Annotated in this window: 96 protein-coding genes, 5 tRNA genes and 1 riboswitch (2 of these 102 cut by a window edge); of the genes, 57 read left to right on the forward strand and 44 right to left on the reverse strand. The window is 67.0% G+C overall.

Annotation, left to right across the window (positions count from 1 at the left end):
* The 4 genes in view from K6V06_RS01500 to K6V06_RS01515 are tightly spaced (at most 27 nt apart) and all read left to right on the forward strand, a layout consistent with a single transcriptional unit that may run on beyond the window.
* Positions 1-192, forward strand: the 3' end of a protein-coding gene (locus tag K6V06_RS01500; RefSeq protein WP_222239796.1) for an ABC transporter permease. Its footprint begins 522 nt before the window's first position; 192 of the gene's 714 nt are visible here — the last part of the coding sequence; the start codon falls outside the window, past its left edge; it ends in the stop codon at positions 190-192.
* Between the two features lie 27 nt (positions 193-219).
* On the forward strand, positions 220-1,161 hold the full coding sequence (locus K6V06_RS01505) for a glycine betaine ABC transporter substrate-binding protein (RefSeq protein WP_222239797.1): 942 nt from the start codon (positions 220-222) through the stop codon (positions 1,159-1,161).
* 16 nt (positions 1,162-1,177) lie between these two features.
* Positions 1,178-1,828 (forward strand): ABC transporter permease, encoded by a 651-nt coding sequence (locus K6V06_RS01510; protein WP_222239798.1) that lies wholly within the window; start codon positions 1,178-1,180, stop codon positions 1,826-1,828.
* Positions 1,825-3,042, forward strand: a complete 1,218-nt coding sequence (locus K6V06_RS01515; protein ID WP_222239799.1) for an ABC transporter ATP-binding protein — start codon at positions 1,825-1,827, stop codon at positions 3,040-3,042. The genes K6V06_RS01510 and K6V06_RS01515 overlap by 4 nt, the downstream gene beginning before the upstream one ends.
* 98 nt (positions 3,043-3,140) lie before the next feature.
* On the opposite strand, the gene K6V06_RS01520 is transcribed toward K6V06_RS01515, so the two are convergent.
* The 4 genes from K6V06_RS01520 to K6V06_RS01535 all read right to left on the reverse strand — a co-directional run bounded on the left by K6V06_RS01520 (position 3,141) and on the right by K6V06_RS01535 (position 7,107).
* Complete coding sequence (locus K6V06_RS01520) at positions 3,141-4,718, reverse strand: aldehyde dehydrogenase (NADP(+)) (protein WP_222239800.1); 1,578 nt, start codon at positions 4,716-4,718, stop codon at positions 3,141-3,143.
* Positions 4,719-4,952: 234 nt separating this feature from the next.
* Positions 4,953-5,873 (reverse strand): 5-dehydro-4-deoxyglucarate dehydratase, encoded by a 921-nt coding sequence (gene kdgD, locus K6V06_RS01525; protein WP_222239801.1) that lies wholly within the window; start codon positions 5,871-5,873, stop codon positions 4,953-4,955.
* A 254-nt stretch (positions 5,874-6,127) separates the two neighbouring features.
* A complete protein-coding gene (locus K6V06_RS01530) occupies positions 6,128-6,871 on the reverse strand; it encodes a FadR/GntR family transcriptional regulator (RefSeq protein ID WP_222239802.1) in 744 nt (247 codons plus the stop codon).
* Positions 6,872-7,017: 146 nt separating this feature from the next.
* A tRNA-Ser gene (locus K6V06_RS01535) sits at positions 7,018-7,107 on the reverse strand.
* Positions 7,108-7,348: 241 nt separating this feature from the next.
* Here K6V06_RS01535 and K6V06_RS01540 point away from each other — a divergent pair.
* Complete coding sequence (locus K6V06_RS01540) at positions 7,349-7,846, forward strand: glycine zipper 2TM domain-containing protein (RefSeq protein ID WP_222239803.1); 498 nt, start codon at positions 7,349-7,351, stop codon at positions 7,844-7,846.
* A gap of 490 nt (positions 7,847-8,336) precedes the next feature.
* On the opposite strand, the gene hemW is transcribed toward K6V06_RS01540, so the two are convergent.
* Genes hemW through rph form a run of 3 tightly spaced genes read right to left on the reverse strand, consistent with a single transcriptional unit; the run spans position 8,337 to position 10,983 of the window.
* A complete protein-coding gene (gene hemW, locus K6V06_RS01545) occupies positions 8,337-9,587 on the reverse strand; it encodes a radical SAM family heme chaperone HemW (protein WP_222239804.1) in 1,251 nt (416 codons plus the stop codon).
* Positions 9,587-10,252, reverse strand: a complete 666-nt coding sequence (rdgB, locus tag K6V06_RS01550; RefSeq protein ID WP_222239805.1) for an RdgB/HAM1 family non-canonical purine NTP pyrophosphatase — start codon at positions 10,250-10,252, stop codon at positions 9,587-9,589. Before rdgB ends, hemW begins: the two co-directional genes overlap by 1 nt.
* An 11-nt stretch (positions 10,253-10,263) precedes the next feature.
* Complete coding sequence (gene rph / locus K6V06_RS01555; RefSeq protein ID WP_222239806.1) at positions 10,264-10,983, reverse strand: ribonuclease PH; 720 nt, start codon at positions 10,981-10,983, stop codon at positions 10,264-10,266.
* A 214-nt stretch (positions 10,984-11,197) separates the two neighbouring features.
* On the opposite strand from rph, the gene K6V06_RS01560 reads away from it, so the two are divergent.
* The 4 genes from K6V06_RS01560 (at position 11,198) to K6V06_RS01575 (ending at position 15,616) form a co-directional block, all read left to right on the forward strand.
* Positions 11,198-12,133 carry a YicC/YloC family endoribonuclease gene (locus K6V06_RS01560; RefSeq protein ID WP_222239807.1) on the forward strand — a complete coding sequence of 312 codons (936 nt, stop codon included), beginning with the start codon at positions 11,198-11,200 and terminating at the stop codon, positions 12,131-12,133.
* A gap of 5 nt (positions 12,134-12,138) precedes the next feature.
* Positions 12,139-12,789, forward strand: coding sequence for a guanylate kinase (gmk, locus tag K6V06_RS01565; RefSeq protein WP_222239808.1), 651 nt, complete (start codon positions 12,139-12,141; stop codon positions 12,787-12,789).
* 80 nt (positions 12,790-12,869) lie between these two features.
* The gene (gene rpoZ / locus K6V06_RS01570; protein ID WP_006578656.1) at positions 12,870-13,073 is read left to right on the forward strand and encodes a DNA-directed RNA polymerase subunit omega; all 204 of its coding nucleotides are present in this window, start codon (positions 12,870-12,872) and stop codon (positions 13,071-13,073) included.
* A 107-nt stretch (positions 13,074-13,180) separates the two neighbouring features.
* Positions 13,181-15,616, forward strand: a complete 2,436-nt coding sequence (locus tag K6V06_RS01575; protein ID WP_222239809.1) for a bifunctional (p)ppGpp synthetase/guanosine-3',5'-bis(diphosphate) 3'-pyrophosphohydrolase — start codon at positions 13,181-13,183, stop codon at positions 15,614-15,616.
* Between the two features lie 76 nt (positions 15,617-15,692).
* On the opposite strand, the gene greB is transcribed toward K6V06_RS01575, so the two are convergent.
* Positions 15,693-16,262, reverse strand: coding sequence for a transcription elongation factor GreB (greB, locus tag K6V06_RS01580; protein ID WP_222239810.1), 570 nt, complete (start codon positions 16,260-16,262; stop codon positions 15,693-15,695).
* A 163-nt stretch (positions 16,263-16,425) separates the two neighbouring features.
* Between greB and K6V06_RS01585 the strand changes: the two genes are divergently transcribed.
* From K6V06_RS01585 to K6V06_RS01595, 3 genes are all read left to right on the forward strand, one after another.
* Positions 16,426-16,502: transfer RNA gene (locus tag K6V06_RS01585), tRNA-Arg, on the forward strand.
* Between the two features lie 186 nt (positions 16,503-16,688).
* A complete protein-coding gene (locus tag K6V06_RS01590) occupies positions 16,689-16,952 on the forward strand; it encodes a hypothetical protein (protein WP_222239811.1) in 264 nt (87 codons plus the stop codon).
* A gap of 103 nt (positions 16,953-17,055) precedes the next feature.
* Positions 17,056-17,132: transfer RNA gene (locus tag K6V06_RS01595), tRNA-Met, on the forward strand.
* A 211-nt stretch (positions 17,133-17,343) separates the two neighbouring features.
* On the opposite strand, the gene K6V06_RS01600 is transcribed toward K6V06_RS01595, so the two are convergent.
* Positions 17,344-17,634, reverse strand: coding sequence for a hypothetical protein (locus tag K6V06_RS01600; RefSeq protein WP_222239975.1), 291 nt, complete (start codon positions 17,632-17,634; stop codon positions 17,344-17,346).
* 107 nt (positions 17,635-17,741) lie between these two features.
* The gene (locus K6V06_RS01605; RefSeq protein WP_222239812.1) at positions 17,742-18,035 is read right to left on the reverse strand and encodes a hypothetical protein; all 294 of its coding nucleotides are present in this window, start codon (positions 18,033-18,035) and stop codon (positions 17,742-17,744) included.
* A 399-nt stretch (positions 18,036-18,434) separates the two neighbouring features.
* On the opposite strand from K6V06_RS01605, the gene K6V06_RS01610 reads away from it, so the two are divergent.
* Together K6V06_RS01610 and lpxO are read left to right on the forward strand one after the other, a co-directional pair.
* Positions 18,435-18,746: a hypothetical protein gene (locus tag K6V06_RS01610; protein WP_222239813.1), complete on the forward strand. Its 312-nt coding sequence runs from the start codon at positions 18,435-18,437 to the stop codon at positions 18,744-18,746.
* Between the two features lie 106 nt (positions 18,747-18,852).
* On the forward strand, positions 18,853-19,755 hold the full coding sequence (gene lpxO, locus K6V06_RS01615; protein ID WP_222239814.1) for a lipid A hydroxylase LpxO: 903 nt from the start codon (positions 18,853-18,855) through the stop codon (positions 19,753-19,755).
* A 70-nt stretch (positions 19,756-19,825) separates the two neighbouring features.
* Here the strand turns inward: lpxO and K6V06_RS01620 are convergent, their stop codons facing one another.
* Entirely contained in the window at positions 19,826-21,298 is a 1,473-nt protein-coding gene (locus K6V06_RS01620) for a GGDEF domain-containing protein (RefSeq protein ID WP_222239815.1), read from the reverse strand.
* 328 nt (positions 21,299-21,626) lie between these two features.
* Here K6V06_RS01620 and K6V06_RS01625 point away from each other — a divergent pair, with 328 nt between their 5' ends.
* The 4 genes from K6V06_RS01625 to K6V06_RS01640 all read left to right on the forward strand — a co-directional run bounded on the left by K6V06_RS01625 (position 21,627) and on the right by K6V06_RS01640 (position 25,547).
* Positions 21,627-22,121, forward strand: coding sequence for a hypothetical protein (locus tag K6V06_RS01625; RefSeq protein ID WP_222239816.1), 495 nt, complete (start codon positions 21,627-21,629; stop codon positions 22,119-22,121).
* A gap of 110 nt (positions 22,122-22,231) precedes the next feature.
* Positions 22,232-23,227, forward strand: a complete 996-nt coding sequence (locus K6V06_RS01630; protein ID WP_222239817.1) for a threo-3-hydroxy-L-aspartate ammonia-lyase — start codon at positions 22,232-22,234, stop codon at positions 23,225-23,227.
* Positions 23,228-23,329: 102 nt separating this feature from the next.
* Positions 23,330-24,961: an NAD(P)/FAD-dependent oxidoreductase gene (locus K6V06_RS01635; RefSeq protein WP_222239818.1), complete on the forward strand. Its 1,632-nt coding sequence runs from the start codon at positions 23,330-23,332 to the stop codon at positions 24,959-24,961.
* A 4-nt stretch (positions 24,962-24,965) separates the two neighbouring features.
* Positions 24,966-25,547 carry a DUF1415 domain-containing protein gene (locus tag K6V06_RS01640; RefSeq protein ID WP_222239819.1) on the forward strand — a complete coding sequence of 194 codons (582 nt, stop codon included), beginning with the start codon at positions 24,966-24,968 and terminating at the stop codon, positions 25,545-25,547.
* 33 nt (positions 25,548-25,580) lie between these two features.
* Here K6V06_RS01640 and K6V06_RS01645 read toward each other — a convergent pair whose 3' ends face one another.
* Positions 25,581-26,411 (reverse strand): SAM-dependent methyltransferase, encoded by an 831-nt coding sequence (locus tag K6V06_RS01645; RefSeq protein WP_222239820.1) that lies wholly within the window; start codon positions 26,409-26,411, stop codon positions 25,581-25,583.
* Between the two features lie 380 nt (positions 26,412-26,791).
* Here K6V06_RS01645 and K6V06_RS01650 point away from each other — a divergent pair, with 380 nt between their 5' ends.
* Entirely contained in the window at positions 26,792-28,408 is a 1,617-nt protein-coding gene (locus tag K6V06_RS01650; protein ID WP_222239821.1) for a DUF342 domain-containing protein, read from the forward strand.
* A 15-nt stretch (positions 28,409-28,423) separates the two neighbouring features.
* Here the strand turns inward: K6V06_RS01650 and K6V06_RS01655 are convergent, their stop codons facing one another.
* A complete protein-coding gene (locus tag K6V06_RS01655; protein WP_222239822.1) occupies positions 28,424-28,762 on the reverse strand; it encodes a hypothetical protein in 339 nt (112 codons plus the stop codon).
* Between the two features lie 528 nt (positions 28,763-29,290).
* Between K6V06_RS01655 and K6V06_RS01660 the strand changes: the two genes are divergently transcribed.
* Entirely contained in the window at positions 29,291-32,977 is a 3,687-nt protein-coding gene (locus K6V06_RS01660) for an autotransporter domain-containing protein (protein WP_222239823.1), read from the forward strand.
* Between the two features lie 148 nt (positions 32,978-33,125).
* On the opposite strand, the gene K6V06_RS01665 is transcribed toward K6V06_RS01660, so the two are convergent.
* The 3 genes from K6V06_RS01665 to pepN all read right to left on the reverse strand — a co-directional run bounded on the left by K6V06_RS01665 (position 33,126) and on the right by pepN (position 37,167).
* Positions 33,126-33,201 (reverse strand) — tRNA-Thr (locus tag K6V06_RS01665).
* Between the two features lie 98 nt (positions 33,202-33,299).
* Positions 33,300-34,313 carry a class 1 fructose-bisphosphatase gene (locus tag K6V06_RS01670; RefSeq protein WP_222239824.1) on the reverse strand — a complete coding sequence of 338 codons (1,014 nt, stop codon included), beginning with the start codon at positions 34,311-34,313 and terminating at the stop codon, positions 33,300-33,302.
* Positions 34,314-34,449: 136 nt separating this feature from the next.
* Complete coding sequence (pepN, locus tag K6V06_RS01675) at positions 34,450-37,167, reverse strand: aminopeptidase N (RefSeq protein WP_222239825.1); 2,718 nt, start codon at positions 37,165-37,167, stop codon at positions 34,450-34,452.
* A gap of 319 nt (positions 37,168-37,486) precedes the next feature.
* Here pepN and K6V06_RS01680 point away from each other — a divergent pair, with 319 nt between their 5' ends.
* Both K6V06_RS01680 and K6V06_RS01685 read left to right on the forward strand, forming a co-directional pair.
* The gene (locus K6V06_RS01680) at positions 37,487-38,104 is read left to right on the forward strand and encodes a DUF4136 domain-containing protein (protein WP_222239976.1); all 618 of its coding nucleotides are present in this window, start codon (positions 37,487-37,489) and stop codon (positions 38,102-38,104) included.
* A gap of 181 nt (positions 38,105-38,285) precedes the next feature.
* Entirely contained in the window at positions 38,286-40,634 is a 2,349-nt protein-coding gene (locus K6V06_RS01685; protein ID WP_255581509.1) for an NADP-dependent malic enzyme, read from the forward strand.
* A gap of 106 nt (positions 40,635-40,740) precedes the next feature.
* On the opposite strand, the gene K6V06_RS01690 is transcribed toward K6V06_RS01685, so the two are convergent.
* From K6V06_RS01690 to K6V06_RS01715, 6 genes are all read right to left on the reverse strand, one after another.
* Entirely contained in the window at positions 40,741-40,986 is a 246-nt protein-coding gene (locus K6V06_RS01690; RefSeq protein WP_222239826.1) for a hypothetical protein, read from the reverse strand.
* A gap of 200 nt (positions 40,987-41,186) precedes the next feature.
* Positions 41,187-42,245, reverse strand: coding sequence for a porin (locus tag K6V06_RS01695; protein ID WP_222239827.1), 1,059 nt, complete (start codon positions 42,243-42,245; stop codon positions 41,187-41,189).
* Between the two features lie 309 nt (positions 42,246-42,554).
* Positions 42,555-43,067, reverse strand: a complete 513-nt coding sequence (gene uraD / locus K6V06_RS01700; protein WP_222239828.1) for a 2-oxo-4-hydroxy-4-carboxy-5-ureidoimidazoline decarboxylase — start codon at positions 43,065-43,067, stop codon at positions 42,555-42,557.
* Between the two features lie 44 nt (positions 43,068-43,111).
* The gene (gene puuE, locus K6V06_RS01705; RefSeq protein ID WP_222239829.1) at positions 43,112-44,068 is read right to left on the reverse strand and encodes an allantoinase PuuE; all 957 of its coding nucleotides are present in this window, start codon (positions 44,066-44,068) and stop codon (positions 43,112-43,114) included.
* Positions 44,069-44,128: 60 nt separating this feature from the next.
* Positions 44,129-45,535: a nucleobase:cation symporter-2 family protein gene (locus K6V06_RS01710; RefSeq protein ID WP_222239830.1), complete on the reverse strand. Its 1,407-nt coding sequence runs from the start codon at positions 45,533-45,535 to the stop codon at positions 44,129-44,131.
* Positions 45,536-45,621: 86 nt separating this feature from the next.
* Positions 45,622-46,362 carry a GntR family transcriptional regulator gene (locus K6V06_RS01715; protein WP_222239831.1) on the reverse strand — a complete coding sequence of 247 codons (741 nt, stop codon included), beginning with the start codon at positions 46,360-46,362 and terminating at the stop codon, positions 45,622-45,624.
* Positions 46,363-46,619: 257 nt separating this feature from the next.
* Here K6V06_RS01715 and uraH point away from each other — a divergent pair, with 257 nt between their 5' ends.
* Positions 46,620-46,973, forward strand: coding sequence for a hydroxyisourate hydrolase (gene uraH, locus K6V06_RS01720; protein WP_222239832.1), 354 nt, complete (start codon positions 46,620-46,622; stop codon positions 46,971-46,973).
* 39 nt (positions 46,974-47,012) lie between these two features.
* Positions 47,013-48,227, forward strand: coding sequence for a urate hydroxylase PuuD (locus K6V06_RS01725; protein ID WP_222239833.1), 1,215 nt, complete (start codon positions 47,013-47,015; stop codon positions 48,225-48,227).
* A gap of 67 nt (positions 48,228-48,294) precedes the next feature.
* Here the strand turns inward: K6V06_RS01725 and K6V06_RS01730 are convergent, their stop codons facing one another.
* From K6V06_RS01730 to xdhA, 9 genes are all read right to left on the reverse strand, one after another.
* A complete protein-coding gene (locus tag K6V06_RS01730) occupies positions 48,295-48,867 on the reverse strand; it encodes a TMEM165/GDT1 family protein (RefSeq protein WP_222239834.1) in 573 nt (190 codons plus the stop codon).
* 72 nt (positions 48,868-48,939) lie between these two features.
* Positions 48,940-49,112, reverse strand: a riboswitch (yybP-ykoY riboswitch).
* Positions 49,113-49,157: 45 nt separating this feature from the next.
* Complete coding sequence (locus tag K6V06_RS01735; protein WP_255581510.1) at positions 49,158-51,374, reverse strand: amylo-alpha-1,6-glucosidase; 2,217 nt, start codon at positions 51,372-51,374, stop codon at positions 49,158-49,160.
* A gap of 35 nt (positions 51,375-51,409) precedes the next feature.
* Positions 51,410-52,507, reverse strand: coding sequence for a glycosyltransferase family 4 protein (locus K6V06_RS01740; protein WP_222239835.1), 1,098 nt, complete (start codon positions 52,505-52,507; stop codon positions 51,410-51,412).
* A gap of 419 nt (positions 52,508-52,926) precedes the next feature.
* Entirely contained in the window at positions 52,927-54,081 is a 1,155-nt protein-coding gene (locus K6V06_RS01745; RefSeq protein ID WP_222239836.1) for a fatty acid desaturase, read from the reverse strand.
* A gap of 95 nt (positions 54,082-54,176) precedes the next feature.
* Entirely contained in the window at positions 54,177-55,511 is a 1,335-nt protein-coding gene (guaD, locus tag K6V06_RS01750; protein WP_222239837.1) for a guanine deaminase, read from the reverse strand.
* Positions 55,512-55,589: 78 nt separating this feature from the next.
* Positions 55,590-56,630, reverse strand: a complete 1,041-nt coding sequence (locus K6V06_RS01755) for an adenosine deaminase (RefSeq protein WP_222239838.1) — start codon at positions 56,628-56,630, stop codon at positions 55,590-55,592.
* 11 nt (positions 56,631-56,641) lie between these two features.
* Positions 56,642-57,697, reverse strand: a complete 1,056-nt coding sequence (gene xdhC, locus K6V06_RS01760) for a xanthine dehydrogenase accessory protein XdhC (RefSeq protein ID WP_222239839.1) — start codon at positions 57,695-57,697, stop codon at positions 56,642-56,644.
* A 6-nt stretch (positions 57,698-57,703) separates the two neighbouring features.
* Positions 57,704-60,151 carry a xanthine dehydrogenase molybdopterin binding subunit gene (xdhB, locus tag K6V06_RS01765; protein ID WP_222239840.1) on the reverse strand — a complete coding sequence of 816 codons (2,448 nt, stop codon included), beginning with the start codon at positions 60,149-60,151 and terminating at the stop codon, positions 57,704-57,706.
* 10 nt (positions 60,152-60,161) lie between these two features.
* Positions 60,162-61,670 carry a xanthine dehydrogenase small subunit gene (gene xdhA / locus K6V06_RS01770; protein WP_222239841.1) on the reverse strand — a complete coding sequence of 503 codons (1,509 nt, stop codon included), beginning with the start codon at positions 61,668-61,670 and terminating at the stop codon, positions 60,162-60,164.
* Between the two features lie 264 nt (positions 61,671-61,934).
* Between xdhA and K6V06_RS01775 the strand changes: the two genes are divergently transcribed.
* On the forward strand, positions 61,935-62,882 hold the full coding sequence (locus K6V06_RS01775; RefSeq protein WP_222239979.1) for a LysR substrate-binding domain-containing protein: 948 nt from the start codon (positions 61,935-61,937) through the stop codon (positions 62,880-62,882).
* Positions 62,883-62,906: 24 nt separating this feature from the next.
* Here K6V06_RS01775 and K6V06_RS01780 read toward each other — a convergent pair whose 3' ends face one another.
* The gene (locus tag K6V06_RS01780) at positions 62,907-63,716 is read right to left on the reverse strand and encodes a substrate-binding domain-containing protein (protein WP_255581532.1); all 810 of its coding nucleotides are present in this window, start codon (positions 63,714-63,716) and stop codon (positions 62,907-62,909) included.
* A 269-nt stretch (positions 63,717-63,985) separates the two neighbouring features.
* Here K6V06_RS01780 and K6V06_RS01785 point away from each other — a divergent pair, with 269 nt between their 5' ends.
* The 5 genes from K6V06_RS01785 to K6V06_RS01805 all read left to right on the forward strand — a co-directional run bounded on the left by K6V06_RS01785 (position 63,986) and on the right by K6V06_RS01805 (position 69,593).
* The gene (locus K6V06_RS01785) at positions 63,986-65,080 is read left to right on the forward strand and encodes a substrate-binding domain-containing protein (RefSeq protein ID WP_222239843.1); all 1,095 of its coding nucleotides are present in this window, start codon (positions 63,986-63,988) and stop codon (positions 65,078-65,080) included.
* A 92-nt stretch (positions 65,081-65,172) separates the two neighbouring features.
* Positions 65,173-65,772, forward strand: a complete 600-nt coding sequence (locus K6V06_RS01790; protein WP_222239844.1) for a DUF4126 domain-containing protein — start codon at positions 65,173-65,175, stop codon at positions 65,770-65,772.
* Positions 65,773-65,840: 68 nt separating this feature from the next.
* Positions 65,841-68,492 carry an ABC transporter permease gene (locus K6V06_RS01795; RefSeq protein WP_370637352.1) on the forward strand — a complete coding sequence of 884 codons (2,652 nt, stop codon included), beginning with the start codon at positions 65,841-65,843 and terminating at the stop codon, positions 68,490-68,492.
* A 35-nt stretch (positions 68,493-68,527) separates the two neighbouring features.
* Complete coding sequence (locus K6V06_RS01800) at positions 68,528-68,956, forward strand: group II truncated hemoglobin (RefSeq protein ID WP_222239845.1); 429 nt, start codon at positions 68,528-68,530, stop codon at positions 68,954-68,956.
* 25 nt (positions 68,957-68,981) lie between these two features.
* Positions 68,982-69,593 (forward strand): DUF924 family protein, encoded by a 612-nt coding sequence (locus K6V06_RS01805; RefSeq protein ID WP_222239846.1) that lies wholly within the window; start codon positions 68,982-68,984, stop codon positions 69,591-69,593.
* 33 nt (positions 69,594-69,626) lie between these two features.
* On the opposite strand, the gene K6V06_RS01810 is transcribed toward K6V06_RS01805, so the two are convergent.
* From K6V06_RS01810 to K6V06_RS01855, 10 genes are all read right to left on the reverse strand, one after another.
* Positions 69,627-70,211, reverse strand: a complete 585-nt coding sequence (locus K6V06_RS01810; RefSeq protein ID WP_222239847.1) for a TIGR00730 family Rossman fold protein — start codon at positions 70,209-70,211, stop codon at positions 69,627-69,629.
* Positions 70,208-70,930 (reverse strand): TetR/AcrR family transcriptional regulator, encoded by a 723-nt coding sequence (locus tag K6V06_RS01815; RefSeq protein WP_222239848.1) that lies wholly within the window; start codon positions 70,928-70,930, stop codon positions 70,208-70,210. The genes K6V06_RS01810 and K6V06_RS01815 overlap by 4 nt, the downstream gene beginning before the upstream one ends.
* Before the next feature lie 124 nt (positions 70,931-71,054).
* On the reverse strand, positions 71,055-71,534 hold the full coding sequence (locus tag K6V06_RS01820; RefSeq protein ID WP_222239849.1) for a diacylglycerol kinase: 480 nt from the start codon (positions 71,532-71,534) through the stop codon (positions 71,055-71,057).
* Positions 71,455-72,573 carry a glycosyltransferase family 1 protein gene (locus tag K6V06_RS01825; RefSeq protein WP_222239850.1) on the reverse strand — a complete coding sequence of 373 codons (1,119 nt, stop codon included), beginning with the start codon at positions 72,571-72,573 and terminating at the stop codon, positions 71,455-71,457. Before K6V06_RS01825 ends, K6V06_RS01820 begins: the two co-directional genes overlap by 80 nt.
* 24 nt (positions 72,574-72,597) lie before the next feature.
* Entirely contained in the window at positions 72,598-73,608 is a 1,011-nt protein-coding gene (locus K6V06_RS01830) for a UDP-2,3-diacylglucosamine diphosphatase (RefSeq protein ID WP_222239851.1), read from the reverse strand.
* A 97-nt stretch (positions 73,609-73,705) separates the two neighbouring features.
* Positions 73,706-74,698: a triacylglycerol lipase gene (locus K6V06_RS01835; protein ID WP_222239852.1), complete on the reverse strand. Its 993-nt coding sequence runs from the start codon at positions 74,696-74,698 to the stop codon at positions 73,706-73,708.
* A gap of 7 nt (positions 74,699-74,705) precedes the next feature.
* Positions 74,706-75,290 (reverse strand): RDD family protein, encoded by a 585-nt coding sequence (locus K6V06_RS01840; protein ID WP_222239853.1) that lies wholly within the window; start codon positions 75,288-75,290, stop codon positions 74,706-74,708.
* A gap of 110 nt (positions 75,291-75,400) precedes the next feature.
* Positions 75,401-76,207, reverse strand: coding sequence for a DUF3106 domain-containing protein (locus tag K6V06_RS01845; protein WP_222239854.1), 807 nt, complete (start codon positions 76,205-76,207; stop codon positions 75,401-75,403).
* On the reverse strand, positions 76,197-76,622 hold the full coding sequence (locus tag K6V06_RS01850) for a DUF3619 family protein (RefSeq protein ID WP_222239855.1): 426 nt from the start codon (positions 76,620-76,622) through the stop codon (positions 76,197-76,199). The genes K6V06_RS01845 and K6V06_RS01850 overlap by 11 nt, the downstream gene beginning before the upstream one ends.
* Positions 76,619-77,185 (reverse strand): RNA polymerase sigma factor, encoded by a 567-nt coding sequence (locus K6V06_RS01855; protein WP_222239856.1) that lies wholly within the window; start codon positions 77,183-77,185, stop codon positions 76,619-76,621. The genes K6V06_RS01850 and K6V06_RS01855 overlap by 4 nt, the downstream gene beginning before the upstream one ends.
* 341 nt (positions 77,186-77,526) lie before the next feature.
* Here K6V06_RS01855 and K6V06_RS01860 point away from each other — a divergent pair, with 341 nt between their 5' ends.
* The 7 genes from K6V06_RS01860 (at position 77,527) to K6V06_RS01890 (ending at position 85,917) form a co-directional block, all read left to right on the forward strand.
* Positions 77,527-79,290, forward strand: a complete 1,764-nt coding sequence (locus K6V06_RS01860; protein ID WP_222239857.1) for an acetolactate synthase 3 catalytic subunit — start codon at positions 77,527-77,529, stop codon at positions 79,288-79,290.
* Positions 79,290-79,781 carry an acetolactate synthase small subunit gene (ilvN, locus tag K6V06_RS01865; RefSeq protein WP_222239858.1) on the forward strand — a complete coding sequence of 164 codons (492 nt, stop codon included), beginning with the start codon at positions 79,290-79,292 and terminating at the stop codon, positions 79,779-79,781. The genes K6V06_RS01860 and ilvN overlap by 1 nt, the downstream gene beginning before the upstream one ends.
* A gap of 109 nt (positions 79,782-79,890) precedes the next feature.
* A complete protein-coding gene (ilvC, locus tag K6V06_RS01870; RefSeq protein WP_222239859.1) occupies positions 79,891-80,907 on the forward strand; it encodes a ketol-acid reductoisomerase in 1,017 nt (338 codons plus the stop codon).
* A 234-nt stretch (positions 80,908-81,141) separates the two neighbouring features.
* Positions 81,142-81,783, forward strand: coding sequence for a phosphatidylserine decarboxylase (locus K6V06_RS01875; RefSeq protein ID WP_222239860.1), 642 nt, complete (start codon positions 81,142-81,144; stop codon positions 81,781-81,783).
* 26 nt (positions 81,784-81,809) lie between these two features.
* Positions 81,810-82,715: a CDP-diacylglycerol--serine O-phosphatidyltransferase gene (gene pssA, locus K6V06_RS01880; RefSeq protein ID WP_222239861.1), complete on the forward strand. Its 906-nt coding sequence runs from the start codon at positions 81,810-81,812 to the stop codon at positions 82,713-82,715.
* A 419-nt stretch (positions 82,716-83,134) separates the two neighbouring features.
* Positions 83,135-84,673, forward strand: coding sequence for a 2-isopropylmalate synthase (locus K6V06_RS01885; protein WP_222239862.1), 1,539 nt, complete (start codon positions 83,135-83,137; stop codon positions 84,671-84,673).
* Positions 84,674-84,894: 221 nt separating this feature from the next.
* Entirely contained in the window at positions 84,895-85,917 is a 1,023-nt protein-coding gene (locus K6V06_RS01890) for a hypothetical protein (RefSeq protein ID WP_222239863.1), read from the forward strand.
* Positions 85,918-85,938: 21 nt separating this feature from the next.
* Here the strand turns inward: K6V06_RS01890 and K6V06_RS01895 are convergent, their stop codons facing one another.
* Positions 85,939-86,469: a hypothetical protein gene (locus K6V06_RS01895; RefSeq protein WP_222239864.1), complete on the reverse strand. Its 531-nt coding sequence runs from the start codon at positions 86,467-86,469 to the stop codon at positions 85,939-85,941.
* 146 nt (positions 86,470-86,615) lie between these two features.
* Between K6V06_RS01895 and K6V06_RS01900 the strand changes: the two genes are divergently transcribed.
* Entirely contained in the window at positions 86,616-87,860 is a 1,245-nt protein-coding gene (locus tag K6V06_RS01900) for a branched-chain amino acid ABC transporter substrate-binding protein (RefSeq protein ID WP_222239865.1), read from the forward strand.
* A 5-nt stretch (positions 87,861-87,865) separates the two neighbouring features.
* On the opposite strand, the gene K6V06_RS01905 is transcribed toward K6V06_RS01900, so the two are convergent.
* The gene (locus K6V06_RS01905) at positions 87,866-94,252 is read right to left on the reverse strand and encodes a DUF294 nucleotidyltransferase-like domain-containing protein (RefSeq protein WP_222239866.1); all 6,387 of its coding nucleotides are present in this window, start codon (positions 94,250-94,252) and stop codon (positions 87,866-87,868) included.
* A gap of 316 nt (positions 94,253-94,568) precedes the next feature.
* Between K6V06_RS01905 and rpsO the strand changes: the two genes are divergently transcribed.
* From rpsO to K6V06_RS02000, 19 genes are all read left to right on the forward strand, one after another.
* Entirely contained in the window at positions 94,569-94,838 is a 270-nt protein-coding gene (gene rpsO / locus K6V06_RS01910) for a 30S ribosomal protein S15 (protein WP_222239867.1), read from the forward strand.
* 431 nt (positions 94,839-95,269) lie between these two features.
* Complete coding sequence (gene pnp / locus K6V06_RS01915; protein WP_222239868.1) at positions 95,270-97,438, forward strand: polyribonucleotide nucleotidyltransferase; 2,169 nt, start codon at positions 95,270-95,272, stop codon at positions 97,436-97,438.
* Positions 97,439-97,618: 180 nt separating this feature from the next.
* Positions 97,619-98,623, forward strand: coding sequence for an NAD(P)H-quinone oxidoreductase (locus tag K6V06_RS01920; protein ID WP_222239869.1), 1,005 nt, complete (start codon positions 97,619-97,621; stop codon positions 98,621-98,623).
* A gap of 241 nt (positions 98,624-98,864) precedes the next feature.
* On the forward strand, positions 98,865-99,599 hold the full coding sequence (gene tpiA, locus K6V06_RS01925; RefSeq protein ID WP_222239870.1) for a triose-phosphate isomerase: 735 nt from the start codon (positions 98,865-98,867) through the stop codon (positions 99,597-99,599).
* A gap of 45 nt (positions 99,600-99,644) precedes the next feature.
* Complete coding sequence (gene secG, locus K6V06_RS01930; protein ID WP_222239871.1) at positions 99,645-100,016, forward strand: preprotein translocase subunit SecG; 372 nt, start codon at positions 99,645-99,647, stop codon at positions 100,014-100,016.
* Positions 100,017-100,216: 200 nt separating this feature from the next.
* Positions 100,217-100,301, forward strand: a tRNA-Leu gene (locus K6V06_RS01935).
* 169 nt (positions 100,302-100,470) lie between these two features.
* On the forward strand, positions 100,471-100,830 hold the full coding sequence (locus K6V06_RS01940) for an NADH-quinone oxidoreductase subunit A (RefSeq protein WP_222239872.1): 360 nt from the start codon (positions 100,471-100,473) through the stop codon (positions 100,828-100,830).
* 6 nt (positions 100,831-100,836) lie between these two features.
* Entirely contained in the window at positions 100,837-101,319 is a 483-nt protein-coding gene (locus K6V06_RS01945) for an NADH-quinone oxidoreductase subunit B family protein (RefSeq protein WP_222239873.1), read from the forward strand.
* 1 nt (position 101,320) lies between these two features.
* Positions 101,321-101,920, forward strand: a complete 600-nt coding sequence (locus K6V06_RS01950; protein ID WP_222239874.1) for an NADH-quinone oxidoreductase subunit C — start codon at positions 101,321-101,323, stop codon at positions 101,918-101,920.
* Positions 101,921-101,956: 36 nt separating this feature from the next.
* Positions 101,957-103,210, forward strand: a complete 1,254-nt coding sequence (locus K6V06_RS01955; RefSeq protein WP_222239875.1) for an NADH-quinone oxidoreductase subunit D — start codon at positions 101,957-101,959, stop codon at positions 103,208-103,210.
* A 217-nt stretch (positions 103,211-103,427) separates the two neighbouring features.
* Positions 103,428-103,931, forward strand: a complete 504-nt coding sequence (gene nuoE, locus K6V06_RS01960; protein ID WP_222239876.1) for an NADH-quinone oxidoreductase subunit NuoE — start codon at positions 103,428-103,430, stop codon at positions 103,929-103,931.
* A 1-nt stretch (position 103,932) separates the two neighbouring features.
* Complete coding sequence (nuoF, locus tag K6V06_RS01965; RefSeq protein ID WP_222239877.1) at positions 103,933-105,228, forward strand: NADH-quinone oxidoreductase subunit NuoF; 1,296 nt, start codon at positions 103,933-103,935, stop codon at positions 105,226-105,228.
* 12 nt (positions 105,229-105,240) lie between these two features.
* The gene (nuoG, locus tag K6V06_RS01970) at positions 105,241-107,616 is read left to right on the forward strand and encodes an NADH-quinone oxidoreductase subunit NuoG (RefSeq protein ID WP_222239878.1); all 2,376 of its coding nucleotides are present in this window, start codon (positions 105,241-105,243) and stop codon (positions 107,614-107,616) included.
* An 18-nt stretch (positions 107,617-107,634) separates the two neighbouring features.
* Positions 107,635-108,699 carry an NADH-quinone oxidoreductase subunit NuoH gene (gene nuoH, locus K6V06_RS01975; RefSeq protein ID WP_222239879.1) on the forward strand — a complete coding sequence of 355 codons (1,065 nt, stop codon included), beginning with the start codon at positions 107,635-107,637 and terminating at the stop codon, positions 108,697-108,699.
* 93 nt (positions 108,700-108,792) lie between these two features.
* The gene (gene nuoI, locus K6V06_RS01980; protein ID WP_222239880.1) at positions 108,793-109,284 is read left to right on the forward strand and encodes an NADH-quinone oxidoreductase subunit NuoI; all 492 of its coding nucleotides are present in this window, start codon (positions 108,793-108,795) and stop codon (positions 109,282-109,284) included.
* A gap of 122 nt (positions 109,285-109,406) precedes the next feature.
* A complete protein-coding gene (locus tag K6V06_RS01985; RefSeq protein WP_222239881.1) occupies positions 109,407-110,069 on the forward strand; it encodes an NADH-quinone oxidoreductase subunit J in 663 nt (220 codons plus the stop codon).
* A 16-nt stretch (positions 110,070-110,085) separates the two neighbouring features.
* The gene (gene nuoK / locus K6V06_RS01990; RefSeq protein ID WP_222239882.1) at positions 110,086-110,391 is read left to right on the forward strand and encodes an NADH-quinone oxidoreductase subunit NuoK; all 306 of its coding nucleotides are present in this window, start codon (positions 110,086-110,088) and stop codon (positions 110,389-110,391) included.
* A gap of 66 nt (positions 110,392-110,457) precedes the next feature.
* Positions 110,458-112,596: an NADH-quinone oxidoreductase subunit L gene (gene nuoL, locus K6V06_RS01995; protein WP_222239883.1), complete on the forward strand. Its 2,139-nt coding sequence runs from the start codon at positions 110,458-110,460 to the stop codon at positions 112,594-112,596.
* A gap of 14 nt (positions 112,597-112,610) precedes the next feature.
* A protein-coding gene (locus K6V06_RS02000; RefSeq protein ID WP_222239884.1) for an NADH-quinone oxidoreductase subunit M crosses the window boundary here: on the forward strand, positions 112,611-113,974 show its 5' portion. The gene runs 103 nt beyond the window's last position; only the first 1,364 of its 1,467 coding nucleotides appear in the window; the start codon lies at positions 112,611-112,613; its stop codon lies beyond the right edge, outside the window.

The following is a 113,974-nucleotide window of genomic DNA, read 5'->3' on the forward strand; positions in this document are numbered from 1 at the left end:
GTGGGCACCGTGCCGCTGGCCTTCCTGATCGGCGCCAACAGCCTGGGCGAGATGATCCTGCCTGGCATCTACCTGAACGACCAGCCGCTGCTGCTGCTGGGCGCCGCGGCCACCGCCGTGCTGGCGCTGGTGCTGGATGCCGCCTTTGCGGCCGCGGGGAACCTGTACCTGCGTCGCCGCGGGCTGGCGTAACGCGGCACGGGAGGAGAAGAGAACCCAATGAACAAGCAAGATTTTTCCGCGCGGCATCCTGCCCGCAACCTGCTGGCAGTGCTGTTCGCCCTGCTGTTCGTCTGCCTGTGGGCAGGCAAGGCCGTCGCCGGACCGATCCGCATCGGCGGCAAGAACTTCACCGAGCAGCTGATCCTGTCCTCGATCACCTCGCAGTACCTGCGCGCCAAGGGCTACGGCACCGAACTGACCGGCGGGCTGGGCAGCACGCTGATGCGCACCGCCCACGAAACCGGCGAGCTGGACGTGGTGTGGGAGTACACCGGCACCTCGCTGATCGTCTACAACCGCATCCTCGAAAAGCTCGACGGCGAGCAGACCTATCAGCGCGTGCGCGAGCTGGACGCCGCCAAGGGTTTGATCTGGCTGGACCGCAGCCGAATCAACAACACCTATGCGCTGGCAATGCCGCGCCATCGCGCCGAGGCCGAAGGGCTGCATACGCTGTCGCAACTGGCGCAACGGATGCAGGCCGACGTCAGCCGGGGGGAGGACGACGATGGCAAGCATACCTTCGCCATCGACATGGAATTCGCCGCGCGGCCCGACGGGCTGGAGCCGCTGAAGAAGATGTACGGCTTCTCGTGGAAGCGCCGCCAGGTGATCCAGCTCGATCCGGGCCTGGTCTACACCGCGCTGCGCAACGACCAGGTGGAGACCGGGCTGGTCTATGCCACCGACGGCCGCATCAAGGGCTTCGACCTGGTGCTGCTGGAGGACGACAAGGGCTTCTTCCCGGCATATCACGCTGCTCCGGTGGCGCGCAAGGCGGTGCTCGATGCCAACCCCGCGCTCGCCGGTCAGCTCAATGCGCTGGCTGCCGTGCTCGACAACGAGAGCATGACCGAGATGAACTACCAGGTCGACATCAAGCAGCAACCGGTCGATCGCGTGGCAGCGGCGTTCCTGCGCGAACACGGCTTGCTTTGACCCCGGAGGACAAGACATGGACCTGATCGCATACCTGCAGGACAGCTGGCCCATGCTGCTCAAGCTGACCGGCCAGCATCTGGCGCTGGTCGGCGCGGCGGTCGGCATGGCCGTGCTGCTCGGCGTGCCGCTGGGCATCGCCGCGACGCGCTGGCGCTGGCTGGCCACGCCGCTGCTGGGCCTGGCCACGGTGGTGCTGACGATTCCGTCGCTCGCACTGTTCGGCCTGATGATTCCCGCCTTCGCCCGCTTCGGCCACGCGCTCGGCTATGTGCCAGCGGTGACCGCGGTGTTCCTGTACTCGCTGCTGCCGATCCTGCGCAACACCTATGTCGCGCTCAGCGGCATCGAGCCCGGCATCCAGGAAGCGGCGCGAGGCATCGGCATGACGCGCTGGCAACGGATGCGTCTTGTGGAGCTGCCGATGGCAGTGCCGGTGATTCTGGGCGGGGTACGAACCGCGGTGGTGATGAACATCGGTGTGGCGACCATTGCCGCACTGATCGGCGCCGGCGGACTTGGAGTGCTGATCCTGCAGTCGATCAGCCAGAGCAACATGAGCAAGCTGGCAGTCGGCGCAGTGCTGGTCAGCGTGCTCGCTATCGTGGCGGACCTGTTCCTGCAGAAACTGCAGCGGGCACTGACGCCGAAAGGACTACGCGCATGATCGAACTCGACCGACTGACCAAGACCTTCACGCAGAAGGACGGCAACCAGGTGCACGCCGTCAATGCGGTATCGCTGACGGTGCCGCGCGGACGGATCTGCGTCTTCCTCGGCCCCTCGGGCTGCGGCAAGACCACCACGCTGAAGATGATCAACCGCCTGATTCCGCCCAGCTCCGGCACGGTGCGCATCGACGGCGAGGACACCTCGTCGATCGACGAGGTGACGCTGCGGCGCAAGATCGGCTACGTGATCCAGCAGATCGGGCTGTTCCCCAACATGACGATCGAGCAGAACATCATGGTGGTGCCGCGGCTGCTGGGCTGGGACATCAAGCGTTGCCGCGAACGCGCGCGCGAACTGATGGCGATGGTGCGGCTCGATCCGGACCGCATGCTGTCGCGCTACCCCCGCGAATTGTCGGGCGGGCAGCAGCAGCGCATCGGCGTGATCCGCGCGCTGGCGGCCGACGCACCGGTGCTGCTGATGGACGAGCCGTTCGGCGCCGTCGATCCGATCAACCGGGAAAGCATCCAGAACGAGTTCCTGCAGATGCAGCGCGAGCTGGGCAAGACCGTCATCATGGTGTCGCACGACATCGACGAGGCGATCAAGCTGGCCGACCAGATCGCGGTTTTCCGCGGCGGACGGCTGGTGCAGTGCGATCATCCGGATGCGCTGCTGGCCAATCCCGCGGACGAGTTCGTGCAGGCCTTCGTCGGCCACGACAACACCCTCAAGCGCCTGCTGCTGGTGCGCGCCGGCGACGCCGCCACGCTGCCCCCGCGCGCGACGCCGCAGATGCCGCTGTCGCAAGCGCTGGCGCTGATGGACGACGCCGACATGCGCTACCTGCCGGTCATCGAGGCGGGCGGCAAGGCAACCGGCTACGTGACGCGCCGCGCCGCGCGCGAAGGCGCCGCCACTGGCGCCAACTGCGGCAGCGCGATCCGTCCCTTCACCGCCACCGCGGCGGCGGACGAACACCTGCGCATCGTGCTCTCCCGCATGTACCAGCACAACACCAGCTGGCTGCCGGTGCTCGATGCGGACGGTGGCTATCTCGGCGATGTCACGCAGGACTCCATCGCCGCCTATCTGAGCGGCGCCAAGTCCTCCGGCATCCCGGCGCCGACCGACGTCAGCACGGTGCCCGCGGCGCCCGCTGGCGAGGTGGTGCAGGCCGGCGTGCCGCCGCTGCGCGTGGCCGCCTGATCGCTCCGGCACGGCTGCAACGAAAAAGGGCCGCGCCCGGGATTACCCTGGCGCGGCCCTTTGCATTGCAGCGGGCGCGGCGTCGCGTCAGTTGCGCGTCAGTCGCGCACCAGCTCGCCGTCCTTCAGCCGCCACAGTTTCAGCGGGTTGCCGTCGCGCAGCGCTTCCGGCAGCAGGGCTTCCGGCACGTTCTGATAGCACACCGGGCGCAGGAAGCGCGAGATCGCGCTGGCACCGACCGAAGTGGTGCGCGCATCCGAGGTCGACGGGAACGGCCCGCCGTGCACCATGGCAAAGCAGACTTCGACGCCGGTCGGATAGCCGTTGAACAGCACGCGCCCGGCCTTGCGCTCCAGCACCGGCAGCAGCGGACGCACCGCTTCGTAGTCGCCGGCATCCGCCTGCACCGTCGCCGTCAGCTGGCCTTCCAGCACGCGCGCCAGCTCGGTCATCTCCTGCAGGTCGCGGCAACGCACCAGCACGGTCGACGGGCCGAACACCTCGGCCTGCATCCGGTGGTCGGCGATGAATTGCGCCGCGGTGGTCTCGAACATCGCCGGGCAGGCCTGGTTCGGACCGCTGCCCTTCACGCCGCAGGCGACCTGCTGCAGCCCGTTGATCTGGCCGAAGCTGGAAATGCCCTGCTCGTAGGCGGCATGGATGCCCGCCGTCAGCATCGTGGCCGCCGGCTTGGCGCCCAGCGCGGCGGCCGCCGCGGTGCGGAACGCCTCCAGGTCCGGACCGTCGACGGCAAGCACCAGACCCGGGTTCGTGCAGAACTGACCGACGCCCATCACCAGCGAATCGACCAGGTCGCGGGCGATCTGCTCGCCGCGCGCGGCCAGCGCCGCCGGCATCAGGAACACCGGGTTGATGCTGCTCATCTCCGCGTACACGGGGATCGGCACCGGACGCTGCTGCGCCACGCGCGTCAGTGCCAGGCCGCCGGCGCGCGAGCCGGTGAAACCCACCGCCTGGATCGCGGGGTGCGCGACCAGCGCGGTGCCGATCTCGTTGCCGGCGCCGAGCACCAGCGAGAACACGCCTTCGGGCAGGCCGGCGTCGGCCACCGCCTTCTGGATCGCGCGGCCCACCAGTTCCGAGGTGCCCAGATGCGCCGGGTGCGCCTTGGCCACGACCGGACAGCCGGCGGCGAGCGCCGATGCGGTATCGCCGCCGCCGACCGAGAAGGCGAGCGGGAAGTTGCTGGCGCCGAACACGGCAACCGGGCCCAGCGCGATGTTTTGCATGCGCAGGTCCGGACGCGGCGGCGTGCGCTCGGGCAGCGCGCTGTCCAGCGTGGCACCTTGCCAGCGGCCATCGCGCAGCAGCCGGGCGAACAGCCGCAGCTGGCCGCAGGTGCGGCCGCGCTCGCCTTGCAGGCGCGGCAGCGGCAGGCCGCTTTCCTGGTTGGCGCGCTCGATCAGCGCGTCGCCCAGCGCCTCGATCTCGTCGGCGATGCGCTCGAGGAACGCCGCGCGCTGCTCCGGGCTGGTGGCGCGGTAAGCGTCGAAGGCCTGCTCGGCCAGCTGGCAAGCCTGGTCGACTTCGGCAGCGCCGCCGCCGTGGAAATCGGGGCCGAGCACTTCGCCCGTGGCCGGGTTGGTCGCCTGCAGTACCGCATCGTTGCCGCGCACTGCGCGGCTGCCGATCAGCATTTCACCTGTGATCTTCATCGCTGTGTCCTGAAATGTCGATGCGCACCGAAGCCCGGGGGCCGCGGTGCGCTGTTGATTCTTGCGGGGGAGGGCGTGCGCCCGATGCCCTCTCCCCCGGCTCCTCTCCCGCCGGGCGGGAGAGGGGAGAAAACCGGTAGCGTTCGAATCGCCCTGGTTTTGCTCCCCTCTCCCACTTGTGGGAGAGAGGCTGGGGGAGAGGGCCAGCGAGCGCATGCCCCCCGGAGAACCCCCTTACTGCCCGCCACCCACCTTCTTGATCAACGCGGCCAGCATCTCGCACTCTTCCTCGGTCAGGTCCGTCAGCGGCGGACGGACCGGACCCGCGTCGTGGCCGACCAGACGCGCGCCGGCCTTGATGATGCTCACCGCGTAGCCCTGCTTGCGGTTGCGGATTTCCAGATACGGCAGGAAGAACGTATCGATCAACTTGCCGACCGTGTCGTGATCCTGCGCGGCGATGGCGCGGTAGAAGTCCATCGCCGTCTTCGGGATGAAGTTGAACACCGCCGACGAGTACACCGGCACGCCCAGCGCGCGGTAGGCGGCCGCATAGACTTCCGCGGTCGGCAGGCCACCCAGGTACGAGAAGCGGTCGCCCAGGCGGCGGCGGATCGACACCATCAGCTCGATGTCACCCAGCCCGTCCTTGTAGCCGATCAGGTTCGGGCAACGGTCGGCCAGGCGCTCCAGATGCGCCGCGCTCAGGCGCGAATTGCCGCGGTTGTAGACGATCACGCCGAAGGACACCGACTTGCAGACCGCTTCCACGTGGGCGGCAATGCCGTCCTGGCTGGCTTCGGTCAGGTAGTGAGGCAGCAGCAGGATGCCATGCGCGCCTTGACGCTCGGCTTCCTGCGCATAGGCGATCGCCACGCGGGTCGGGCCGCCGGCGCCGGCAATGATCGGTACCTTGCCGCGGCAGGTTTCCACGGCGGTGCGGATGATGTCGCTGTATTCGTTCGGCTCGATCGAGAAGAACTCGCCGGTACCGCCTGCGGCAAACAGTGCATTGGCGCCATAGGGGGCCAGCCACTCCAGACGCGCGGCATAGGACTTGGCGTTGAAGTTGCCTTGCGCGTCGAAATCGGTGACCGGGAACGACAACAGGCCGGAGCTGACGATCTGCTTGAGGTCTTGCGGGTTCATGGACATGATGGTTTCCAGAAGAAGGGCGCCGGCCAGGTCGGGGCGCGAGTCACAGGCTGTTGGAACAGGCTTGACGCAATGGTACGGGAAGATATGACATCATACAACTAGCCATGTCCCCGTTTTTGGGCAGGGTAAACGCTGGGTTGCCGGGTTTTTCGAGGGGAGATTGCGCGGGCAGCGGCACGTCAGCTCCGATGGGTACCGCACCACTATAGGAAAGACCGATTGCGCCCAGGGGGCGGCAAGCAGCAGGCGTTTCAGGCAGCGGCCGAAGACGCCTTGCGCAAGCGCTCGCGGCTGTTGGTCAAGTGCATGCGCATGGCCGCCTTGGCGGCGTCGGGATCGCTGCGCTCGATCGCATCGAAAATGCTGTCGTGCTCGAAATTGACCCGTTCCAGATACTGCTGCCGTTCCGCCGGGGTGACGTGCAGCCGGGCACGCGGAATTACCGCGGCACCCAGATGGCCAAGGATCTCGCTGAAATAATGGTTGCCGGTAGCGCGGGCGATCGCGAGGTGAAAGGCCAGGTCGGAGCCGACCGAGTCTTCGCCCGTCGCCGCGCCGCGCTTGAGCTCCTGCAGCGCCTGCCGAATCGCCTCGAGCTGCGGGGCAGTGCGCCGTGCCGCGGCCAGTCCGGCGGCCTCCGCCTCGATGCTGACGCGAAACTCGAGCATCGCCAGCACGTCCATCGCGGTACCCAGCGCCGCCGGATCAATGCGGAACGGCGAGGGCGTCTCCGCCGCGGGCGGGGTCAGCACGAAGGTGCCAATGCCGTGCCGCGTCTCCACCAGTCCGCTTGCCTGCAGGCGCGACAACGCTTCGCGTACCACGGTCCGGCTGACGCCGAGCGCCGCCATGATCTCGGACTCGGTGGGCAGCTTGTCGCCCGGCCGCAGCTTGCCTTGGCGGATGCTCTCCGTCAGATTGGCGACCGCTTCTTCGGCGAGCGTGCGGCCGCGGCGGCGCAAAGGCGTGGCCGTGCCGGTGGTGGAGGCGTTCATTGAGCGTGGGATAGGAACCGCGACCGGAATGCCGGATTATACCCCTTAACAGGTTGTATGACGACGGATAACACGAGGTGGCCGACCCCCGGACGGGCGGGGCGGAACTACCGGGGAAGGGAGGCGCCGACATGGGCCTTGCGCATTGGCGGAGACGGTGAGATTCGAACTCACGGATGGGTCACCCCATCGGCAGTTTTCAAGACTGCTGCCTTAAACCACTCGGCCACGTCTCCCGCATGCTGGTCGCGGAGCCGGCTTGAACGCCGGCCGCGCATTATAGCAAGGCGCGGTAACCCGGAGGCTCCGACGCTGCGGGAAGTGGAGCACTCTACGCTCCCTTTCATTTGGTTACCGCAATGTGTCCGAGTCCGTCCGACCTCGCGGAACCTTCGCGCCTTCGCTGCCTCCTAGCGCTCAGAGAGGACGCGGCCGGCTCGCGTCCTCATCTTTCTCATTCAGTCAGGAGAACCTTCAATGAATGGCAAGTTGATGTTGGGCGCGGTCACGGTGGCCGCCGCAATCGGCACCGCAGGGTGTGCCCAGCCGGGTGGCGGTTATGGCTATGGCGCTGGTGCCAATACCGGATACCAGACGCAGGCCTCGGGCACCTATCAGGCCCCGGCGGGTTCCGTCTTCTATGGCCGGGTCGAAGCGATCGAACCGGTGCAGCAGCAACGCGGCGCCAGCTCGGGCATGCTGGGCACGGTGATCGGCGGCCTGGCAGGCGGTCTGCTCGGCCATCAGATCGGCGGTGGTCGCGGCCAGACCATCGCGACCATCGGCGGTGCGGTCGCTGGCGGTGTGGCCGGCAACCAGATCGAGCAGCGCGCGACCGGCGGCATGGAAACCGTCTATCGCGTTCACGTCCGCCTGGATGACGGCCGCATGGCAACCGTCACGCAACGCCAGGTGAACAACCTGGGTGTCGGCATGCGAGTGCAGGTCGCCAACGACATGGCCACGCCGATCTGACGGATCGACGTCGATCGCAGCAACGGAAACAGGCCGCGTCTCTCGCGGCCTGTTCTTCTTTCCCTTTGCCGACAGCGCTTGAACCCCCCGCGCTGTCGTTCCCGCGAAAGCGGGAATCCAGCGTCTTCGATGAGCCACTGGGTCCCCGCGTTCGCGGGGACGACAGGGTGCAGCAGTGCAGGGCCGCGTCTGTGGCGGCCTGGTCCTTGTTGACCTTCGCTGCCAGCGCTTGAACCACCCACGCGTCATTCCCGCGCAGGCGGGAATCCAGCGTCTTCGATGAGCCACTGGGTCCCCGCTTTCGCGGGGACGACGGGGGGCAGCAGTGCAGGGCCGTGTCTGTGGCGGCCTGTTCCTTGTTGACCTTTGCTGGCAGCGCCTGAGCCACCCGCGCGTCGTTCCCGCGAAAGCGGGAATCCAGCGTCTTCTTTGAGCCACTGGGTCCCCGGCTTTCGCGGTGACGACGGCGTTTTGCCAGCAGTCGAAGGCCTCATCCCCGCAGGAAGATCTCCTGCAGATCGTTCAGGAAGCGCCGACCCAGCTCGGTCGGCCGGATCACGGTCGGGTCGGCATCCAGCAGCCCCTTTTCGGTCGCCAGCGCCAGCTCCTTGCGGATGGTATGCAGCGGCAACCCGGTGTGCTCATGGAACAGCCCGGCCGGCACGCCATCGGTCAGCCGCAGCGCATTGAGCATGAACTCGAACGGCAGATCCTCGGCGGCGACATCGCGGGACTCCTGCACCGCATCGCCCGCCATCGCCTTTTCCATATAGGTCGCCGGATGCTTGTAGCGCATCTGGCGCAGCACCCGATGCGGGAACGACAGCTTGCCGTGGGCGCCGGCACCGATACCCAGGTAATCGCCAAAGCGCCAGTAGTTCAGGTTGTGCCGCGCCTCTCGGTGCGGCCGCGCATAGGCCGAGGTTTCATAGTGCCGGAAGCCGGCCTGGCCGGTGCGTGCCTCGATCCAGTCCTGCATCTCGTACGCGGTGTCGTCGTCGGGCAGTGCCGGCGGAAAGCGAGCGAACAGCGTGTTCGGTTCCAGCGTCAGGTGATACAGCGACAGATGCGTGGTCCCGTACGACAGCGCGGTCTCCACGTCCTGCTGGCATTGCGCCAGCGACTGTCCGGGCAGCGCATACATCAGGTCGAGGTTGACGTTGTCGAAGTGGCGCAGCGCGATCTCGATCGCGCGATGCGCCTCGTCCCCACCGTGAATGCGTCCCAGCGCCGCCAGATGCGTGTCATTGAAGCTCTGGATGCCGATCGACAGCCGGTTGATGCCGCTGGCCCGATAGCTGGCGAAGCGCTCCGCCTCGAAGGTGCCGGGGTTGGCCTCCATGGTGATTTCCGCGTCCGCATCCAGCGGCAGCAGTGCCCGGATATCCGACAGCAGCCGGTCCATCCCGGCCGCGCTCAGCAGGCTGGGCGTGCCGCCGCCGATGAAGACGGTATGCACGGGCCGGCCCCAGACCAGCGGCAGCGATTGCTCCAGGTCCGCACGCAGCGCATCGAGATAGGCGGTCTCGGGAATCGCGCCGCCGTCCTGCGCGGCGTGCGAGTTGAAATCGCAGTACGGGCATTTGCGCACGCACCATGGCACATGGACATACAGCGACAGCGGCGGCGAAGCCGGCAGGTCGATCTTGCCCGGCTTGAGCCACAGTCCGACGTTGTCCTTGCCGGACGGGTTCGCCGCTGCGCTGGGCCCCGCAGCCGGGGCCGGCACGATAGGGATCATCACGATTCGGGTTGCGCGGCGTGAATGCCGGCCACGCCGCCGGCGCCGCCGCCAAGTCCGCCGCTCTCGCGCAGCCGATCGCACAGCACGCGCAGCGCCTGTGCCCGATGGCTGATGCGGTTCTTTTCTTCGGCGCTCAGCTGCGCCGCGGTCATGCCCAGCGACGGCAGCAGGAAGTGGGCGTCATAGCCGAAGCCGCCTTCGCCGCGCGCCTGCTCCGCAACCTCGCCGTGCCAGCGGCCTTCCGCGATGATGGGGCAGGGGTCGTCGGCGTGACGGACCAGCACCAGCACGCAGTAGTAGAAAGCCGAGCGATTGGTCTGCCCCGCCAGCTGGGACACCAGGTAGGCGTTGTTCGCTGCGTCGCTCTTTTCCAGCCCCGCCATCTGTGCATAGCGCGCGGAATAGACGCCGGGTGCGCCACCGAGGAAATCGACACAGATGCCGGAATCATCGGCCAGCGCCGGCAGGCCGGCCAGGCGGCTGGCGTGCCGCGCCTTCGCCAGCGCGTTCTCGACGAAGGTGACGTGCGGCTCCTCGGCATCTGGAATGCCCAGCGCGCCTTGCGGCACCACATCGAAGCCCAGCGGGGCCAGCATCGCGCCGAATTCGCGCAGCTTGCCGGCATTGCCGGAAGCGAGCACCAGCCGTTGCGGCTCGTTCATCGCAAGTCTCCTCAGGCCAGGCCCAGCGCCTGCCGTTGCAGTTGCACCAGACGCGCGATGCCCTGTTCCGCCAGCGCCGTCATGGCGTCCAGCTGGGCGCGCGAGAACGGCGTGCCTTCGGCGGTGCCCTGCACCTCGACGAAGCCGCCGCTGCCGGTCATCACCACGTTCATGTCCGTGTCGCAACCGCTGTCTTCGGCATAGTCCAGATCCAGTACCGGCTGGCCGTCCACCATGCCCACCGATACCGCGGCGACGAAGTCCCGGATGGGGCTGGCCGGGATCAGTCCATCGCGCAGCATCAGCGACACCGCATCGTGCGCGGCGACGAACGCGCCGGTAATCGCGGCGGTACGCGTACCGCCGTCGGCCTGCAGCACGTCGCAGTCCAGCTGCAGGGTATGTTCGCCCAGCGCGGCGAGATCGAATACGGAGCGCAGTGCACGTCCGATCAGGCGCTGGATTTCCTGCGTGCGCCCGGTCTGCTTGCCCCGGGCGGCCTCGCGGTCCGAACGGGTATGCGTCGCGCGCGGCAGCATGCCGTACTCCGCCGTGACCCAGCCTTCCCCCGAACCCTTCTTGTGCGGGGGCACCTTGGTCAGAACGCTGGCCGTGCACAGCACCTTGGTGTCGCCGAAGGCGCACAGTACAGAGCCTTCCGCATGGCGCGTGTAGTGACGGGTCAGGGAAATCGGGCGTAGCGCGTCGGGCGCGCGTCCACTGGGTCGCATTGAGATCTCTTGGATAGTATTGGAAGGAATAGCCGGGATTCTACCGTCGGCAGGTATCGGCTGCCGGCCGGCCCTGCATTGCCGCGACCCTGGGCCGCCAAGTTCTTTACAATACGAGGCTTGGTCAGCTCACCCGCACGGCAGCCGCCCGCCGTCTCGTCGCCCGTGCCCCTTCCGTGCCGCTACGCCATTCTCCAAATCAAGAGACGAATCGATGATCCATAGCATGACTGGTTACGGCCTGGCGACGCGCCAGGCCCCGCTGACCGACGCGCAGGGCGCGCCGACCGGCCGCACGGCCGCCGTGACGGTCGAGTTCCGCACGGTGAATTCGCGCTTCCTCGACCTGCTGTTCCGCGCCCCGGAGGAGTGCCGCGCGTTCGAGCCGGCGCTGCGCGAAATGCTGATGGCCAAGCTCTCGCGCGGCAAGCTGGAGTGCCGCATCAACCTGCAGCGGGTCGATAACGCCGGCGCGTCGCTCGCGCTGAACGACGGCTTGCTGGAACAGATTCGCGCGCTGGAAGTGACGGTGGCGCGCACCTTCGAGCAGGCCGGTTCGCTGCGCATGGGCGAGATCCTGCGCTGGCCGGGCGTGCTGGTCGAACCCGAGCTGTCGCAGGACGCGCTGCGCGAGGCGGTGATGGGCGCGGCAAGGGACGCGCTGGCCCAGCTGCTGGAAGCGCGCGGCCGCGAAGGCCAGGCGCTGAAGGCCACGCTGGTCGAGCGCATCGACGCGATGCTGGCGATCGTGCAGCGGCTCGCGCCCGCGGTGCCCGAACTGATCGCCTCGCACCAGCAGAAGCTGACGGAGCGGCTGCAGGAAGCGTTCAACCTGGTCGCGCCGAATGGCATGACCTCGATGACGCGCGACGAAATCGGCGAGCGCATCCGCCAGGAAGCCACCGTCTACGGCATCCGCATCGACATCGCCGAAGAGTTGTCCCGGCTTGAAGCGCATCTGAACGAGACGCGCCGCATCCTCGACAAGGGCGGCCAGGTCGGCAAGCGCCTGGACTTCATGATGCAGGAGCTGAATCGCGAGGCCAACACGCTGGGCTCCAAGGCCGCCGCCAAGGAACTGGCCGACGCCTCGATGGAATTGAAGCTGCTGATCGAGCAGATGCGCGAACAGATCCAGAATCTCGAATAACCGCAATGACTGACTCCACCCATACCGCCATCGATACCGCCTATCCGGGCAATCTGTTCATGGTGGTCGCCCCCTCCGGCGCCGGCAAATCGACGCTGGTCAACGCGCTGCTGGCGCAGGACCCGTCCATCCGCCTGTCCATCTCGCACACCACGCGCGCCCCGCGTCCGGGCGAGCAGGACGGCCGCGAATATCACTTCACCACGGTCGATGCCTTCCGCGAAGCGCGCGACCGGGGCGACTTCCTCGAATGGGCCGAGGTCCACGGCAACTACTACGCCACCTCGCGCGTGTGGATCGAGCAGCAGATGATGCACGGTCACGACGTGCTGCTGGAGATCGACTGGCAGGGCGCGCAGCAGGTGCACGAGCGTTTCTCCAACGCTGTCGAGATCTTCATCCTGCCGCCGTCGCTGACCGCGCTGGAGGAGCGCCTGCGCAAGCGCGGACAGGACGAGCCCAACGTGATCGTGCGCCGGCTGCTCGCCGCCGGCAGCGAAATGGCGCATGCGTCCGAGTCCGACTACGTGATCATCAACGAGGTCTTCGCCGAGGCGCTGCAGCAGCTGCAGAATGTCATCAGCGCGACGCGGCTGCGGTTTTCCTCGCAGAAAGCACGGCATGCGGAGCTCTTCATCGAGCTCGGCATCCACTGATCCGGCCGTCCGCCGCAGGGCGATCCGCACCTGCGGTAAAATGGCAACCCGCATAGGTTCTGTTCCAAGGTTGAATTGATATGGCGCGCATTACCGTCGAAGACTGTCTGAAACACATCCCGAATCGCTTCGAGCTCGCGCTGGCGGCGACCTACCGCGCTCGCCAACTGGTGCAGGGCCACACGCCCAAGGTCGAGGCCAAGGACAAGCCCACCGTGGTGGCGCTGCGCGAGATCGCTTCGGGCCAGGTCGGCATCGAGATGCTGAAGAAGGTCCCGACCTGAAGCGCTGGCGGCCCGGTCTCTGTCGCACGGCTGTAGCGCCAGGGTTGTTGGTCCCGGGCTGCTGCCTTGCCGTCGGACGCTAATCGTCGCAGCCCACAGCCGCCATCATGTCGTCGTCGAACCGTTCCACCTCCACGCTGCCGCGTACCGGCAATGCACCCGGTGCCGCCCGCACCGGGGCGCCGAACCTGCCCGATCCGATGGGCGACGATGTCGTGGGCGAACGCGCGATGGCGCCAGCCATGGCGCCGGCACGCCCGGCCGCGGCCCGGGAGCCGGCCGCTGATGGGCTGTTCATCGATGCGGTGCTGGAGCAGACCTACCGGCACTTCTTCGGGCCGACCTCGCAGCCGGCCGTCCCGCCCCGACAACAGGTCATCTCCATCGCCGGGCTGATGGAGAAGCTGGGCTATCTGAAGCCCGCCGACCAGGCCATCGTCCGCGAGGCGTTCCAGTTCTCCGACGAAGCCCACCTGGGGCAGTATCGCCAGAGCGGCGAACCCTACATCACCCATCCCGTTGCCGTCGCCGAACTGTGTGCCGAGTGGAAGCTCGACGCGCAATCGATCATGGCCGCGCTGCTGCATGACGTGATCGAGGACCAGGGCATCACCAAGAGCGAACTGGCCGAGAAGTTCGGTCCCAAGGTCGCCGAACTGGTCGATGGCCTGACCAAGCTGGACAAGCTCGAATTCCAGAGCCGCGAGCAGGCGCAGGCGGAGAGCTTCCGCAAGATGCTGCTGGCGATGGCGCGCGACGTGCGCGTGATCCTGGTCAAGCTGGCCGATCGCACGCACAACATGCGCACGCTGGACTTCGTTCCTGCGGAGAAGCGCCGGCGCATCGCGCTGGAGACGATGGAGATCTACGCGCCCATCGCCCACCGGCTTGGCCTGAACACCACCTACCGGGAACTGCAGGAGCTGTCCTTCAAGGTCGGCTCGCCGTTCCGCTATGCCACGCTGGAGAAGGCCGTGCGCGCCGCGCGCGGCAACCGGCGTGAAGTGGTGACGCGGATCCTGGAAGCGGCGCAGACCGCGCTGGGGGAGGCGGGGATCGTCGCGGAGCTGTCCGGCCGCGAAAAGACGCTGTACAGCATCTATCGCAAGATGCACGACAAGCAGCTGTCGTTCTCGCAGGTGCTGGACGTCTACGGCTTCCGCGTCGTGGTCGAGACGCAGATGCACTGCTATATGGCGCTCGGCGCGCTGCATGCGCTGTACAAGCCGATGCCGGGCAAGTTCAAGGACTACATCGCGATCCCCAAGATCAACGGTTACCAGTCCCTGCACACCACGCTGGTGGGCCCGTTCGGCACGCCGGTGGAGTTCCAGATCCGCACCCGGGAGATGCACCAGATCGCCGAAGCCGGCGTCGCGGCGCACTGGATGTACAAGCATCACGCCGACCAGATCAACGATATCCAGCAGCAGGCCCACCAGTGGCTGCAGTCGCTGCTCGACATCCAGAGCCAGTCCGGCGATTCACAGGAATTCCTCGAACACGTCAAGATCGACCTGTTCCCCGACGCGGTCTACGTCTTCACCCCCAAGGGCCATATCCGCGCCTTGCCGCGCGGCGCCACCGCGCTGGACTTCGCCTACGCGGTGCACAGCGACCTGGGCAACCAGTGCGTGGCCGTCAAGATCAACAACGAGCTGCTGCCGCTGCGCACCGAACTGAAGAGCGGCGATATCGTCGAGGTGGTCACCGCGCCGTATTCGAAGCCGAATCCGGCGTGGCTGTCGTTCGTGCGCACCGGCAAGGCGCGCGCGGCGATTCGCCACTACCTGAAGACCACCCGCCTCGACGAGGCGATCCAGCTGGGCGAGCGGCTGCTGGATCAGGCCGCACGCCAGCTCGGCATCGATCTGAAGGCGGTGCCGCAGGCCATCTGGGATCGGATGATCCAGTGGACCGGCAACAAGCAGCGCGACGATATCTTCGCCGACCTGGCGCTGGGCCGCCGTGTTCCGGCCGTGCTCGCCAAGCGCATGGAGATCCTGCTGCAGGAACTGTCCGGCGATCTGGACAGCGCGCTGATGGCGGCGGTGCAGACCTTCTCGGGTGAAGACGCGCCCGCGGTGGCGGTCACCGGCGACGAGGGGATGGCGATGATCTTCTCGCCCTGCTGCCGGCCGATTCCCGGCGATTCCATCGTCGGCTATCTCGGCAAGGGCGAGGGCCTGCAGATCCACGTGCAGGACTGCAAGGTCGCCAAGCGGCTGCACAGCAAGGATCCGGAGCACTGGATCGAGGTGATGTGGGCCAACAAGACCACGCGCGCCTTCGATGCGTCGATCAAGGTGCTGGTGCGCAACGTCAAGGGCATCGTCGCCCGCGTGGCGGCCGACCTGACCGCCGCCGACGCCAACGTGGCGCACGTCGCCATGGAGCATCAGGACAACAACGGCCGCCAGGAGGCGACCTACATGCAGTTCATCCTGCAGGTGCACGACCGTCTGCACCTGGCCAACGTCATGCGGGCGCTGCGCCGCAATCCCGACGTGATCCGCATCTTCCGCGACCGCAACGACAGCTAGTCCGCCGCCAGGGCCTTTGGCAGCCGCCTTTGCGTACGCCCTTGCGGCCGCCTTCGCAGCGGCCTTCGTCGTGCCATTATCCCTGCGCCGCGGGTTTGGGGTAGCGGACCTCGAGGATGTCGATCTGCTCGACGCCGTTCGGCGTGCGCAGCGGTACCGTGTCTCCTTCGCGGGCCTTGATCAGCGCCTTGGCGATCGGCGAGATCCAGCTCACCTTGTTGGCGTCCAGGTCGACCTCGTCCATGCCGACGATGGTGATGGTGTTCTCCGTGCCGTCCTGACTGGCATAGGTGACCGTCGCGCCGAAGAAGATCTGGTCGTTGTCACCCTGCAGCGAGGCGTCGACGACCTCCGCCTTGTCCAGCCGGCGGGTCAGGAAGCGGATGCGGCGATCGATCTCCCGCAGCCGCTTCTTGCCGTACAGATAATCGCCGTTCTCCGAGCGATCGCCATTGGACGCCGCCCACGACACGATCTGCACCACCTCGGGCCGCTCGACATCGATCAGGTGCATCAGTTCGCCGCGCAGCCGCTGGTAGCCCTCGGCGGTAATGTAGTTCTTGGTGCCGGCGGGAAGCGGGGTAGCGCCTTCCGGCAGATCGTCATCCTCGTCGTCCGAGGATTCCTTGACAAAGGCCTTGCTCATGATAGGGATGGTGACATCGAGGCTGACATTATAGAAAGACCGCGCCGCAAGCGAGCCGTTGCATCGCGCACCGCGGTTTGGAGGGTTGCGATGCGCCCGACGAGAAAAATCGTAAAGGGGGCTTCCCAAAATCCGAAATCCGGTTATAATCTCTTTCTCGCGTGCGGCTGTAGCTCAGTTGGATAGAGTACTTGGCTACGAACCAAGGGGTCGTGGGTTCGAATCCTGCCAGCCGCGCCACCTATAAAGCAGTAAAAGAAGACAGTACGAAGTACGTGCAACGCCCCGGCAAGCCAACGCTGCCGGGGCGTTTTCTTTTCTGCCAGCGCGATTGCCGCCGTTCCCCATGTCAGCGCGAGGCGGATGGCGTCAACGTGCGCCTGGTCGCTATGCTGCTATTGCAATCCCATCAGGCAAGGAGGCGCAATGCAAGGCGACGATTGGCGTGTCGAGGTGTATCGCGACCTGGACGTCCATGTGCGGGTGAGCACGGCCGACGACGGGGCGGGGCAGCGTTGGGTCTGGGAGGTGCGCATCGCGCAGGAAGGCATGGACGCAGCGGACGCCGGCGATATCGAGATGCTGACCAGTGGCGAGCAGTCCTTTCCGACGCGTCACGCTGCCGAGGTCGCGGCGTTTGCCGCCGGTTATGCCCAGGTCGATCGCATGCTCGGCACGGAAGCGCCGTGAGGCATCGGACCCGCGCACGTTCGCCGGATCGCTTGCATCACGACGTGATGTAAATTGAGCTTGCTTTTCCCGTGCGACCGCGGCATAATCTCATTCTTCCAGACGCGGGGTGGAGCAGTCTGGCAGCTCGTCGGGCTCATAACCCGAAGGTCGCAGGTTCAAATCCTGCCCCCGCAACCAAATACTCCCTGTCCGGCAGGGAGCGCTCGATTCCCATCTCCGGGTGATGATCGCAGCGCGCATGCCCGGACATGCGGCAAGACGCACGGCGAACTTCTTCGCCGCACGCAGGGCAGCCAGCCACGCGTGCCATCCCGTTCCAGTATTTCCGAAAATTGTCGATGCCGCGGAGTCTTCCGCGGCCGATCTACGTTGCGCGCGTCGGTTGCATTCAGCCGGCCGAGCCGCCGGCAAGCGCCAGTGCCTGTTCGAATGTGTCGCGCACCGCGGTCTGGCCTTCCTGGTCCGCTGCGTTGGCCAGGTCGCGCAGACGAGACACCAGCACCTGCAGGTTGTTGCCCGCCGGCACGGTCTTCGAGGCATCGCACTCGCTGACCGCCTCTGTCATTACCTGGCTGAGCTCGTCGGTAACGTCGGCGCCGTCGAAGGCGCTGACCGACAGGGCGCTGATCCGGTCGAGATACAGGTTGACCAGCGCTTCGTCATGTACCGGCTCTGGCAGATCCATTCCGAACTCCTTCGGGGTGTCGAGGTGGAGTCCATTCTAGTGTGCCGCCCGCGGCCGCTGCTGTCGGCACCTGGCCTACAGCAAGCGGGCTTCGCCCATGCTCAGGAGGGCCTTCGCCGGTCTGGAGCCGGCAATGCGGCCCGCCGTCGTGCCGGTTTCAACGCCCGCGTGGGCCAGAGCACGTAGTTGGTATGCGGATCCATCGGCTTGCCAAAATAGGACACCCACACCTGCACGCCGTGTTCGGTTTCCGCGATGATCGCCGCCACCGCGCGCGCGGCGACCGACGGGGACTTGAGCAGGGTGGCCAGGGCCTCGACCCCTTGCACGAGATGGTGCTTCACCCCCTTGAACCACGCATACTGCCGCATGGCTGACAACAAACGCTGTGTCATACGATTCGCTCTCCACGTTGTCGAGTTGATGGCTATGACCGGTGGGGCGGGGCTTCGTTCGCGGCGCAACGACTTTTGACCATCGCTTCCCTTCGCCGTGCCTTTTGCCACATCGCGGGGGATCGCGCGCGGGAAAGACAACCCTTCCTGGGTGACAGCATACGTCGTTTTGCGCGACGCGGTTGTGAAATCCCTTGCCAACCCGGCATCGTCCCGGGGTCTTGCCCGCGTGCGGGCGCCAAGCACGATCGCGGGCCTTTGTCAGTCTCCTCCGACAATCAGCCGCGGCGGTCTGCAATTGACACTGCTCGCGGCCATCCATTAGCGTGAAGTCAGCAGCGGGCCGCGCCTGCTGTGCGCGAATAGCGTCTAGCGAATTACCGCCTGCGAGGAGGAGCGATGACCGAAGACATGCTGATGCAGCTGATGGAGGCCGTCGAAAAGGAAGATCCGATCGACTATGCGAACCTGCCGTTCGACGATCGCAAGCTGCGCGCGATCGTGTGCCGGCTGCTGGCCGAGCGCTCCCGCGAAATGGAGGCGGCCGGCATGAGTGCCGACGCGGTGCTGGCAACCATGTGGGCATCGACCGCCAAGCTGGTGCTCGAGAACATGGTGCTCAACGCCAGGCTGCTGGCCGTGCAGGGGGCGCCCGACGAGGCCCGCAAGCTGATCGATAGAATCTCGCGTCAGTCGCGCCGCGGACGCTGATCGGCGAGCACGTCGGAGCCCATTTCGCTAAACTACTGCCTTTCCCATTTCTTCGGCGCGGCCTGCCAGTCTGTCGCCCGCGCGTGGCAGTTGAAGGAGAGGCAAGGTGGTGAAGTGGATAATCGTCGCGGCCTATCTGGGCGCGATACTGTATGTGCACTTTCGCGGCAAGGTTCGCCTTCGTATCTGGCGGCAATTGCTGGATCATTCGGCGCTGGTCGCCCCGGTCAACTGCTTCATGTACGCCTTCTCCGGCGTGCCGCGGACTCCCTATATCCCGGTTGACCGCTTTCCGGAACTGGAGCGGCTGCGCGCGGCATGGCCCGAGATCCGCGACGAGGGCCTGGCGCTGGCCGCCATGCGCAAGATCAAGGCCGCGGAGAAGAACGACGACGCCGGCTTCAATTCCTTCTTCAAGTACGGCTGGAAGCGCTTCTATCTGAAGTGGTATGAGGCGCACCATCCGTCCGCCGAGCAGTTGTGCCCGCGCACCGTCGCGCTGCTGCGCGAGATGCCCTTCGTCAAGGCGGCCATGTTTGCCGAGCTGCCGCCAGGCGGCAAGCTCAATCCGCACCGCGATCCCTTCGCCGGCTCGTTGCGCTACCACCTGGGTCTGGCCACGCCCAACGACGACCGCTGTTTCATCGAGGTCGACGGTGAACGGCATAGCTGGCGCGATGGTCAGGGCGTCGTGTTCGATGAAACCTATCTGCACTGGGCAGAGAACCGCAGCGACCAGAACCGGCTGATCCTGTTCTGCGATATCGAGCGGCCCATGCGCTACGGCTGGGCGGGCAAGGTCAATCGCTGGCTGGGCCGCAAGGTCATGACGGCGGCCAGCTCGCCCAACGACGAAAGCGACCAGACCGGCATGATCAACCGGCTCTTCCGCATTGTCTGGCTGGGCGGACAGTACCGCCGCCGGCTCAAGGCGTGGAACCGGCCGCTGTACTACGTCGTCAAGTTCGGCCTGATCGCCGCGGGCGTCGCGCTGATCGTGCTGCTCTGACGCCACCGGCGCCCTGGATGCCGGGGCGCCGGCAAGATGTGCTTGCCGGCCGCGCCCCGGCAGCCCCTTCTCAGGCCTGGCGCCTGTCCCGTTCCCCCCGCAGCTTCTCGTAATACGCCCGCTTGGCCTCGTACATGCGGGCATCGGCGATCTTCACCGTGTCGGTGAGCCGCTCGCCCGGCGCGCAGGTTGCCGCGCCGAGGGCGAAGTTCAGCGGCGCACCCGGATAGAACTGATTGTTCAGCTCGACCACCTGTTCGATCTGCGCGATCACCGTCGCCGTCGCGCGCTCGTCCCGGTCGGGCAGCAGCACCATGAATTCGTCGCCTCCCACCCGGGCGATACAGAAGCCGTCCCCGACCGCCTTTTTCAGCGCTTCGCCAGCGCGGCGCAACAGCGAGTCGCCGTCGCCGTGCCCCAACTGGTCGTTGATCTGCTTCAGGCCGTTCAGGTCGACCGCGATGACGCTGACCGGCCACGGCCCCTTGCGTGACAGCCGCGCCAGCTCGTCCTCGTAGTAGGCGCGGTTGTGCAGCTTGGTCAGCACATCGTGCTTGCCCAGGAATTCGACATAGGCTTCGGCCTTCTTGCGCGCCGTGATATCCGTCAACGACACCAGCACCTGGTCCCAATCGGCCTCATGGCCCGGGAAGACCGACCATTGCATGAAGACATCGACAGGGCGGCCATCCAGCGCGTAATTGACCACCTCGCGCTGCTGCCACAATTTCTCGTTCCACAGATCGACCAGCTGTTCGGCGAAGTGCGACCGCATGTCGTCGCGAAAGACCTCCGCCAGCCGCGTCAGCAGCACCTGCTTGGAGGGCGCGCTGAACATCAGCAGGGTCTGCTGATTGACGTCGATGACGCGGATTTCCTGCATGCAGCGGGAGATAAAGTCGGGGTGCACGTTCAGGAAGGTGCGGAAGTCGGTAATACCGGCTTCCCGGACTTCGTCGAGGAGGACCTTGACCGAGCTGAAGTCCTCGACCCACAGCGACACCGGCGAATGCTCGAAGAGGCCGACCGCATACTGGCGGCTCTGGCGCAACTCGCGCTCGGCGCGCTGGCGCTGGGTGATGTCTTCGATCGATACCAGCACCCGATCCCAGCTGTCCTCATGTCCGGGCAGCACGCGGGCGGCCACCAGGATATCGAGCCGGGCCCCGTCCAGCGAGTAGTTGACGCCCTGGCCGGAGAAGCCGCCCTGGCCCTCCCACAGCTGGACCAGTTCCTCGACGTGCTGCTCGAACATGTCGTCCCGGAACACCGTATCGAGATTGGCGACCAGATCGTCCAGATCCGCCGCGGCGAACAGCTGCAGGGTGCGGCGATTGACCTTGATCAGCCGGATCAGGGACGAGCAGTGCTCGACCTCGCCGGGGTTGGCCAGCAGATAGGCGCGCAGGTCCTGGACGCCGGACGCGCGCAGCGCCTCCAGATGGCGCCGCACGCCGCTGTAATCCTCCAGCCAGAGCGAAACCGGGGCGAGATCGAACAGGTTCTGATCGTCGTCGACTGTCGAGGAAATGCTGTCGGCCATCAAGGCGTTCTCCATGAGTGAGCAGCGCGCGGTGGCCGGCACGGACAGGTGACCGGGAGGCGGCGGCCCAATGGGCCGTTCGCGCGAAGGCCGTAGGATAGGGCAAGCGGGGCAGGATGGGGAGGGAGCTGCACCCCCGGCATGGGGGGTACGGCGTAGCGGCCCATCCTCCTGGCAGACCGGGCCCGACAACACGTTCGCAATGAAGACTGAAAAGTATCCGCCGTAACGCAACAGTGCCGATTTCCGCTTTCTGTTTTGCTGGTTTGACCGGCCGGGTTCGCTTTCCGGACCGGCGTCCCGCAACCCGCTGAACGAGGAAATCCCGATGCCAATCCACCAAGCGCCACCACTGATTGCCCGACTGCGGTCCCACCACCGCGTGCGCGCCCGCGCTCACCTCCGTGTGTCGCCCCGGCCGCGCGGCGCGATCTCGGTCCGCCGCCCGGCGCGCTTGCCGGCAGACCGGCCATCCCGCGAGGCTCGCGTGAGCGGTGCCGGAACGGATAGCCAGCGTTACCGGCTGCGGGCCGGGGCGTCCCAGCAGATTCACGCCACCGCCGGCAGCCTGCTTCACGTCACGCAGGGATGCCTGGAACTGGTCGGTCCGCCTTGCTGGATGGCCGAAACCGTGTACTGGCCGACACAGCGGGTAGGCGCGGACGGCCTGCTGGTATTGCCCGCCGACGGACGCTATATCCTGCGCGCCCATGTGCATCTCGATGTCACGCTGCATCGAAGGCGGCCACATTTCCCTCTGGTCGCGTTTGCGCGCATACTGGTGCGCTGTTGGGGGTGGCTGATACGGCATCGCAGGCGGTAAGCGCCGCCGTGCCCGTCTTCGTGCTCGTGTTCGCCCCCGTCTTCGCCACGCCTTGGACCCGGCAGCACTTGTGCGACAGCAAGGTCCATCATCGAACAGGAGTGCTCGTCATGACCCTGGCTGCCTCGCCGACGCCCGCCGCATCGCTGGCGATCTCGTTTGCGGATGTCGAGCAGGCGCATGCACGCCTGCGAGGGGTCGCCCATACCACGCCGGTGCTGACCTCCGCCACGGCCGATGGCGAGACCGGCGCGCGCATCTTCTTCAAGTGCGAGAACCAGCAGCGCATGGGCGCCTTCAAGTTCCGCGGTGGCTACAATGCCATCGCGCGGCTGAGCGAGCGCCAGCGCGCCGCCGGCGTGGTGGCATTCTCCTCGGGCAATCATGCCCAGGCGATTGCGCTGGCGGCCCGGCTGTTCGGCACACGCGCCGTCATCGTCATGCCCTCGGACGCGCCGCAGACCAAAATTGCCGCCACCCGTGGCTACGGCGCCGAGGTCGTGCTCTACGACCGCTATCGCGAGGATCGGCAGGCGATCTCCGAAGGGCTGGCGCGCGACCAGGGCCTGACGCTGATTCCGCCATTCGATCATCCCGACGTGATGGCCGGGCAGGGCACCGCCGCCAAGGAGCTGTTCGAGCAGGTGGGCCCGCTCGACGTGCTGTTCGTCCCGCTGGGCGGCGGCGGACTGTTGTCGGGCACCGCCGTGACCGCGCGGGCCATGCACCCCGGCTGCCGGATCGTCGGCGTCGAACCGGAAGCGGGCAATGACGGCCAGCAGAGCGTTCGCGCAGGTCACATCGTGCAGATCCCCACGCCGCAGACCATCGCCGACGGCGCGCAGACCCAGCATCTGGGGCGATTGACCTTTCCGGTGCTGCAGCATCTGGTGCACGACATCGTCACGGTCACCGACGCTCAGTTGGTGGACGCGATGCGTTTTTTCGCCAGCCGCATGAAGATGGTGGTCGAGCCGACCGGGTGCCTGGGCGCCGCGGCCGCCTTCGCCGCCGGCGAGTCACTGCGTGGCAAGCGCGTCGGCGTGATCCTGTCAGGCGGCAATGTCGATCTGGACCGCTTCGCCAGGCTGCTTGCCGGCGACTGAGCTGCCCCCCCTGCAGCGCCGCCGGCTGGCTGGCGGGAAAGGCTTTAGAATTGCGGTCCGGCCGGCGGATGACCCGCCCGGCCGCTGTAACTCTGACTGCTCATGCTGCGCCTTAGTGAACTGAAGCTTCCCCTCGACCATACCGACAGCGACCTGGAGGCCGCCGTGCGCGGCCGCCTTGCCGAGGCCGGCGTCAAGGCCGCCGAACTGGTGGGCTTCAAGGTGTTCCGGCGCGCGCATGACGCCCGCCGGCGCTCCGACATCAAGCTGACCTATATCGTCGATATCGAGGTGCGCGACGAGGAGGGGGCGCGCAAGCGCGTGGCCGGCAAGCCGAACTGGAGCATCACGCCGGACATGGCCTACCGCTTCGTCGCACGGGCTCCGGCTGGCGGGAACGCTCCACGGCCGGTGGTGATCGGCATGGGACCGTGTGGCCTGCTGGCCGGGCTGATCCTGGCGCAGATGGGCTTTCGTCCCATCATTGTCGAGCGGGGCAAGGCGGTGCGCGAACGGACCGTCGACACCTTCGGGCTGTGGCGCAAGAGCGTGCTGAATCCCGAGTCGAACGTGCAGTTCGGCGAGGGCGGGGCGGGCACCTTTTCGGACGGCAAGCTGTACAGCCAGATCAAGGATCCGAAGCACTACGGCCGCAAGGTACTGGAAGAGTTCGTCAAGGCCGGCGCCCCCGAGGACATCCTGTTCAAGGCGCGTCCGCATATCGGCACCTTCCGGCTGGTCAGCATGGTCGAGAAGATCCGCGCCGAGATTTTCGCGCTGGGCGGAGAGGTCCGGTTCGACACGCGGGTGGACGACATCGACATCGACCAGGGCCGCGTGCGCGGGTTGAAGCTGTCCACCGGCGACTACCTGCCGTGCGAGCAGGTGATCCTGGCGGTCGGCCATAGCGCGCGCGACACCTTCGAGATGCTGCACCGCCGCGGCGTCTTCATGGAGGCCAAGCCGTTCTCGCTGGGCTTTCGCATCGAACATCCGCAGGGTCTGATCAACCGCAGCCGCTTCGGCAAGTTCGCCGGCAACAAGCTGCTGGGCGCCGCCGATTACAAGATCGTGCATCACTGCAGCAACGGCCGTTCGGTCTACAGCTTCTGCATGTGTCCGGGCGGTACGGTGGTGGCGGCCGCCTCTGAACCGGGGCGCGTGGTCACCAATGGCATGAGCCAGTACAAGCGGGCCGAGCGCAACGCCAATGCCGGCATCGTCGTGGGCATCACGCCGGCCGACTATCCGGGCGGCCCGCTGGCCGGCATCGCCTTCCAGCGGCACTGGGAGGAGCGCGCCTTCGAACTGGGCGGGCGCGATTACCGGGCGCCTGCGCAACTGGTGGGCGACTTCCTGGCGCGCCGACCCTCGACCGGGCTGGGTTCGGTCGAGCCGTCCTACAAGCCGGGGGTCACGCCGACCGATCTGAGCACGGCGCTGCCGGACTATGTCATCGAGGCGATCCGCGAAGCGCTGCCGATGTTCGAGCGGCAGATTTCCGGCTTTGCCATGGATGATGCCGTGCTGACGGGGGTGGAAACGCGCACCTCGTCGCCGTTGCGCATCGAGCGTGGCGCCGACTATCAGAGCGTCAACGTCGCGGGCCTGTATCCGGCGGGAGAGGGCGCGGGCTATGCCGGCGGCATCTATTCGGCCGCGATCGACGGGATCGAAGTGGCCGAAGCGGTGGCGCTGGACATCGTCAACCGGCTCGGCAAGGCCGCCGCCTGAGGTCATGCCGTTGCAGGACACCACCGTGCCGGCTGCGGACCGCGATGCGATCGTCGCGGCGACGCGCCATTGGCTGGCCCGCGCGGTAATCGGATTGAACCTCTGCCCGTTCGCCAAGGCCGTGCACGTCAAGGAGCAGGTGCGCTATGCCGTCAGCGACGCGCACGACGTCGAGGCCCTTCTGCGCGACGTCGAGGACGAACTGACGGCGCTGGCGGCCGCCGATCCGGCCGCGATCGATACCACCCTGCTGATCGTGCCCCGCATGCTGGGCGATTTCGACGAGTACAACGACTTCCTGTATCTGGCCGAGCAGGTATTGCGCGGCTTGCGGCTGGAAGGCGTGCTGCAGATCGCCAGCTTCCATCCGCACTATCGCTTCGAGGGCAGCGGGGCGGACGATATCGAGAATTACTCCAACCGCTCCCCTTATCCGATCCTGCATCTGCTGCGGGAAGACAGCATCGCGCGCGCCGTCGAGGCCTTCCCCGACGCCGAGGACATCTACGGGCGCAACGAGCGGACCCTGCGCGAGCTTGGCCACCAGGGCTGGCGCCGCTGGATGGAGGGCGACGGCGAGGCGTGAAGCCGCCGTCAGCACTATTTCAACGGGCGGCGCTCATGCGGGCGTGAAGAAGCGCTCGCGCATCTCCTCCAGCCCCAGGGAATCGAGCACCTCGGCCAGCCGTTCGGCGGGCCGCCGCCGCGGCAGATCCTTGTACTGCGCGATGATCAGCTCGTTCTTCATCGAGTGTTCCCAGCCCACCAGTTCGGTCACCGTGACCTGATACCCGTGTGCCTCCAGCTGCAGGCAGCGCAGCACATTGGTGACCTGGCTGCCGAACTCGCGGGTATGCAGCGGATGGCGCCAGATCTCGGTCAGCGGATTGGCAAGCGCGCGCGATTTGTTCTTGCGCAAGACGGCGGCGACCTCTGCCTGGCAACATGGCACCACGACGATGAAGCGCGCCCGCCGGCTCAGCGCAAAGCGGATCGCATCGTCCGTCGCGGTATTGCATGCATGCAGCGCGGTCACCATGTCGACGGTCTTCGGCAGCCGGTCCGACTCGATCGACTCCGCCACCGACAGGTTCAGGAAGGACATGCCGCGGGCAAAGCCAAGCCGCTCGGCCAGCGCCTCGGAGCTACGCACCAGCTCCTCGCGCGTTTCGATGCCGTAGATGTGGGACTGGTCCTGCAACGCCTTGAAGAACAGGTCGTAGAGGATGAAGCCGAGATACGACTTGCCGGCGCCATGGTCGACCACGGTCACGTCGGCATGGTCCTGCTTCAGCTCCTTCAGCAAGGGCTCGATGAACTGATACAGGTGGTAGACCTGCTTGAGCTTGCGCCGGCTGTCCTGGTTCATCTTGCCGTCGCGCGTCAGGATATGCAGTTCCTTCAGCAGCTCGATGGACTGGCCCGGGCGGATTTCGTGGGTGGCGGACATGTGAGGCGATGGTGTGTGGCGGGACCGGCGCGACTTGCGAAGTGCAAAGGGCCGGCACGCGGCGAAGGGCGACATTTTATCGGAACGAGCGTCCCGCCGCCGGTTCCGCGGTTCCCTCCGATGAGGCGTGCGATCTCTCATGCCGGATCCGGGACAACCCCCGTTTGTGTGGCGCCCAACAGACAAATCGGGTCGTTGTCTGCCACTCTATGTGCCTATAACACCACAAAATCGGGCGCCTTGTGCTAATTTCGCCCGTTGGCCGGCCGTGCCGTAAAAAAGTCCTTAAGTTCGGCCGGAATCTGCCGTAGGTGACGGAAAGGCGGCATGCCGGCCGGCGGCGCCATACAGGAAGCGAACAATCACGGCCAGGGGGAGCGATGGAAAACCAGGCAGCTGCGCGGTTGAGGATCACGCTGGAACAGCCGGACAACGTCTTGCGGGCACACTATGCGCCCGACGACGACGTGCCGCCGCCCGATCGATCGGCGCTGACGTCCCTGCTGGAGGAAATGGGCTGGGACAAGGCGCGGCTGGACGAGAAGGGGATCGGCGCCTTTCTGCTGGCCTGTCACCGGGCCGAAGGGCCGGTCGATACCGTCATCGGCGAGGCGGTGGACGGCTTCTTCGAGCTGGAGGTCGACCGCGATGACCTTGCCGTTCGGCTGACGCTGCATCCGCCCCAGGCAGGGCGGCCGGTCACGCCGCTCGATGTCCGCACCGCGCTCGCCTCGCGCGGCATCAAGCTGCCGGTCGATGAATCGGCGCTGGAGCGCGCCTTCCGCATCGGGCGCTGCCACGATCTGCCCATCGTGATCGGCACGCCGCCACTTGCCGGCATCCCGGCGAAATTCATCAACCTGCTCGACAAGCGGCGCGACGAAGCCGACGAGCACGCGCGGATTGATCTGCGCGACCTGGGCAACCTGCTGCTGGTGCAGCCCGGCACGCCGCTGATGCGCCGGATCCCGGCGGTATCGGGCACTGCCGGGCAGGATGTGTACGGGCGGGTGCTGCCCGCGCCCGAGGCGGCCGACACGCCGTTCGCCGACAAGCTGACCGGCGTTGCCACCGACCCGCAGGACCCGAATCTGCTGATCGCCGCCGTTGCCGGGCTGCCGTCGGTACGGATGCGCGGGGTCAGCGTCAACCAGGTGGTGAACGTCGACGCCGTCGACATGCACTCGGGCAATATCGTCTTCGATGGCACGCTGCGCGTCAGCGGGGACATCCGCACCGGCATGACGGTCAAGGTGGCGGGCGACGTGATCGTCAGCGGCACCATCGAGGCCGCGCATGTCGAGTGCGGCGGCAACGTGATGGTCAGCGGCGGCATCATCGGCAAGGCCGACGGGCCGCACGATCCCAATGTCGTCGCGCGGGTGCAGTGCAAGGGCTCGGTGCAGGCGCGATTCATCGAAAGCGCGGCCGTCGAAGCCGGCGGCTCCGTGGTCGTGGAAAGCGGCATTCGCCTGAGCGACGTTGCGGCTGGCGAGGTGATCCAGGCCGGCGACCCGGCCACGGGCGCCGGCAGCATCGTCGGCGGCCGGCTGCGCGCATGGGAAGCGGTGCGCACGGGCGCGCTGGGCGCGCCCGCCGGCACCCCCACCGTCGTGCATGTCGGGCTGAACCCCTATTCGGACGCCGAGAAGGCGGAACTCGAAGCCGAGCGCCAGCGCAAGCAGGACGAGCAGGCCAAGGTGCAGCAGGTGATCGCCTTCATCACCAAGAATCCGGAGCGCGCCAATGCCGAGCTGCGCGAGAAGGTCCGCGCGACGGTGTTCAAGAACTCGCAGGATCTGCTGGACATCGACAAGCGGCTCGCCAAGCTGGTCGAGGAACTGCAGCCGCGTCCGGATGCGGCGGTCGTGGCCGGCAAGCGGCTCTACGGCGGAGTCAGCATCACCATCGGGCAGAAGACCATGAAGGTGATGGAGGACATGCCGGGCGCGGAACTGCGCCTCGTGGGCGACGGCATCGGCGTGGTGCAAGGCTAGCCCCCGCGTGCGGGTTCAGCGCCGTTCCATCCGGGATGGCGCTGGGCAACGCTGCACGCCCGCCAGCGCGGCGATCAGCAGCCGCGCCTCTTCCTGCGTCACCGGATAGTCCGGTTCGACGTCGTCGATCGACCCCAGGTCGAAATAGTCGTGCAGGCGCTGCCCCTCGATGGTCAGGCCCCAGCCATCCATCAGGCGCAGGTGCGCCACCTGCAAGGTGACCCAGCCATCAGGCCCGCCTTCGGCCTGCCGCAGGGCCTGCTCGACGATGGCCCGCAGGCGCCGCGCCTCCTCGCATGGTTCGGGCTGGCTGACACGACCGCCGGTCAAGACGTGGACGGGGCACAGTTGCATCTCGGTCTCCTTGATCCGTTACGCGTCCACCAAGGGTACGCAGGGCTACGACCTGCCGATATGCGCAAAATCCGAAACGCGGCAGCATCGCCGCGCCAATTTGCGGCGCACGAAGCACCCGAATTGACCGGGATCAAATTTCGATTGCGGCAGGCCTACAGCCTCCCCGGTTGCGGCCGTTAGCCGAGCCACACCGTCGAACGATCACCCGGGCGGCACGCTACCCGTGCCGCCAGCAAACCGGCAACGCGCTACCCGCTCAATGTCCAGCTTGCAGTCTGTACGACGTGCAATCTGCGACCACGGAGCGAGCCACTACCGACCTCATTTCCCATTCGACCCTCTGGCGCGCCGCGCCGCGCTGTTGTGGCACCCCGGCGCCTGTGCGCCCGTGCCCCGCACGGTCCCCGTCGAACGCAAGCTGTCCGATTGATTTGCCGCCTCGAGCGAGGCAAGCGGCCGCAGTCCGGTCGCGCCCGCTCGGGAAGACGCGCGCCCCGCGAGCGTCCTATTTCGAAACGATCCAACATGAACAAGACCTATCGACTCGTCTGGAGCGCCCGTCACCGCTCGTATGTCCCCGCCTCCGAACTCGCTGCCACGCGCGGCAAGACTGCCGGCGGCATTGTCACCGCCGCTTTGACGTCGGCTCGCCGAGGTGTTTCCGGCCGCTTCTTCGCGTTCGGAAAGCTGGCTGGCGCAGCGTTGCTGGCGATGGGCTTCGCCATGGGCGCGGGCGCGGCGCCGGTGCTCGTGTCCGAGCAGCCGTGGGGCTCGACCAACGACCAATCGGCGATGGATGCCGCCTATGGCGCTGGCAACTGGACCTTCTACAACAACTACGGCAGCGCCGGCTCCAGCGTCGATGCGATCTTCGCCGGCAGCACCAACTTCGTCTACCTGCAGGGCAGCGCGGCCAGCGACCTGTCGCTCAAGGCCTTCCTCGGTACCAACGAGTCGACCATCCTCGACTGGGTCAGCAGCGGTGGCAACCTGCTGCTGGAATCGGCGGGCTGGAATACCTCCATCAAGCTCGGCGGTGCGACGCTGACCTACGGCGGCGGTTCCGAATCGGCCACCGGCAAGCTGACCGAAGCCGGCGAACGGCTGTTCAAGTCCACGCCCATCGCCAATACCAGCCGCTCCGGCAGCTCTCTGGCACATGACGCCGTCATCGCTGACGATGGCGTCGAGCTCATCACCTTTATCGAGGGCTCGACGCAGAACTACGGCATCCAGCCGATCGTTGCCGGCTATCAGTATGGCAAGGGCTACCTGCTGTACAGCGGGCTGACGCTGTATCAGTTCCACTCGACCACTGACGGCGGGAGTCTGGGCGACGACGCGCCCAGCTGGCTGCTGAACATGATCGAAGGGTTCAAGTCGCCGGGACAGATCGGTGAAGCCGCCAACGGCGGCAAGCCGGTCGATATCCTGCCCGGGGCCGTGCAGTCCGGCGCCGACCTGGCCGCCAACAAGCTCAATCCGGTCTTCGACGGCGGCACGCTGAAGATGGACGTCGCGCAAGGGGCGTACGCGCAGAACTTCACCATCAACACGAATGGCGGCGCCATCGACCAGGCCGGCAACACCTCGGTCTTCACCGGCGTCTTCGCCGACGGCGCTTCGGGCAGCGGCGCGCTGACGATCTCGAACAGCGGGTCCGCCGGCGCGATCGTGCTGACCGGAAGCAACACCTATACCGGTGCCACCGTCATCGACAGCGGCGCCACGCTGGCGCTGGCGGGCGCGGGCAGCATCGCGCTCTCCAGCGGCGTGTCCAGCAACGGCGTGCTCGATCTCTCCGCCACGGACAATGGCGCATCGGTACGCTCGCTGGCCGGGACCGGCGCCGTCGTGCTGGGCGACAAGGGCCTGACCCTGACGAACGCTGGCGACACCTTCTCCGGCACCATCGCCGGCACGGGCAGCGTGACGGTCAGCGGCGGCACGCAGACCCTGTCGGGGACCAATGCCCATGCCGGCGGCACCTATGTGCGCGACGGCGGCGCCTTGCGGGTATCGGCCGATGCCAACCTTGGCACCGGCCAGCTCGCCCTCGATGGCGGCATCCTGGAAACGACCGCCAGCTTCGCCACCTCGCGCGACGTTGCCCTGCAGGGCAACGGTGGCGCGTTCCACACCGACAACGGCACCACGCTGGCACTGCAGGGCAACATCGCCGGCAGCGGACTGCTGGTGAAGTCGGGGGCCGGTACGCTGGAACTGGCCGGCGACAACGTCGGCGGCTCCGCCGGTGCGCCCGGTGCCGGCTGGACCGGCGGCATGCTGGTCAACGCCGGCACGGTCGAAGTTACCCATGCACGGGGCCTGGGCACGGGCAACGTCGTGCTCGATGGCGGCAGCATCCGTACCCGGGTCGATGTGGTCAGCAACCAGTCGATCGCGCTGGGCGGCGGCACCGCATTCGACACGGCCACAGGCACGACCGCGACCCTGGCAGGCAACCTCGTGACCGGTGGCGGCGACGGCAGCTGCTTCGTCAAGACCGGCCAGGGCACGCTCAATGTCGCCGGCAACGCGACGCTGGCCAAGGGGACGTGCGTGGAGCAGGGAACGCTGCGCGCCAACGGCCTGCTGGACAGCAACGTGACCGTGGCCTCCGGCGCGATGCTCGGCGGCGCCGGCATCGTGCTCGGCAGCGTCGACGTGCGCGGCACCCTGTCGCCCGGCAACTCACCCGGATACCTGACGGTGGCCGGCACGGTCAACATGCTGGAAGGCAGCACGTACCGGGAGGATATCTCCGGCACCATGCAGGCCGGCCCGGCGACGCCGATGGGCGCCGCCGGCTACTACTCGTACCTGCGCGTGACCGACGGTGGGCAGTTCAACATCGGTGCGAACACCACCCTGGCACCGCAGCTGGAAAACCTGTTCTCGCCGTCGCAATCCGGCTATGGTTCTGCGACGTACACGCCGCGGCTCGGCGACGGCTTCCGCATCGTCACCGCCGAAGGCGGCATCAACGGCCGCTTTGCCAGCGTCGCGCAGCCAACCGGCCTTGCCGCCAACACGCGTTTCGCCGTGTTCTATGACGCGCTGGGCAGCAACAGCATCGACCTGCGCGTCGTGCCGACGTCGTACGGCCAATGGCTGGCCGGCGGCAACCGCAACGCCGCCAGCGCCGCCGAGGTGCTCGACGGCATCGCCGCCGCCAACGAGGACGGCAGCGTCACCACCGGTCAGCAGCAGTTGCTGTACGTCGCCGCCACGCAGAGCGAAGCCGGGCTGACCCGCTTCGTCACCGGCCTCGCCGGCGAAGTGCACGGCGCCATGGCCGCTGCGGCGCCGCAGGCAGGCCAGCGACTGGCCGGCAGCGTGCTGCGGCAGCTCGACGCGGGCGCCGCCGGCGCGGCCACCGCCGCCGCGCCGGGCCAGGCCCTGTGGGTCGATGTCGGCGCCGACCATGGCCGCTGGAGCGGCCGCGGCGCATCGGCATTCAGCACCAACCGCTCCCAGTTCGTGTTCGGCGCCGACGTGCTCGGCGGCGACACGACCCGCGCGGGGCTCGGCTTCTCGTACAGCAACACCAATGTCGGCGCCAATGGCGGCTCGGGCAACATCGATGAGTACATGGGGTTCGCCTACGGCCAGGCCGCGCTTGGTCCGGTGGTGGTCGATGGCATGGCCGGCTTCGGCACCAACGACTGGCATACCCAGCGCACCGATGTGACCGGCTTGTCCGCCGGCTCCCTGAAGACGGACGCGAGCGGCCACAGCACCCAGCTGGGCATGGGCGTGCGCGCGCCGGTGGCGATGGGTCGCGCGGTCCTCGAACCGTTCGCCCGCGTACTGTGGCAGAAGAGCACGCGCGGCGCGGCTGGCGAAAGCGCCGATACGCCGGCGTCGCTGGCGCTGGGCGAATACTCGGCGACCGGCAACCGCGTGACGCTTGGCGTGACCGCCCGCTCGTCGGCGCGCGAGGCGACCCCGGGCGAGCTGCGCTACCAGGTCAGCGCCGGCATCGGCCGCGACCAGGGCGACCTGTTGCAGCCGACCGTGCAGGGCAGCCTCGCCGGCATCGGCATGGGCATCACTTCGCCCGACGTGGGCCGGGTGTTCGGACAGTTGGGCTTCAGCGGCAAGATGCAGCTGAGCAAGCAGGCGTCCGCCTACCTTGGCCTGAACGGCGAGGTGCGTCGCGGCAAGCATGACGTGGGCGTCAGCGGTGGGGTGCGGGTGAGCTTCTAAGCGAGGAGGGACTGCGGCTTTGCTGTCGAGAGCCGCGGTCCGGGCGGCTGCGACGCGGCGTGGCGAATGCGTTCGCCCCGCCGAAGCATAAGGCCTGGCCAGAAACGACAAAGCCCAGCCGGAAGGCTGGGCTTTGTGTTGAATGCTATGGTGCCGAAGAGAGGAATCGAACCCCCGACCTTCTCATTACGAATGAGCTGCTCTACCGACTGAGCTACTTCGGCAACACATCCGGTTGGGCACCGGATGAAGACCGCGATAATAGCAGCGTTTCCCGCGGTTGGGAAGCCCCCGCGTCACAGATGCGGACGCGGGTACAACGTCACGACGCCGCCGCTTCCTTGTGATAGCCGGTCACGCGCTCGACCTCGTTCTTCGAGCCGAGGATCACCGCCACGCGCTGGTGCAGCTTCTCCGGCTGGATGTCGAGGATGCGCTGATGGCCGTTGGTGGCGGCGCCGCCGGCCTGCTCGACGAGCATGGCCATCGGGTTGGCTTCGTACATCAGGCGCAGCTTGCCGGCCTTCTCGGGCTCGCGTTTGTCCCACGGGTACATGAAGATGCCGCCGCGGGTCAGGATGCGGTGCACGTCGGCGACCATCGAGGCGATCCAGCGCATGTTGAAGTTCTTGCCGCGCGGACCTTCCTCGCCGGCCAGGCACTCGTCGATGTAACGGCGCACGGGCGGGGCCCAATGCCGCATGTTCGACATGTTGATGGCGAACTCCTTGGTGTCGGCGGGGATCTGCACGTCGGACTGCGTGAGCACGAAGCTGCCGGCCTCGCGGTCCAGCGTGAACATGTGCACGCCGTTGCCGACGGTCAGCACCAGCGTGGTCTGCGGTCCGTAGACGGCGTAGCCGGCGGCGACCTGCTTGGCGCCGGGCTGCAGGAAGTCGTTCTCGGTGACGGTCTGCCCGGGCTTGGGCATGTGCAGCACCGAGAAGATGGTGCCGATCGACACGTTGACGTCGATGTTGGACGAGCCGTCGAGCGGATCGAACAGCAGCAGGTATTCGCCCTTCGGATAGCGGTTGGGGATCTCGTAAAACGAGTCCATTTCCTCGGATGCCATCGCGGCGAGGTGGCCGCCCCATTCGTTGGCGTCGAGCAGCACTTCGTTGGCGATGACGTCGAGCTTCTGCTGCGTCTCGCCCTGAACGTTGCCGGTGCCGGCCGAGCCGAGCACGCCAGCCAGCGCGCCCTTGCTGACGGAGTTCGAGATGGCCTTGCAGGCGCGGGCCACCACTTCGATCAGCAGCCGCAGTTCGGGCTGGATCGTGTTGTGCTTGCGCTGTTCCTCGACCAGGTAGCGGGTCAGGCTGATGCGGGTCATGGTTTCCTCCTTGAATGGCCGCCATTCTACAGGCGGCCTCTCGCCCCCGGCCATGACCGGGGGCGCGGCTGCGTGCGCCACAGCGCGCAGCCGTGGTGTCCCGGCCGTGGACGGGCGTGCGCGCTGTGGTGCGCGCTCAGGCGGCCAGTGCCTTGCCGACGATTTCCCGCACGTCGCGCGAGAGCTTGGGCGCTGCGGCGACCCGCTCCAGCGCCGCGCGCATCTTCTGCTGCAGGGCCGGGGTGTACTTCTGCCAGCGATCCAGCGCCCGTGCCAGACGCGCGGCGACCTGCGGGTTGATGGCGTCCAGCGCCAGCACCTGTTCGGCCCAGAACTCGTAGCCCGAGCCGTCGCCCGCATGGAACTGCGCCGGATTGCCCGAGCAGAAGCTGAAGATCAGCGAGCGCGCGCGGTTGGGGTTGCGCAGGTTGAAGGCCGGATGCTGCATCAGCGCGCGCACGGTGTCGATGGTGCGCTTGCCGGGGTGGCCGCCAACGTCGCCGCGCTGCATGCCCTGCAGGGAGAACCATTTGTCGATCACCAGGGCGTCCCGCTCGAAGCGCTGGTAGAAGTCGGCCAGGGCCGCTTCGCGGCCCGGTGCGAAGCTGTTCACCATGGCGGCCAGCGCGGCGAAGCGGTCGGTCATGTTGTCGGCGTCGCGGTACTGCTCGCCGGCCAGCGCGTACATCGCTTCCGCGCCGGTCTCGACCAGGTAGCCCAGCGCAAGATTGCGCAGGGCGCGCTTGCCGGACGAGACCGGGTCGGGCTGATACGGCCCCGGGGTCGCGTTGCCCTCGTAGGCGGCGAGCAATTCTGTCTGCAGCGCGCGGGCCAACTCCACGCGCATGAACTGGCGGGCGCGGTGGATCGCCGCCGGATCGGCGACTTCCATCCGTTCGGCCAGGTAGGCTTCGGCCGGCAGCATCAGCACCTGCTCGCGGAAGGCGGGGTTGAGGGTGTCATCGCTCAACACAGAGCGGAAGGCGGCGATCAGCGCGCGGTCCAGTTCGAGATCGCGTCCGGCCTGCACGTCGCCGATCAGCTTGAGCAGCGCGCGCGTGGCCAGGCGCTGGCCGGCTTCCCAGCGGTTGAACGCATCGCTGTCGTGGGCCAGCAGGAAGGTCAGTTCCTCGTCGCTGTACTCGGCCTCGACGATGACGGGCGCGGAGAAATTGCGCAGCAGCGAGGGCAGCGGCATCCGCTCGCCCTGGGGCAGGCCGGTGAAGCGGAAAGTCTGCGTTGCTTCGGTGAAATCGAGCACGCGCGTGGTCGGCAGCGCCGCCGTCGCGGTGTCGGCCTGCCCGTCGAGTTGCAGCGGCAGGTCGTTGCCCTGCGCATCGAGCAGGCCGATGGCGAAGGGGATATGGAAGGGCAGCTTGTCCGGCGTGCCGGGGCGATTCTCGATGCCGACCTTGGGGCAGCGTTGGGACAGCGTCAGCGTGAAGGTCGCGCTGGCGCCATCCCAGCCGGTCTGCACGCTGACCACCGGCGTGCCGGCCTGGCTGTACCAGCGGCCGAACTGGCGCAGGTCGCGCCCATTGGCATCGGCCATCGCGGCGAGGAAGTCGTCGCAGGTGACGGCCTGCCCGTCATGGCGCTGGAAATACAGGTCCATGCCACGGCGGAAGCCCTCGCGGCCCAGCAGCGTCTGGTACATGCGCACGACTTCCGCACCCTTCTCGTAGACGGTGACGGTGTAGAAGTTGTTGATCTCTTCGTAGCTGTCGGGCCGCACCGGATGCGCCATCGGACCGGCGTCCTCGGGGAACTGGACCTGGCGCAGCACGCGCACATCCTCGATGCGCTTGACCGCGCGCGCGGAGCCGTCGTCGGCGCCGCCCTGGATCATCATGTCGGCGGAGAACTCCTGATCGCGGAAGACGGTCAGTCCTTCCTTCAGGGACAGCTGGAACCAGTCGCGGCAGGTGACGCGGTTACCGGTCCAGTTGTGGAAATACTCGTGGCCCACCACCGATTCGATGTTGGCGAAGTCCGCATCGGTCGCGGTCGCGGCATTGGCCAGCACGTACTTCGTATTGAAGATGTTCAGGCCCTTGTTCTCCATCGCGCCCATGTTGAAGTCGCCCACGGCGACGATCATGAAGCGGTCCAGATCGAGTTCCAGGCCGAAGCGCTGTTCGTCCCAGCGGATCGAGCGGATCAGCGAGTCCATCGCGTGCCGCGTCTTGTCCAGGTCCTGCGGTTCGACCCAGACCTGCAGCAGCTTCTCCTTGCCGGACATCGTGGTGATGCGTTCCTCGATGCGTTCGAGCTTGCCGGCGACAAGGGCGAACAGGTACGAGGGCTTGGGGAACGGATCTTCCCACACGGCCTCGTGCCGGCCGCCGTCCAGTTCGCGCTCGGACAGCAGGTTGCCGTTGGACAGCAGCACCGGCCAGGCGGCACGATCCGCGCGCAGCGTCACGCGGTACGTCGCCATCACGTCGGGCCGGTCCAGGAAGAAGGTGATGCGGCGAAAGCCTTCGGCCTCGCACTGGGTGAAGAAATTGCCGTTGGAGACGTACAGGCCGGACAGCGTGGTGTTGGCCTCGGGCTGGCAGGCGCTGACGATCTCGAGCGTGCCTTGCGCAGGCAGGCCGCGCACGGTGAGGGTGCCTTCCGCAAGATCATGGTCATCGAGCGGCTGGCCGTCCAGGCGCACGCCAAGCAATTCGATGTCCTCGCCGGCGAGCACCAGCGGCGCGTCGGGCTGCTGGCGGGTGAAGCGCAACTGGCTGGTCACGACGGTGCGGGCGGGATCGAGCTCCAGCAGCAGTTCGACGTGTTCGATGGCGAAGGCGGGGGGAGTATAGTCCTTGCGATAGACGGTGACGGGGGTGTCGGTACGAGCCATGTGTCCTGTCCTGAAAGGGCGCAGCGAGCGCGCGGAAGCAATGGGGTACGGCAGCATTGCCGCCATGCGGCAGTGCGATGTCGAGCAACCATTGTAGCCAAGCGGGGCGAAGGCGCAGGCAAGGGAATTTCGCGGCACGCCGGCGGTCTGAGCCGCAGGGAAGCAGAACAGAAGGAAGACCATCATGTGGCAATGGGGAAAGGCAGGGGCGCGCATCGTGGGATGGCTGGGCAGGCGCTGGCAGGCCCAGGATTCCGACCGGGCGCAAGCGGCGCTCGGCAAGCCGCCGCGACGCGACCGTCCCGCGACGGGCAGCCTGATGGCGGCACTGCTGGGCGTGCTGCTGCTGTCCGGCTGCGCCAGCACCATCACCACCGACGTGACCGCCTTCCGCGATCCGGGCTGGCGGAACGACCCGCCCCGCACCTACGCCTTCGATCCTTCCGCACAGCAGCAGGGCCAGCTGGACCGGCAGACCTATGAGAACTGGGTAGCCGATGCCCTTGCACAGCACGGCTTCTCCCAGGTGCCCCGGCAGCAGGCCCGCTATCTGGTGACGCTGGACTACGACAGCGATGCGCGGCTGATGCGCGTGCAGGAGACCTACTATCCCGATCCGTGGTTTCCGGGGCCGTACTGGGGGCCCTATTGGGGACCCTACTGGGGCCGCTACGGCTATGGTCCGTGGGGCCCGGCCTACTGGCCACCGCAGACCGTGGTGCGCGACGTACCGGCGACCCTGTCGAGCCTGAAGATCTATCTGCGGGAGGCGAAGGGCGACAAGCGGGTGTATCAGGTCACGGCGCAGAACCTGAGCGAGGGCGCTTCGCTGCCGGGTGTGATGCCGTATCTGGTGCGCGGTGCCTTCACCGAATTTCCGATGGAGAGCGGGCGTCCACGCCGGATCACGCTGGACGTCGAGAAACCGGCGAAATAGCGGCCGGTTCCGGCCCTTGCGGTGCCCGCGCGCAATTTGTGTGCGTGCGGACGCCGTGCAGGCCGGTGCGCGCGCAATGACTGGGCTAGAATAGCTGCTCGAATTTTCTTACCGAGCCCTGTGCGGATGGCGCCCGATGTCGACGCCGATGACACGCGGGCCTTCTTTCCGGACGAGCCAGATGAGCAGCAATAACAGCGGTGATGCACCGCAACAAGTGGGTCTTGGCGATACCCCCCTGCATACGCCCAACAGTCCCGAAGCGCAGCTAAGGCTCGCCGCGCTCGAGTACCACCGCAGCCCGACCAAGGGCAAGATCCAGGTCACCGCGACCAAGGCGCTGTCGAACCAGCGCGACCTGTCGCTGGCCTATTCGCCCGGCGTCGCGTACGCCTGCGAGGAGATCGCGAAGGATCCGGCCACGGCTGCGGAATACACCTCGCGCGGCAACCTCGTTGCCGTGATCACCAACGGCACGGCGGTGCTGGGCCTGGGCGATATCGGCCCGCTGGCCGGCAAGCCGGTGATGGAAGGCAAGGGCTGCCTCTTCAAGAAATTCGCCGGCATCGACGTGTTCGACATCGAGCTGGACGCGCGCGACCCGGACAAGATCGTCGAGATCGTGGCGGCGCTCGAACCCACGCTGGGCGGCGTCAACCTCGAGGACATCAAGGCGCCCGAGTGCTTCTACATCGAGAAGAAGCTGCGCGAGCGCATGAACATCCCGGTCTTCCACGACGACCAGCACGGCACCGCGATCATCTCGGCGGCGGCGCTGCTCAACGGTCTGAAGGTGGTGGGCAAGGACATCGCCAACGTCAAGCTGGCAGTGTCGGGCGCGGGCGCGGCGGCGATCGCCTGCCTGGACACCATGGTGAGCCTGGGCGTGCGGCGCGAGAACATCTATGTGGTCGATTCGAAGGGTGTGATCTTCAGCGGCCGCGATGCCAACATGGAGGCCAACAAGGCCCGCTATGCACAGGACACCTCGGCGCGCACGCTGGCGGACATCGTCAACGGGGCCGACGTCTTCCTGGGCTGCTCGACCTCCGGCGTGCTGACCGCCGACATGGTCAAGACCATGGCCGACAAGCCGATCATCCTCGCGCTGGCCAACCCCGAGCCGGAAATCCGCCCGGAAGTGGCCAAGGCCGCGCGTCCGGACTGCATCATCGCCACGGGCCGTTCGGACTATCCGAACCAGGTCAATAACGTGCTGTGCTTCCCCTACATCTTCCGCGGCGCGCTCGATTGCGGCGCGACCAAGATCACGGAAGAAATGAAGCTGGCCTGCGTGAAGGCGATCGCCGAGCTGGCCGAAGCCGAGACCAATGACGCGGTGGCGGCCGCCTATGCCGGCAAGGAGCTGAAGTTCGGCCCCGACTACATCATCCCGACGCCGTTCGACCAGCGCCTGATCGAGAAGATCGCGCCGGCGGTGGCCAAGGCGGCCGAGGAATCGGGCGTCGCCACGCGGCCGATCAAGGACCTGGAAGCGTACCGCCAGCAGCTGACGCAGTACGTCTATCACACTGGCCTCATCATGAAGCCGGTGTTCTCGGCGGCAAAGGCCGCGCCCAAGCGCGTTGCCTACGCGGAAGGCGAGGAGGAGCGCGTGCTGCGCGCGGTGCAGACGGTGGTCGACGAAGGCATGGCGCGCCCGATCCTGATCGGCCGTCCGCACGTCATCCAGATGCGCATCGAGAAGGCCGGCCTGCGCCTGCGCCCGGGCGTCGATTTCGAGCTGGTCAATCCGGAAGACGATCCGCGCTATCGTGCCTATCACGAGGCCTACCACACGCTGCGCGGCCGCGACGGCGTGACGCCTGACATGGCCAAGGTGGCGCTGCGCCGCTCCAATACGCTGATCGGCACCATGCTGATGCATATGGGCGACGCCGATGCGTTGCTGTGCGGCACGGTGGGCCGCTTCGAGGCGCATCTGGAGCACGTGCGCGACGTGATCGGCCTGAAGTCCGGCGCCAAGGTGCTGGCGGCAATGAACGCGTTGATGCTGGAAAAGTACACGCTGTTCATCACCGATACCTTCGTCAACGAGGACCCGTCGGCGGAAGAGCTGGCCGCCATCACGCAGCTGGCCACGGAGGAAATCCGCCGGTTCGGGCTGACGCCGAAGGTGGCACTGCTGTCGCATTCGATGTTCGGTTCGTCGAACCGCGCTTCCGCGCGCAAGATGCGTGCGGCGCAGCAGATCCTGGCCGAGGTCGCGCCGGAGCTGGAAGTCGAAGGCGAGATGCAGGGCGATGCCGCGCTGGTCGAAGACGTGCGCCGGCACTTCCTGCCGTCCACCAAGCTGGCCGGCTCCGCCAACCTGCTGGTGATGCCGACGCTGGACGCGGCCAATATCGCCTTCAATCTGCTGAAGATCACCGGCGGACAGGGCGTGACGGTCGGTCCGATCCTGCTCGGCGCGGCCAAGCCGGTTCATATCCTGAACCCGCAGGCCACCACGCGCCGGATCATCAATATGACCGCCGTGGCGGTTGCCGAGGCGGGCGCGCTGCGCTAACGCGCGGTTCCCTGAAAAAGCAGAAAGCCGGGCAATGCCCGGCTTTTTGTTTGCGGCCTGGCGTGCTTCCTGCACGCGCCGGACTGGCCGGCTTCAACGTCGCGCGCTACTGCAGCACATTGAAGTGCTGGCGCATGTCGACGATGATCGAACGTGCGGCGCGCAGCTGGGACGACACGGCTTCGCTGGCCGAACAGGGGAAGTCGACCTCCGCACTCCAGTTGCAACCGGTGTGGTCAGGCCGATGCACGCGCATGGCGTGCAATTCGCATTCGCCGCATTCGGGGTCGTTGTTGAGACACTGGTTCAGAATCGCCATCAACTCCGACTGGGTCTTCGCGTATCGCCGCATGGATCACCTCGCCCTCGTCATGTCGTTGTCCGAGCGTTCAATGTATGCATTCATTTGCCGATGCGCCAATTGAAACGGACTAACGGAACGAAGGGGACGATGCCGGTGCGGCGCTTTGTCTCACCTGCCGGGGCATTGCGCCGCAGCAAGGCCAGAGGCGCCGGGAAGGAGCGAGGTCCGCCCCGGCGCGGGTTGCAGCGTCAGAACTTGTGGCGCACGCCGACACCGAACGAATCGCCGTGCTCGAGGCCCGTGATCTTGTCGTAGAAGTAGGCGGCGTAGACGTCGGTCCGCTTGGACAGGTTGTAGTCGTAGGCCACCGCAACGGTGTTGCGCTTGAAGTCGCCGATGTCGTTCTCGGTCTTCACGTAGCCGTAGGAGGCGAGGAAGCTGCCGGCACCGAACGGTACGGAGGCGCCGATCTGGCCGCTGGTGTGCTTGATGTCGCCGGTGGTCGAGGCAGCGAGTGCATCGGTCTTGATGTACTGGCCCTGCGCGAACAGCTTGACCACCTTGAAGTCGTACGACAGGCCGCCCAGCACGGCGTTCTGCTTGTCCAGGCCGAGCGTGGTCAGGTCGCCCGGCGTGTTGCTGAACTTGACCTGCTGGAAGGCGACGGTGGCGCCGAACGGACCGTTGAAGTAGGTCAGGTTGCCGCCCCACTTGTTGCGGCCGGTCTCGCCAGCCTGCTCGCCGAACGAGTAGATCAGGTTGCCGGTCAGGCCGCCGAAGTTCGGCGTCGAGTAGACCAGCGAGTTGCTCCAGCCCGAATCGCCGATGATGCCCGGATCGAACACCGCGCCGCTGGTGGCGGTGAAGTAGGTGTGGAAGATCGCCGGCGAGAACACGTACGAGTCGACCAGCGGGTTGAACAGGATGGTCGAGACGAAGTACGGGGTGGTGTTGCGGCCCAGCTTGATGGTGCCCAGGCGCTCGCTCTGCAGGCCGACGTAGGCATTGCGGCTGAACATGGCGTCGCCATCGAAGCGGCCCGAGCGGCCGTTGTCGGTCCGATAGAAGCCGTTCAGGTCGAAGATGCCCTTCAGTCCGCGGCCCAGGTCTTCGGTGCCCTTGATGCCCCAGTACGATGTCTGCATGCCGCCGGAGTTGGCGACCCAGGCGCGCTCGCCGGAGCCGGCATCCTTGACGGCGCCGACGAACATGTCGACCTGGCCGTACAGGGTGACGCTCGACTGCGCCATTGCGGCGCCGCTGATCAGCGCGGTGGCGCAGGCCGCCAGCTTCAACTGCTTGTGCATGAAAAAACCTCCGTGGTATTGCGTTGTGGATTCGTTATGCCGGCCCCTTGGTGGCTCCGGGGCTCTCGGTTCTTGCCTTGCTGGTTCTGCCTGCACGGGATCGTCCGGTCGCCTGCGCGTGCGGCAGCAGCCGCGAGTGACCCGTCGCGGGGCCGCGGGAACGCTCGGGCGCAGAACAGGGCGGGGACATTGCCTTGCAAGGGCAGGGCGCGGCAGGGCGCCTTGCCGGGCGGTTTCGCCAGCAGGCCGCAGGGCAAGGCGGCTGCGGGAAGTGCTGCCTCGTTGCTCCAGCGGCGGTCGAATTTTTGCTCAGCCGGATACTAAGTCGTGCAGCCGGAATTGCGCAATCCGATGCACCTGGCTGATGCTTGTTTGCAACTCCTCGGCGGGGGAATTGTCGATGCGCCTTGCAAACTCGGCGAGGATGCCGGCCCGGTCGTAGCCGCGAACCGCCAGGATGAAGGGGAAGCCGAACTTGTCCAGATAGCGGCGGTTGAGCTGCTGCAGCCGGTCGAACTCCTCCTGCGAGCACTGGTCCAGGCCCGCGCCCTGCTGCTCGCGGGTCGATTCGGCCGTCAACTCGCCGCGCACCGCCGCCTTGCCGGCCAGCTCGGGGTGGGCACGCAGCAATGCCAGGCGGGCCGCCTCGTCGGCCTCGTCCACCGCCACGCGCATCGCCGCGCTCAGTGCGCCAAGATCGGCGAAGGGACGCTGCGCGGCCGCCTGCTCGGCGACCCACGGCGAGTGTTCGTAGATGCCGCCCAGCACCCGGACAAATTCGGCGGCGGGCATGGCGTTCAGTTCGGTCAGTCGGTAGGGCATCGGCTCAGTCGGTGGAGGGAAGAACAGGTGCGGTGGCTTGGGCGTCAGGCGGCGGTGCCCGACGGGCCGGCATACGGATGGGTTTGCACCCAGTGGCGCGCGATGTCGACGCGGCGGCAGATCCAGACCTTGTCGTGCGACTGCACATGATCGAGGAACCGCTGCAGCGCGCGGAAGCGCCCGGGCCGGCCCAGCAGCCGGCAGTGCATGCCCACCGACAGCATCTTGGGCCGGTCCAGCCCCTGCGGATCGCCCTCGGCATACAGCACGTCGAAGGCGTCCTTGAGGTAGGAGAAGAACTGGTCGCCGCTGTTGAAACCCTGCGGGGTGGCGAAGCGCATGTCGTTCGAGTCCAGCGTGTAGGGCACCACCAGGTGCGGCTTCATTTCTCCATTGCCGGTGCGGACCTCGGTCCAGAACGGCAGGTCGTCGCCGTAGTAGTCGGAGTCGTACAGGAAGCCGCCGTGCTCGACCACCAGCCGCCGCGTGTTCGGGCTGTCGCGGCCGGTGTACCAGCCCAGCGGCTGCTCGCCGGTCAGCTCGCGGATGATCTGCAGCGCGGTGCGCATATGCTCGCGCTCGGTGGCCTCGTCCAGGTTCTGGTAGTGGATCCAGCGCCAGCCATGGCAGGCGATCTCGTGGCCCAGTTCGACGAAGGCGCGCGTCAGTTCCGGATGCCGTTGCAGCGCCATCGACACGCCGAAGATCGTCAGCGGCAACTGGCGCCGCTCGAACTCCCGCAGGATGCGCCAGACGCCGGCACGCGAGCCGTACTCGTAGATGCTCTCCATGCTCATGTGCCGGTCCGGGTAGGCCGCGGCGCCGACGATCTCGGACAGGAACTGCTCGGAAGCCGCATCGCCGTGCAGCACGCAGTTCTCGCCTCCCTCTTCGTAGTTGAGCACGAACTGCAGCGCGATGCGGGCGCCATTGGGCCAGCGGGCGTGCGGCGGCTCCTTGCCGTAACCGATCAGATCGCGTGGATAGTCGTTGTGAGTCATCGGGCTCGCTCGTGTCAGGGTGGGAGGGAAGGTCCGCGCGGTGGGCTGCGGTACCTGGCGTTATTCGGTGCCGTGCGAATTGGCGGCGGCGTTGCGGAACGCATGCTCGCTGGACTGCATGCCGTTGTAGAACAGGTTCAGCAGCACCGCGACCACGGTGCCCAGCACGATGCCGCTGTGCGTCAGCGCGTGGGTCCACGACGGCAGGTGCTGGAAGAAGGTCGGGGCCAGCGTCGGGATCATGCCGAAGCCGATCGAGATCGCGACGATAAAGAGGTTGTGGCGGCTGTTGCTGAAGTCGCAGGTGCCAAGGATGCGGATGCCGGTCGCCGCGACCATGCCGAACATCACGATGCCGGCGCCGCCGAGCACGAACTGCGGCACCGAGGCCACCACGTGCGCCATCTTCGGGAACAGGCCGAAGGCGACCAGGATCAGGCCGCCCGCCGCGGCGACATAGCGCGAGCGCACGCCGGTGACCGTCACCAGGCCCACGTTCTGCGAGAACGAGGTGTAGGGGAAGGTGTTGAAGATGCCCCCGATCATGGTGCCCAGGCCGTCGGCGCGCAGGCCGCGCGTCAGGTCCGCGTTGCCGATGCGCTTGCCGGTGATGTCGGCCAGCGCCAGGAACATGCCGGTGGATTCGACCAGCGTGATCACCATCACGATGCACATCGACACGATGGCCGACAGGTGGAAGGTCGGCATGCCGAAATGCAGTGGCGTGATGACGGCCACCATGCTGGCTTCCTCGACGCCGTCGAAGGACACCTTGCCGAAGGCCATCGCGACCAGCGTGCCGGCGATGATGCCCAGCAGCACCGCGCAGTTCGACAGCAGCCCGCGGCCGTACTTCGTCAGCAGCAGGATGATGACCAGCACCAGCGCCGCGATGCCGAGGTTGGCGGGATCGCCATAGGCGAGGTTGGGCACTTCGCGGGCCACGCCATCGACCACCGTGCGCGTGGTCGGTTGCCCGCCCGCGGCCCAGTTGATGCCGACCCGCATCAGCGACACGCCGATCAGCGTGATCACGGTGCCGGTGACAACCGGCGGGAACAGTCCGAGCAGGCGCCCCATCATCGGCGCGATCAGGATGCCGAAGAGACCGGAGGCGATCACCGCGCCATAGATGCCGAGCAGGCCGATGCTCGGGTCGGTGCCGATGGCGATCATCGGCGCCACCGATGCGAAGGTGACGCCCATCATCACCGGCAGGCGGATGCCGAACTTCCACACGCCGATGGCCTGGATCAGCGTGGCGATGCCGGCGGCGAACAGATCGGCGTTGATCAGGAAGGCGAGCTGATCCTTGGGCAGCTTCAGCGCGCCGCCAACGATCAGCGGCACCGCGACCGTGCCGGCATACATCACCAGCACGTGTTGCAGGCCGAGGGCCAGCAGGCGGCCCGAGGGCAGCCGTTCATTGGTCGAATCGGCCGCGGCAGTGGTGCTGGCGCTCGTCATGGGTGTCGTCTCCTGTGGTCGTTATCGTTGCTCGATGGCAGCGCATCCATCGTGTCGTACTACCCCGGGGCATCGCGCCGGTCGCATCAAGACTGCTTTCCCAGCACGCTGCGCAGGTCGAAGTTGCCCGGCTCGTCCGGCTGCACACGATCGGCGCAGGCGCCGAGGTGGTGCGCCATGCGCGATTGCGCAAGCGCGGCGTCGCCGCGCTCCAGCGCGTCGAGAATGGCTTCGTGCTCGTCGAAGGAGCAGGCGTTGTTGCCCGGCGCTTCGACGCTGGCAATCATCAGGGTGGTGCGCGACACCAGCCGGCGCATCATGGTGACGAGCAGCGCGTTGCCCGACAGTTCGGCCAGCGCGGTATGGAATTCGGCGGAGAGGCGAATCCAGCGCGGGCGTTCGTTGTCCAGGAACGCCTGCCGTTCGCGCCCGACCATCGCGCGCACAGGCGCGATCACGGCGCCGACGTCGCGCCGTGCGGCGAGCTTTTCCAGGACCGCGCGCTCCAGCATCTGGCGCAGCTCGAACATGTCGTGCGCTTCGTCGGTGGAAGGGCTGGCGATGAAGGCGCCTCGGTTAGGCTGCAGATCGACAAGGCCATCGGCGGCCAGCCTTGCCAGTACCTTGCGTACGGTATGCCGGGCGGTGGCATAGATATCGCAAAGCGAATGCTCGGTCAGCTTGGTACGCGGCGGCAGCCGGTGCTCCATGATGGCGTCGTAGATCTCGTGGTACATCCGATCTTCGACGCTGCCGCGGCGCACGGGCGCCTCGGCGCTGGCGGCCTCGGCTTCGTTGGTGGCGATCAGCTTCAGTGACTTGGGCATCGGCGCGGTCCCGGGGACCAAAATTGTTGACAATTATTCGGGTCGCGATTCAATATTGTCAACAAAACCAGCGACTGGTTTTTGGCACCTGCGGGTATTCCCGCAGTGGCCCACTGAACTGGTGCACACCCCCCACGTCATGCACCAGTTCTGCGCCGGGATGCGTCAATTTGGCGTACCGAGCGGGCACCGCGCAGATGCCGCGGTGCTGGTGAAGGCAGCGGCGCCTCTTCCATTCATCTTCCAGGACGAAAGCCATGGGACGCCTGACTACCCACGTTCTCGATACCGCCGCCGGCATTCCCGGACAAGGCATGTCGATCACCCTTTCCCGTATTGTCGACAACCGGCGCGACACGCTGGCCACCGTCAGGACCAATGACGACGGCCGCTGCGACCGCCCGCTGCTCGAAGGCGATGCCTTGCAGCCCGGGGTCTACGAACTCGACTTCGCCGCGGGCGACTACTTCCGCTCGCGCGGCATCGAGTTGCCGCAGCCGGCGTTTCTCGACGTGGTGACACTGCGCTTCGGCATCGCCGATGCCAGCGCGCACTATCACGTGCCGCTGCTGGTCTCGCCGTGGTCGTACTCGACCTACCGCGGCAGCTGAGCCCGCCATCCACGCACCTGAATTCCGGAGACACTCGCGATGGAAGGCTACATCCTCGATTGGGCCAATCTGCTGCTGCGCTGGGCGCACGTCATCACGGCGATCGCCTGGATCGGCTCGTCGTTCTACTTCGTCTGGCTGGACAACAGCCTGGAAAAGCCGGTCGATCCGCAACTGCTGGAGAAGGGCGTCGGCGGCGAGCTATGGGCCGTGCACGGCGGCGGCTTCTACAACCCGCAGAAATACCTCGGTGCGCCGAGGACATTGCCCTCGAACCTGCACTGGTTCTATTGGGAGTCGTATTCCACCTGGATGACCGGCTTCGGCCTGCTGGTGGTGCTGTACCTGTTCAACGCCAGCACCTTCCTGATCGACCGCAACGTCTACGACATGTCGCCGGGCGCGGCGGTGGGTCTGGCGATCGCCTATCTGCTGGTGGGGTGGGTGGTCTATGACGGCATCTGCCGGCTGTTCGGCAAGAACGACAAGCTGGTCGGCGTGCTGGTCGCGCTGTACGTGGTGCTGGCCGCGTATGTCGCGTGCAACGTGTTCTCCGGCCGCGCGGCGTTCCTGCTGACCGGCGCGATGCTGGCCACCATCATGAGCGCCAACGTGCTGGTGTGGATCATCCCGGGGCAGCGCAAGATGGTCGCGGCGATGCGCGAGGGCAAGCCGGTTGATCCGATCCATGGCAAGAACGGCAAGCAGCGCAGCGTGCATAACACCTATTTCACGCTGCCCGTGCTGTTCGCCATGCTGTCCAACCACTACAGCATGACCTACGCCCACAAGCACAACTGGCTGGTGCTGGTGCTGATCATGCTGGCGGGCGTGCTGATCCGGCAGTTCTTCATCCTCAAGCACAAGGGCCGCATCAATATTGCGTGGCCGGCGGCAGGGGTGGCGGCGCTTGGCGCGGTCGCCGTGATGGTCGCGCCGCAGCCGCGCACGCCGGTCGCCGCGCAACCGGGCGGTGCCGCCGCCGCGGCGTCGACGGTCAGCTTCGCCAAGGTGCAGCAGATCATGAACGAGCGCTGCGTGCAGTGCCACGCCGAGGCGCCGAAGATGATGCCGACCGCCGCCAAGGGCATCCGGCTCGATACGCCGGAAGAGATCAAGGCCCATGCGCAGCTGATCTATCAGCAGGCGGTGCAGCAGAAGGTCATGCCACTGGGCAACGTCACGCAGATCACCGACGAGGAGCGGGCGCTGCTGGGCCAGTGGTTCGAGGCGGGAGCGGCGACGGCGAACTGAACGCCGCCGTCCGAGGCAAGGAAGGGCATGTCCCCGGCGAACACCGGGCATGCCCTTTTTCCATGGCTTAGCCGATCCCGGCCAGCGCCAGCACGCCGAGCACGACGAAGACGGCGGCGGCAATCCGGTGCACCAGCTTGATCGGCAGCCGATGCGCGAAGCGCTCGCCCAGCAGCACCGCGGGGACATTGGCCAGCATCATGCCCAGCGTGGTGCCGATCACCACCCACAGCACGTCGGTGCTGAAGCGCGCGGCCAGCGCCACGGTGGCGATCTGCGTCTTGTCGCCCATCTCGGCGAAGAAGAAGGCGGCGATGGTGGTCAGCAGCACGCCCCAGGCGCCCTTGGCGGCTTTGGGCTGCTCGGCGTCGTCGAGCTTGTCGGGGATCAGCATCCAGGCGCCCATGGCGATGAAGCCCAGGCCAAGGATCCAGCGCAGCAGGCCCTGGCCCACCACTTCCGTGATCCAGCCGCCGACCGCGCCGGCAAAGCCATGGTTGACCAGGGTGGCGATCAGGATGCCGGCGATGATGGGTAGCGGCTTGCGATAGCGTGCGGCGAGCAGCAGCGAGAGCAGCTGGGTCTTGTCGCCCATTTCGGCGAGCGCGACGATTCCGGTGGAGACGAGCAGGGATTCCATTGTTGTGATGTACGGGCCGGACGCATCGCGAGATGCCAATGACGCGCGTCTCCCCCGGCCCTGCCGGAAGACGGCGTCATCGGTCTCGCCAGGCCAGGGAACGGCATTGCGCTCGTTCCGGAAGCTGCGCGCGCCATAACCGCGAACGGTCAAGTCTGTTGACGCGCGCCCCTGTCGCGACTCCGGCCAGCTGAAGCTGGTGGGCGGGCAGGGCGGCTACTCCCCAATGGGAGCCGCGATTATAGCGGCGCGGTACCGGCACGTCCAGCCCGCGCCGCTGCGGCCGGCGGCTAGCTGGTCGTCACCACCCGGACCGGCCCGCGGCGCTCCAGTACGTCGACCACGACATGGCGGCCGGAGCGGCGCAGTGCCACGTCGGCGCTGCCGCCGTCGATGGCGAGGTTGCGCAGCACCACCTCGTCGAGGAAGGCGGGCAGGGCGGGGCCGGCAAAGGTGATCTGCGTCTGTCCGGGATCGAAGCCGAGCCCGAGACAGGACTGCAGCATGAACAGGGGCGCTGCGGCGGCCCATGCCTGCGGTGCGCACGCAACCGGGTAGAAGGTCGGGCCCTGGGTGTGCTGACGGGCAAAACCGCAGAACAGCTCGGGCAGCCGCCGCAGGTCGATGTAGGTGGAGGCGGCGAACAGACCCTCGAAGATCCTTGCCGCTTCGCGGTGGTAGCCGTAGCGGGCGAGTCCCGCTGCGATCAACGCGTTGTCATGCGGCCAGACCGAGCCGTTGTGGTAGCTCATCGGGTTGTAGCGCGCTTCGGTCGATGCGATGGTGCGCACGCCCCAACCGCAGAACGACGGCGCCGACATCAGCGTGCGCACCACGGCTTCGGCCCGCTCGGGATAGGCGATGCCGGTCAACAGCGCGTGGCCGGCATTGGAGCTGCGCACCCGGCAGGGGCGCTTGTCGCCGTCCAGCGCCAGCACGTAGGTGCCCAGCTGCGGATCGAAGAAGCGCGCGTCGAATTCGCGCCGCAGGGCCTCGGCGCGCTCGGCCCATTGTTGCGCGCGTTGCAGCTCGCCTTGCCGGCGGGCCATTTCCGCGGCGGCCTCCCAGGCGCCATAGACGTAGGCCTGCACTTCGGCCAGCGCGATCGGGCCGCGCGCGAGCGCGCCGTCGGCATGGAACACCGAGTCGTGGCTGTCCTTCCAGCCCTGGTTGGCCAACCCCTCGGCGGTGCGCCTGCCGTACTCGACGAAGCCGTCGCCGTCGCGGTCGCCATGCTCTTCGATCCAGCGCAGCGCCGCCTCGATATGCGGCCACAGCTCGCGGATGGTCGCGAGGTCGCCGGTGCGGCGCAGGTAGGCACCGGCCAGCATGACAAACAGCGGGGTGGAGTCGATGCTGCCGTAGTAGCGGCGAAAGGGCACTTCGCCGAGCTCGGCCATCTCCCCATGGCGCACCTCATGCAGGATCTTGCCCGGCTCGGCATCGGCCCGTGGATCGGACTCGCTGGCCTGATTGGCAGCCAGGTGGCGCAAGACCCCGCGCGCAATGGCCGGGTCCAGCCAGAGCGTTTCGAGCGCGGTGATCAGCGCGTCCCGGCCGAACACGGTGCTGAACCACGGCACGCCCGCGTAGGGATAGGGCCCCTGCGCGGTATCGGTGATCAGCATGTACAGGTCGGACACACAGCGGCGGATCGACTCGTTGAAGATGTCGTTGGACGTGCTGACCGCTGCCGCGCGCGAGGAGGAAGCGCGCAACGCGCGCCGGGCCTCCCGCATCGCGTTGAAGAAGGCGCGCCGCGAGGCCGGTTCCGCGCTTGCCTCGGCACAACGGATCTCGATGAACAGCATGCGCGCTTCCCCCGGCTGCAGGGTCAGATCGAAACGCGCGCTGTCGCCGCGCAGCACCGTGGGCGCGGGGTCGAAGGCGATCCGCGTGTGGCGCCGCCGCCGATCGAGCCCGGTATAGGCCAGCAGCACGGAATCGGCCCCGACCTCGGGCGCATGGGCCTCCCCTCGCCGTTGCCGGCGGCTGCCGCGCACTTCGAACAGATCGGCGAAATCGGCCTGGAAGGCGAGCTCGATGGTGACGGATCGCGGGCCGTCGTCGTAGTTGCGCACCGCCAGCCGCTCGTGGCAGGTGCCGTTCCACAGGAAACGCGAGCGGCGCAGGTGGAGCAGGTCATGCCCGAGCTTGAGCTGCCCGCTGTCATCGAACAGGTCGGGATTGGTCAGGTCGCAGGTCAGTGTCGCGTTGTCGTCGCGCAGTGTCGAGGACAGCAGCAGCGGGCGCGCGCCGTCGACGGTCAGGTACAGGTGCGACAGGTGGCGGGTATCCCGGTGAAAGATGCCTTCCGGACTGCCGGGGCCGCTCAGCGCGTCGCCGTTGTGGTCGAACACGGCGAAGGTATCGCCGTGCTTGAGCGTGCGCGGACGGCGCTCCTGCAGGGAGGCCGCCGCCGGGATGAAGAACTGGGCAAGCTGCGCGGCCCCGGCATCGGCCGGCACCCGCGCCTGCGCCATGGCGTCGGTGTGGACAGTGGACATGCGGGTCTTTGTCGTTGGTACTCGGTACGCGGAACTCAGGCCGCCACCTCCATGCGCAACGCGTTGGCGGGCAATGCGGACGGCGGCATCGCGCCCTCGCGCCGCTCGCCCGCCAGCCGGCGATAGATGTCGACGTATTCGCGGGCCATGCGTTCGACCGTGAAGCGGGCTTCGAAGGTGGCACGAATCTTCGACCGGTCGAGCCCCGCGATTTGTTCCACCGCGGCGACTGCCTCGTCGACACTGCCAACGATGCGCCCCGTCACGCCCTCGTCGATGACCTCGGGCACCGAGCCACAGCGGAAGGCGAGCACCGGCGTGCCGCATGCCATCGACTCGATCATCACCAGCCCGAAGGGTTCGGGCCAGTCGATCGGGAACAGCAGGGCCACCGCGTTGCCGAGAAATTCGGCCTTTTCGCGCTCGTTGATCTCGCCGACGAACTCGACGTTGCGGTGCCGGGCGACCAGCGGCGCAATGACTTCGTCCCAGTAGGCCTGGTCGGCCCGGTCGATCTTGGCCGCCATGCGCAGCGGCAGCCCCGCGCGGGCGGCGATCTCGATGGCCCGGTCGGGCCGCTTCTCCGGCGAGATCCGGCCGAGGAACGCCAGGTAGCCGCCGCGCGCCTGGGCGCTGAACGGCAGCAGGTCGCGCGGCAGGCCGTGATGCACCGTGCCGGCCCAGTTGACCGGCGGCATCGGCCGGCGCTGGTCGTCGGAGATCGATACGAGGGGGATTTCCGGGAACGTGCGGTAGAACGGCTGCAGGTCGGGCAGGTCCAGCCGCCCGTGCAGCGTGGTCACCGCCGGGGTTCCCAACTGGCGCACCAGCGGATAGTGCAGCACGTCGATATGAAAGTGCAGCACGTCGAAGCCCGCGGCCCGTCGCCGGACTTCGTCGAGCATGGCGACATGCCAGGGGATCGGGTCGCGTATCGCCGGGTTCAGGCGCAGGGCCACCTCGCTGCAGGGCACCAGCCGCGCGGCGGTGCGCGAATCGCCGCTGGCGAACAACGTGACCTCATGTCCCTGACGGACAAGCTCCTCGGTCAGATAGGAAACGATGCGCTCCGTGCCTCCATACAGTCTCGGCGGGCAGCACTCCGCGAGCGGGGCGATCTGGGCGATTCTCATCGGCAAATTCTCCTCGTTCGGATGAAGTGGAACGGCGAACGCCAGCGCCCGCCTCGCGAGGCGGGTCACGTTCGTCGATGGGGATGTCAGCGGGCCGACGCGCCTGAGCCGGGTGGGCGCGCACGTCGGCGCGAGGCGGGACGGCGCGAAACCAGGGGAGCGGTGGCCGCTGGCCCGGGACGGCCGCGGCGGTCAAGGCCAGGCGCGCTGGCGCCGGCGTTGCGCAGTTGCCGAACCGTATGGTTGGCAGGGGATTGGGGAGGCACGACGACGCGGTCGTGCAGCGGGCGGAATTGCATGCAAGTCCTCCTGTTGCAGAACAACGATGTCGCTGGCCGGCTCGCGGATCCGCGAGGCCGGCAAACTGCGCAAAAGATAAGGGATGCGGGCGGCGTCTTCAAGACCCCCCGGCAACGCGATCAGGCCGGCACCGGCGACGGCTCGGTGGTGGGCCGGCCGCGAAAGTCGGTCCAGCACAGCGCCTCGAAGTCGTACAGCTTGCAGCGTCGGGCGGTATCGAAGTACCAGCGCCAGCTGAAGTTCTGCACCACGATGCGTCCCGGCAGCGCGTGTTCGAGCATGGCCTGGGCGCGCTTGAGGCGGTACAGCGGCACGCTCATGTCCACGTGGTGGGCGGTGTGCTCCATGATGTGGTGAAGCAGGGTGCCGACGCCGTGGCGAAAGCGCAGGTGCACGGTGGTGGAAACGATCGGCTGCGCCCTCGCCCACATCGCCTTGCTGGCATACCAGGCGACCTCGGCGTGAGTATGGTGCACGTACAGCACGAAGCCGACCGCCGCGTTCCACACCAGGAAGGGCAGCGCGAACCCCGCCAGCAGCATCAGCCAGACCGATTGACCGCTGGCGATCGCCGCCCAGGCCAGGCCGCCGATCCAGGCCAGCGCAAAGACGGCGCACAGCAGGCAGTCGGCGAGAAAGATCGGGCGGCGGGTCGCCATTTGCCGCCGGCTGGGAAAGAACAGCTTGAGCCACCAGATTTCGATCAGGTAGTACAGGCCGGCTCCCAGGCCGTTGCGATAGAGCCGCTCCAGCGCGCGGCGCCAGCGCGGTAGCGCCTCGAACTCGGCCTTCGAGTAGGGCGCCCAGACGAAGTCGAAGCCCTTCAGGTTGGTGTAGCCGTGGTGCACCACGTTGTGCCCGACTTCCCACAGGCTGTACGGTGTCAGCGATGGCAGGAAGGCAATGCGGCCCAGCCACTTGTTCAGCCGGCGGCGCGGCGTCAGGCTCTGGTGGCAGGCGTCGTGCCCGATGATGAAAAGCCGGGCGATCAGCAGGCCGGTCAGCACGCCCAGTGCCAGCTTGGCGAGGGCGGACTCGACCCAAACCAGCGCGGCGAGCGTGCCGGCGAAGGCGGCCACGTCAAGGGCAAACAGCGCCAGCGCGAGCGGGGTGCTGCGGTGGGAGAGCGGGGCCAGCCAGCCGCGGATGACCTTGCGGTGCGGCAGCGGGGCATCGGCGGCAATGGGGTCGGGGAGCGCCGGTTCCGCTGGCGCCGCGGCACGATCATGCGCGGCGGCGTGGCGGGAAACGGCGGGTTGGCCAAGGGCGGTCATGCGTCAGCCTGGGTTGTCGAACAAGAAGAGACAGCCTAGGCGGAATCCCGGCCCGCTGCGTTGACCCGGGTCAAGAAGCGTGCAGGCGGCGAGCGTCAGGCGCCGACAGGCTCGCCCATGAGGTAGACGTGCGCGATGGCGCGGTCGTCGCCCAGCATGGCGAAGGCAAAGAGCTGCTCCTCCAGCGTCTGCGCCCGCTCGCTGCGCCGTGCCAGCAGCGGCGTGGCGGCGGGGTCCAGCACGATGAAGTCAGCCTCGTTGCCGGCCTGGAAGCTGCCGACGCGATCGGCCCAGCCCAGCGCCTTCGCCCCCGCACGCGTCGCCAGATAGAACATGCGCAGCGCATCGAGGTGAAAGCCACCCATGCGGGCCACCTTGTGCGCGGCGGACATCGTGCGCAGCATCGAAAACGAGGTGCCACCGCCCACATCGGTCGCCAGCGTCAGCGGCACCCGCTGCGCATCGGATCGCGCGAAGTCATAGAGGCCGCTGCCGAGGAACAGGTTCGAGGTCGGGCAGTGCGCCACGGCGGCGCCGCTGTCGGCAAGGCGCCGGCGGTCGTCGTCGTCCAGATGGATGGCATGGCCGTAGACCGCGCCCGGGCGCAGCAGGCCGTAGCGGTCGTACACGTCCAGATAGCTGCGCGCGTCGGGAAACAGCTCGGCGACCCAGCGGATCTCGTCCAGGTTTTCCGCCACGTGGGTCTGGATCAACGCATCGGGGCAGGCGCGGGCCAGCTCGCCGCAGCTGGCCAGCTGCACTTCGGTCGAGGTGGGGGCGAAGCGCGGCGTGATTGCATAGCTGAGGCGCCCCTTGCCGTGCCATCGGCTCATCAGATCGGCGCTGTCGCGCGCACCGGACTCGGCGGTGTCGCGCAGGTACGGCGGACAGTTGCGGTCCATCAGCACCTTGCCGGTGGCAAGCCGCATCTGGCGGCGCTCGCTTTCGGCGAACAGCGCCTCGGCCGACGCCGCATGCACCGTGCTCCAGACCAGCGCGCTGGTGGTGCCGTTGCGCAGCAGTTCGTCGGTGAAGAAGCCGGCCACCGTGGCGGCGTACTCCGGATCGGCGAAACGCTGCTCCTCCGGGAAGGTATAGGTGTCGAGCCAGTGCAGCAGGCCCGGCGACGGCGACGCAATGATGTCGGTCTGGGGGTAGTGCACGTGCGTGTCGATGAAGCCCGGCACGATCAGCTTGCCGCGATGGTCGATCACCGTCGTGTCGGCGGCGATTGCCCCGCACAGGGCCGCCCACGCACCGGCATCGGCGATATGGCCGTCCTCGACCAGCAGGACACCGTCTTCCCAGTATTGCCAGGCGTCCTGGCCGGCAAAGGCGGGGTCGTCGAGGAAATGCAGCACGCGGCCGCGTATCGCAAGGCGGACGGGGGGAGCGGAAGGGGCAGGCGAATCAGCGGCGAAGGCAGGCACAGGCGACGACACGGAAAGGGGAAGTTGCGAGATCAACGGGAATGGGTGACCCGGCGCCCGGCGCCGGGTCAGGACGGTTCAGGCTGCCGGGGCCGGCTGGTCCTGTTGCCAGAACAGGTCGACCGCTTCCAGGTAGGCAGCCTTGCGCGCCGCCGGCAGGAAGCTCGCTTCGAAGCTGTTGCGGGCCAGCCGGTGCGCATCGTCGGCCGTCAGCGGCAGCGCCTCGAAGGCCGCCTCCCAGTTGGCGTTCATGTAACCGCCGAAGTAGGCGGGGTCGTCCGAGTGCAGGGTGACGGCAACGCCCGCATCGAGCAGCGTCTTCAGCGAATGGTCGCGCAGGTCCGGGTAGACCTTCAGCTTCTGGTTCGACAACGGGCAGACGGTCAGCGCGATGCGCTCGCGCGCCAGCCGCTGCACCAGCGCCGGATCGTCGATCGCGCGCACGCCGTGGTCGATGCGCTCGACCTTGAGGATGTCCAGCGCGTCGGCGACGTATTGCGCCGGCCCTTCCTCGCCGGCATGCGGGACGCAATGCAGGCCCAGCTCGCGCGCGCGAGCGAATACCCGCGCGAACTTCTCGGGCGGATTGCCGCGCTCGGACGAGTCCAGCCCCACGCCGACGAAGCGGTCCCGATACGGCAGGGCCGCCTCCAGCGTGGCAAACGCATCCTCTTCCGACAGATGCCGCAGGAAGCAGAGAATCAGCCGGCTGGAGAAGTCGAACTGGGTGTGGGCCTGGGCCAGCGCGTCGGCGATCCCGTCGATCACCACTTCGATGTCGACGCCGCGGGCCGTGTGCGTCTGCGGGTCGAAGAAAATCTCGGCATGCCGGACGTTGTCGGCGCTGGCGCGCTGCACGTAGGCCATCGTCATGTCGAAGAAGTCTTCCTCGGTCAGCAGCACGCTGGCGCCGGCATAGTAGATGTCCAGGAAGGACTGCAGGTCGTGGAAGGCATAGGCGGCGCGCAGCGCCTCGACACTGGGGTAGGGCAACTGGACCTGGTTGCGCTGCGCCAGGCGGAAAATCAGCTCGGGTTCGAGCGTGCCCTCGATATGGACATGCAGTTCGGCCTTCGGGGTACGACGGATGCGGTCTGCGAGGGCGGCGTCGAGCGTCATGGGGAATCCTTTTATCGGTCTGCCGGTGGGGGCGGCGGGTTGTCGCACCGGGCGGCGGCAGACGGCGGCCCGGCAGGCACATCGCCGTCCCGGTCGCGGGCGAGACGGCGGTCCCGCACCTGCAGCAGTTGAGCGACGATGGCAACCGCAATCATAGCCGGAGCCTTGTCGGTGATGCCGGTCACACCGATCGGACAGGTCATCTCGGCCAGCCGTGCGGGATCGATGCCGCGCTCGGTCAGGCGATGCTCGAAGCGGGCGCGTTTGGTCTTCGAGCCGATCAGGCCGAAGAAGGCGAAGTCCCGGCGCCGCAGGATGCGCTCGCACAGCCGCTCGTCCAGCGCATGGCTGTGGGTCATCACCAGGAAATAGCTGCCCGGCGGCGCCTGATCGACCACGGCCTCCGGCGTGTCGGTCGCTTCGGTGGCGATATTGGCCTCGCAGCCCGGCGGAAACAGCGTGTCGCGCTCATCGACCCACTGCACCGAGCAGGGCAGGGTGCCCAGCACCCGCACCAGCGCCTGGCCGACGTGGCCCGCCCCGAACAGCACCACGTGCATCTCGTCCGGGGCAATGCGCTCGCGCCAGCTCGAATCCGGATGCAGATGGACCGGCGGCCAGGCGGGCGTGGCATCGTCACGCAGCGCGTGCGTGACGGAACCGCTGACGGGCACGTTGCGCTCGATTGCCCGATGCGCGGCGAAGGCGGCGTTCACCGCGTCCAGCCACTCCAGGTCCGCGGCGGACAGCGTTTCGAACGCCAGGTGCACCACGCCGCCGCAGCATTGCCCGAGCGCCGGTCCAAGCGGGATGCGCACCACTTGCCGCGGCGCTTGGCTGCCGGACTCGGCGAGCATGGCGCGGGCGATTTCCATGCCGCGCCACTCCAGATGACCGCCGCCGATGGTGCCGATCAGCATATCGGCGCCCACCAGCATGCGCACCCCTGGCTCGCGCGGCGCCGAGCCCTTGACCTGCACGATGGTGACCAGTACCGCCGGCACGCCGGCACGGACCAGCGCGGCGGCTTCGCCGAAGCGGAAGGGCCGCAAGGGAGCGTCCTGCATCTCGCCTCAGCCTGCGGCCGCCTCGCGCACCGCTTCCACCGCGTCGAGGATCGCCTCGCTGGTGGCCGGGGCATCGAGCGGCGGGTTGATGCGGTAGTCCGCGACGCTGGCCACGGCATCGCGAATGGCGAAGAACACCGAGAATGGCAGCAGCAGCGGCGGCTCGCCTACCGCCTTGGAGCGATGAATGGTGTCCTCCGCGTTCGGATTGTCGAACAGGCGCACGTGGAACGCCTCGGGGCAATCGTTGACGGTCGGGATCTTGTAGGTCGACGGCGCATGCGTCATCAGCCTGCCGCTGTCGTTCCACCACAGCTCCTCGGTGGTCAGCCAGCCCATGCCCTGGATGAAGCCGCCTTCGATCTGCCCGATGTCGATGGCCGGATTCAGCGAGCGGCCCGCGTCGTGCAGCACGTCGGCCCGCAGCAGGCGCCATTCGCCGGTCAGCGTGTCCACCAGCACCTCGGAGCAGGCGGCGCCGTAGGCGTAGTAGTAGAAGGGCCGGCCCTGCAGGCGGCTCTGGTCCCAATGCAGCTTGGGCGTGGCGTAGAACCCGTCGGACCACAGCTGCACCCGTCCGACGTAGGCGCGCCGCACCAGTTCCTCGAACGGCAGCCGCCAGCCGCCTGCGCTGACGGTATCGGCGGCAAAGCGCACGTCCTCGGCGCGCGCCGCGCTGCCGCCTTCCGCGCCGGCCAGTCCGGCGGCGAAGGCGGCGAGCCGTTCGCGGATCTGGCGGGCCGCATCCTGCGCGGCCTTGCCATTCAGGTCGGTGCCGGTGGAGGCGGCGGTGGCCGACGTGTTGGGCACCTTGCTGGTGTCGGTGGCCGTCACCCGCACGCGCTCCGGCGCAACGCCAAGCTCGTGCGCCACCACCATCGCCACCTTGGTGTTCAGGCCCTGGCCCATCTCGGTGCCGCCGTGGTTGACCAGCACCGATCCGTCGCTGTAGACATGCACCAGCGCGCCGGCCTGGTTGAAGTGCGCGACGTTGAAGGAGATGCCGAACTTGACCGGCGTCAGGGCAATGCCTTTCTTCAGCACCGGGCTGGCGGCATTGAATGCGCGCGTGGCAGCGCGGCGGGCGCGGTAGGCGCTGCTCGCCTCGAGCTGGTCCAGCAGTTCGGGCAGCACGTTGTCCTCGACGGTCTGTCCGTAGGGCGTAACGTTGCGCTCCCCCTTGCCGTAGAGATTGTCGCGGCGCACGTCCAGCGGGTCGCGCCCGACGGTGCGGGCGATATTGTCGAGGATGGTCTCGATGGCGAACGCGCCCTGCGGTCCACCGAAGCCGCGGAATGCGGTGTTGCTCTGCGTATTGGTGCGCGCGCAGAAGCCGTCGATGCTGACGTGCGGCAGCCAGTAGGCATTGTCGAAATGACAGATCGCCCGCGTCATCACCGGCCCGGACAGGTCGGCCGAGAATCCCGCGCGCGCCACCATCTCGACCGCGACGCCCTCGATGCGGCCGGCCGCATCGTGGCCGACCTGGTAGTCGAAGAAGAAGTCATGCCGCTTGCCGGTGATCATCATGTCGTCGTCGCGGTCCGGGCGCAGCTTGACCGGGCAGCCGAGCTTCCACGCGGCCAGCGCCGCGCAGCAGGCGAATAGGGCCGACTGCGACTCCTTGCCGCCGAAGCCGCCGCCCATGCGCCGGCATTCGACCAGCACCTGGTGCGCCTGCCAGCCCAGCATATGGGCGACCACGTGCTGCATCTCGGTCGGATGCTGCGTCGAACACCAGACGTGCATGCCGTCGTTCTCGCGCGGCGCGGCGTAGGCCACCTGTCCTTCCAGATAGAACTGCTCCTGGCCGCCGACGCGGAACCGCCCCTGCGTGCGATGGGTGGCGTGTTCGAGCGCCGAGGCCGGGTCGCCGCGCTGCAGATGCATCGGCGGCAGGACATAGCTGTGCTCGCGATGGGCCTGCTCCGGTGTCAGCACCGCGGGCAGATCCTCGTAGTCGACCTGCGCCAGCCGCGCGGCGCGGCGCGCTGCGTCATGCGAGGCCGCGATGACGACGAACAGCGGCTGGCCGACGAACTGCACCACGTCGGTGGCGAGGATCGGATCGTCGTGCAGGATCGGTCCGCAGTCGTTGCTGGCGGGAATGTCCGCGGCGGTCAGCACGCAGACAACGCCCGGCGCCGCGCGAACGCGTTCGAGCGACAGCGAGCGGATGCGCGCGTGCGCGCGGGCGCTCATGCCGAGGGCGGCGTGCAGCGTGCCGGCCAGTTCCGGAATGTCGTCGGTGTAGGTTGCCGTGCCGGCCACATGCAGGTGCGCCGACTCGTGCGGGCGCGAGGTGCCGATGACGGTAGCGGTCGTCTGCTTCCGTACCGTCCCCGGCGTATCGTCGTGCAGCGCGCCGTCGCCGCCCGTGGCGACGCGTCCCGAGATCGTGTCCGGTCCGCCGGCGCGGTCGTCGAGCAGGAAGGCTTCGGTCTGCTTGTTCATGTCCGCCCCCTCATGCAATGGTGGTGGTATCGAAGGCAACGCTGCCGGCCCGCACGTTGACCTGTCCGGCCGGCAGCGGGTCGGCGCGCGTCTCCAGCCAGCAGCGCAGCAGCAGGTTGGCCGCTGCCCGCATCCGATAGCTTGCGCTGGCGCGCATGTCGGTCAGCGGCTGGTAGTCCTGCTGCAGCGCCGCCATCGCGGCGCGCACGGCGGCTTCGTCCCAGCGGGCGCCGATCAGTGCCGCTTCGGCGTGGCTGGCCCGTTTCGGCGTGGCCGCCATGCCGCCGTAGGCGATGCGCGCCTCGATGACGGTGCCATCGTCGCCGGTGGTGATGCCGAACGCCGCGCACACCGCCGAAATGTCCTGGTCGAACCGTTTGGACAGCTTGTAGGTGCGCAAATGCCGGGGGCCGGCCAGCGGCACGCGCAGCGCGGCGACGAATTCGCCGTCCTGCATTGCGGTCTTCTGATACGCCAGATAGAGCGCCTCCAGCGGCAGCACGCGGCGTTCGGCGCCACGCTGCAGCACCACCTCGGCGCCCAGCGCGATCAACGCTGGCATCGAGTCGCCGATGGGCGAACCGTTGGCGACGTTGCCGCCGAGCGTGCCGGCATTGCGGATGGGCAGCGAGGCGAAGCGCTTCCACAGCTCCTCAAGCTCGGGATGCGCGTCGACCAGCGCCGCATAGGCCCGTTCCAGCGACACCGCCGCGCCGATCTCCAGCATGCCGTCGCGCTGCGCCAGTTCGCGCAGGCCGTCCACCTGGCCGACATACAGCAGGTCGCCCAGCTCCCGGAACTGCTTGGTGACCCACAGCCCGATGTCGGTGCTGCCAGCGAGAATGCGGATGCCGGGCTGCGCCGCCTTCAACGCCGCGAAGTCCTCCACCGAGCGCGGGGCATGGAACCAGGCGCCGGAGCGGTCGCGGTAGTGGAACGTTTCGCTGCGCCGCAGGCCGCGCAGAATCTCGGCGATGGCCTTCGGGTCCAGGCGACTGGCGTGCGGCGCGGGCAGCGCCATCATCCGCTGCCCCGCCTCGACGATGGGCCGGTAGCCGGTGCAGCGGCACAGGTTGCCGGTCAGCGCGTCGCAGATGCGCTGACGGTCCGGCGTCTCCGCCTTGCCTGCGCATTGCTCGTACAGCGCCCACAGCGACATCACGAAGCCGGGCGTGCAGAAGCCGCATTGGGAACCATGGCAGTCGACCATGGCCTGCTGCACCGGATGCAGCGTGCCGTCGGCCTGGCGCAGGTCTTCCACCGTGATCAGGGCCTTGCCGTCCAGCGTGGGCAGCAGCTGGATGCAGGCGTTGACCGCCTGCAGCGCGAGCTCGCCATCGGGCCTCAGCTCGCCGATCACGACGGTGCAGGCGCCGCAATCGCCCTCGGCGCAGCCTTCCTTGGTGCCGGTGCAGCGCACGTCCTCGCGCAGGTACTGCAATACCGTGCGGGTCACCGGGGCGTCGGTTACCTCGCGGACCTGGCCGCGATGGTAGAAGCGGATCGCTTGCGTCTGCATGATCTTCTCGCTGTGGGGAACAGGGCGAACATAGCACCGGCGCCAATCAAGCAATATTCATCCCTGCTGATATGCCCCATCATGGCACCGGCCGCCGCGAAAAAGGCGGGCGACGGGCGTCCTCGAGGCTGCAGGGCGAGTGCGGTGGCGAATTGACGCCGCCGGCGATGCCTGTCATACACTATGCGCCCATTGCACCCCCGCTGCCAATGCCGCATCGCGTGATGTGGCGGGATGCGGCGATATCAGCCCTGAATGATCCCCATGCACGGACGCGACCACCTCGATACCTACCTGCTGCGCGTGCTGCACACCCTGCTGACCGAGCAGAGCGTGACGCGCACCGCGGTACGGCTGGGGCAGTCGCAGCCGGCCATCAGCAATACGCTCAAGCGGCTGCGCGAGATCACCGGGGACGCCATCCTGGTGCGCGGCAAGAACGGCATGGTGCCAACCGAGCGAGGGCGGGAACTGCTTGCGCTGGCCGAGCAGGGCCTGGCGGCGATGGAGCGGATCGCCCGTCCGCCACAGCAGTTCGAGCCCGGTACCACCACGCGCACCTTCCATATCGGCGCGCCGGACTATCTGGACGCGTTCTTCCTGCCCAACGTGGTGGAGCGGGTCCGCCGGCTGGCGCCGCAGGCGCGGTTGTCGGTGCATCCGATGACCATGGGCAGCGACTTCGTCGAGGGGCTGGAGCAGGGGCGGCTCGATATCGTGATCGGCAACTGGCTGTCGCCGCCCGAGCATCTGCATATCTCGCCGCTGTTCGAGGACGAGGTGGTCTGCATGCTGGGCGAGCAGCACCCGCTGGCGCGCAAGGGCCTGTCGCTGAAGCACTATCTGGACATGCCGCATCTCGCGCCGGCGCCGTATGCGTCCAGCCAGCGCAGCATGATCGACCAGGCGCTGGCCGAGCTGGGCCACAAGCGCCGCATCCAGGTCACGCTGCCGTACTTCGGGCTGGTGCCCTATGTGCTGATGAAGACCGACATGGTCTTCACCACTGGCCGGCAGTTCGCCGCGCACTATGCCCAGTACCTGCCGGTACGGATGGTGGCCGCGCCGGTCAAGTTCCCGCCCATGCGCTTCTACCAGCTCTGGCATCAGCGCAGCCACGCGGCGCCGGACGTGCAATGGCTGCGGCGCATGGTGGCCGAGGCCGCCGCGGAACTGCCCGCGTTGCCGCGGCTGGAAATCGCCGGCGAGTAGGGCCCAAGGGCGGATTGCGACGGCTTACTTCGCCGGCTTGTAGCTCGGGAAGAACAGCTGCTCGCCGTCGACCTTGTAGGCGGCAATGGCGTACTGGCCTTCCTTCGAGGTGATCCACTCAATCAACTTCATCGCATCGGCGTGGTTGATGCCGGGATGCCGCTGCGGATTGACCGCGATGATGCCGTACGGATTGAACATCTTCGCATCGCCCTCGATGGCGATCTTCAGCCCGGTCCGGGCGCGGTACGCGCCATAGGTGGCGCGGTCCGACAGGGTATAGCCGGGCATCTGCGCCGCCATGGTCAGCACTTCCCCCATGCCCAGGCCCGCGTTGACGTACCACGGCTGGCCCCTGGTCTCGATGCCGGCCTCCTTCCAGTAGGCCTTCTCCATCACGTCCGTGCCGGAGTTGTCGCCACGGGAAATGAACTTGGTGCCGCTGGCGGCAATCTTGCGCAAGCCCGCAATCACGTCCTTGCCGCCCGCCACCCCTGCCGGATCGGCAGCCGGGCCGACCACGATGAAATCGTTGTACATCACGTCGCGCCGGTTGACGCCGTGGCCAGCCGCGACGAACGCATCTTCCATCTGGCGCGCATGCACCAGCAGCACGTCCACGTCGCCCATCTCGCCCATCTTCATGGCCTTGCCCGAACCGACCGCGATGACCTTGACGGTGACGCCAGTGCTTCTCTCGAACTTCGGCAGCAGCGTTTTCAGCAGGCCCGAATTCTCGGTGCTGGTGGTGGTCGCCAGCTTGATCTCGGCGGCGTGGGCCGCCGGCAGGGTCGCCGCCAGCGTCGCGGATACCGCCAGCGCGGCGCCGAACATGCCGGCCGCGCGCAGGGGGCGCGCCAGGCGGGAAATCAGACCCGAACGAGGAAAGGTCATCTTGCATCCTCTACTGATGTTGATACTTATGTTTAAGGGAACATATTTGCCTGTGTGCGACGCATCGGCGACAATGCGGCGCGCGCGGGTGGCGCCTTGGTCAGCTTCCCCGGCACGGGTGAACCGTGAAGCGGCACGCCGGCGGTGTCGGCAGGCGAACGGATTGTCGCGGCCCGGCACCGCTTATGTAAATATGAAAGACTGAACATATGAGTTTTCGCTTCGAGCTGTTCCCGGTCATTACCAGCGACGACAACCCGCGCGCCAACGGCAAGGTGTTCCTGCTGCTGCAGGCGGTGCGGGAAACCGGCTCGCTGCATGCCGCGGCGGCCAAGGTGGGGCTGTCCTACCGACATGCGTGGGGCATCATGCGCGACTGGGAAGCGATGCTGGGCCGCAGCGTGCTCGATATGGAGCGGGGCCGCGGCGCCTCGCTGACCCGCTTCGGCGAGCGCCTGCTGCGGGCCGAAGCGCGGCTGCGCGAGGCGCTGGGCCCGGCGGTGCAGCGGGCGATGACCGAGTTCACCGCGGAGCTCGACGACGCCTCCCGCCCGCAGACCCGGCTGCGCTTCTCGGGCAGCCACGATCCGGCGATGGAGACGCTGGCGGCGGGCATCGGCACTGGCGCCGGCGAACTGCAGCTGGACGCCGTGTTCTGCGGCAGCACCGAGGGCCTGATCTGCCTGCACGAGCGGCAGTCCGAACTTGCCGGCTTCTACGTGGCGCCGATCCAGACGGTCGGCTCGGTGGCGCACGTCACGCTGCGCAAATGGCTCAAGCCTTCCTCGGTGCGGCTGATCCCGGTCGCCTCGCGCGAGCAGGGGCTGATCGTCGCGCCGGGCCGGGCCGGGCAGATCCAGAGCCTGCGCGATCTGGCCCAGACCGGCGCGCGCTTCGTCAATCGCCAGCGCAGCTCCGGCACCCGGCTGCTGTTCGACCAGCTGCTGGCCAGCGAGGGGCTGTATCCGGACCAGATCGCCGGTTACGAGGAGCCCGAATTCAGCAACGAGAAGGTCGCCGAAGCGGTCCATGCCGGCCGCGCCGAAGTCGGCTTCGGCCTGCGCGTCAATGCCGAGGCCCATGGCCTCGCCTTCGTGCCGCTGACCCGCGAGACCTACTACCTGGCCTTGCGCAAATCGGACCAGTCTGCTGCGTGGGTGCGATCGCTGCTGGCCCTGCTGGCACATCCGGATACGGTCGCGCGCATCACCGCGCTGCCCGGTTATGCGATGGCAAGGCCGCCCGCCTTGCTGACGCCGGAGGAGGCGCTGCCCTGGTACGAGCCCCGCCCGGCGGGGCGGTAACCCCCGCCCGGAAGCGAGGCTGCGCCGCCAGCCGTATTACACTGCGCCCATTGCCGGCCGAGCCGGCCGAACTCCGACGCGAGGCGCCCGTCATGCTGGAAACCGCCGCGCTGGCCGCGGGCATGTCCTGGGCCAGCGGATTTCGCCTGTATCTCGCCGTGCTTGCCGCCGGACTGCTGGCCCGTTTCGGCTGGCTGGAGTTGCCGCAAAGCCTGCACTTCCTGACCTCGGACTGGGTGGTGGGCGTCGCGGCCGCCATGGCGGTGGCCGAGTTCGTCGCCGACAAGGTGCCGGGCTTCGACACCGTCTGGGACGGCATCCACACCTTCATCCGCATTCCTGCCGGCGCGGTGCTGGCCGCCGCCGCGTTTGGCGACCTCGACCCGCAGTGGATGGCCGTCGCTGGGCTGGTCGGCGGCACGCTGGCCGGCACCGCCCACGCCGCGAAGGCCGGGGCGCGGGCGCTGATCAATGTGTCGCCGGAACCCTTTTCCAATTGGACGGCCTCATTCACCGAGGATGTTGCCGCCACGGGCAGTCTGGCGTTGGCCTTCTTCCTGCCGGTGCTGTTCTTCGTCCTGCTCGCCGTTGCGCTGGTGCTGGCCATCTGGCTGCTGCCGAAACTGTGGCGCGGCGTGCGCCGGCTGCACGGCGCGCTGACCGGAAGGAGCCGCCCGCCCGGTGCCCGCTAGCATAGCGGCGCCGTCATCCCGCCACGGCAGCGCCAGCCGCCGTCCCCGATTTCCGAATTCGATCCGCCATGCCGCCCACCGATTCCGCCACCGCTTCGCTATCGCCTCCGCTTGCCGGCCCCGACGCGCGCGCCCGCTTCTCGCCGTTCGCACAGGCCTGGCGGATGGCCAGGCGTGACTGGCGGGCAGGGGAGCTGACGCTGCTGCTGTTCGCGCTGGTGCTGGCGGTGGCGGCGCTGTCCAGCGTCGGCTTCCTCGCCGACCGCATGCGGCTCGGTCTGGAGCGCGACGCGCGCCAGCTGATCGGCGCCGATGTGCTGCTGGTGGCCGATCAGCCGTTCGGGCAGGAATTCATCGACCAGGCGCGGGCGCAGGGCCTGACCACCGCACAGACGGTGACCTTCCCCAGCATGGCGACGGTGCAGGCGCCCGGCGCGGCGACCGATGCCGCGCCCGCAGCACCGGCCAACGGCGCGGTCGACGCGGCAGCGGAACCGGCACCGGCCGCCAGCCAGCTGGCGGCGCTGAAGGCCGTCAGTCCGGGCTACCCGCTACGCGGCGAACTGAAGACGGCCACCGCGCCGGGCGAAGCCGGCCAGGCCGCCAACGGCATTCCGGCTCCCGGCACGGTCTGGGTCGACGAGGCGCTGCTTGGCACGCTGGGCGTCAAGGTCGGCGACAGCCTGCGGCTGGGCAGCCGCGTCTTTCGCATCGAGCGCATCATCACCCAGGAACTGGATCGCGGCGGCGGCTTCATGAACTTCGCACCCCGGGTGATGATGCCGCTGGCAGAGCTGGACGCCACCGGCCTGATCGGCTGGGGCAGCCGCGTCACCTACCGCTTGCAGGTGGCCGGGCCCGAGCCGGCGGGCGCGCGCTATCGGCAGTGGGCCGAGCAGCAGATCGAGCAGCGCGGCCTGCGCAACACGCGGGTCGAGTCGCTCGAATCCGGCCAGCCGCAGATGCGCGCGACGCTGGACCGCGCCGAGCGTTTCCTGTCGCTGGTGGCGGTACTGTCGGCGATGATCGCGGCGGTGGCGATCGCCATGGCGGCGCGCCGCTACATGCAGCGCCATACCGATGCGTGCGCCATCTACAAGTGCCTGGGCCTGTCGCGCCGGCAGATCCTCGTCTCGTTCGGGCTGGAGTTCCTGCTGATCGGGCTGCTGGGCGCCGCGGCCGGCGTGGCGCTGGGCTACCTGGGACACCACGGCCTGCTGCTGTCGCTGTCCGGGCTGCTGACGGTGTCGCTGCCGATGCCCTCCGCACTGCCGGCGATCGTCGGCCTGCTGGCGGGCCTCGTGCTGCTGGCCGGCTTCGCGCTGCCGCCGCTGCTGGCGCTCACGCGCGTGGCGCCGCTGCGGGTGCTGCGCCGCGATGTCGGCATGCCGCCGGTCTCGGTCTGGATCGCCTATGCGCTGGGCCTGGGCGCCTTCGTGCTGCTGTTGCTGGTGGCGGCGCGCAACCTGAAGCTGGGCCTGCTGACGGCCGGCGGCTTCGTCGTCGCCGGTGCGGTGTTCGCGCTGCTGGCGCTGGTGTTGCTGACGGTGCTGGCGCGGCTGATACGGCGGCATGTCGCGGGCGGGCGCGCGGTCGGCTGGCGCTTCGCCCTGGCCGTGCTGGAGCGGCGCCGCGCGATCACCGTGCTGCAGACGGTCGCGCTGGCGGTCGGGCTGATGGCGCTGCTGCTGCTGGGCATGACCCGCAACGACCTGATCGATTCCTGGCGCAACGCCACCCCGGCCGATGCGCCCAATCGCTTCATCATCAATATCCAGCCCGATCAGCGTGCCGAGGTGGCGCGAATGCTGTCCGGTGCCGGTATTCGCGAGGAGTTGTACCCGATGGTGCGGGGCCGGCTCACGCATATCTCGGGACAGCCGGTGCAGGCCGAGCGCTACGAGGAGGACCGCGCCCGGCGGCTGGTCGAGCGCGAATTCAACCTGTCCTATACCGATACCTTGCCCGAAGGCAACCGCGTGGTGGCGGGGGACTGGTTCGGCGGCGGCCGCCCGGAAGCCTCGATGGAGGAGGGCATCGCGCAGACGCTGGGGGTGAAGCTGGGCGATACGTTGCGCTTCGACGTGGCAGGACAGTCGATCGAGGCGCCGGTGACCTCGCTGCGCAAGCTGGACTGGGCCTCGATGCGGGTCAACTTTTTCGTGATCCTGCCGCCGGCGGCAATGCAGGGGCTGCCCGAGACGTGGATTACCGCGTTCCATCTGCCGCCGGACCATGCGCGCCTGGACAACGAGCTGGTGGCGCGCTTTCCCAACCTCACCATCGTCAACACCGAGCTGATCCTGAGCCAGGTGCAGGGGGTGCTGGACCAGGTGATCGCGGCGGTGCAGTTCCTGTTCGTCTTCACGCTGGCCGCGGGGGTGACGGTGTTGTACGCGGCGCTGGCCGGCGCACGCGACGAGCGGCGGCGCGATGCCGGGCTGCTGAAGGCGCTGGGCGCCTCGGCGGCGATCGTGCGGCAGACGCAGTACGCGGAGTTTCTCGCCGTGGGCGGGCTGGCGGGGCTGCTGGCCGGCATCGGCGCGGTGGCGGTGGGATGGGGGCTGGCGCGCTTCGTCTTCGAATTCCCCTACGTGTTCAATGCCTGGATCGTGCCGGTGGGCGTGCTTTCTGGCATGCTGTGCGCTTTTGCCGGCGGCTGGCTGGGCTTGCGCGAGGTGCTGCGTCAGCCGGCGCTGGCGACGCTGCGCGAATCCTGAACTGGCGCGGCGGCAAGCGATGAGAGTGGATCGAGATGTCTGAACAAAACGGGCGCGAAGGCGAGCAGAACAACGGGGCCGAACCGCCCAGCGCCTTCGAACTGGTCGGCGGCGAAGCGCGCGTGCGCGAACTGGTCGACTGCTTCTACGACCTGATGGACCTGGAGGCCGAGTTCGCGCCGCTGCGCGCGCTGCATCCGCCGTCGCTGGACGGTTCGCGCGACAAGCTGTTCTGGTTCCTGTGCGGCTGGCTCGGCGGTCCGAACCATTTCATCGAACGCTTCGGCCATCCACGCCTGCGCGCGCGCCATCTGCCGTTCGAGATCGGCATCAGCGAACGCGACCAGTGGATGCGCTGCATGGCGATGGCGATGCAGGACATCGGCTTGTCCGAGGACCTGCAACTGCGGCTGATGCAGGCGTTCTGGCAGACCGCGGACTGGATGCGCAACGTGGCGCGCTGATCCCCGGCGCCGCTCTGGAGACGGCATGACGACAAACGGGAGCGCTGCCGGCCTGGCGGCGACCATCCTCGAGCAATGGTTCGGTGCGCCGGACAGTGCCGAGTTCAATACCGAGCGGGCCCAATGGTTTCGCCGCGACGCCGCCTTCGACGCGGCGTTGCGCGAGCGCTTCCTGCCGGCGTGGGAGGACGCGCTGGCGCATCCCGACGGATGGGGCACGGGCGAGGACGCCCCGCCGGATGTTGCCTGCGCCCGCATCGTGCTGCTCGATCAGTTCCCCCGCAACATGTTCCGCGGCGATCCGCGCAGCTTCGCCACCGACGCGCAGGCGCTCTCACTGGCCGAACGCATGGTCGCGCGCGGCGACGATCTGCGGCTGCCCACGCCGTATCACCGGATGTTCTGCTACATGCCGTTCGAGCACGCCGAATCGCTGGCCGCGCAGCAGCTCGCCGTCGAGCGGATGACGGCGCTGCGCGACGACACGCAAGGGCGCGTCGATGTGGTGGAGTGGGCGGTGCGCCACCAGGTCGTGATCGCGCGCTTCGGCCGGTTCCCGCACCGCAATGCGGTGCTCGGGCGGCCGAGCACGCCGGAAGAGCTGGCGTTCCTGCAGCAGCCCGGCTCCTCCTTCTGACGCGTCGGGCGCCTGGTCGCCTCGTCCGTCAGGTCAGATCTCGTCGCGCTTCTGCTGCCACTTGTCGACCTGGACCTGCGGGGTGCGGGTCAATGCATCGAGGATGCCAGCTGGCGAGTCGGCCACGCGCAGCAGATCGGCATGCACCTGCTTCAGGAACCCCTCGTTCACCGCGTGCTGCATGAAGGCCAGCAGGCCGTCGTAGAAGCCGGCCACATTGAGCAGGCCCACCGGCTTGGCGTGATAGCCCAGCTGCAGCCAGGTGAAGGTCTCGAACAGTTCCTCGTAGGTGCCGACGCCGCCGGGCATCGCGACGAAGGCATCGGCGCGGTCCGCCATCATCTGCTTGCGCTCGTGCATGCTGGCGACCACGTGCAGCTCGCTCAGCCCGGTATGGCCGACTTCCTTGTCCAGCAGCGCCTGGGGAATGACGCCGATGGCGGTGCCGCCGTGGGCGAGCACGGCGTCCGCCACCGTGCCCATCAGTCCGACCTTGCCGCCGCCATAGATCAGCGCGATGTTGCGCTCGGCCATGGTGCGGCCCAGCAGGGTCGCCGCGGCGGCGTATTCGGGACGGTGGCCGGGACTGGACCCGCAATAGACACAGAGGGATTTCACGGGTTTCCTGCCTTGGGTTTGCCGTTGGCTGCCGGCGCCAAGCCGGCCGTCGGGTTGGCCGAGTACTGGCGCGCCAGCTCGTCGAACGATTCGCGCGCGTTGCCGCGCAGATAGGGCGCCAGGATCGAGAAGATGTGATAGCTCGCGCCGTGCAGATAGCCGCGGATCTGCTCGGGGTCGTTGTACTGGCGCGGATGCTGCACGAACTGGAACGACAGCCAGTACGTTGCCACCACCACCATGTTGGTGCAGACCGCATCGACCTGCTCGGGCGTCGCCTCCAACTCTCCGTCTTCGAGGAACTGCTGGCAGATCGCCAGCGCGAAGCGCTTCTTCTGTTCGACGATGCGCCGGAAATTGGTTTCCAGCATCCGGTTGCGCGCCAGCAGGTCGTTGATGTCGCGGTACAGGAAGCGGTAGTTCCACAGGAACTCCGACATGTACTGCAGGTAGTTCCAGCTCTCGCCCAGGGTCGCCTTGTGGTCGTCGGGCAGCTTCAGCCGGCGCTCCATTTCCTGCTCGAAGCGCGTGAAGATCGACGAGATGATGTCGTCCTTGTTGCGGAAGTGGTAGTACAGGTTGCCGGGACTGATCTCCATCGCCTCGGCGATGGTGGTGGTGGTCACGTTCGGCTCGCCCACCTCGTTGAACAGGCGTAGGGAAACGTCAAGAATGCGGTCCCGGGTGCGGCGGGGACCGGTCTGCGGTTTGTTTTCCATGTGCGGCCGGCGAACGACTGTGGCGTCCGCGGACAAGCGGTGGCGGGATTGCGATTATATGCAAAAGGGCAGCGCCACCCGGCCCGCGGCGCTGCCCTACGCTGGTCATGGGCGCGTTGCCGCGTCAGGGCAGCAGTGCCCCGATCCAGCGCACCACGTGCGGGCCGGCGATCGGCACCCAGGTGCCGCCGCACAGGATCAGCGCCAGCATCACGGCGGCGCTGCCGAAGTCCTTGGCGCGCTTGGACAGGCTGTGGCGTTCCAGCGAGATCCGGTCCACCGCCGCCTCGACGCTGGAGTTCAGCAGCTCGACGATCAGCACCAGCAGCAGCGAGCCCAGCAGCAGGATGCGCTCGACCACCGTGACCGGCACGGCAAAGGCCAGCGGCGTCAGCAGGACCACCAGCGCCAGCTCCTGCCGGAACGCGCTTTCCTCCAGCACGGCAAAACGCAACCCGGACCACGAATTGACCGTGGCGCGCCAGGCGCGGGCGATGCCGCGGTTGCCCTTGTGGGGGTTGTGCTCAATCGTGTAGTCGTTGTTTCCCGGCGGGGGAGCCGGTTTGCTCAGGGACGGTTCGGACGGGGGAAGGGGTTTCGCCATGGTTGCGGTACGGGCCGGCGCCCGCGCTGCTGCCGGCTGCGCCGTGCAGCGGTTTCAGGTGCGCCAGGAACTGTTCGGAAGCAGCCCGCCAGGAGAACCGCTCGGCATGCGCGCGCGCAGTGGCACGGTCGATCCGGAGCGCTTCCAGGCAAGCCTCGCGCAGGTCTTCGTGCATCACCCCCGCGGTGCTGTCGCCCAGCACGTCGATGGGTCCCGTCACCGGATAGGCCGCCACCGGCAGGCCGCTGGCCAGCGCCTCCAGCAGGACCAGCCCGAACGTGTCCGTGCGGCTGGGGAAGACGAAGACATCGGCCGAAGCATACACCTTCGCCAGCTGCGGCTGGCTCAGCACGCCGAGATAGTTGGCATTGGGATAGCGCTCGCGCAGGCCGGCAAGCGCCGGGCCGTCGCCGACGACCCACTTCGAGCCGGGCAGGTCCAGTGCCAGGAATGCCTCGACGTTCTTTTCAACCGCGACCCGGCCGACGTACAGGAAGATCGGGTGGGCGGTGTTCAGCACGTTGACCGTCTGCGGCACGAAGACATCGAGGTCGACCCCGCGGGTCCACAGCACCGCATGGTCGATGCCGTACTGGCGCAGGTCGTCCAGCACCACCGGCGTGGGCGCCATCACCGCCCGGGCCGGCCCGTGGAACCAGCGCAGGAAGCGATAGGTCCAGGCCAGCGGAACGCCGAAGCGGGCCTGCACGTATTCCGGGAAGCGCGTGTGGTAGGCCGTGGTGAAGGGCAGGCCGTGCCGGACCGCGTAGCGGCGCGCGGCCAGCCCCAGCGGGCCTTCCGTGGCGATATGCAGCGCGTCGGGCGCGAACGTCTCGATCCGCCGCCGCACCTGTGCGCCCGGCAGCAGCGACAGGCGGATCTCCGGATAGGTCGGGCACGGCACGGTGCGGAATTCGAGCGGGGTAATCAGCTCCACCGTATGTCCCATCGCCTGCAACTCGCGGCGTGTCGACTTGAGGGTGCGGACCACGCCGTTGACCTGGGGCTCCCAGGCATCGGTGACGATCAGGATTTTCATGGGGCTTCCTTGGGGAACGACGGTTCAGGCAGCGACGGCGGCCCGGCGCGAGCGCCGTGCGCGCGCGGCGGGGTCGCGCAGCGTGGTCCAGTAGACGATCTGCAGCTCGCCCTCGACGGTCTCCACCAGCGCCGACAGGCTCTCGACCCAGTCGCCGTCGTTGCAGTAGAGCTGGCCGTCCACTTCACGGATCTCGGGCTTGTGGATGTGCCCGCAGATCACGCCGTCGCACCCGCGCCGGCGCGCCTCCTCGACCATCGCGTGCTCGAACGAGCTGATGTAGTTGACCGCGTTCTTGACCTGGTGCTTCAGGTACTGCGACAGCGACCAGTAGGGAAAGCCCAGGCGCGCGCGGATGCTGTTGAAATGCCGGTTCAGCGCGAGGATCACCGTGTACAGCGAATCGCCCAGGTAGGCCAGCCAGCGCGCGTGCTGCACCACGCCGTCGAACAGATCGCCATGCACCACCCACATGCGGCGTCCGGTGGCGGTCACGTGGATCGTCTCCTCCCGCACGATCACGTCGCCGAAGGCGAGGCCATCGAATTGCCGCACCACTTCATCGTGATTGCCCGGCACGTAGATCACCTCGGTGCCCTTGCGCGCCTTGCGCAGCAGTTTCTGCACCACGTCGTTGTGGCTGCGCGGCCAGTACCAGCCGCGCCGCAACTGCCAGCCGTCGATGATGTCGCCGACCAGGTAGAGCTTGTCGGCGTCGTTGTGTTTCAGGAAGTCGAGCAGGTATTCGGCCTGGCAGCCGGGCGTGCCCAGGTGGATGTCAGACAGCCAGATGGCGCGATAGCGCTGCATCGGCGGCGCGCCGTCGGCAGCGGTATCGGGCGGGATCGTGACCGAGGGGTCGGCCGGACGGACCGGCAGGGTGCCGGACTGGCGCTGCGGGGGATGGTCCGGCGGCATGAACGCCGTCGGCAATCCCCCCACCGCAGCGAGGGGAAGCAGGGGATCTGCCTGGCCACGCAGCCGCTGCAGGGCCTGTGCCGCGCGGGCGCGGGCGATTCGGAGTGCTGGAACCATGGCTGCCCCGGTAACGACGATGGGAGCATTGAGCCAGCGGTCCGTGACCGGCCCATGTCGGAAACATGACCGACATGTGACCGCAACGGCGAGCCGTTCAGGGCGCCGGCGCCCGGTTCGCCACGGCAGCGGACAACCGGCGCAGCGCCTCGACCAGCGCCTGCGCCACGGCGGGGTCGCGCAGCAGCGAAACATGGCCGATGCCGGCCAGCGGCACGTTGCGCGCGCCTGCCAGCACGCTGGCGCCTGCCGGACCCACGATCGAGTCGTGCCAGCTGAAGATGGACACCATGCGCGCGCGGGCGTGCGCGTCCTCGCCCGCCGCCAGCGCCTGCAGCCACGGATTGCCGCAGCGCATCTGGCGGGCGTTGATGCCACTGCCGAACATCGCCAGCGTGCAGCCGTGGTGCGGCGTGCCCAGCGTGACCAGGCCCCTGGCCACTTCGCCAGCGCCGCTGCGCCGGGCGAGGACGAGCGCCGCGCGCGCGGCCAGTCCTCCCATGCTGTGGCAGACCAGCAGAGGCGGCTCGCCGTGGGCCGCCGTCATTGCGCGCAGCCGCGCCAGCAGCGCCGTGGCATAGTCGTCGATATCGCCCAGCACCGGTTCGAGGTCGATGCCCTCGCAGCGAAAGCCCGCCGCCGCCAGCCGTGGCTCGAGATCCAGCCAGACCGCATGATTGCAGCCATAGCCGTGCACCAGCAGCACTGGCGCTCCGTCCGCATTCTCCGAGACAAAGCGCCGATGCGAGGCGAACGGCTGCAGCCAGTCGAACATGCGCAGCACCGCCGCGCATTCGCGCAGCCAGCACCGCAGCGCGGGCAGGAACCCCAGCCTCGCCTCGCGCCGCGAGGCCGCCATCCGCGGGTCCAGCGCGGGTACGCCGTTGGCCCCCGGCAGCAGCCCGTGCACCGACATCGCGAAGGCGAGCGCAATCGAGGCGCCGAACATCAGCAGCACCAGGGCGATTCCGGCGAGCAGGGCAACGGCAACATGCCACCCGATCGACGCCAGCCACGTGGCAATGCCGCCGACGAAGGCCAGCTGGCCGGCGACGCCGATCCGGCGCAGGGCGGCGGCGGACAGCGTCATCGCAGCGTCATCCCGTGGAGGAAGCCGGACCGGCGCCGCCCTTGGGCACCTCGACCAGCCGCGTGCCGGCCAGCCTGTCGTGCAGGAACTGCCGCTGGCGGTCCAGTCGGGCAAGCAGGATCCAGATCGCCAGCGCGGCGGCAAGCACCGCCACGAACGGCCCGCGCACCAGCCCGAGCAGGTGCCCGAGTGCCGCAGCGGGCGGCAGCCAGCTCCACGCCAGCAGATAGCGCAGCGCCGCGCGCTTCCAGCCCGGCGGCGCGCCGCCCGCGTCGACGACCCTGATGCGCCAGGTCTGCATCGCCAGGGTTTGACCGTTGCGCTGCCAGAACCAGACGAAGTACGCGCCCAGAACCAGGAAGCTCCATAGCTGCATGGTCAGCGTCGAATCCACGTCGATCGAAGCCAGCAGCGGGCGGGCGGCAAGGTAGGCCGCGGTCGACGCGCTCAGCACGCCGAACAGCAGGACCCCCTCGTAGAGCATGCAGGCGAGCCGGCGGCGCAGGGTCGGCACCGCAAGGTCATGCGCGGACGTGGCAGGCTTGGCGGGGGAAGGGCGGGCAGCTGCGGCGTGGGTCGGCGGAGCGGGCATGGGATCGGCGAGGAAGGCAACGACGCGGCAACGGCGCGGCAAGGAGCGGCAAGGAGCGGCCAGCCGGAGCCCCGGCTGCGCTGCCGCATTATGCCAAAGGCGACGCGGCGTCAGCGCGGCAACGGCTCGGCGCCGGTACTGGCATCGGCCGCCGGCATTTGCGCGGGAAGACCGGTCGGTGCTGCCGCGGGGGCCGCGGGCGACGAGGCAGGGGCAGGCTCCGCGGCGATGGCAGCCGAGGCGCCGACAAACGGGTTGCTCGCGGTCACGCTTACCTGTGCGCTGGCCGGCACGGCCCCCGCTGCCGCGTCGCTTGCGGAGGACTCGCCGGTCGCGGTGCCCGGATGGGCGTCTGCCGCGGTCGGCTCCGGGCGGTGCTGCCGGTCCTCCGTGCCCGTGGCCTTGCCGGTCAGGGACCGCGCGGCGGCCGGGTTGCGTGCCGACGGCAACGCCGTGACCGCCCCCGGCCGGGTCGCCGGCTCGGTCTTTGCCAGCTCGCGCTTGCGATCCTCGGGCAGCTGCTGGTAGCGGTCCCAGGCCTGCGCCTTGCGCTCGGTCGGCACCGTGCGATGGATCTGGAAATTCTCCCGCGCCAGCCGGCGCTGCTCCGGCGTCATCCGCACCCACTCGGCCATCCGTTGCTGCAGCCGTGTCTTCTCGGCGGGGTCGAGCGCCTCGGCACGCGCGGCAATGCGCAGCCATTTGCGGCGGTTCACCTCGCTCAGCGAATTCCAGTCCGCGGCCAGCGGCGCGAGCAACTCCCGTTGCGCCGGGCTCAGCTGGGCCCAGCCCGGCTGTGCCGCGCCGGCGCTGGTCACCAGCCCCGGCAGGCCGAGCGCCGCGATCAGCGCCAGCCCGGCCAGTACGCGCGGGAAGCGCTGCACGAAGCGCCGGCCGGCGGCGAGCCTATTCGCCATGCTTGAGAAACACATGAAAGCCGCTATCGGCATACGCCGCCGGAGGCAATTCGTCCAGCAGCATGGCTTCATCCACATCGGCCAGTTCCTCGACTTGCTGCTGTTCGTGCCACTCGTAGATGCCGGCCAGGCCCGCCACGAGCGCGAGCAGGGTCCACACCAGCCCCAGGCGGCGGAACCAGTCCCCACCGGGCTGGCGGGCACCGGAGCCTGACTGGTGACCCCCGCCGGCACTCGCCAGGCGGGGAAGTACCGCCGCCGCAGGCGCCTTGCGCCGCGCCAGGGCTGCCTGGCGCGCAGCGGCGAGGCGCTGCTGCACCCGCGGCGGCAGCTCGCCGGCGGAAGCCTCCAGTGCTGTCCGCACCTGGATCGCCAGGCGCCGTTCCCGGATGTCGGAAGGTTCTCTGCTGTTCATAGTTGGACTCCTCGTGCACGCAGCGCCGCCGCCAGGGCATGGGTTGCGCGCGAGCAATGCGTCTTGACGCTGCCTTCGGAGCAGCCCATGGCGGCGGCGGTTTCCGCGACGTCCATATCCTCCCAGTAACGAAGCAGGAAGGCCTGCCGTTGACGCAGCGGCAGCCGCTGGACCTCCTCCTCGATGATCCGCATGGTCTGCGCGCGCTCGAAGCGGTCCGCGGTGCTTTCGGCCGCGGCCGAGCCCGGCTCGCTTTCCAGCGCTTCCAGCAGATCGGCGTCGTCGCCGTCGCGTTCGTCGCGCAGGCTGGAAAACAGGGTGATCCAGGTGCCGCGCACCTTCTGGCGGCGGAACCAGTCGTGGATGGTGTTCTGCAGGATGCGCTGAAATAGCGGGGCCAGTTCCTCGGCCCGCTTGTCGCCGTACTTTTCCGCCAGCTTGATCATGGCGTCCTGCACGGCATCCAGCGCGGCCTGCTCCTCGCGGATGGCGAACATGGCCTGCTTGAAAGCGCGGCGCTCGACGCTGGCAAGAAAATCGGAGAGTTCCTGGTCGGTTGCCATGCGGCGGGACAGTTACCGAAGAGTGCGGGGGTCAGGGTGTTGTTGCCGCTCGCCAGGGAGGGCAGGCATGACGGCCACCCGCCGGACCGCGCGGCTGGTGGAAAATGCCGCGATGCTAGCAAAGATGGACGGTGATGTGCTATTTGCGCATCAATGGCAGTCCGCTGATAGACCACCCGGTGTTAATCAGCTATCATCGACGGTTCACGACATCCGTGGTTGTCTCCATCCGGCCGCCTATCCGGCGGTCTTCCATGCAGACGCGCACCGCTTGAACCCGCGCCACAAGCCCGGCAGAGAGCATCCAAACAATTTTTTGCCGAAAATTGCAAAGGACCGAAATGAACTCGCCCAGCGCGGAATTTCCCCAAGCAAGCCTCAATCCCTCCGACGCACCAGAAATGATCGGAGCGGAAATCCTCGTCCACGCACTTGCCGAAGAAGGCGTCGAATACGTCTGGGGCTACCCCGGCGGCGCGGTGCTGTACATCTACGACGAGCTCTACAAGCAGAAGAAGATCGAGCACATCCTGGTGCGCCACGAGCAGGCCGCGGTCCATGCCGCCGACGGCTATGCGCGCGCCACCGGCAAGGTCGGCTGCGCCCTGGTGACTTCCGGTCCGGGCGTCACCAATGCGGTGACCGGCATTGCCACGGCCTATCTCGATTCGATTCCGATGGTGGTGATCACCGGCAACGTGCCGACCCACGCGATCGGACAGGACGCCTTCCAGGAGTGCGACACGGTCGGGATCACCCGTCCGGTGGTCAAGCACAACTTCCTGGTCAAGGACGTGCGCGACCTGGCCGCCACCATCAAGAAGGCGTTCTACATCGCCTCCACCGGCCGTCCCGGTCCGGTCGTGGTCGATATTCCCAAGGACGTCTCGCGCAATGCATGCCGCTACGAGTACCCGCGCTCGATCGACATGCGTTCGTACAACCCGGTCAACAAGGGCCACTCGGGCCAGATTCGCAAGGCGCTCGCGCTGCTGCAGACCGCCGAGCGTCCGCTGATCTACTCGGGCGGCGGCGTGATCCTGGCCAATGCCAGCGACGAGCTGCGCCAGCTGGCGTCGCTGACCGGCCACCCCGTGACCAACACGCTGATGGGCCTGGGCGCCTTCCCCGGCACGAGCAAGCAGTTCGTCGGCATGCTGGGCATGCACGGCACGTACGAGGCCAACATGGCCATGCAGAACTGCGACGTGCTGATCGCCATCGGCGCGCGCTTCGACGACCGCGTGATCGGCAATCCGGAGCACTTCACCGCCCAGCCGCGCAAGATCGTCCATATCGACATCGATCCGTCGTCGATCTCCAAGCGGGTCAAGGTCGATATTCCGATTGTCGGCAACGTCAAGGACGTGCTGCAGGAAATGATCGCCCAGCTGCAGGCCGCCGACAGCCGCGGCAACCGCGGTGCGCTGGCGAAGTGGTGGGAACAGATCGAGCAGTGGCGCAGCGTCAACTGCCTGAAGTACGACCGCGACTCCGAGATCATCAAGCCGCAGTACGTGGTCGAGAAGATCTGGGAACTGACGCGCGGCGAAGCCTTCGTCTGCTCGGACGTTGGCCAGCACCAGATGTGGGCGGCCCAGTTCTACAAGTTCGACAAGCCGCGCCGCTGGATCAACTCCGGCGGCCTGGGCACGATGGGCGTCGGCCTGCCGTACGCGATGGGCATCAAGAAGGCATTCCCGGACAGCGACGTCGTCACCATCACCGGTGAAGGCTCGATCCAGATGTGCATCCAGGAACTGTCGACCTGCCTGCAGTACGACACCCCGGTCAAGATCTGCGCACTGAACAACCGCTACCTGGGCATGGTGCGCCAGTGGCAGGAGATCGAGTACGACAACCGCTACTCGCACTCCTACATGGACGCGCTGCCCGACTTCGTCAAGCTGGCGGAGGCCTATGGTCATGTCGGCATGCGCATCGAGCGGACTTCCGACGTCGAGCCGGCGCTGCGCGAGGCATTCCGGATGAAGGACCGCACCGTGTTCCTGGACTTCCAGACCGATCCCACCGAGAACGTCTGGCCGATGGTGCAGGCGGGCAAGGGCATTTCCGAAATGCTGCTCGGCGCGGAGGACCTGTAATGCGACACATCATCTCGGTCCTGCTGGAAAACGAACCGGGCGCGCTGTCGCGCGTGGTGGGCCTGTTCTCGGCCCGCGGCTACAACATCGAGACGCTGACCGTGGCGCCCACCGAGGACTCCTCGCTGTCGCGCATGACCATCGTCACCAGCGGGTCGGACGACGTGATCGAGCAGATCACCAAGCATCTGAACCGGCTGGTCGAAGTGGTCAAGGTAGTGGACCTGACCGAAGGCGCGCATATCGAGCGCGAACTGATGCTGGTCAAGGTCCGCGCCGTCGGCAAGGAGCGCGAGGAAATGAAGCGCACCGCCGACATCTTCCGCGGCCGCGTGATCGACGTCACCGAAAAGACCTACACCATCGAGCTGACCGGCAACGGCAGCAAGCTCGACGCGTTCCTCGACGCGATCGATCGCGGCGCGATTCTCGAAACGGTCCGCACCGGCGGCTCGGGCATCGGGCGCGGCGAGCGCATCCTGAAGGTCTGATCCTCCTGTCACGAACCAGCGGTTTTGCAGCATCCATGGCGGCCGCGGCGCCGTGACAGGCAGGGCGCGCCGCCGATCCCAACATAGAAAAGAGAGCGAAGGAATCATCATGAAAGTGTTTTACGACAAGGACGCCGACCTGTCCCTGATCAAGGGCAAGAACGTCACCATCATCGGCTACGGCTCGCAGGGCCACGCGCATGCGCAGAACCTGAACGACTCGGGCGTCAAGGTGACGGTCGGCCTGCGCAAGAATGGCGCGTCGTGGAACAAGGCCGTCAACGCCGGCCTGCAGGTCAAGGAAGTCGCCGAGGCCGTCAAGGACGCCGACGTGGTGATGATCCTGCTGCCGGACGAGCAGATCGCCGAGGTCTACAAGAAGGAAGTGCACGGCAACATCAAGGAAGGCGCCGCGCTGGCCTTCGCCCACGGCTTCAACGTGCACTACGGCGCCGTGATTCCGCGCGCCGACCTGGACGTCATCATGATCGCGCCGAAGGCCCCGGGCCACACCGTGCGCGGCACCTATACCCAGGGTGGCGGCGTGCCGCACCTGATCGCCGTGCACCAGGACAAGTCCGGCGCCGCCCGTGATATCGCGCTGTCGTACGCGACCGCCAACGGCGGCGGCCGCGCCGGCATCATCGAGACCAACTTCCGTGAAGAAACCGAAACCGACCTGTTCGGCGAGCAGGCCGTGCTGTGCGGCGGCACCGTCGAGCTGATCAAGGCCGGTTTCGAAACGCTGGTCGAAGCCGGCTATGCGCCGGAAATGGCCTACTTCGAGTGCCTGCACGAGCTCAAGCTGATCGTCGACCTGATCTACGAAGGCGGCATCGCCAACATGAACTACTCGATCTCCAACAACGCCGAGTACGGTGAGTACGTCACCGGCCCGCGCGTGGTGACCGAGCAGACCAAGCAGGCGATGAAGCAGTGCCTGAAGGACATCCAGACCGGCGAGTACGCCAAGAGCTTCCTGCTGGAAAACGCCGCCGGCGCGCCCACGCTGATCTCGCGCCGCCGCCTGACCTCGGAGCACCAGATCGAGCAGGTCGGCGCCAAGCTGCGCGCGATGATGCCCTGGATCGCCAAGAACAAGCTGGTCGACCAGTCGAAGAACTAAGGCAGGACCGATCGGGGCAGGGCGCTTGCGCCGGCCCCTTGGATCCCGCCTGCTCGCCGGGCCTACCCGGCGCGGCACCCCGGCCGTCCGGACCCTCGTCCCCCGACCGCGCCACTCCGGCGAGGTTTCAGGCGAGAGCCGGACGGCTTTTTGTTATCCTTGTCGTACTTCCCGGCGCCATCGGGGCGATCCCCGCGGCGCCTGCCATGTTTTCCGAACCGGATCTCTCGCTGCATGAACTATCCCCATCCGCTGATCGCCCGTGAAGGCTGGCCGTTCCTGGCCGGCGCCTTTGTCGTCTCGCTGCTGATCCACGCCAGCGCCGGCTTCTGGTGGGCCTTGCCGTTCTGGATCATCACGGTGTTCGTGCTGCAGTTCTTCCGCGATCCGCCCCGTCCGATCCCGACCCAGGCCGACGCCGTGCTGGCGCCCGCCGACGGCCGCATCGTGTCGGTCGAGAAGACCATGGATCCCTACGCCGGCCGCGAAGCGCTGAAGATCAGCGTGTTCATGAACGTGTTCAACGTCCATTCCAACCGCGTCTCCGTCGATGGCACGGTCGAGAAGATCGAGTACTTCCCGGGGCAGTTCGTCAACGCCGACCTGGACAAGGCGTCCACCGAGAACGAGCGCAACGCGGTGGTGATCCGCCGTGCGGACGGCAAGATCGTCACGCTGGTGCAGGTCGCCGGTCTGGTCGCGCGCCGCATCCTTTGCTATACGCGTGTCGGCGAGCCCGTCTCGCGCGGCCAGCGTTACGGCTTCATCCGCTTCGGCTCGCGGGTCGATGTCTACCTGCCGCTGGAAGCCCGCCCGCGCGTCACCATTGGTGAGAAGGTCTCGGCCTCGTCCACCATCCTGGCCGAGCTGGACTGAACCGGGCGTCGATCGAGGAGAACCGCATGGGGGCATTCAACCGGCGCAACAAGCGCCTGCCTGGCAGCAACGTGACGCACCTGCGTCCGTTCCGCCGCAACCAGGCGCGTACCGGGGCCATCGACGATGGGCTGGATCCGCTTGACGACGACGAACTCGAAGTCGAGTACGTGCGGCCGCGCCGCCGCGGCATCTACCTGCTGCCCAATGCCTTCACCACCGCGGCGCTGTTCGCCGGCTTCTTCGCCATCGTGCAGGCGATGAACATGCGCTTCGATGCGGCGGCCATCGCCATTTTCGCCGCCATGGTGCTCGACGGCATGGATGGGCGCGTGGCCCGCATCACCAACACGCAGAGTGCGTTTGGCGAGCAGTACGACTCGCTGTCCGACATGACCTCGTTCGGCGTGGCGCCGGCGCTGGTGATGTACGAATGGATCCTGAAGGATCTGGGCAAGTGGGGCTGGATCGCCGCCTTCGTCTACTGCACCTGCGCCGCGCTGCGGCTGGCGCGCTTCAACGCCAATATCGGCGTGGTCGACAAGCGCTTCTTCCAGGGGCTGCCAAGCCCGGCCGCCGCCGCTCTGGTGGCCGGCTTCGTCTGGCTGGCGATCGACAACAAGCTGCCGGTGCGCGAACTGTGGATGCCATGGGTCGCGTTCACCATCACGCTCTACGCCGGCCTGTCGATGGTCACCAACGCGCCGTTCTATAGCGGCAAGGCGCTGGACGTGCGCCATCGCGTGTCCTTCGGCGTGATGATCCTGGTGATGGCGCTGTTCGTGATCGTCTCCAGCGATCCCCCGGTCGCGTTGTTCGCCTTGTTCGTCGGCTACGCGATTTCCGGCTATGTCCTGTGGGGCTGGCGCGCAATGCATGGCAAGTCGAGCGTGGTGCGCGGGGCGGGCGGCAGCACGGTGACGGAAGACTGACGTGTTCTCCCTCGCCCGCCTGCGGGAGAGGGGGCCGGGGGAGAGGGCAGGCGGCGCTCGCGCGGCGCCGTTGTTTCCGGACACGCCCTGGGCCCTGAGTGAAACTCCGTGTTGCGCCTTGCAGTCTTCTCCGCTATATTCGCTGGCATGATTTCGCGCCAGACCCTTTTCGCCCTGTCCCTGCTAGGTGGCCTACTAAGCCGCCAGGTCGGGACGCGCGTGCGCTGAGGGTCGCCAAAGGGAGCTACACCCAGCGAAGCCATACAGATTCATCTACGCCCCGGCCTGCACTCTGCACGCCGGGGCGTTTTGCATTTGCCGCAAACTCGCGATCGTCGCAGTCCGTCACTTCGGCCCGCACGACCCCTCGACAGCAGAGTCAGACCAGACCCTTCGAGCACTTACCAGGAGCCTCTTCCATGTCGGACAAACTGATCATTTTCGATACCACCTTGCGCGATGGCGAGCAGTCGCCCGGCGCCTCCATGACGCGCGAGGAGAAAATCCGCATCGCGCGCCAGCTGGAGCGCCTGAAGGTCGATGTGATCGAAGCCGGCTTCGCGGCCAGCTCGAACGGCGACTTCGAGGCCATCCGGGCCATCGCCCAGACGGTCAAGGACTCAACCATCTGCTCGCTGGCACGCGCCAACGACAAGGACATCGCCCGCGCGGCAGAGGCGCTCAAGCCGGCCAACTCCTTCCGCATCCATACCTTCATCGCCACCTCGGCGCTGCATATGGAGAAGAAGCTGCGCATGACGCCCGACCAGGTCTACGAGCAGGCCCGGCTGGCCGTGCGCTTCGCCCGCCAGTTCACTGACGATATCGAGTTCTCGCCGGAAGACGGCAGCCGCTCGGACATGGACTTCCTGTGCCGCGTGCTCGAGGGGGTCATCGCCGAAGGGGCGACCACCATCAACCTGCCCGACACGGTCGGCTACGCGGTGCCCGAAGGCTATGCCGACCTGATCCGCTCGGTACGCGAGCGCATCCCGAACTCGGACAAGGCGGTCTGGTCGGTGCATTGCCACAACGACCTCGGCATGGCGGTCGCCAACTCGCTGGCGGCCGTCAAGCTGGGCGGCGCACGGCAGATCGAATGCACGATCAACGGCCTGGGCGAGCGCGCCGGCAACACCAGTCTCGAAGAGGTGGTGATGGCGGTCAAGACCCGTCGCGACTACTTCAACCTCGATGTCGGCGTCGATACCACCCAGATCGTGCCGGCGTCCAAGCTGGTCTCGCAGGTCACCGGTTTCGTGGTGCAGCCGAACAAGGCCGTGGTCGGGGCCAACGCCTTCGCCCACGCCTCCGGCATCCATCAGGACGGCGTGCTGAAGGCGCGTGACACCTACGAGATCATGCGCGCCGAGGATGTGGGCTGGACCGCCAACAAGATCGTGCTCGGCAAGCTCTCCGGCCGCAACGCGTTCAAGCAACGGCTGCAGGAACTCGGCATCACGCTCGACAGCGAAAGCGAAATCAACGCTGCCTTTACGCGCTTCAAGGAGCTCGCCGACCAGAAGGCCGAGATTTTCGATGAAGACATCATGGCCATCGTTTCGGACGAGGCAACCGATGCGAACGATCACTATCGCTTCGTTTCGCTGTCGCAGCGCTCGGAAACCGGTGAGCGCCCGCATGCGCGCGTCGTGTTCAACATGGAAGGGCAGGAGTGCGTCGGCGAGAGCGACGGCAATGGCCCGGTCGATGCCACGCTGCACGCCATCGAGGACAAGGTTGGCAGCGGCGCCGAACTGGTGCTGTACTCGGTCAATGCGATCACCACCGGCACCCAGGCGCAGGGCGAGGTGACGGTGCGCCTGTCGAAGTCCGGCCGCATCGTCAACGGCGTCGGCACCGACCCGGACATCGTCGCGGCCTCGGCCAAGGCGTATCTGGCGGCGCTGAACAAGCTGCATGACAAGGCGGTGCAGAAAATCAATCCGCAGCTCTGAGCGTTGCCTGACGCCCTGCCACGGGCGCCCGCTGTCGTCCCGGACTCTATGTCCGGGGCGGGCGGGCGCCCGTTGTATTTCGAGATCTTGTGAACGGCAGCGCGGGCCGGGCTGATTGCCGTCTCACTTTCGGAATGCGATAGGGCCAGTAAAACCTCGAAAGATGCAACGTGTATGGCGTGCAAACATGTGCACTTCTTTCTGCCCTGTGAGATCACGTCATGCCTGCCCTATCCCATATCCCGGAATCGCTGCGCTTCCCTTCCCCAAGGGCGTTGCAACTTGCGCTGAGCCCGCGTGAGTGCGCGCCGCGATCGATCCAGTATTGCGCGCCATTCCGGGTGAGCGGCCACACGTTCCAGCTCAAATGGGAAGACAGAGGGGCTGCGTTGTTGGGGAATAGTGGTCCGGATGACGAGGTGACACAACAGGTCGCGACCGCGCTACAGGCCTTCTGCCCCAGGAACGACGACCTGACGCTGCCTATGGCGAGTGCCCCGGGTGCCGACTTGTCTCTGGCGATCACCCGGTACTTGAGGAACGGCAAGCTGCTGGTGGTGCGACTGCCGCACCGCGGCAGCGAGTACAAGGTAGAGAAGACGGTAACCGGCAGGCTGGCGCTGGTGGACTATTCTCGCGGGCGATTCCCTTTGTGGCAGGCATTCTGGGATGCGCTCCGAGGCTTGTTCTCGACAGAAATCCGCACGGCCTGTGAACAGCAGAAGGCGCTGGAGGCCGCGATCCGCAAGAATCTGGCCGAGGAGGAGAAGAAGGCCGATGAGGGCGCTGCTGCCGACGAGCCTGCGCTGCGACGGCTGGGGTTGGTGAAAGCTATCGCTGAAGGCACGAACGCGCAGCGGGTAGCGGACAGCCCCGTCGTCGTGGAGGACAAGCCACTTGAACCCGTGCAGGACACGCCGGAGCCGCAGGTTCACGCGCAGGTTCACGACGAGCCGCTTGAGACGCGGGATGAGGTGGCCCCGCACCTGATGGACGACGAGTCAATGCGCGCGGACAAGACCGACAGGAAGGACGAGGTCAAACTGCCCGCGGAACTCGCAATGCTCGACGTGCAAGTCGTGGATTGCGAGCCGGACGTTACGGTCGGCTGCGATCTGGAGAGCGCGCCCGACGCGAGCGGCACGCCTTCGCCCCATGAGCACCGCACCACCGCCGGAGGTCCCGAGGCCGCGGCGAGCGCGCCATTCGAGGTTTCCTGGCACGCCGTCGCGGTAGGGACATGATGGCCGATCCGGACCCTCGCCCTAGCGGATCGTTTCGCGCGGATCCGCCAACGGGTCTGGCGTGATCTGCGTCTTGCGCACGATACCTGCGTCGTCGAAGTAGAAGTGAAACAGCGACGGCCAGTTGTCCTCATGCAGAAAGCGGTAGGTCCAGACTTCGTTGCGCATCCGCGGAAAGTAGGAAACCGGCTCGCGGGGCAGGCCGAACCGCTCCGCCACGTCCTTCTTGGTCCAGACGCCGATCTGCGCCTTGTACAGCTCGGGTGTGCGCAGCATCTGACGGAAGTTGGTCAGATTTCCGCTGGTATCGAAGTCGGCGGCGTAGGCTTGCTGGCCGAGGGGCTGCTTCGAATAGATCCATCGCACTGTCCCGTCGTCCAGCTTGAACACGTCGGTAGGATTCCCGAAGGTGGCCCGGATGGTACTCTCGGGCCGGCCGATCAGTTCCTGGCCTACCTGCACCGGCTGCAGTACGGCGCAGCCGCCGAGCAGGGCGCTCAGCGCAAGCGTCGTGGCCGCAAGCCCATGGTGCCATCGATGTGTTGCTTTCATGGCAAACCTCTTGTTTCGTCGCGATCGATAGCGCAAGTGTAGCGTTCTCGGCCTTTTTAGGGGCGATCCTGGCGGGATCGGTCCATTTGTCAGATGCGGTGCCGCTGCCTTACCATGCTGCCCTTTCGAGGTCAGCAGGGGCAGTCATGGCAGTGAAACGGTGGGCAGCGGCGGTTCTCCTCGCGTTCGCGTCCGCGGCAGGCGCACAGGAGCCGATCCGGCTAGGCATGATCGACGGCTTGTCCGGCCCGTTCGCGAATGCCGGCGAGGCGGTGGTGCGCAACCTTCGGCTTGCCATCGAGCGGGTCAATGCCCGGGGCGGCGTGCAGACCGCCGAAGGGCGCCGGCCGATGGAGCTGGTGACGTTCGACAGCAAGGGCAACGTCGACGAGAGTCTGATCCAGTTTCGCTCGCTGGTCGATCGCGGCATTCCGTTCGTGCTGCAGGGTAACAGCTCGGCGGTGGCAGGCGCATTGGTCAGCGCGATCAACCGCCATAATTCGCGCCAGCCGGACGGTCGCGTGCTGTTCATGAACTACTCGGCGGTCGATCCGGTACTCACCAACGAGCAATGCAGCTTCTGGCATTTTCGTTTCGATGCCTCCGCCGACATGCGAATGGAGGCGCTGACCGAAGTAATCCGCTCGGACGCCACGGTACGCAAGGTCTACGTCATCTCCCAGGACTACAGCTTCGGCCACCAGGTGTCCCGGCTTGCGCGGGACATGCTCGCCGCCAAGCGGCCCGATATCCGGGTGGTTGGCGACGAGTTTCATCCGATCGGCAAGATCAAGGACTTCGCGCCCTACGTGGCCAAGATCAAGGCGTCCGGCGCCGATGCCGTGATTACCGGAAACTGGGGCAACGACTTGACATTGATGGTCAAGGCCGCGCGTGAAGCCGGGCTTGCGGCCAGGTTCTATACCTTTTACGGCAACGGGCTGGGCGCACCGGCCGCCATGGGCGATGCCGGCGTGGGACGGGTGCTGGCGGTCGCAGAGTGGCATCCCAACGTGGGCGGCGCTGCCTCGGACGCCTTCTACCAGGAATTCCGCAAGCGCTACCCCGAGCCGCGCGACGACTACGTCCATCTGCGCATGCAGATGATGATCGAGATGCTGGCGCGCGCCATCGAGAAGGCGGGATCGACCGACGCGGTCAAGGTCGCGCGGGCGCTGGAAGGCATGCGCTACGTCAACGACTTCCATGACGCGACCGTCCGGGCGGACGATCACCAGGTCCTGCAGCCGCTCTATGTGTCCATCATGGCGAAGCAGGGCGGCGATATCCGCTTCGACAACGAAGGGTCGGGCTATGGCTTTCGGACGGTCAAGCGCCTGAAGGCCGCGCAGACGACGCTGGCAACTCGCTGCCAGATGGAGAGGCCCTGATACGCCTACCCTTGCCCGTCCGGCTCGCTCGACAGCTGTTCCAGCCGCCGATTCACCGCCCTTAGCGCGGGATCGGCATGCTGCTGGCAGGCCTCGCCCAGATCCCGCAGCACGAGGCGCATGTGCTCCAGCTCCAGCCGCGGATGGACCAGGTTGTCGCCGTGCATTTCTTCCATCAGCCCGCGCACGGCGCAGGCGGGGTCGAGCCGGCCGAGATTGCCGATGCTGCGCATGGCCTGCAGCCGCAGTTCGACAGGCTGCCCGCGAGCGGCAAGCCGCATCGCGTCGACCGCCATGGACGGCTCTTCCCTGCCCAGTGCTTCCAGTGCGGCGATGACAATCCATCTTGCGGGCGCGTGTCGTCTCTCCCCGAGCTTGCTCAGCCAGCGGGCCGCTTCGGCCGGGGAGGCAGTGGCAAGTCGCGCAAGGGCGTGCAGGGCTTCCCCCGGCAGATCAGGATCGTAACGCCGGACCATTTGCAGCAGGGCTTGCAGCGCTTCCTGCGGTACCACCTCGGCGAGTCGCGCGAGAGTGCGGGCCGCATGGGCGGCATCGTTCCCCGGGGTGCTGGTCCGTGACAGGATGCCTTCGACATGCGCGCGCAGCAGCGCGACGTCGTGGCGCTTCAATACGCGCGCTGCACCCGCGCCGATCGGCTGGAGCTCGTCGACCAGCATGTTGAGCAGCCGGACCCGGATGGAGACGGGAGGAGGGGGGGCCAGTTCTGCAAGCGTTTCCAATGCCGCTAGCCTCACGGGCAGCTCGGTGTCCGCCAGCCCATTGGCGAACGGGTCCCATTCGAGTTCCTGCAGCGGTACCAGTCGGGCATAGGAGAGCAGCGCTTCTCGCCGGACCGCGGGGTCCGGATCGATCATGTGCGGTACCAGCGCTTCCCCCATGGCGGCGGATCGGCTCGCCACTGCATGCCGCAACGCGATCAACGCGCCGCACCGGATCGGCGCGTCGGGATGGCCCATGCTTTCCATCAGCATGGTGTCAGTCCGCTCCGGGTCGGCCGACCAGATCCGCAACAGGGTCTGCACGGTCAAGGGCCGCTCCTGGCCTTCCCCGCCGGCCAACGATTGCAGCACGGACAGAAGCCGCGGCTCCGGCCTGGCGTCGTCCGCGGACGCGTTGCGCGGCACAGGTGACGCGGGAAGAGGAGGCTGCGGCCCGCTGGCCGGACCATTGGCGGTCGCCGTAATCGGGCGGATCGAATAGGTGTGCCCCCTGTCGTCCGAGAGCCGGAGTCGGAGGCTGGGCGGGCAACCGGCAATGTCCGCGTCCCTGAGTCTGAGCGCACCCGTCTCTACCTGGGTCAGCGCCTTGCAGCCGCGCAACATCAGGCGCTCCAGGTTGGGCGCGTGGATCTCGATTGCCGTCAGCGCGGTGCTGCCGGAGGCATCGAGCAGCTTCAGCGCGGGGAAGGTGAGCGTGCCGAGCGACAGGAACGGCTTGCGCAGGAGACTGAGTTTGCCGCTGGCCGCGGCCCCCAGATCCCGCAGGTAAAGCCGGCGCAATCCCTTGCAGGACTCCGCCAGCCCGACAATTCCCTTTTGCGTAAGCCGCGTGCAGCCACCGAGATTCAGCTCCCACAGCGTATCGCGCGCGCCTTGTGCAATCGGGAGCAGCAATTCGTCGGTCAGTGCTTCGGCGAACTGGGACAGATTGAGGCGAACAAAGCGAATTCCGACGATGGCGCCGAGCAACCGGGTCTGCGCGTCCAGGTTTCGCTCCTCTGGCCGCTGCTTGAGCCGCGCAGCCAGGAGGTTGAAAGTGAAGATCCTCTGCGAGACGGGCAGCGCCCGGAACGCCGCGGGAGCACCGGCGTCCCCGCGCGCCAGTGCCGCCGCGATGGCGTTGAAGGACAGCATGGTGCTATTGCGCAAGCGTGCCAGCGCCACCTTGGGCGAGTGGTCGCCATAGGTCAGCAGATCGTGCAGCGTCCTGTCTTGCCGCCCGGCACGGTTCCCGTGCAGCGCCGCCAGCGCCTGTCCTCCCGGCAGACTGGAGAAGGAACGGCTGGCGTCCTTGCCGGCATAGCTGCCCGCGGTCAGCCATTCGAAGCGTTGCAGCGCAAGACCGGGCATGGCTTCATCCAGCGGGAAGCGAACGAACGCGCCGGCGTACAGGTTCGCCAGTTCCGGATGGCTGCGGCTGAAGAGTGCCAGACCGGTCGGTACCTCATCCTCCTCGAAGGCGCAGTCGATGGTTTCCTGCATCATGGTGAATCGCTCCCGCAGCACGTTCTCCAGCTCGTACGGGATCGCGACCGACAGCAGGCTTGGCATGTCCCGTTCCAGATGGCGGGACCTCTGGTTCACGCCGAAGATCGGCTCGATCCGCTGTGCAAGCTGTTGCGCGTCCTCCAGCCATGCCTCCAGCAGATCGTCCGGCCGTAGCGACCTGAACTCCTTGAGCACGGCGGCGTCCAGCAGCTTCATCATCTGGTCCAGGCAATAGAGCTGGCTCTTGACCTTTGCACGCGGTGCGCCCCATCGCTGGTCCTCCATGGCAGGAAAGAACGCGCGCTCGTTGTCGATGCGCCGCAGGACCATCCGGTGCGGCGACTCCGGAACCACGAAGTAGTCGCTGCCCTTGTCGTCCTCCGGATCGGTCAACATGACGCGCAGCAGCGTGCGTGTGAACGACGGCATCGCGAGCGCGCCGAGCAGATGCGGCGCGCGCAGCAGCACCTCCGCCAGGGTCGCGCCCTCCACGCCCTCGCTGATCTGTATCGCTACGGCGCCATCGGCCAGCGAAAGGTTGGCCATCGCGCTCTCCACGGTTCCGGCGCCGCCACTCAGCCGTTGATCCAGCTTGTGCACCAGCCAGTCCATTGGCGCGTTCTCCGGGGCCACCTTGACGTACCAGGTATGCAACCGGCGCGTCTCGTCCACCAGCCTGACCGGCAGCACCGTATGCCTGCCACCCTGGCCCTGCGGTTTGGCCTTCAGACGCCCGGAAGCCAGCAGTTGCGACTGGATGGCGGGATGCAGCGTGCCGACGCGCGCGGCGCTCCCGCCGGACGCGGCCGGCAAGGTCAGGGTCGGAACCTGGGCAGCATCGTTTCGCACCAGCCAACGCCCAAGCCCTGTGATGAAGGCACTCTCCTTCTCCTGCCATCCGGCGCGCCAGCCGTTGACCGCCGCCGTCTGCGCAAGGGCGGCAATGACGGTCGCCCCTTCCGGGTGCGCCTGCATGGTGTCGGCCCAGATCCGATAGCGAGGCAGATAGCGCTGCGGAGGGGATCGGTGCAGCGTGGCGCAATACCCGGCGACGATCGCCGCCGTGCTGGCGCGGCGATGCAGCAGCGTGACGGCCAGGCTGGTGACGGCCTCGTCGGTGAGCGCCTCCGATGCGATCTCCGGCCGCTTCCCCTCCTGCACCTCGAAGCCGTCCCTGGCCGGCTCCGTCGCACCCGGCTTGCGGATATGCGACAGCAGCCTTGCCGGAGGCCGTGCGGGAAAGCTGAACTGTTCCAGCCATCTTGCAAGCAGACGGAACAACGGCGACAGCACCCGCACGTCGATGGCCTGCAGCGCGGCAAGCTCGCCGGGATCCAGTTCCGAGGCTTGCACGAGGTCGGCGGGCTTGCGGTGCCGCAGCTGCAGGCGCAGCCGGATGCCGTGTATCGCGGCCAATGCCCAGCGCATGTCGGCGAGGAACTGGGGCGTGAAGCGGCCCAGCAGATCCAGCCGGGCAAGCATGCCGCACACGATGCGGCGTCGAGACACGAAGTCTCCAAGCCGTTGCAGCGCTGGCTCGTCCGGCATCCGGTCGCGCGGCACCAGGTCGGCCGGGATCTCGCCATCGGCGATCAGCGACAGCGCCGTCAGCACATGGTGAATCGGGCCGCAATAGGCCTCCTTCAGATCGAAGGTGAGCGCATCCCGGCGCGTTGGCCGCCGCTTGCCGACGTCGGCCGCCAGCTGGCAAACGGCAATATTGCCCACGCCGTCCACCCCTGCGGCGCGCGATAGCGCGTCGAAGAAGGCGCCAAGCAAGGCCCCCTCGCCGTAGAGAAGGCATGGCGCAAGCAGGGAAAAGGTGAAGTCCTGGTCGAGCTCGCTCAGGGCGGCGCCGGAGGCGCCGGCGGCCCCCGCTTGCTGCAGGTATCGCCGCTGCTGATCGTTGACGCGAACCCGGTTCACCACGGCCGCCGCCAACTGGGCGGGCGAGCCGGTCAGCTCCTTTTGTCCGGACGCCATGGTCTGCGCCGCATCGAGCCGGAACCCCGGCTGGATGTCGATGCCGTGCTCCCCTGGCATCGGCGTTTCGCCCAGCAGCGCCATCATCGCGGCGAACAAGCGCTGCAAGCCGCTGAACCACCGGGCAGCCGCACTGTCGGCGGGCAGCGCTTGCTCGATGACCAGCGCATACTCCAGGTCGGAGCAGGGCAGCATGTCCTCCCGGCTCATCGAGCCCAGGCCCAGCATTGCAAAGCCGCAAGGGGCCGGCGCCAGCATCAGCCTTTCGCACGTTTGCAGCATGCGGCCCGCCAGCGTCTTGAAGCCTTCTCCAATGCGCGACTGCAGGGCTTCGATGGGCAGGGGGACCGCCCATTGCCGCAGGCCGGGATCGTGGGCCGATATGGAGGGCAGCTGGCCTGCGTCGGCGGCGATGGCTTCCCGATGATTCTCCAGAATCCGCCGAAATTCCCGCCACAGCACGGGCGGCGCGCCGGGTGCGACGGGAAGCGATTCCTGCCGGGAGAGCAGCAACGCCCAGTGCGGGGCGCGGTCATAACGGTCCCCGTCCGGCTGGAGCGGCGCCTGGTTGATCTCCAGCACCACCGCATGGCACAGGCTCAGTGCCGGCTTGCGCAGATCGAGCGCGATCATCGCGGTGGCGAGCGGGGGGATCGCGTCGGCGAGAGCGCGAAACGGCGAGCCGGGGCCGGTCCCGTGGCGCTGCGCCGCCTGGCGCAGTGCGTCCTTGATCCGGGTGCCGAGCCCGTCGGCCGCTGCCGCGGTGAACAGGCTCTCGAACGCCCTGCATCGTTCCGGCAAGCTGTAGCACCGCAACAGTGCACTGGCTTCCTTCAATGCGGTCAGCAGGCGGCACAGCCGGTTCAATACGGCAGGCAGCGTCTGCAGGGACGCGCGCTCGCCTTCGCTGGTGCAGGCCGCCAGTGTTTCAGCGAGCAGGGACAGTGCATCCGTCGCCCAGCAACGCAAGTGCATCGCGCAGAGGCGGAACTCGCTGTCGGTCAGCGCCCGCTCGACCCGCTGCGCCGCCCCGGTGCCGGCGCTCGCGCTGATGCGGCCGGCATGCCAGGCGTAGCCTGCCGCCATGCCCGGATCGTCATGCCGCAGGAAGAATGCGGAGCACGCCATGTGCAACTCGAACATACGGTCCGGATGAAGCGCCTCCATGCGGGGCGCGAGGGACCTCAGTCGAGCAAGCAGGGCCAGCACGGTGCGGATATTGCCGGGGTCCGCCCGATCCACCAGCATGGTCAGATAGCGAAGCACGCGCATGTGGACTGTCCGGGCTTCCGCATCGCCGTCGATCTCGGCCCAGTCGCGGACCACCGTGCCGAGGTGCCCGCATACCCGCTCGAAGTCGGCCGGGTCGGTGTCGCCGTCGTGCAGCAGCCTGCCCGCCATCTCCAGCGCGTGCGGCCAGTCCGGCCTGGCGGCGATGCCGCCAGGCGCCGGCACGGGCGCCGGCAGCGCTCGCAGGCGAAGCGGGCCGGACGTCGACGTGGGCAGCGAGGCGTGCGGCGAGTCGGGCGGGGTGGGCGAAGTCGGTGAGGTGGACGGTCCCTGCACGGCGCCGGACGGCGTCATGGGCTGCTGCGTCAGCAGCCAGTCGATGCGCACCACCACCTCCCTCGGCTGGCGGAAGAGCAAGGCCAGATCGCGTGGCGTCCTGCCACGGTTGTTCGGCACGTCGAGCAGCCCGCGCCATCCGTGGTGGTCCAGCAACTGCAGCAGCGCATCCGCGCAGCAGCGGTGCATCGCGGCGCAGTGCATCCCATTGTTGCCCTCTTCGTCGAGCAGGTCTGCCCGTGCGCCCCGCATCAGCATGTCCATGGCAGGCCCGGGATCGCTGCCGGAGCGCAATGCGAGTTGCAACGGGGTCAGGCCCTGTCCGTCCCGCACGTGCAACTCGGCGCCGTTGGTCAGCAGGCAGTCCAGCAACGCCAGCCGGCTCGTCACCTGCGACGCCGGGAGGGGCGCCAGTCCCCGGGCGAAGTGGTGAAGCGCGGTATTGCCGCCGGCGTCCTTGGCGAACGCGAGGGCGGGACTGGCCCGGACGATGGCGATGGCCCGGGCATCGTCCCCGCCGACGATCGCGGCCTTCAGAGCCTGTGGCGAGGCGGGGGCGAAGGTCGCGTCATGGGGCGGCGCGATCCGGGATTGCGAAACCTGGCTGCTGAGCATGTCCTTTCCCGTTTGGATGCGACATGCCGGATAATGCGGCCGCAGCGGCGCGGCCTTGCCTCGCGGTCGAGAGTGCGGGTCCGGGACCGATAATCCCCGCCGCTTTCTTTCCTTCCAGCGGCCATCGGCCAGCCGTGGCAGGGCCTGCTTTGCCCGCGCCAGCGGCTTGCGCTATAATGCGCGGCTGCCGTCCCGGTTGCCCTGCCAAGTGGGGGGGTTGTGGCGGCGCAGTCGTGGCGCGGCAGGTTTGCCGCGCTTTTCAAGCACGACACTGGCGGCCGACTGGCTGCCGTGTTCGCAAGTGAAAGGAAACATCATGTCCGTAGCAGATATCAACAAGTCCGAAGTCATCAAGCAGTTCGCCCGTGGCACCAACGACACTGGCAGCCCCGAAGTGCAGGTCGCTCTGCTGACCACGCGCATCAACGAACTGACCCCCCACTTCAAGGCCAACATGAAGGATCACCACAGCCGCCGCGGTCTGCTGCGCATGGTGAGCCGTCGTCGCCGCCTGCTGGACTACCTGAAGTCGAACGACGCCGATCGCTATCGCGCGCTGATCGAAAAGCTGGGCCTGCGCAAGTAAAGGTCTGGCCGATGGTGGCAGCGTTCGCCCTGTCGTTCGCTCCCTCGCACGCTTCGGCGTGACGCCAAATGCCTGCGTCAGCACTGCTGATGCAGGCATTTTGTTTTCGGCGGGTTCAAGTGGTGTTTGTTTCACATCGGTAAGTCCCCCCGCTCCCCTGCGGGGCGCGGCGCCTCCGTTGCGCCATGTTGTGCAACGGAGTAATTTAGTTCGTTCTTTAGGTTTTTTTGACACCGGAGTCGGTCAAGGAATCAGGGCCTTGTGTCATTCCAGCGTGCCATCGGACGTCTCGCGACGAGTCCGACGCGGTGGCCCGCTGGAATGGCATAGCACTTCCCTGCAACTGCGCCCGACGACAAATCCGGCAGTTCGCCCGCGGCTGCATAACGCGGGGCCGCGCCCGCGAGGGCGCTTGCAGACAAGGAATACGCATGTCCATGTTCAACAAGGTCGTCAAGGAATTCCAGTGGGGCCAGCACACGGTCCGCATGGAAACCGGCGAAATCGCGCGCCAGGCTGGCGGTGCGGTTCTGGTCGATATCGAGGATACGGTGGTGCTCGCCACCGTGGTGGCCGCCAAGCAGCCCAAGCCCGGCCAGGATTTCTTCCCGCTGACCGTCGACTACATCGAAAAGACCTACGCCGCCGGCAAGATCCCGGGCGGCTTCTTCAAGCGTGAAGGCCGTCCGTCGGAGAACGAGACCCTGACCTCGCGCCTGATCGATCGTCCGCTGCGTCCGCTGTTCCCGGAAGGGTTCTACAACGACGTGCAGGTCGTGATCCACGTGGTGTCGCTGAACCCCGACGTGCCGGCCGACATCCCGGCGATGATCGGCGCCTCTGCCGCGCTGGCCGTCTCGGGCATTCCGTTCAACGGTCCCGTCGGCGCTGCCCGCGTCGGCTACCAGAACGGCCAATACCTGCTGAACCCGACCCGCTCGCAGCAAGCGACGTCCGAGCTGGACCTGGTGGTCGCCGGTACCGAGCGCGCCGTGCTGATGGTCGAGTCCGAAGCGAACCAGCTGTCCGAGGAAGTGATGCTGGGCGCCGTGGTCTATGGCCACGAGCAGATGCAGACCGCGATCAATGCGATCCATGAACTGGTGCGCGAGGGCGGCAAGCCCGAGTGGGACTGGGCCCCGGCCGCGAAGAACGAAGCGCTGATCGCCCGCGTGGCGGAGATCGGTGCGCCGCTGCTGCAGGAAGCCTATCAGCTGCGCCAGAAGTCCGCGCGCTCGCAGAAGCTGAAGGAAGCCTACGCCGCCGTCGAGGCGAAGATGGCCGAGGACGGCGCCGAATTCGACAAGGTCGAGGTCGGCAACATCCTGTTCGACCTGGAAGCGAAGATCGTGCGCGGTCAGATCCTGGCCGGCGAGCCGCGTATCGACGGCCGCGACACGCGTACCGTGCGCCCGATCGAGATCCGTTCGTCGGTGCTGCCGCGCGCCCACGGCTCGGCGCTGTTTACCCGTGGCGAAACGCAGGCGCTGGTGGTGGCCACGCTGGGTACCAAGAGCGATGAGCAGATCATCGATGCGCTCGCCGGCGAATACCGCGACCGCTTCATGCTCCACTACAACATGCCCCCGTTCGCCACCGGCGAAACCGGGCGCGTGGGCTCGCCCAAGCGTCGCGAGATCGGTCACGGCCGCCTGGCCAAGCGCGCGCTGATCCCGGTGCTGCCGGCCGACGACGAGTTCGGCTACACCATCCGCCTGGTCTCGGAAATCACCGAGTCGAACGGCTCGTCGTCGATGGCTTCGGTTTGCGGCGGCTGCCTGGCGCTGATGGATGCGGGCGTTCCGGTCAAGGCGCACGTCGCTGGCGTGGCGATGGGCCTGATCCTGGAAGGCAACCGTTTTGCCGTGCTGACCGACATCCTGGGCGACGAGGATCACCTCGGCGACATGGACTTCAAGGTCGCGGGCACCGACAACGGCATCACCGCACTGCAGATGGACATCAAGGTGCAGGGCATCACCAAGGAAATCATGCAGGTCGCGCTGGCGCAAGCCAAGGAAGGCCGTCTGCATATCCTGGCGAAGATGCAGGAAGCGATGGGCCACGCCCGTACCGAGCTGTCGGAGCATGCGCCGCGCATGATCACGATGAAGATCCATCCGGACAAGATCCGCGAGGTGATCGGCAAGGGCGGCTCGACCATCCAGGCGCTGACCAAGGAAACCGGCACCACCATCGACATCCAGGAAGACGGCACCATCACCATCGCGTCCACGTCGACGGAAGGCATGGCCGAGGCCAAGCGCCGCATCGAGGGCATCACCGCGGAAGCCGAAGTGGGCAAGATCTACGCCGGTACCGTGCTGAAGCTGCTGGACTTCGGCGCCATCGTCAACATCCTGCCGGGCAAGGACGGTCTGCTGCATATCTCCGAGATCGTCAACGAGCGCGTCAAGGACATCAAGGACTGGCTGAAGGAAGGCCAGCAGGTCCGCGTCAAGCTGATCCAGGCCGACGAGAAGGGCCGCCTGCGTCTGTCGCTGAAGGCGGCGATGGCCGAGGAGGGTGGCACCATCACGCCGCTGAACAACGGCGAGGGCGCGGCGCCTGCCGCGACCCCGACGGGCGAGCAGCAGTAATCGCAGCAAGCAGCAGTCGCGGAGCGCAGCGATGTGTTCCGCGTTGCAAGAGCGGCCGGCCATGCCCGGCCGCTTTTTTGTTTACACTGCCGCCTGAGCGCCGGCCAGGGCACGTGACTGCCCGGCGACAGCCGATCAAACCTGCGCGCCCGCGAAGCAAGCGCGCCTGAGGGAGAAAGCATGCGAGCCATCGAGATCCGCGAGTACGGCGGCCCAGACGTATTGCAGCCAACCGAGCGCCCCGATCCGGCGCCGGGCCCCGGTGAAATCCTGATCCGCGTGACCGCGGCCGGCATCAACCGTCCCGACGTGTTCCAGCGCACCGGCAACTACCCGGTGCCGCCGGGCGCGTCCGACCTGCCTGGCCTGGAGGTTGCGGGGGAAGTGGTTGGCGGCGACCTGACCCACCCCGACAACCGCTTCGGCCTGAAAGCGGGCGATCGCGTTTGCGCGCTGGTGCAGGGGGGCGGCTACGCCGAGCTGTGCGTGGCGCCGCTGGGCCAGTGCCTGCCAGTCCCCGAGGGCCTGAGCGACATCGAGGCCGCGGCGTTGCCCGAGACGTTCTTCACGGTATGGAGCAACGTCTTCGATCGCGGCAATCTTGGCGGCGGTCCGCGCGGCAAGGACGAGACGCTTTTGATCCAGGGCGGCTCCAGCGGCATCGGCACCACCGCGATCCAGATCGCCAGGGCGATGGGCTACAAGGTCTTCGTCACCGCCGGCAGCGACGAGAAGTGCCAGGCCTGCGTGGACCTGGGGGCCGATCGGGCGATCAACTACAAGACGCAGGATTTCGTCGAGGAGGTCAAGGCCTTGACGGAAGGACGCGGTGTCGACGTGATTCTCGACATGGTGGCCGGCCCCTATCTGGCCCGCGAACTGTCCTGCGTCGCCGACGACGGGCGTATCGTCATCATCGCGCTGCTGGGCGGCGCCAAGGCCGAGATTCCGCTCGGCGATATCCTGCGCCGGCGCATTACGGTGACCGGTTCGACGCTGCGGCCCCGTCCCGTGTCGTTCAAGGCGCAGATCGCCGGTGCGCTGCATCAGCACGTGTGGCCGCTGCTGGCGGACGGCCGCATCAAGCCGGTGATCCACAAGGTGTTTCCGGCCGCGCAGGCCGCGGACGCGCACCGTCTGATGGAGTCCAGCGAGCATATCGGGAAGATCGTGCTGACCTGGTAAGGGTGGCAGGCGTCGTTTGCCCTCTCCCCCGGCCCCTCTCCCGCAAGCGGGCGAGGGGAGCAAACCGAGGGACTTTGGCAAGCTGGCGGGGTAGCTCCCCTCTCCCGCAGGGCGGGAGAGGGCCGGGGGAGGGCTGCTGGCCTGTGCCAGCCCGGCGGCCGCCCCTTCTCCTCCTTCCAATCCATAGCGCAGGCCCCCCTGCCACGCTACAATAGCGGGTTTGATTCTGAGAGGCGCTCTCGTGAGACAAAAGCTCGTCATCGGTAACTGGAAGATGCACGGCAGCCTGGCTGCCAACGAAGCCCTGCTGAACGCCATCAAGGGCGGCGCGAGTGCCACCCTTGCCGTTTGTGCGCCGTTCCCCTACCTGGCGCAGTGCCAGGCGTTGCTGGCCGGCTCCGCGGTCGCCTGGGGTGCGCAGGATGTGTCTGCGGAAGCACGGGGCGCCTTTACCGGTGAAGTGGCGGCGTCGATGCTGGCCGAGTTCGGTGTCGGCTATGCGATCGTCGGCCACTCCGAGCGCCGCACCTATCATCAGGAAGCGGATGGGACCGTTGCGGCCAAGGCCCTGCGGGCCCTGGAATTCGGCATTACGCCCGTGATCTGCGTCGGCGAGACGCTGGCCGAGCGCGAGGCCGGGCAGACCGAGGCCGTGGTGGCGCGGCAGCTGCAGGCAGTGCTCGATGCGCTGTCGGTCGAACAGCTGGGCCGCGTGGTGCTGGCCTACGAGCCGGTCTGGGCCATCGGTACCGGCAAGACCGCCACCAAGGAGCAGGCGCAGGCCGTCCATGCGTTCCTGCGCGCCCGCGTGGCCGAGCGCGACGACGGCGTGGCGGGGCGGATGGCGATCTTGTATGGCGGCAGCGTCAAGCCTGACAACGCGGCCGACCTGTTTTCGATGCCGGACATCGATGGCGGCCTGATTGGCGGTGCCTCGTTGAAGGCCGAGGATTTTCTCGCAATCGGCAACGCCTGATGCCGGTCGCGTCGAGTCACTGATTCAGGCAAGCGAAACCTATTTATGGCAATTTTCAAGACTCTGTTGATGGTCGTGCAGGTGCTGACGGCGCTGGGCGTGATCGGGCTGGTGCTGCTGCAGCATGGCAAGGGCGCCGACGTCGGTGCGGCCTTCGGTTCGGGTGCTTCCGGCAGCCTGTTCGGTGCGACTGGCTCGGCCAACTTCCTGTCGCGGACCACGGCGGTGCTGGCGACGCTGTTCTTCATCGCCACGCTGAGCCTGACGCTGCTGGGCAACTATCGCCCGGGCACCTCGCTCGGCGTAATGGGCGCCGCACCGCGGCCGGCACCCGCGGCTTCCGCTCCGGCGGTCGCACCGGCCTCCGACGTCCCCGCCCCGGCCTCAGCGCCGGCAGCGCCTGCTGTACCGAAATAATCTCTTGTTCGATCCCCGGATTCGTCGAAGTATTTGCACTTGTGCATTGAACAAAGCGGCGGATGTGGGGTAGAATGCAGGGCTTGAAACGATTCCCCAGCGACGGTTTCCAGGCTGCGTGGCCCAGTAACAAAAAGGCCGCAATGCACGGTTCCGAAGGGCTTTAAAACCCGGCGCCAGGCAATATTGTTTCTCCCCCAGCCGACGTGGTGAAATTGGTAGACACGCTATCTTGAGGGGGTAGTGGCGAAAGCTGTGCGAGTTCGAGTCTCGCCGTCGGCACCAAACAACTTGATCGGAGTCTGCTCCCGGGCCTTGCCCCGGGAGGGGCTCCGGCAGTCCGCAGGGCGGCGCCGTACTGTCTGCGCGAAAGGCGCAGGGCGCTTGGGGTGGGCAACAGGACGCCGCTAGAGCTGGTGCTGTTGACAACATTCCAGATAAGGCTGGCCGTACCTTGACTCTCGAAGCCTACCTCCCCGTTCTCATCTTCATCCTCTTTGGCGTTCTGCTTGGCGGGGCGCTGATGTCGATCGGCCGGATCCTTGGTCCGAACAAGCCCGATCCGGCGAAGCTCTCTCCGTACGAGTGCGGCTTCGAGGCGTTCGAGGACGCGCGCATGAAGTTCGATGTGCGCTACTACCTGATCGCAATTCTGTTCATCCTGTTCGATCTCGAGACCGCATTCCTTTTTCCGTGGGGCGTCGCCCTGCAGGACATCGGCTGGCCTGGCTTCATCGCCATGGGCGTGTTTCTGTTGGAATTCATCGTGGGCTTCGTCTACATCTGGAAAAAGGGCGCGCTCGATTGGGAGTGATGTGATATGGCAATCGAAGGCGTTCTGAACGAAGGCTTCGTCACGACGACCGCTGACAAGCTGATCAACTGGACCCGTACCGGGTCGCTGTGGCCGATGACGTTCGGTCTGGCCTGCTGTGCCGTCGAAATGATGCACGCCGGCGCCGCGCGTTACGACATGGACCGCTTCGGCGTGATTTTCCGCCCGTCGCCGCGCCAGTCGGACGTGATGATCGTGGCCGGTACGCTGTGCAACAAGATGGCACCGGCGCTGCGCAAGGTCTACGACCAGATGGCCGAGCCGCGCTGGGTGATCTCCATGGGCACCTGCGCCAATGGCGGCGGCTACTACCACTATTCGTACTCGGTGGTGCGCGGTTGCGACCGCATCGTGCCGGTCGATATTTACGTGCCGGGCTGCCCGCCGACGGCCGAAGCGCTGATCTACGGTGTGATCCAGCTGCAGAACAAGATCCGTCGTACCAACACCATCGCGCGCAAGGGTTGACATGGCCAAACTCGATACCCTGAAGGCCGCGCTGGAGAAGGCGCTCGGTTCCCGCATCAAGTCGCTGACGCAGTCGTTCGACCAGCTGACGCTGATCGTCAAGCCGGACGACTACCTGGAGGTTGCGCGGATTCTGCGCGACGATCCGACGCTGCGCTTCGAGCAGTTGCTGGATCTGGCCGGCGTCGATTATTCGACCTACGGCGATGGCGCCTGGGACGGTCCCCGCTATGCGGTCGTGACGCACCTGCTGTCGCTGACCCACAACTGGCGCCTGCGCCTGCGCGTATTCGCGCCGGACGACGATCTGCCGGTGGTGCCGTCCCTGGTGGACGTGTGGAACTCGGTCAACTGGTACGAGCGCGAGGCGTTCGACTTCTTCGGCATCCTGTTCGAGGGCCACCCGGACCTGCGCCGCATCCTGACCGACTACGGTTTCGTTGGCCACCCGTTCCGCAAGGACTTCCCGGTGTCCGGCTATGTCGAGATGCGGTACGACCCCGAGCAGAAGCGCGTGATTTACCAGCCGGTGACGATCGAGCCGCGCGAGCAGATGCCCCGAGTGATCCGCGAGGAAAACTACGGTGGCCTCAAGCACTGATTGGACTGACTGGCACTAGCAGCACTGAGAAGCGCGATGGCAGATATCAAGAATTACACCCTGAACTTCGGTCCGCAGCACCCGGCGGCACACGGCGTGCTGCGCCTGGTGCTGGAACTGGACGGCGAGGTGATCCAGCGCGCCGACCCGCATATCGGCCTGCTGCATCGCGCCACTGAGAAGCTGGCGGAAACCAAGACCTGGATCCAGAGCGTGCCGTACATGGACCGTCTCGACTATGTGTCGATGATGGTCAACGAGCACGCCTACGTGATGGCGATCGAGAAGCTGACCGGCATCGACGTGCCCATCCGTGCGCAGTACATCCGCGTGATGTTCGACGAAATCACGCGTCTGCTGAACCACCTGATGTGGATCGGCTCGCACGCGCTGGACGTCGGTGCGATGGCGGTGTTCCTGTACGCCTTCCGCGAACGCGAGGACATGTTCGACATGTACGAGGCGGTGTCGGGTGCGCGGATGCACGCGGCCTACTATCGTCCGGGCGGCGTCTATCGCGACCTGCCTGACACGATGCCGCAGTACAAGGCGTCCAAGATCCATAACGAGCGCGCCATCAAGGCGATGAACGAAGCGCGCTCCGGCTCGCTGCTGGATTTCATCGAGGACTTCACCAACCGTTTCCCGAAGTACGTCGACGAATACGAGACGCTGCTGACGGACAACCGGATCTGGAAGCAACGTCTGGTCGGTATCGGCGTGGTGACGCCGGAGCGCGCCATGCAGATGGGCTTTACCGGCCCGATGCTGCGGGGCTCGGGAATCGCGTGGGACCTGCGCAAGACGCAGCCGTACGAGGTCTACGACAAGATGGACTTCGACGTGCCGGTGGGCGAGGGCGGCGACTGCTACTCGCGTTACCTGGTGCGCGTCGAGGAGATGCGCCAGTCGAACCGGATTATCAAGCAGTGCATCGACTGGCTGCGCCGCAACCCCGGTCCGGTGATGAGCGACAACCACAAGGTGACGCCGCCGTCGCGGGGTGACATGAAGTCGAACATGGAAGAGCTGATTCACCACTTCAAGCTCTTCACCGAAGGCATCCGCGTTCCGGAAGGCGAGACCTATGCTGCCGTCGAGCACCCGAAGGGTGAGTTCGGCATCTATGCGATCTCGGACGGCGCCAACAAGCCGTACCGCCTGAAGATTCGTGCCCCGGGTTTCGCCCACCTGGCCGCGCTCGATGAAATGGCCAAGGGCCACATGATCGCGGACGCGGTCACGATCATCGGCACGCAGGATATTGTGTTCGGCGAAATCGACCGTTAACCAGAGGATTACGATGCCGCTCCCGGACGACGATCCGGGGCGCGCGGTCCACGCGGGCCGCGGCGACATGCGGCGGGCCGGCGAGGCAACCCTGCAGCGGCTATGCAGGCCACGCCAGTGGCCGGAAATGACACGCAGCGACGGCTGTGCAACTGAAGCGAGGCTCGCCATTGGCTGACGGGCCTCGCTTGTGAATCGGCGTATTACGGCAACGACCATGCTATCAGCAGAAGCTCTCAAGGAAATCGATCGCGCGATCGCCAAGTATCCGGCCGACCAGAAGCAATCGGCCGTGATGGCCGCATTGGCCGTGGCGCAGGGCGAGGTGGGCTGGGTTTCTCCGGAAGTGATGGAATTCGTCGCCAACTACCTCGACATGCCGCCGGTATGGGTCGAGGAGGTCGCCACTTTCTACAACATGTACGACACCCGGCCGGTCGGCAAGTACAAGCTGGCCGTCTGCACCAACCTGCCTTGCGCGCTGTCGGGCGGCGAACGCGCCGGCGACTACCTGAAGCGCAAGCTGGGCATCGATTACAACGAGACGACGCCGTGCGGCACCTTCACGCTGAAGGAAGGCGAGTGCATGGGCGCCTGTGGCGATGCGCCGGTGATGATCGTGAACAACACCCGCATGTGCAGCTTCATGAGCGACGACAAGCTCGACGCGCTGGTCGAGGAGCTCAAGGCCGAAGCCGGCGCTGCCAAGGGGGACAAGTAACATGACCTGTCTGCACGACCGCCATATCAAGCCGCTGATCCTGGCCGGCCTGGATGGCAAGAACTGGCATCTGGAGGACTACGTCAAGCGTGGCGGCTACCAGCAGCTGCGCCGTATCCTGACCGAGAAGATCGCGCCCGAGCAGGTGATCGCGGACGTCAAGGCCTCGGGCCTGCGTGGCCGCGGCGGCGCGGGCTTCCCGACCGGCCTGAAGTGGAGCTTCATGCCGCGTCAGTTCCCGGGCCAGAAGTACCTCGTCTGCAATACCGACGAGGGCGAGCCGGGCACCTTCAAGGACCGCGACATCATCCGCTACAACCCGCATGCGCTGATCGAGGGCATGGCCATCGGTGCGTATGCGATGGGCATCACCGTGGGTTACAACTACATCCACGGCGAGATCTGGAACGAGTACAAGATCTTCGAGGAAGCCCTCGAAGAGGCGCGGGCGGCCGGCTTCCTGGGTGACAACATCCTGGGCTCGGGCTTCAACTTCCAGCTGCACGCGCACCACGGCTACGGCGCCTATATCTGCGGCGAGGAAACCGCGCTGCTCGAATCGCTGGAAGGCAAGAAGGGCCAGCCGCGCTTCAAGCCGCCGTTCCCCGCCAGCTTCGGCCTGTACGGCAAGCCGACCACCATCAACAACACCGAGACCTTCGCCGCGGTGCCGTTCCTGCTGGCGGTGGGTCCGGAGAATTACCTGAAGATGGGCAAGCCGAACAACGGCGGCACCAAGATCTTCTCGGTCTCCGGCGACGTCGAGCGTCCGGGCAACTACGAGATTCCGCTGGGCACGCCGTTTGCGACCCTGCTGGAGCTCGCCGGCGGCATGCGCGGCGGCAAGAAGCTCAAGGCCGTGATTCCGGGCGGTTCGTCGGCGCCGGTGGTGCCGGCCGACCTGATGATGGCGTCCGACATGGACTACGACTCGATCGCCAAGGCCGGCTCGATGCTGGGTTCGGGCGCGGTGATCGTGATGGACGAGACGCGCTGCATGGTTCGCTCGCTGCTGCGCCTGTCGTATTTCTATTTCGAAGAATCCTGCGGCCAGTGCACGCCGTGCCGTGAAGGCACCGGCTGGCTCTATCGCATGGTGAACCGTATCGAGCATGGGGAAGGGCGCCAGGAAGATCTGGACCTGCTCAACAGCGTTGCCGAAAACATCATGGGCCGCACCATCTGCGCGCTCGGCGATGCGGCTGCGATGCCGGTCCGCGGCATGCTCAAGCACTACTGGAAAGAGTTCGAGTATCACGTCGAACACAAGCAGTGCATGGTTCCCGCCTACTCTTAAGCGTGGCAGAACATGGTTGAACTCGAGATCGATGGCAAGAAGGTAGAGGTTGCGGAAGGCAGCCTGGTGATGGAGGCCGCCCGCAAGCTGGGCACCTACATCCCGCACTTTTGCTACCACCGCAAACTGTCCATCGCGGCCAACTGCCGCATGTGCCTGGTCGAGGTCGAAAAGGCGCCCAAGCCGCTGCCGGCCTGCGCGACCCCGGTCACCGCCGGTATGAAGGTCTTCACCAACTCGGACAAGGCTGTCCGGGCGCAGAAGGCCGTGATGGAATTCCTGCTGATCAATCACCCGCTGGATTGCCCGATCTGCGATCAGGGCGGCGAGTGCCAGCTGCAGGATCTGGCCGTCGGCTATGGCGCCAGTGAATCGCGCTACAAGGAAGAAAAGCGCGTGGTGTTCCACAAGAGCGCCGGCCCGCTGATCTCGATGGAAGAGATGACGCGCTGCATTCACTGCACCCGCTGCGTGCGCTTTGGCCAGGAAGTGGCCGGCGTGATGGAGCTGGGCATGCTGAACCGCGGCGAGCATTCGGAAATCACCACGTTCGTCGGCCGCACTGTCGATTCCGAACTGTCGGGCAACATGATCGACCTGTGCCCGGTCGGCGCGCTGACCAGCAAGCCGTTCCGCTATTCCGCGCGGAACTGGGAGCTGGCGCGCCGCAAGTCGGTGTCGCCGCACGATGGCGTGGGCGCGAACCTGATCGTGCAGACCAAGAACCACCGCGTGATGCGCGTCCTCCCGCTGGAGAACGAGGCCATCAACGAGTGCTGGCTGTCGGACCGGGACCGCTTCTCGTACGAAGGCCTGAACAGCGCCGACCGCCTGACCCGTCCGCTGATCAAGCAGGACAACCGCTGGATGGAGACCGACTGGCAGACGGCGCTGGAATACGTCGCCAACGGCCTGGCCGGCATCAAGCGCGAGCATGGCGCCGATCAGATCGCGGCGCTGGCCAGCCCGACCTCGACGGTCGAGGAACTGTTCCTGCTGGGCAAGCTGATGCGCGGCCTGGGCAGCGACAACATCGACTTCCGCCTGCGCCAGAGCGACTTCTCGGCACCGGCTACCGGTACGCCGTGGCTCGGCATGCCGATCGCCGACGTGTCGACGCTGCAGGGCGCCCTGGTCATCGGCGCGTCGCTGCGCAAGGACCAGCCGCTGCTGTCGCTGCGCCTGCGTCACGCCGCCAAGAAGGGTGCGCGTGTCGCCGTGCTGGGTTCGAGCGCCGAAGATCTGCTGATGCCGCAGACCGCCCGCATCACGGTGGCGCCGTCGGCCTGGGCCGAGGCGCTGGCCGGTGTCGCCCGTGCGGTGGCGGCGGCCAAGGGGATCGCTGCGCCGGCCGGCACCGACGGCATCGACGGCGGTGAGCTGGCACAGGGCGCCGCGCAGGCGCTGCTCGAAGGCGAGCGCCTGGCAGTGTTCCTCGGCAACGAGGCCGTGCGTCATCCGGAATACGCCGCGCTGCACGCGCTGGCGCAGTGGATCGCCGACGCGACCGGCGCGAAGCTGGGCATCCTGACCGAAGCCGGCAATACCGTCGGCGCCCATCTGGTCGGTGCGCTGCCGCAGCAGGGCGGGGCCAATGCCCGCGCGATGCTGGAATCGCCGCGCAAGGCCTACGTGGTGCTGAACACTGAGCCGGAGTTCGACACCTTCGATCCGCAGCTGGCGCTGGCCGCGCTGAACCAGGCCAGCACCGTGGTGGTGCTGTCGCCGTTCCGCTCGGACGCCGCGCTGCAGTACGCCGACGTGATCCTGCCGATCGCGCCGTTCACGGAAACCGCCGGTACCTTCGTCAACGCCGAAGGCGTGCCGCAAAGCTTCAACGGCGTGGTCCGTTCGATGGGCGAGTCGCGTCCGGCCTGGAAGGTGCTGCGCGTGCTGGGCAACCTGCTGCAGGTGCCGGGCTTCGACTACGACACGGCCGAGGCGGTGCGCAACGACGCGCTGGCCAAGCCGATCGACGCACAGCTGGACAACCGTACCGGCGCTGCCATCCGCGTCAGCACCCGTCGCGCCGCCGGCGCCGCGGGTCCGATCGAGCGCGTCGCCGATGTGCCGATCTACCATTCCGACGCCATCGTGCGCCGCGCCGAATCGCTGCAGCTGACCGCGGCCGCTCGCCGGGCGATGCAGGTCGGGCTGTCGGCCGACGTGTTCGCCTCGCTGGGCGTGCAGGCCGGCGACCCGGTGCGCGTCAGCCAGGGGCAGGGCAGTGTGGTGCTGCCGGCCGTGCTGGAAGCCGGCCTGCCGGCGGGCACGGTGAGGGTGTCGGCGGCAACGCCGGCTGCGATCGGCCTCGGCGCGATGTTCGGTACCGTGCAGGTGGAAAAAGCGGTCGAGCTGGCCCCCGCGGCCTCTGCCGCAGTGGCATAAGCAAGGCGAGAAAATAAGATGATCGATTGGATTACCTCGCAAGGGCAGGAGATCTTCGGCGGTGCATGGACGCCGCTGTGGATCATCATTCGCGCCGTGGTGATCGTGGTGCCGCTGCTGCTGTGCGTGGCCTACCTGATCCTGTGGGAGCGCAAGCTGATCGGCTGGATGCACGTGCGTATCGGCCCGAACCGGGTCGGTCCGCTGGGCCTGCTGCAGCCGATCGCCGACGTGCTGAAGCTGCTGCTCAAGGAGGTCATGACGCCGACCCAGGTCAGCCGCGGCATGTACCTGATCGCGCCGCTGATGGTGCTGATGCCGGCGGTGGCGGTGTGGGCGGTCATTCCGTTCCAGGCCGAGGCCGTGCTGGCCGACGTCAATGCCGGCCTGCTGTACGTGATCGCGATCAGCTCGGTGGGCGTGTACGGCGTGATCCTGGCCGGTTGGGCCTCGAACTCCAAGTATGCATTCCTCGGCGCGATGCGCGCCGCGGCGCAGATGGTGTCGTACGAGATCTCGATGGGCTTCGCCCTGGTGACCGTGCTGATGGTGGCCGGCAGCCTGAACCTGTCGGACATCGTCAACGGGCAGAACACCGGCTACTTCGCCGACATGGGCATCAACATCCTGTCGTGGAACTGGCTGCCGCTGCTGCCGATGTTCGGCGTGTACTTCATCTCGGGCGTGGCGGAAACCAACCGCCATCCGTTCGACGTGGTGGAAGGCGAGTCGGAAATCGTCGCCGGCCACATGATCGAGTATTCGGGCATGGGCTTCGCGCTGTTCTTCCTGGCCGAGTACATCAACATGATCGTCATCTCGACGCTGACGGCACTGTTGTTCCTCGGCGGTTGGGCACCCCCGTTCTCCAGCGTGGTCACCAATGCGATCCCGGGCTTCTTCTGGCTGGTGATCAAGGTGTTCCTGCTGCTGTCGGTGTTCATCTGGATCCGCGCCTCGTTCCCGCGCTATCGCTATGACCAGATCATGCGCCTGGGCTGGAAGGTCTTCATTCCGCTGACCGTGGCCTGGCTGATCATCGTGGCGATCTGGATCAAGTCGCCCTGGAATATCTGGCATTAAGAATGCCCCGGCCCGAATCCGGCATCGTCGCTCCCGCGCAGGCGGGGTGACGGCGGCGGATTCGCCGGCCGAATCATTAGGAAGCAAACAGTCATGCTGCTCGCCATCAAGGACTTCTTCAACAGCCTGCTCCTGAAGGAACTCTTCAAGGGCATGGCTTTGACCGGCCGCTATCTCTTCGCCCGCAAGGTCACGGTCCAGTTCCCGGAAGAGAAGACGCCGCTGTCGCCGCGTTTCCGCGGCCTGCACGCGCTGCGCCGCTATCCGAACGGCGAGGAACGCTGCATCGCCTGCAAGCTGTGCGAAGCGGTTTGTCCGGCGCTGGCGATCTCGATCGAGTCCGATGTGCGCGCGGACGGCACCCGCCGGACCACCCGCTATGACATCGATCTGACCAAGTGCATCTTCTGCGGCTTCTGCGAGGAAGCCTGCCCGGTCGACGCCATCGTCGAAACGCACATCCTCGAGTACCACGGCGAGAAGCGCGGCGACCTGTACTTCACCAAGGAAATGCTGCTCGCCATTGGCGACCGGTACGAGCCGCAGATCGCGGCAGCCAAGGCCGCGGACGCCAAGTACCGCTGATCGGCGGCGCGCCGGGACCGGCGCGCGGCAACACACTGAATCGGCCCCGGAAGGGGCGAACTGAGAGACGCCCGACGACGGGCCGCCTGGGGCGGCTCGTGCCGTAGGGCTCGACGAGAACCATGGAATTCACGACCACCATCTTCTACGTCTTTGCGCTGGTGCTGATGCTCTCCGCACTGAAAGTCATCACCGCAAGGAACCCGGTGCATTCGGCGCTGTACCTCGTGCTGGCCTTCTTCACGGCTGCCGCGCTGTGGCTGCTGCTGCAGGCTGAATTCCTTGCCATCCTGCTGGTGCTCGTCTATGTCGGCGCCGTGATGGTGCTGTTCCTGTTCGTGGTGATGATGATCGATATCGATATCGAGCACCTGCGCCGCGACTTCTGGACCTATGTGCCGCTGGCGTCGATCATCGGCGCGCTGATCATCGCCGAGATGGCGATCGTGCTGGTGCGCAACTTCATCGGTACCACGCAGCCGCTGAACCCGGCGCCGCAGGATCCGGGCTACAGCAACACCGGTGCCCTGGGCCAGCTGATCTACACCGACTACATCTACGCCTTCGAAGTGGCCGGCATCATCCTGCTGGTCGCCATCATCGCCGCGGTCGCGCTGACGCTGCGCCGCCGCAAGGACAGCCGCTCCCAGGACGTGTCCGAGCAATTGCGCACCCGCCGCGAGGACCGCGTGCGACTGGTGTCGATGCCCGCGCAGACCGCCCAGTCGGCGCAAGCCAATCCGGCCCAGGCCGGCCAGGCCGGCGAGACCGGCAACAAGAACTAAAGATTCGGGGAACGACGTGCTCTCTCTCGCCCACTTCCTGGTCCTCGGTGCGATCCTGTTTGCGATCAGCATCGTCGGCATCTTCCTGAACCGCAAGAACGTGATCGTGCTGCTGATGGCGCTGGAGCTGATGCTGCTGTCGGTCAACATGAACTTCGTTGCCTTCTCCCACTACCTGGGCGATCTGGCCGGACAAGTCTTCGTTTTCTTCATCCTGACGGTGGCCGCCGCCGAGTCGGCAATCGGTCTGGCAATCCTGGTCGTGCTGTTCCGTAACCTGGACACGATCAATGTCGACGAACTGGACACGCTGAAGGGCTAAGCCCGGACGCCTCCGATCGTCGCCTTACACCGACCGCATACCGACCGCACACCACTCAAGCGTCCTATGGCAACCACGCTCAACCCCAACCTGCTGCTCGCGATTCCGCTGGCGCCGCTCGCCGGCGCCGCCATCGCGGGGCTGTTCGGCACCAAGTTCTTCGGATCGTTCTCCTCGGAGTCGCGCGCCGGCCGCACGATCGCTCACACCGCGACCATTCTCGGCGTGGCGATCGCCTGCCTGCTGTCGCTGCTCGTGCTGCGCGACGTGATGGTGGACGGGGCCAGCTTCAATGCCACGGTCTACGAGTGGATGGTGCTGCCGTTCAACGGCGCGCCGCTGAAGATGGAAGTCGGCTTCCTGGTCGACTCGCTGACGGCGATGATGATGGTGGTGGTGACCTTCGTCTCGCTGATGGTGCACATCTACACCGTCGGCTACATGCAGGGCGATCCCGGCTACAACCGCTTCTTCGCCTACATCTCGCTGTTCACCTTCTCGATGCTGATGCTGGTGATGAGCAACAACTTCCTGCAGCTGTTCTTCGGCTGGGAAGCGGTGGGTCTCGTCTCGTATCTGCTGATCGGTTTCTGGTACACCCGTCCGACCGCGATCTTCGCCAACCTGAAGGCGTTCCTGGTCAACCGCGTCGGCGATTTCGGCTTCATCCTCGGCATCGGCCTGCTGCTGGCCTACAGCGGCAGCCTGAACTACACCGACGTGTTTGGCGCGCGCGAGCAGCTCGCCACGGTGACCTTCCCGGGCACGGACTGGATGATGCTGACGGTGGCCTGTATCTGCCTGTTCATCGGCGCGATGGGCAAGTCGGCGCAGTTCCCGCTGCACGTGTGGCTGCCTGACTCGATGGAAGGCCCGACGCCGATTTCGGCGCTGATCCACGCGGCCACGATGGTGACCGCGGGCATCTTCATGGTCAGCCGGATGTCGCCGCTGTTCGAGCTGTCGGACGCCGCGCTGTCGTTCGTGCTGGTGATCGGCGCGATCACGGCGCTGTTCATGGGCTTCCTTGGCATCATCCAGAACGACATCAAGCGGGTGGTCGCGTACTCGACGCTGTCGCAGCTGGGCTACATGACGGTCGCACTGGGCGCCTCGGCCTATCAGGTCGCGGTGTTCCACCTGATGACGCACGCGTTCTTCAAGGCGCTGCTGTTCCTGGCGGCGGGCTCGGTGATCATCGGCATGCACCATGACCAGGACATCCGCAACATGGGCGGCCTGCGCAAGTACATGCCGATCACCTGGATCACCTCGCTGGTGGGCTCGCTGGCGCTGATCGGCACGCCGTTCTTCTCGGGCTTCTACTCGAAGGACTCGATCATCGAGGCGGTGGCCGAATCGACCATCGCCGGCTCGGGCTTTGCCTACTTCGCCGTGATGGCCGGTGTGTTCGTCACCGCGTTCTACTCGTTCCGGATGTACTTCCTGGTCTTCCACGGCAAGGAGCGTTTCGGCCAGGAGCATGGCCACGGCCACGCCCACGGCGAGCATGACGCGCACGGCGCCGAGCAGGCCGAGCACGAAGAGGACCACGGCGATGACCACCATCACGGCCTCGCTCCGGGCCAGAAGCCGCACGAGTCGCCGTGGGTGGTGACGCTGCCGCTGGTGCTGCTGGCCATCCCGTCGGTGGTGATCGGTGCGATCGCCATCGAGCCGATGCTGTTCGGCGACTTCTTCAAGAACGGCGTGGCGTTCCAGGACGTGATCTTCGTCGGCGAGAACCACCACGCGATGCGCGGCCTGGAAGAGATGTTCCACGGCTGGGTGGCGATGGGCCTGCACTCGGCACAGACCCCGGTGCTGTACCTGGCGCTGGCCGGCGTGCTGCTGTCGTGGTTCTTCTACATGAAGCGGCCGGACATTCCGGCTGCGATCCAGCGCCGCTTCAGCGGTCTGTACAAGCTGCTGGACAACAAGTACTACATGGACGCGATCAACGAGGCGGTGTTTGCCCGTGGCGCGCGTCTGCTGGGTACGGGCCTGTGGAAGGGCGGTGACCAGAGCGTGATCGACGGTCTGTTCGTCAACGGCTCGGCACGGGTGGTTGGCTGGGTGGCCGCGGTGAGCCGCTACCTGCAGTCGGGTTATATCTATCACTATGCATTCGCGATGATCCTGGGCATGCTGGTCCTGCTGTCGATCACGGTCTTCGGTTCGGTTGGCGCAGTGGGCACCAAGTAAGGAAAACAACGAAAATGGTTCTCTCTTTCGCTATCTGGCTGCCCATCTTCTTCGGCCTGCTAATCCTTGCCTTCGGCTCGGATCGCAGCCCGGGCTTCGTGCGCTGGACCGCGCTGTTCGGCTCGGTCCTGAGTTTCCTGGTCACGCTGCCGCTGATCTCGCGCTTCGACCGCGGCACCGCCGACATGCAGTTCGTCGAGCAGCACAGCTGGATCGAGCGCTTCAATGTCCAGTACTACCTGGGCGTGGACGGCATCTCGATGTGGTTCGTGGTGCTGACCGCCTTCATCACGGTGATCGTGGTGATCGCCGCCTGGGAAGTGATCACCGAACGGGTCGCCGCCTACATGGCCTCGTTCCTGATGCTGTCGGGCATCATGGTCGGTGTCTTCTCGGCGCTTGACGGCATGCTGTTCTACGTGTTCTTCGAAGCGACGCTGATCCCGATGTACATCATCATCGGCGTGTGGGGCGGCCCGAACCGCGTCTATGCGGCGTTCAAGTTCTTCCTGTACACGCTGCTGGGCTCGCTGCTGACGCTGGTTGCGCTGCTGTACCTGTACAACAAGACCGGCTCGTTCGAAATCCTCGACTGGCACCAGTTCCGCCTGTCGATGAAGGAGCAGATCCTGCTGTTCCTGGCGTTCTTCCTGGCCTTCGCCGTCAAGGTACCGATGTGGCCGGTGCACACCTGGCTGCCCGACGCGCACGTGGAAGCGCCGACCGGCGGTTCGGTGGTGCTGGCGGCGATCATGCTGAAGCTGGGTGCCTACGGTTTCCTGCGCTTCTCGCTGCCGATCGCGCCGGATGCAAGCCATGAACTGGCCTCGTTCATCATCGCCATCTCGCTGATCGCGGTGATCTACATCGGCCTGGTCGCGATGGTGCAGGCCGACATGAAGAAGCTGGTCGCGTACTCGTCGATCGCGCACATGGGCTTCGTCACGCTGGGTTTCTTCATCTTCAGCGACATCGGCGTGCAGGGCGGCATCGTGCAGATGATCTCGCACGGCTTCATCTCCGGCGCGATGTTCCTGTGCATCGGCGTGCTGTACGACCGCGTGCACTCGCGCCAGATCGCCGACTACGGCGGCGTGGTCAACACGATGCCGAAGTTCGCCGCCTTCTCGGTGTTCTTCGCCATGGCCAACGCCGGCCTGCCGGCCACCTCCGGCTTCATCGGCGAGTGGATGGTGATCCTGGGCGCGGTGCAGTACGACTTCTGGATCGGCCTGCTGGCCGCCACCTCGCTGATCCTCGGCGCAGCCTATTCGCTGTGGATGGTCAAGCGGGTGATCTTTGGTGACATCAAGCACCAGCACGTGCGCGAGCTGCTCGACCTGAACAAGCGCGAATTCGTGATGCTGGGCCTGCTGGC

Origin of the sequence: Cupriavidus sp. AU9028 (genome assembly GCF_019795295.1) — a bacterium.
GTDB lineage: Bacteria > Pseudomonadota > Gammaproteobacteria > Burkholderiales > Burkholderiaceae > Cupriavidus.

What these genes read in the sequence shown, in the direction of transcription:
- K6V06_RS01505 (WP_222239797.1), top strand. Translation starts at nt 220, where the DNA reads ATGAACAAGCAAGATTTTTCCGCGCGGCATCCTGCCCGCAACCTGCTG.
- K6V06_RS01510 (WP_222239798.1), top strand. Translation starts at nt 1,178, where the DNA reads ATGGACCTGATCGCATACCTGCAGGACAGCTGGCCCATGCTGCTCAAG.
- K6V06_RS01515 (WP_222239799.1), top strand. Translation starts at nt 1,825, where the DNA reads ATGATCGAACTCGACCGACTGACCAAGACCTTCACGCAGAAGGACGGC.
- K6V06_RS01520 (WP_222239800.1), bottom strand. Translation starts at nt 4,718, where the DNA reads ATGAAGATCACAGGTGAAATGCTGATCGGCAGCCGCGCAGTGCGCGGC.
- kdgD (WP_222239801.1), bottom strand. Translation starts at nt 5,873, where the DNA reads ATGTCCATGAACCCGCAAGACCTCAAGCAGATCGTCAGCTCCGGCCTG.
- K6V06_RS01530 (WP_222239802.1), bottom strand. Translation starts at nt 6,871, where the DNA reads ATGAACGCCTCCACCACCGGCACGGCCACGCCTTTGCGCCGCCGCGGC.
- K6V06_RS01540 (WP_222239803.1), top strand. Translation starts at nt 7,349, where the DNA reads ATGAATGGCAAGTTGATGTTGGGCGCGGTCACGGTGGCCGCCGCAATC.
- hemW (WP_222239804.1), bottom strand. Translation starts at nt 9,587, where the DNA reads ATGATCCCTATCGTGCCGGCCCCGGCTGCGGGGCCCAGCGCAGCGGCG.
- rdgB (WP_222239805.1), bottom strand. Translation starts at nt 10,252, where the DNA reads ATGAACGAGCCGCAACGGCTGGTGCTCGCTTCCGGCAATGCCGGCAAG.
- rph (WP_222239806.1), bottom strand. Translation starts at nt 10,983, where the DNA reads ATGCGACCCAGTGGACGCGCGCCCGACGCGCTACGCCCGATTTCCCTG.
- K6V06_RS01560 (WP_222239807.1), top strand. Translation starts at nt 11,198, where the DNA reads ATGATCCATAGCATGACTGGTTACGGCCTGGCGACGCGCCAGGCCCCG.
- gmk (WP_222239808.1), top strand. Translation starts at nt 12,139, where the DNA reads ATGACTGACTCCACCCATACCGCCATCGATACCGCCTATCCGGGCAAT.
- rpoZ (WP_006578656.1), top strand. Translation starts at nt 12,870, where the DNA reads ATGGCGCGCATTACCGTCGAAGACTGTCTGAAACACATCCCGAATCGC.
- K6V06_RS01575 (WP_222239809.1), top strand. Translation starts at nt 13,181, where the DNA reads ATGTCGTCGTCGAACCGTTCCACCTCCACGCTGCCGCGTACCGGCAAT.
- greB (WP_222239810.1), bottom strand. Translation starts at nt 16,262, where the DNA reads ATGAGCAAGGCCTTTGTCAAGGAATCCTCGGACGACGAGGATGACGAT.
- K6V06_RS01590 (WP_222239811.1), top strand. Translation starts at nt 16,689, where the DNA reads ATGCAAGGCGACGATTGGCGTGTCGAGGTGTATCGCGACCTGGACGTC.
- K6V06_RS01605 (WP_222239812.1), bottom strand. Translation starts at nt 18,035, where the DNA reads ATGACACAGCGTTTGTTGTCAGCCATGCGGCAGTATGCGTGGTTCAAG.
- K6V06_RS01610 (WP_222239813.1), top strand. Translation starts at nt 18,435, where the DNA reads ATGACCGAAGACATGCTGATGCAGCTGATGGAGGCCGTCGAAAAGGAA.
- K6V06_RS01620 (WP_222239815.1), bottom strand. Translation starts at nt 21,298, where the DNA reads ATGGCCGACAGCATTTCCTCGACAGTCGACGACGATCAGAACCTGTTC.
- K6V06_RS01625 (WP_222239816.1), top strand. Translation starts at nt 21,627, where the DNA reads ATGCCAATCCACCAAGCGCCACCACTGATTGCCCGACTGCGGTCCCAC.
- K6V06_RS01630 (WP_222239817.1), top strand. Translation starts at nt 22,232, where the DNA reads ATGACCCTGGCTGCCTCGCCGACGCCCGCCGCATCGCTGGCGATCTCG.
- K6V06_RS01635 (WP_222239818.1), top strand. Translation starts at nt 23,330, where the DNA reads ATGCTGCGCCTTAGTGAACTGAAGCTTCCCCTCGACCATACCGACAGC.
- K6V06_RS01640 (WP_222239819.1), top strand. Translation starts at nt 24,966, where the DNA reads ATGCCGTTGCAGGACACCACCGTGCCGGCTGCGGACCGCGATGCGATC.
- K6V06_RS01645 (WP_222239820.1), bottom strand. Translation starts at nt 26,411, where the DNA reads ATGTCCGCCACCCACGAAATCCGCCCGGGCCAGTCCATCGAGCTGCTG.
- K6V06_RS01650 (WP_222239821.1), top strand. Translation starts at nt 26,792, where the DNA reads ATGGAAAACCAGGCAGCTGCGCGGTTGAGGATCACGCTGGAACAGCCG.
- K6V06_RS01655 (WP_222239822.1), bottom strand. Translation starts at nt 28,762, where the DNA reads ATGCAACTGTGCCCCGTCCACGTCTTGACCGGCGGTCGTGTCAGCCAG.
- K6V06_RS01660 (WP_222239823.1), top strand. Translation starts at nt 29,291, where the DNA reads ATGAACAAGACCTATCGACTCGTCTGGAGCGCCCGTCACCGCTCGTAT.
- K6V06_RS01670 (WP_222239824.1), bottom strand. Translation starts at nt 34,313, where the DNA reads ATGACCCGCATCAGCCTGACCCGCTACCTGGTCGAGGAACAGCGCAAG.
- pepN (WP_222239825.1), bottom strand. Translation starts at nt 37,167, where the DNA reads ATGGCTCGTACCGACACCCCCGTCACCGTCTATCGCAAGGACTATACT.
- K6V06_RS01680 (WP_222239976.1), top strand. Translation starts at nt 37,487, where the DNA reads ATGGCGGCACTGCTGGGCGTGCTGCTGCTGTCCGGCTGCGCCAGCACC.
- K6V06_RS01685 (WP_255581509.1), top strand. Translation starts at nt 38,286, where the DNA reads ATGAGCAGCAATAACAGCGGTGATGCACCGCAACAAGTGGGTCTTGGC.
- K6V06_RS01690 (WP_222239826.1), bottom strand. Translation starts at nt 40,986, where the DNA reads ATGCGGCGATACGCGAAGACCCAGTCGGAGTTGATGGCGATTCTGAAC.
- K6V06_RS01695 (WP_222239827.1), bottom strand. Translation starts at nt 42,245, where the DNA reads ATGCACAAGCAGTTGAAGCTGGCGGCCTGCGCCACCGCGCTGATCAGC.
- uraD (WP_222239828.1), bottom strand. Translation starts at nt 43,067, where the DNA reads ATGCCCTACCGACTGACCGAACTGAACGCCATGCCCGCCGCCGAATTT.
- puuE (WP_222239829.1), bottom strand. Translation starts at nt 44,068, where the DNA reads ATGACTCACAACGACTATCCACGCGATCTGATCGGTTACGGCAAGGAG.
- K6V06_RS01710 (WP_222239830.1), bottom strand. Translation starts at nt 45,535, where the DNA reads ATGACGAGCGCCAGCACCACTGCCGCGGCCGATTCGACCAATGAACGG.
- K6V06_RS01715 (WP_222239831.1), bottom strand. Translation starts at nt 46,362, where the DNA reads ATGCCCAAGTCACTGAAGCTGATCGCCACCAACGAAGCCGAGGCCGCC.
- uraH (WP_222239832.1), top strand. Translation starts at nt 46,620, where the DNA reads ATGGGACGCCTGACTACCCACGTTCTCGATACCGCCGCCGGCATTCCC.
- K6V06_RS01725 (WP_222239833.1), top strand. Translation starts at nt 47,013, where the DNA reads ATGGAAGGCTACATCCTCGATTGGGCCAATCTGCTGCTGCGCTGGGCG.
- K6V06_RS01730 (WP_222239834.1), bottom strand. Translation starts at nt 48,867, where the DNA reads ATGGAATCCCTGCTCGTCTCCACCGGAATCGTCGCGCTCGCCGAAATG.
- K6V06_RS01735 (WP_255581510.1), bottom strand. Translation starts at nt 51,374, where the DNA reads ATGTCCACTGTCCACACCGACGCCATGGCGCAGGCGCGGGTGCCGGCC.
- K6V06_RS01740 (WP_222239835.1), bottom strand. Translation starts at nt 52,507, where the DNA reads ATGAGAATCGCCCAGATCGCCCCGCTCGCGGAGTGCTGCCCGCCGAGA.
- K6V06_RS01745 (WP_222239836.1), bottom strand. Translation starts at nt 54,081, where the DNA reads ATGACCGCCCTTGGCCAACCCGCCGTTTCCCGCCACGCCGCCGCGCAT.
- K6V06_RS01755 (WP_222239838.1), bottom strand. Translation starts at nt 56,630, where the DNA reads ATGACGCTCGACGCCGCCCTCGCAGACCGCATCCGTCGTACCCCGAAG.
- xdhC (WP_222239839.1), bottom strand. Translation starts at nt 57,697, where the DNA reads ATGCAGGACGCTCCCTTGCGGCCCTTCCGCTTCGGCGAAGCCGCCGCG.
- xdhB (WP_222239840.1), bottom strand. Translation starts at nt 60,151, where the DNA reads ATGAACAAGCAGACCGAAGCCTTCCTGCTCGACGACCGCGCCGGCGGA.
- xdhA (WP_222239841.1), bottom strand. Translation starts at nt 61,670, where the DNA reads ATGCAGACGCAAGCGATCCGCTTCTACCATCGCGGCCAGGTCCGCGAG.
- K6V06_RS01775 (WP_222239979.1), top strand. Translation starts at nt 61,935, where the DNA reads ATGCACGGACGCGACCACCTCGATACCTACCTGCTGCGCGTGCTGCAC.
- K6V06_RS01780 (WP_255581532.1), bottom strand. Translation starts at nt 63,716, where the DNA reads ATGTTCGGCGCCGCGCTGGCGGTATCCGCGACGCTGGCGGCGACCCTG.
- K6V06_RS01785 (WP_222239843.1), top strand. Translation starts at nt 63,986, where the DNA reads ATGAGTTTTCGCTTCGAGCTGTTCCCGGTCATTACCAGCGACGACAAC.
- K6V06_RS01790 (WP_222239844.1), top strand. Translation starts at nt 65,173, where the DNA reads ATGCTGGAAACCGCCGCGCTGGCCGCGGGCATGTCCTGGGCCAGCGGA.
- K6V06_RS01795 (WP_370637352.1), top strand. Translation starts at nt 65,841, where the DNA reads ATGCCGCCCACCGATTCCGCCACCGCTTCGCTATCGCCTCCGCTTGCC.
- K6V06_RS01800 (WP_222239845.1), top strand. Translation starts at nt 68,528, where the DNA reads ATGTCTGAACAAAACGGGCGCGAAGGCGAGCAGAACAACGGGGCCGAA.
- K6V06_RS01805 (WP_222239846.1), top strand. Translation starts at nt 68,982, where the DNA reads ATGACGACAAACGGGAGCGCTGCCGGCCTGGCGGCGACCATCCTCGAG.
- K6V06_RS01815 (WP_222239848.1), bottom strand. Translation starts at nt 70,930, where the DNA reads ATGGAAAACAAACCGCAGACCGGTCCCCGCCGCACCCGGGACCGCATT.
- K6V06_RS01820 (WP_222239849.1), bottom strand. Translation starts at nt 71,534, where the DNA reads ATGGCGAAACCCCTTCCCCCGTCCGAACCGTCCCTGAGCAAACCGGCT.
- K6V06_RS01825 (WP_222239850.1), bottom strand. Translation starts at nt 72,573, where the DNA reads ATGAAAATCCTGATCGTCACCGATGCCTGGGAGCCCCAGGTCAACGGC.
- K6V06_RS01830 (WP_222239851.1), bottom strand. Translation starts at nt 73,608, where the DNA reads ATGGTTCCAGCACTCCGAATCGCCCGCGCCCGCGCGGCACAGGCCCTG.
- K6V06_RS01835 (WP_222239852.1), bottom strand. Translation starts at nt 74,698, where the DNA reads ATGACGCTGTCCGCCGCCGCCCTGCGCCGGATCGGCGTCGCCGGCCAG.
- K6V06_RS01840 (WP_222239853.1), bottom strand. Translation starts at nt 75,290, where the DNA reads ATGCCCGCTCCGCCGACCCACGCCGCAGCTGCCCGCCCTTCCCCCGCC.
- K6V06_RS01845 (WP_222239854.1), bottom strand. Translation starts at nt 76,207, where the DNA reads ATGGCGAATAGGCTCGCCGCCGGCCGGCGCTTCGTGCAGCGCTTCCCG.
- K6V06_RS01850 (WP_222239855.1), bottom strand. Translation starts at nt 76,622, where the DNA reads ATGAACAGCAGAGAACCTTCCGACATCCGGGAACGGCGCCTGGCGATC.
- K6V06_RS01855 (WP_222239856.1), bottom strand. Translation starts at nt 77,185, where the DNA reads ATGGCAACCGACCAGGAACTCTCCGATTTTCTTGCCAGCGTCGAGCGC.
- K6V06_RS01860 (WP_222239857.1), top strand. Translation starts at nt 77,527, where the DNA reads ATGAACTCGCCCAGCGCGGAATTTCCCCAAGCAAGCCTCAATCCCTCC.
- ilvN (WP_222239858.1), top strand. Translation starts at nt 79,290, where the DNA reads ATGCGACACATCATCTCGGTCCTGCTGGAAAACGAACCGGGCGCGCTG.
- ilvC (WP_222239859.1), top strand. Translation starts at nt 79,891, where the DNA reads ATGAAAGTGTTTTACGACAAGGACGCCGACCTGTCCCTGATCAAGGGC.
- K6V06_RS01875 (WP_222239860.1), top strand. Translation starts at nt 81,142, where the DNA reads ATGAACTATCCCCATCCGCTGATCGCCCGTGAAGGCTGGCCGTTCCTG.
- pssA (WP_222239861.1), top strand. Translation starts at nt 81,810, where the DNA reads ATGGGGGCATTCAACCGGCGCAACAAGCGCCTGCCTGGCAGCAACGTG.
- K6V06_RS01885 (WP_222239862.1), top strand. Translation starts at nt 83,135, where the DNA reads ATGTCGGACAAACTGATCATTTTCGATACCACCTTGCGCGATGGCGAG.
- K6V06_RS01890 (WP_222239863.1), top strand. Translation starts at nt 84,895, where the DNA reads ATGCCTGCCCTATCCCATATCCCGGAATCGCTGCGCTTCCCTTCCCCA.
- K6V06_RS01895 (WP_222239864.1), bottom strand. Translation starts at nt 86,469, where the DNA reads ATGAAAGCAACACATCGATGGCACCATGGGCTTGCGGCCACGACGCTT.
- K6V06_RS01900 (WP_222239865.1), top strand. Translation starts at nt 86,616, where the DNA reads ATGGCAGTGAAACGGTGGGCAGCGGCGGTTCTCCTCGCGTTCGCGTCC.
- K6V06_RS01905 (WP_222239866.1), bottom strand. Translation starts at nt 94,252, where the DNA reads ATGCTCAGCAGCCAGGTTTCGCAATCCCGGATCGCGCCGCCCCATGAC.
- rpsO (WP_222239867.1), top strand. Translation starts at nt 94,569, where the DNA reads ATGTCCGTAGCAGATATCAACAAGTCCGAAGTCATCAAGCAGTTCGCC.
- pnp (WP_222239868.1), top strand. Translation starts at nt 95,270, where the DNA reads ATGTCCATGTTCAACAAGGTCGTCAAGGAATTCCAGTGGGGCCAGCAC.
- K6V06_RS01920 (WP_222239869.1), top strand. Translation starts at nt 97,619, where the DNA reads ATGCGAGCCATCGAGATCCGCGAGTACGGCGGCCCAGACGTATTGCAG.
- secG (WP_222239871.1), top strand. Translation starts at nt 99,645, where the DNA reads ATGGCAATTTTCAAGACTCTGTTGATGGTCGTGCAGGTGCTGACGGCG.
- K6V06_RS01945 (WP_222239873.1), top strand. Translation starts at nt 100,837, where the DNA reads ATGGCAATCGAAGGCGTTCTGAACGAAGGCTTCGTCACGACGACCGCT.
- K6V06_RS01950 (WP_222239874.1), top strand. Translation starts at nt 101,321, where the DNA reads ATGGCCAAACTCGATACCCTGAAGGCCGCGCTGGAGAAGGCGCTCGGT.
- K6V06_RS01955 (WP_222239875.1), top strand. Translation starts at nt 101,957, where the DNA reads ATGGCAGATATCAAGAATTACACCCTGAACTTCGGTCCGCAGCACCCG.
- nuoE (WP_222239876.1), top strand. Translation starts at nt 103,428, where the DNA reads ATGCTATCAGCAGAAGCTCTCAAGGAAATCGATCGCGCGATCGCCAAG.
- nuoF (WP_222239877.1), top strand. Translation starts at nt 103,933, where the DNA reads ATGACCTGTCTGCACGACCGCCATATCAAGCCGCTGATCCTGGCCGGC.
- nuoG (WP_222239878.1), top strand. Translation starts at nt 105,241, where the DNA reads ATGGTTGAACTCGAGATCGATGGCAAGAAGGTAGAGGTTGCGGAAGGC.
- nuoH (WP_222239879.1), top strand. Translation starts at nt 107,635, where the DNA reads ATGATCGATTGGATTACCTCGCAAGGGCAGGAGATCTTCGGCGGTGCA.
- nuoI (WP_222239880.1), top strand. Translation starts at nt 108,793, where the DNA reads ATGCTGCTCGCCATCAAGGACTTCTTCAACAGCCTGCTCCTGAAGGAA.
- K6V06_RS01985 (WP_222239881.1), top strand. Translation starts at nt 109,407, where the DNA reads ATGGAATTCACGACCACCATCTTCTACGTCTTTGCGCTGGTGCTGATG.
- nuoL (WP_222239883.1), top strand. Translation starts at nt 110,458, where the DNA reads ATGGCAACCACGCTCAACCCCAACCTGCTGCTCGCGATTCCGCTGGCG.